The sequence below is a fragment of the Psychromonas ossibalaenae ATCC BAA-1528 genome (assembly GCF_000381745.1).
Lineage (GTDB): Bacteria > Pseudomonadota > Gammaproteobacteria > Enterobacterales > Psychromonadaceae > Psychromonas > Psychromonas ossibalaenae.
The window spans coordinates 138,718-224,110 of sequence record NZ_KB906968.1; the positions used below are offsets into that span (position 1 = coordinate 138,718).

Sequence of the window (85,393 nt, forward strand, 5' to 3'; positions counted from 1 at the left end):
AAAGTGGTGGGCCGTGAAGGATTTGAACCTTCGACAAATGGATTAAAAGTCCACTGCTCTACCAACTGAGCTAACGGCCCGAAATTTCGGTCTTACTACAGTTGAAACTTAATATGAACTCGGTCACATGTCTGTCTCAACTGCGGCGTATAATATAGAATATTTTTAAGAGCGCAACAAAAAATATTTCTTTTTTTTCTGTTTGCCGAGAAAATAAACAAAACTCTAATAAGCATGTTTATAAAACGTTATTAAACCCGTTTATAAACCTTTTAAACGCTTACCTGCTAACCCGGCAGCTGAAGAGCTCGGGTATTCTTTTAATACTTTCTTATAAAATTCTTCTGCTGATGCAATATCACCAAGGTATTCATCGATAATACCTATTTTAAACAAAGAATCTGGACGTTTATTTGAATCAGGATATTTTTCTGTAACAATCAGAAAAGCACTTCGAGCTTCATTACGTTTCTTATTTTTATATAAGAGCTGTCCTAACCAGTATTGTGAATTCGCCACATACGGTGATTTAGGGTAATCAATAACAAATGCTTCAAATGCGGTAATAGCCTGTTCGAAATCTTTATTTACCAAGACTAGATCTACAGCGCTCTGGTAAGCGACTTTTTCACTTTCAGAACTTGGTACAGCGGACAAGTCATCAACGGCGGTGACGACAGCTGCCGGTTTACTTTTTTCTTCAATCAGCTGATACAAATTACGCTGGCGGTTTTCAATCTGCTCGACTTTATGATTAAACAGCTCAATACTGCCTTTCATCTCACTCATTTCCAGCGACAGTTGATCAAGTTGATTTTGAGTGCGCAGCTGCATCTTAGTACGCATTTCTAATAAACGAGTCAGTTCCTGAATCTGTTTTTCTATCGGCGCACTGCTGCTTGTCACTGTCACATCATTAACGGGAGCGGCGGCAAATGCAGAGGCGGATAAAAAAGCGGCCATAAAAACGGCCGCATTAGCATTAACTTTTTTCATCACAAATAATTAGTAAGTTAATTCTGCACGACGGTTTTCAGCGTGAGCTGCTTCGTCATGACCGAAATTAACAGGCTTTTCTTCGCCGTAGCTTACAAGCTCAATCTGGCTTGAAGAAACACCTACATTTTCTAAGTAAGTAGCAACAGACTGCGCACGACGCTCGCCTAGTGCGATATTGTACTCAGGCGTACCTCTTTCATCTGCATGGCCTTCAATAGTTAACGTTTTGTCCTGATTATCCATTAAGTATTTAGCATGCGCATCAAGGATTTTAGTATACCGAGGCTGAATCATTGATTTATCGAAACCAAAGCGAACTGTCGTTTCTAAAATAGCATAAGTATATTCTTGAACTAATAACTCTTCTTCAGTTAATGCAACAGCTTCAACTACATCTGTCTGTACTGTGTTATCAGCTGTTGATTCCGCAGCAGCTTCAGTTGCAGCTTTGTTAGCTTCAGTTGATTGTGCATCAGTTTCACTGTTTGAGCTACATGCTCCTAAAGCCAGCATCGGCAGTGCAATTAATAAGCTTTTTGAAATCATCGTTAAGTTCATTTTCTTTCCTTATTTTCTTGTTGATTAATTTACTTTAAGAATGGAGACCATGCTGGTGATTTAACCTCACCGTTCTTAGCTGGAATATTAGCCTTAAAACGCCCATCCATTGAGACTAACGCCAAACCTTTTTTACCCTGAAAGACTGTACTGTAAATTATCATACTGCCGTTTGGAGCAATGCTTGGTGACTCGTCTAATTCGGTTTTTGTCAGTGTTCTTAACTCACCAGAATCAAGATCTTGCACTGAAATTTTGTAATCTCCGTTATGACGGCTTACTAGCACTAGATTATCACCATCAGGGGTAATTGTGCCACCTAAATTCATTTCCCCTTCCCAAGTAATCCGTTTTGTTTTACCAGATGTGAGCTCTATTTGATAAATTTGCGGTCTTCCGCCTCGTTCTGAGGAGAATATCAAACTTTTTCCATCAGGCGTCCAGCTTGGCTCTGTATCAATGGTTCGGTTATAAGTGACGCGGCGCAGTGCTTTAGTAATAGTATTTAAAATATAAATTTCCGGCTGTCCGTCTTTTGACAAGACTAATGCTAACTCTTTTCCATCAGGCGACCAGCGGGGAGATCCGTTAATCTTACTAAAACTGGTCATCAGTTCACGTTTGTGTGTATATAAGTTCTGCACATAGATTTGTGAGCGGCGTTTTTCAAAACTCACATAAGCCAGTTTTTTACCATCAGGAGACCAGGATGGAGACATAATCGGCTGCTTTGAACGCAATACTGATTTTTCGCCGTAACCGTCATAATCTGAAATGCGTAACTGGTAGGGATGAGTACTTTTACGATCAATAGCGACATAAGCGATACGTGTTAAAAAAGCTCCTTTTTCGCCGGTTAATTCTTCATAGACATAGTCACTGACAGTATGTGCAAGATGACGGAATTTACGCTCTTCAACGGTAAAACGGCGTTTGTCCAGTGTCGGGCTGTATTCCGGCATGCCCATATTACCGGTCACCACATCTAACAGCTCGTAAGTAATAGTGAACTTACCTGCTTCTTTTGCCGGTTTTACCTCGCCCATGACTATCGCTTCAACCCCCATATCATGCCATAGTGAAAAATCAATATTACTGCTGTTTGAGGGGGTTTTCGGCATTTTATCAATAGAAATAGGATTAAACTGCCCGCTTCGCTGCAGATCTGCAGAAACAATCTCAGCAATACCTTGTGGTCTCGGCCCTTTACCTAACCATTTAAAAGGAATAACCGCAATCGGCCGTGCACTGTTTACCCCTTCTGTGATCAGAATTTCCAGACGAGCAGACGCTTGAGCTGAAAAGATCACAATTGAAAAGGATAATAATAAACGTAATAACATGGAACTTTTCCTTACAAATCAGGTTTTAAAGTAATATCAAAATCTCGAAACTGCGGCGCTATTTCCGGATCTTTAGGAATTGGTAATGTTTTAGCTTTTAATGTGGCACGTCTGGCAGATGCACACAGCTTCATGTCTCCACGACTGCGGTCCGCACTTAAGACCAGACCATCGGGTGCCAGGCGTATCGCTAATGTACAGGTTTTACCTTTCATATCCGGATCAACCTGCCAGTTTCGACTTATCTTATTTTCAATAAGCGCTTTATAACGGGCAATTTCAGAAAGCTGCTTAGAGCTTTGCGCACTTGAGAAGGCATCTTCAAACTCAGATTCCATCTGTCTGTCCAGCTCAGCCTGGCGTAAACGCTCTTTTTCAGCCTCAGCTCTGCGTTTCGCTTCTTTTTCTGCTTTGATTTTTGCAGCTTTTGCCTTGGCTGCTTTTTCTGCTTTTATTTTTGCAGCTTTAGCCTTAGCAGCTTTTTCTGCCTGAATCCGTTCAGTTTCCTGCTTTTTACGTTTAGCTTCTGCTTTCTCTGCTGCTTTTTTACGTTCAGCTTCCTGTTTTCTGCGTTTATCATCAGCAAGTTTTTTAGCTTTAGCGGCCTCTTGTTTAGCTTTTAACTTTTTAGCTGCTAACACTTTTTCCGCCTGAACCCGCTCTGCTTCTTTCTTTTTACGCACAATTTCTGCTTTTTCAGCTTTGATGCGGTCGGCTTCCCGCTTCTTACGCTTAGCTTCTTCGCGTTTAACACGCTCTTTTTCCTGGCGCACTTTCTCTATTCTGCGTTTTTCTGCAAGCTGCTGGTCTTTTTTACGCTGCGCTAAATCATCAAATAACTGCTGATTAACCACGGAAGCATGAATAACCGGCACGCTGGTTTTAATTTTTTCTTTCGGGAATGAAAGGTCAACATTCATCAGCAGTACACCACCAACAATAAGATGCAGTGCAACTGCTGTAATAAAAGCGATTATTGTTGAACTGTTTTTCATTATTGATCGGGCTCAGTCATCAAACCAAGAGACGGAACACCCGCCTGCTGCAGTAAAACCATTAAATCAATAACACGTTTGTAACTGACATCGCCGTCACCTTTAACCACAAACTGTGCATCCGCATCTAGTGCTAACTGCGCACGCACTAATGCGCCCATTTCCTGCGCATCAAGAGGTGATTCAACACTGTCACCAACATTCAGATAATAACGCCCCTGTTTATCAATCGAGGCAATCATTGGTGGTTTACTGTCGTCAGGCAGCGGCTCTGCAACAGCCTGAGGCAGGTCAACCTTTACACCTTGAGTTACAAGCGGTGCAGTTACCATAAATATAATCAGCAGAACCAGCATCACATCGATATACGGCACAACATTAATTTCGGCGATAACTCGACGCCTTTTCGGACTGCGGTAAGAATAATGCATAGTCTTATCTACTCATTTTCAGTCATAGCTTGGCGGTGTAAAATGGAGGTAAACTCTTCCATTAAGTTAATATAAGCTGTTTCCAGTTTTCCCACCTGCGTTGAAAAACGGTTATAAGCCATAACGGCTGGAATAGCCGCAAACAGACCCATTGCCGTCGCAATCAGAGCTTCAGCAATACCGGGGGCAACCATAGTTAAGGTCGCCTGCTGCACTTCACCTAACGCAATAAATGAGTTCATAATCCCCCACACAGTACCAAACAAACCGATATAAGGGCTGATTGAGCCAATTGTTGCTAAAGCTGGAAGGCCGCTTTCTAAATCATCAATCTCTCTCGATAAGGTTACCCGCATAGTACGGTGCGCCCCTTCAGTGACACTGTCGACGTTACGTCCCGGCATACGGTGCAGGCGCGAAAACTCTTTAAAACCGCTGTAAAATATTTTTTCACCGCCAAAAATTCGTTCGCTGCGTGCCGATGTTTCTTTATATAAACGGCTTAAATCATGGCCTGACCAGAAACGTTCTTCGAAATGTTCCAGCGCAGCTGCTGCCGCTTTAAGCATCCTTGAACGGGCAAAAATTAATGTCCATGAATAAATAGACATGCCAAGCAATAACAGCATGACAAATTTAACAAGCCAGCTGGCTTGTAAAAACAATCCTAAAAAAGACATATCAGCTTGCACTGGGAATTACCTCGATTATTTCAGCTGGAATAGCTGTTGGTTTCATTTTCTGTAAATTAACGCAGGCGATTAGAGTCGTTGCCTGGCAAAGAAGTTCCCCATTTTCATGAAAAATTTCCTGCTTGAAGGTTAAACTCGCCCTACGTTGTTTAGTAACGGTAGTTTTGACAGTAATCAGCTGGTTAAAACGTGCTGATTTTATACAGTCCATATCTACTTTACGCACTACAAATGCTATATTTTTTTCTAATAAAATATCCTGCTGGATATTAAATTCACGCAAAAACTCTGTACGTCCGCGTTCGAAAAACTTTAAATAATTAGCGTAATAAACGATGCCGCCGGCATCGGTATCTTCATAATAAATTCGTACTGGTAATGTTGAAGTTAACACGCTTTTTTTCCATCGATAAATATTAGCAGTAAGCTACTATAAATAGGCTTTATTGTCGACCTCAGAGTCATATTTGTATTGTTAGCCTGAAATAGGCTCGATTTTAAATCACTCAAAGGCTGGGTGGGATTATTAACAAGATAAAAAAGGCTTCTAAATAAATTCAGAAGCCTTTATATACCCAAACAACTTGAAGATGCAGATTCAGAGCTTAGCTCGAAAGTCAGAACAAGGCACAATATGCAGAGAATGGTTATTCCCTTTTCAAATATTGTAACGCCGTGCTGGTTTTCGAGCTAGGCTCCCGCAGGGCAAGGCGAGAGTCAACCATCTTCAGCGTTATAAAACCTTGATGTAGAATGCTAGATCTACGGCTTTATGCCTTGAATCTAGTCACCTCTCGACTTGCTGATTCCGGCATCTTCAAGTCGCTTGGGTATACAAAGCACAAAGATCATTAACCTCTAACGGTTTGCCGTTAAGCAAAGCGCTGGATTATTTTATGTACGCTTTAGCTAAGAAACGTCGACGTAATAAGTAAGCACTTAGCACCCCCAGTAATAATAACATTTGTGAGCTCGATTCCGGAAGTCTGACCGTTTTAGTTGCTCTTACTACCGCCCACTCTTCAAAATCAGCACTAGGTCCAAAGTCACAATGCTTGCGACTGCCGATATCGCAGTCACCGCTTGCTAAGTTATACTGCCCAGGATCATCTCCTATCTCGCCAAATAAAGAGTAAAAAACCAGATTATCTGTCTCTGCCCAGCCGTCAAAAAAACTATTGTTTAAATAGAAACTCATATCACCAGAGCCGCTGCCGTGCCCCAGCCCATAATTCAATGCCACCCAGTTATCTAATCCGTCACCAGGATCCTCATCAAAGTCGTAAACAAGCGTTCCAAGCGGCCCACCGTCAGAAAGATCCGTTGTATTTGAGTTTGCAGCCCCTCCCATATAAACCTTAATTTCATCTAATGATATGTACTGCTCAAGGTAACCATGGGCTTTACTGCTGCTTTCATTAATATCGAGAAAAAATTCCCGATAAAGCTCATTATTGACTGTCACTAAACCAACATCACCAAGGGTAATTGCATGGTTCCAGTTATCTGCCGGACCGACATCAAACGTACCGTTAACCGTCGTATTATATGCTTGTTCGACATCTATCGTATTACCGTTGCCTTTTATTCGAACAAAAGGATCGATCACTCCTGTTCCCGTAGGCTGAGCATCCGATTGATAAAATAAAGCACTGCTTCCCAAATTACCCGAGCTGCCGGCCACGCTTAAATCAATCATTGTTGCATATGCACCGGAACCAGCAACAGTTGTGATTAACACAACAACTGATAATATTTTTCTTCTGAGAAATCTGCAGCTGTAATCAAATAAACTCATTAGTTACCTCCTTAATAGCTGCTTATAGAAATGTTCCTTAATCGAAATCAGAGCAATCTCCTTGCACAACACTAAGGTTCATGCATAAAATAAGCCCTTGTAATTATCTGCATTTAAAACAATCACTTAATATTTCCCAGTAAAATACGATCAATCAGTATGTAAAAAAAATCGACGCAGGACTTTCCTCGAATCAGGCGATAAGCTGCTGTTTATTGAGGCTATAACTGCGGCCTGCAGCAGTACCGGAAAGAAAGACTGCAACATGTTGAATAAAAGAAAATAATGGCCAAAATAAAGTGTAAATATTATCGGCATTTCGAAAAAACCTGTAAATCATCTCTTTATACAGCAGGACTTTAAACACAGACAATTCAGATTAAAGCGCCTATTCGGCAGACAGGAGCAGGTTTCAGGATTTAAAAAGTGTGAAAGCTCTCTGCACCAAAGGCCTTACTTCGTATCGTCAAAATTTATTCTGTGACCTTTACCCGTTAGCAGTGTGACCTCACTTATCTGCAGCTTTTTATCCAGCTTTAATTCACCAATCGCACTGCTGTTCACCAGACGCTGATCTCCCGGGGTTGAAGGATCCCGTTTACTGATTTTCATCGATTTTCTTTTAGTGAAAAAATTTATCGGTGAATACGGGCTGTACAGAATACGATCCAGAAATTCGCAGCAGGTCAGTAGTTTCCCGGGAAACTGGTTTTTAATGCCGCTGCAGGTGATCTGATAAATTTTAGGACTGTTAGTGCGGAATCGTAGACGGATATCGTAAACAAAAGAATAATGCACATCACCGGATAAAATAATAAACTGATCCGGCGTTTTTCGATGACTGAAAATACTCAGCAGCACATTAGCAGCTCCTTTATGTGCCATCCAGTTTTCAGCATCCACCATCAAAGGTAAACCTAACCAGGTCATCAACTGCTGCAGCGCTTCGATAAATTTCACACCAAAGACGGGAGCGGGTGATACCAGGATAATACTGTCTTCATTAATCATGCTCTGCTGCATTTCGGTCAGGGCTTCCCAGTCCATCAAACCAGAAGGTTTATTAAGGTTCAATTCAGAACGCCAACGACGGGTGCGCGTATCTAAAACCAGCATTTTAGGATAAGTATTTATACTGTAGTGCCACTGCTCAAACTTAAAGAGAAATTCAACAAAACTGTCATGGCTGCTTTTCTTTGGCTCATTGAAATAATCGCAGGCAGTTTTGTGAAAATCCAGTCCGAAATTATCCGGCTCATTGCCCCAGCCCTGACATAACCAGTAGGCCATCAGACCGTTACCGATAATACGCCGCGAAAAAGGATGCTGATAGGTCTGCTGTTCCCAGGCGGCGCTAAGATTCCAGTCATCGGTAATATCATGGTCATCAAAAATCATATAAGTCGGCAGGTGTGCGAATAACCGCTGTACCTGTACTAAACCAGCTGCAAAAGAATTAATCTCAATGCACTCCTGCTGCCAGTGCATTTCCTGCACTTCAGAAAGCGGCTTATTCTGCTGAGGCGGCTGCTGATACTCAATCAACGGCCATAACTGCGGCGACCAGACCAACAGATACATCGCCATAAATTCGCCAAAACTAATCAGATGATTATCAATCTCAGTAGCACTGAATACTGACTTCTCTTTAGTCGGCAGTAAACGGCTTAATAAATTCTGTTTCTGATGCTTAGGTAAAATTTTATCGCGGTTTAAAAGTGAGTCGGGGTGCTGATACAAGGCTTGTGAATCAGCAACTGCCGCCTGATCAAAAGTTTCATCATTTAACCCGAGCAGATGAATCACTTCTTTAATAGCACTTAGGGTGGGCCCGGCAACGTGATCCGCATAAATTTGATCACCACTAAGCATCAGTAAAGCCGGGCGCTCTAAGGCTTCCAATTGAGCAGTTTTATTATCAGCAGCGACTAAGGAGTCATCACTGTTATGATGGGGATTGCGGCAGGAGCCATGCATCACATAATCAAGGTCGGTTTTGATAACCAGCATCAGCAGTGTTTCGCCGGGGTATAATAAATTTGGTAATAAATCTTCCAGAGGCCCCTGCTGGGTTATAAACTGATAATTCAGGACCTGATTAAGCGGCAGTGCTTCTGCAGCACGAAAGGTGCATAGAGTTATCCAGCAGTGTCTGCCGACCTGATAACAAGTCTGCAGCTTAAGATCTGCATGTAATAAAATCTGCTGCTTTAACGCCAGGGTAAATGAGCCTGTTAAGGGCTCTGAGGTTGCAAACCAGAAGACAACTTCCTGTGCAGTACATTTTCGCACAATAGGACCGGCAAGAATCAAAGGTAACGAGGACATATAAAAACCTTGTGGCTGAACATTATTTTATTATTCGAGTAAGGTTCATCCATAAATCACAACTCTATTGACGGCAGGCGTCTCGAAACACTAAGATTACTAAAGCATCAGCAGCCGGTGCAAGTTATAACTCCCCGTTTCAGCAGCTTGTTCCGTATATTTTCAATACGTTTGCGGTTAACAGCAAAATCGTAATAACCTGAGCGTGAGGCAGAAAAAACTGCAATTATCCCCTCATTGGGCCGAAGCTGTAATTTAACATCATCAACAAATCCCCAGAAAGCACTGCGCACTTCAAAATGCAGGTAATTCTTTTTTTCTGCGATAATTGTCGTACGCGCTAATACCTGCATCTCTTCTCGTACTGCTGACCAGGCTTTTTCCGGAGAGCTTTCAAACCGCAACGGGGCAATAAAATGTTCGCTGTCACCGGCATCTGAGTCACTTGAAACACAATTTGGCGAGGCAGGGCAAGCCGTAAAAGATGATCCGGATAAGCCGCTATCGGCAGGCAGTTTGTCACTGCAGGCGCCAAGAGCAACAATAGCAAAGGCTGCAGTCAGTGCAGTCAAAAGTCTGTGAGTTTTCAAATCAGCAATTCCTGTAACGATTAATAAATGTCGGCAAAGCTAGCTTTCAATCAGCGGCACCTGCTGATTCTTAAGCAGCTCAAAAATTTATCCGGCGGGAGGGCTTTATACCAAATCCATTAATTATCTATTCATTTACGCTTGTTAAAATGAATGCGAGCTTCGTTATTGATTTTGCAATTAGGACAACTAGTTACTGCAATCAATGTCTTGCTTTCATCCATTTTTCCTTACGCCTAAATAGATCATCTAATTAGTGGAATTGGTATTACTAAATAACAAACCTGCATTTCGTTACAACCAATCTCTTTTAAGAACTGCAGCAACTCTATATTTTAGACGCCTTCGGCAATGACTATCATATGCAGGCTAATAAAACACACAATAATACTTGCTTATATTTATGAGGCATTAAACTGTCGCCTTAATAAAGAGACTATAAAAATAAGATTAGCAGAAGACGCTGAATATTCTTTTGATATTAAGATTTTACAAAGCTTAATAGGCTGACATAGCTAAAAACAAAAAAAGGTGCTCAATGAGCACCTTTTTTGATCAACAACCGCCGTTATTTAATTAACCGTCGACAGAGTAATTTCTGTAAGAGTTAAACCGTGGCCAGTGCATCATTTAATGTTTTACTTGGACGCATTGCAGCTGAAACTTTAGCAGCATCGGTATGGAAGTAGCCGCCCAGGTCAACGGCACAGCCTTGAGCATCGTTAAGCTCTTTCACGATAAGCGCTTCATTTTCAGAAAGTACTTTAGCAAGCGGTGCAAATGCAGCCTGTAACTCAGTGTCTTTAGTTTGTGCAGCTAACGCCTCTGCCCAGTACATTGCCAGGTAGAAGTGACTGCCGCGGTTATCCAGCTCATTCACTTTACGTGAAGGAGATTTATCTTCTTTTAAGAATTTACCGTTAGCGGCATGCAGCGCTTCAGCAAGCACAACAGCTTTGCTATTACCTGTTTTAGCCGCTATATCTTCAATAGACACAGCCAGAGCTAAAAACTCGCCAAGTGAATCCCAGCGCAGATGCCCTTCTTCAACAAACTGCTGCACATGCTTAGGTGCAGAGCCGCCGGCGCCCGTTTCAAACAGACCGCCGCCGGCAAGCAGGGGTACAATTGACAGCATTTTAGCACTTGTGCCAAGTTCTAGAATAGGAAACAGATCCGTCAGGTAGTCACGCAACACGTTACCCGTTACCGAAATAGTATTCTCACCCGCAAGTACGCGTTTCAAAGAAAATTTAATCGCTTCATTTGGTGACATAATCTGGATATCTAAACCAGTAGTATCGTGATTTTTTAAGTAAGTATTTACTTTAGCGATAAGGTTTCTATCGTGTGCACGGTTTTCATCTAACCAGAATACCGCCGGCTGGCCTGTTGCTTGTGCACGGCTTACCGCAAGACGTACCCAGTCACGAATTGGAATATCTTTGGCCTGACACATGCGCCAGATATCACCTTGCTCAACACTATGTTCCATTAACGTATTGCCGGCCTGGTCAATAACTTTAACCGTGCCTGCTTCTTTAATCTGGAATGTTTTATCGTGTGAACCGTACTCTTCCGCTTTTTGTGCCATCAGACCGACATTAGAGACATTACCCATAGTTGCCGGGTTAAATGCACCATTTTCACGACAGAAAGAAATTGTCTCCTGGTAAATACCTGCGTAACAGCGATCCGGGATCATCGCTTTAGTGTCGTGTAGTTTACCGTCTGTGCCCCACATACCGCCCGAAGTACGGATGGCTGCCGGCATAGAAGCATCAATAATCACGTCACTCGGCACATGTAAATTAGTAATGCCTTTATCTGAATCAACCATTGCCAGTGCAGGTCGCTTAGCATAAACAGCCTGAATATCCGCTTCAATCTGCTCTTTTTGTGCAGCCGGTAAGCCGGCAATCTTAGCGTAAACATCGCCTAAACCATTAGTGGCATCAACACCCAGCTCTGCAAATAAAGCAGCATGCTTGCTGAATACATCTTTAAAATAAACCGTTACCGCGTGACCGAACATAATCGGATCTGACACTTTCATCATGGTCGCTTTAAGATGCAGTGAAAGCATAATGTTATTTTCAAAAGCATCCTGCATCTGAGCTTCAAAGAAAGCACGCAGTGCAGCACAACTCATCACAGATGAGTCAATCACTTCATCTTTTAATACCGCTGTAGACGCTTTTAATACCGTTACTGCGCCGGATGCATTAGTAAATTCGATTTTCAGGTCATCATCCTGGCCAACTACCACTGACTGTTCACTACCGTAGAAATCACCGCTGTTCATATGCGCAACATGTGATTTTGAATCTTGAGACCAGGCGCCCATGCGGTGCGGGTTATCTTGAGCATACTGTTTAACTGCATCTGCAACACGACGGTCTGAGTTACCCTCACGCAGTACCGGGTTTACCGCACTGCCTAATACTTTTGCGTAACGCGCTTTAGCATCTTTTTCGGCATCTGTCTGTGCATCTTCAGGGTAATCAGGCAGTGCATAACCGTGCTCCTGAAGTTCTTTAACCGCCGCCTGAAGCTGCGGTACTGAAGCACTTACATTAGGCAGTTTAATAATATTTGCCTGAGGCGTTTTAGCAAGTTCACCTAATTCAGATAATGCATCTGACATCTGCTGCTGTGCAGTTAAACTATCAGGGAAGTTAGAAATGATACGAGCAGCTAAAGAGATGTCACGCGTTTCAACAACAATGTCAGCAGCTTGTGTAAAAGCATTAACAATTGGAAGTAGAGAGTGTGTTGCAAGCGCAGGTGCTTCATCAGTTTGTGTGTAAATGATCTTTGCTGTTTTATCTGTCATATTCGTTCCTTTAACAAGATTAGTAATGGCCAACTTATGACGTAACAAATGTTATGAATTTGTTACGCTGCAATAATTTAGGGCATCATCATAACGAAAACAGGCAAATAGTCCAATTTACAGCCAGTCTGCACTCAACTTTACAAAGCCTATATTGGAATTTGTGACAGGTCTGAATGGCAACTTCTGTTACAATTCGGTATTAACTCTTCTTTTTAAGGTGTTTTCACGTGTTTAATAAAAAATCGACTTCTTTTGCCAAAACTAAAACTTCAAATAAAAAAAGCCGAGGCCCGCGTAAAAACAAAACCACTAAAAATCACTTGCCCCCGGTAACCGATGCCAGTCGTAAAGTTGTTCTGTTTAACAAACCCTTTGATGTACTGAGCCAGTTTACCGATCAAGATAATGTTGAAAACCAACGTAAAACCTTAGCGGACTTTATTGATGTAAAAGAAGTCTATGCAGCCGGGCGTTTAGACCGCGACAGTGAAGGTTTATTATTATTAACCAATGACGGTAAGCTCCAGGCAAAAATAACCCAGCCCGATGCTAAAACCACTAAAACTTACTGGGTACAGGTAGAAGGGACTCCGCAAGAGTCAGATCTGCAGAAGCTGCGAGATGGTGTAAAGCTCAAAGACGGTTTAACCCTGCCGGCCGACATTGAAATTATGCATGAGCCGGAAATCTGGGACAGAGTACCGCCGATCCGGGAACGCGCAGCTATTCCAACCACCTGGTTGAGCATTACTATCAGCGAAGGACGTAACCGCCAGGTACGTCGTATGACGGCAAATATTGGTTTTCCGACATTACGTTTGATTCGTTACCGTATTGGCGGCTGGACTATAGACGGGATTGAAAACGGGCAGTATAAACTGCTGTAAGGGTTAAACTTAGCTGAAGAAGCGGAGAAGTTTCCGCAAATAAAACAAACCAGTCAGCTCTGAACTGACTGGTATTCGCTTTCATGTACATCATATTTTCGTAACTTTATACTAAGCGGCGGCGCATGAATAAACCAATTAGACCAGCGCCTAACAATAATAGTGGAGCTGGAGCGGGTACTTCACGTATACCACGTGCAACAATGGTTGACTCGCCAAGGAAGAAATCACCTTTAATACGGTCAATTCGTACATCCAATAAACCGTCAACGTTAATCATTACAAGCCCTGCCAATGAAATGCCGCGGTGAATGTCGGAATAATCAATTTCAAAAAATCCATCTGCAATAATGCCGGGTAGATTAATAAAGGCCCACTCTTTCCTGTCGGGGAAAATTAACGCATCATCATATAACCCAATATTCAAATCATAAAACAAAACGGTATCAGTTACCGGGACAAAACCGTTAGTTTTAATATCGTGTGTGTAGGTAAATGTTGATAGACCTGTAGAGCCAAAATAGATTTCCGGTTCGAAGTCAACTGTCTGGTGCCAAAGCATAGGCACCGCCTGCGCAGTTAACGACAACATACTAAACAGCAGGATAAATATAATTCTTTTCATGATATATCTCCTATTTATTCGATAAAACGGCGTGTAAGCAGTATGCACTGAAACAGTATTAACTCACACACACCCTTACCCTGCATACACTAGACCAGTTCTATATAAGCATTTAAAAACAGAAGCTTACTGTATTTTAGAAAATAACATCAGGAACGATTGTAAAAGTTATCGACAAAAAACCATGGGCTATAATGCTTTTCTGTGCATCAATCTAAGATATTCCCCTGTCAGACAATGACAGGGGATCTGCCAAAATAATGAATAAAAATACTGGTGATTTGACAAACTTTAGACTAGCTGTTTCAGCTGTATTACCAAGGCCACAATAAGCTATTGATAGTTGAAATATATTTTACAGCTAATATCAGCCCTGCAGATTTGTGCAGCGAATCTGCGGTAAAATATTAATTTTAGCAAAAGTCAAAATATGATCATGCATAGCAGGGCTGCCGGCTGGGTGAAATTTGACCTCCCCCCCCTCTTGTAAAATTTATCGACGAACGCTTGCTGTTGAGTGGCACGGGGGCATACCTAAACCATAGTTGTAATGCCTGGGATTAAGAGCTGATAAATGGAGATAAATATAATGCTTTACCTAATTCTGGCCGACTTACTGGTACTGGTACATTTCTTGTATATTCTGTTTGTACTCTTGGGCGGGCTGCTGCTGATTTTACGCGGCTATCTGGTTTTTATTCACCTTCCCGCTCTTATCTGGGCATCACTGCTTAGTTTTAAGGGCTGGATCTGCCCATTGACCCCACTGGAAAATAACTTGAGGCAGGCGGCAGGCACGCAGGGCTATCAGGAAGGATTTATCAGCCACTATCTAATTCCTATTATTTATCCGCACGGCTTAACCCTTAATATGCAGTCTGCGCTGGGTATTCTGGTCATAGTTATTAATATTAGTATCTATTCTCTGGTCTATTATAAACACATAACTAAGCAGCACAGGAAACGGGAATGAAAAGTACGTTAGCTTCAATACTACTGATTTATATTGTTTTTTGTCTGCTGCTGCTGGTGATGCAGCGTAAATTTTTATATTTTCCCCAGCCGGCTGGCCCAGTAAGCGGTGTGACTGAAATCAGCTTCCTTACCGGCGGTGTACAGCTGAACGGCTGGGTGGTTAATAAGGGCATGCAGAAAGCATTAATCTATTACGGTGGCAATGCGGAAAGCATTGAAAGTAACATCACATTTTTTGAGACTCAGCTGCCGAATTATAGTGTGTATCTTATTGCTTATCGGGGTTACGGCAACAGTACAGGTCATCCCAGCGAAGCACATCTCTATCACGATGCCCTGTATGTATTTGATCAGATAAAAGTTAAGCATAAACAGATATCTTTGATGGGCAGAAGTCTTGGAAGCGGCGTTGCTACCTATGTTGCGGCCAACCGGCAGGTAGAAAAACTGCTGCTGGTCACTCCCTATGACAGTATCGAAAATGTTGCCAAGAGTGTCTATTGGATGTTTCCAGTATCCCTGTTTATTAAAGATAATTTTCAGTCAATAGAGCGGGTAAAAAACATTAGCGCGCAAACCTATATCTTCACGGCGGAAAATGACCAGGTGATCCCGAGGGCGAGAAGCGAACCGTTAATCGCGCAATTTACAGAGCAGCTGGTCGACTCTATTCTAGTCAGCGGCGCCGATCATAATGACATTTCGCTGTATCCTGAATATATTGCAGGAGTGCGTCGGGCGCTGGAATAATGCAGGTATGAATAAGTCTCGCTCTTTTATACGAGTAAAATCAATGAGTCGTTAGCTGAATCAGCACGTTTAGTCAGCACCTTAGGATTCAGCATCCTCGCCGTTCAAAACACAACCACAGCGGTGATTAAAAAATAATCACTGCAAAAGTGCAGATTAGATGGGTATCCAGCTTTTCTTACTGTATACTGCGCGACCTTATAATTGTGACTTAACGCACATTTCATTTTGAAGCTTGTTGGTCATCACTCTTTCCGTTAGTAACTAGCGGTTGGTAAATAGCCGTTAGCAAAACCTAGGAAACCTTCTTTTGATCTCTACCTCGAACATCACGATGCAGTTTGGCCCAGAGCCATTATTTGAAAATATCTCGGCTAAATTTGGTAACGGCAACCGCTACGGTTTGATCGGCGCAAACGGCTGCGGTAAATCTACTTTTATGAAAATCCTAAGCGGCGCACTGCTGCCGACCTCCGGTAATATCTCTATCACTCCGGGATTCAAAGTCGGTACTCTAAGCCAGGATCAGTTTGCATTCGAACAATACAGCGTGATTGATACGGTGATCATGGGCGATACCGCCCTGTGGGAAGTGAAACAGGAAAGAGACAGTATTTACGCAAAAGCGGATATGACTGAAGAAGACGGCATGCGTGTTGGTGACCTGGAAAGTCAGTTTGCCGAAATGGATGGTTACAGCGCCGAAAGCCGTGCAGGTGAAATCCTGCTTGAAGCCGGTATTGAAGAATCATTCCACTACGGTTTAATGCAGCAGGTTGCACCAGGCTGGAAACTGCGTGTTTTACTTGCGCAGGCATTGTTTGCAAACCCGGAAATATTATTACTTGATGAGCCGACCAATAACCTGGATATCCATACCATCAGCTGGCTGGAAGGTGAGTTAAACAAACGTAAATGCACCATGATCATCATTTCCCATGATCGACATTTCCTAAACGCTGTGTGCACACATATGGCTGACATTGATTACGGTGAGCTGCGCATTTACCCGGGTAACTACGAATACTTCTTAGAGCAGTCTGCTTTATTACGTGAACAGCTGTTATCCGGCAATGCTAAGAAAAGTGCTGAAATCGAAGAACTGCAGGACTTCGTAAACCGTTTTGGTGCTAATGCTTCTAAAGCAAAGCAAGCCAGCTCCCGCGCTAAAAAAATGGACAAAATTAAACTCGATGACGTGAAATCATCAAGCCGTATTACGCCGTCATTGAGCTTTGCACCCGGTAAAAAAATGCACCGCCAGGCATTAGTGCTGGAAAATATCGGCCATGGTTTTGACGGCGAAACATTATTTTCAGACGGTGAAATGATTCTAGAAGCCGGCGCAAAACTGGCTATTATCGGAGAAAACGGCGTCGGCAAAACGACTCTGCTGCGCTGTCTGGTCAACGACCTGCAGCACAATGAAGGTGTCGTAAAATGGTCTGAAAACGCCTCTATCGGTTACTGCCCTCAAGACAGTGGTATTCTTTTTGAGAATGATTTAACACTGATGGAGTGGATGTCACAGTGGCGTCGACCTTGTCATAACGACTTAATGGTGCGCGGCATGTTAGGACGTCTGTTGTTTACAGATGATGATGCCAACAAAAAAGCGCGTAACTGTTCTGGTGGTGAGAAAAACCGTTTGTTATTCGGTAAGTTAATGATGTCCGATATTAACGTATTGGTTATGGACGAACCAACTAACCACATGGATATGGAAGCGATTGAAGCGCTCAATAATGCCCTTAAAGAATTCGAAGGTACGTTAATTGTTGTCAGCCATGACCGCGAATTTGTTTCATCTTTAGCGACACGTATCATAGATATCAAAGATAAAAAGATGGTTAACTTCCAGGGCACTTTAGATGAATACCTTGCCAGCCAGAAAGAAGCGCAACAGGCTGCATAAATTAAGGTAAAGTAACAAAACGGCCCTGGTTAGATGCTTATTAGAATGCATAACCAGGGCATTTTTTTGTGCGCCAGCTTAGCAAATGAATACAAACGCCGAGACAATCTTGAGCTTAGGCTGTATTTTCTTGCCGATACCCAGCTTTCAGGAATTAGAATGACAGATAAAAAAAACAATAACCCCCTATACGGCCTAAAACTGGATGTGTTACTGACTGAGATTTCAGAACATTACGGCTGGGAATTATTAAGTGAATCACTAGAGATTAATCGTTTTCAATTTCATACGGGTATGAAGTCGACGGTTAAATTTCTGCGTAATAATGAGTGGGCAAAAGAGAAAGTAGAAAACTTTTATCTGTATCAGTATAAAAATTTCCCGACTCCGGATGACAAACAATTGTCCATTGCCCCCCGAAACCGCTTTATTTCTGAGGATCAGCAGGCAGGTGAGCCGATGGAGATTACTGGAGATGTTGTCTTACAGATAGATAGAGCTTCTCGGTTACGGACCTACAAAACCACTGATAATGGGCCGCAGACTACAAAAGAGTCTACCCGCAGCACCGAAGAACCACCATACGACCCAAGTAATCCCTGGAACAAATAATACAGGCCGGTATTATTGAAAGGAGCGCATTCAACGCTCCTTTTTTATTACCGTAAGTCTAGCCGGCACGCAGCTGCTGAGCCGCCTTGACCATATTTTTAAGTGCCGGCTGCACTTCATGCCACTGCCTTGTTTTCAAGCCGCAGTCTGGATTAACCCACAACAGCTCCGCCGGAATACGCCGCCCTGCTTTTTCTATTAACTGCACCATCTGCTCAATATTCGGTGTGTTGGGAGAGTGGATATCATAAACCCCCGGACCAATTGCATTGGGATAGTTAAACTCTTCAAATACATCCAGCAGCTGCATATCAGAGCGTGATGTTTCAATAGTAATAACATCGGCATCCATGGCTGCAATAGCGGCAATAATATCGTTGAATTCGGAGTAACACATATGTGTATGAATTTGTGTTTTATCCTCAACACCATTTGCAGTAATTCGAAATGCCTGGATTGCCCAGTCAAGATACTCAGACCATTTACTGCGGTGCAGCGGCAGCTTTTCACGCAGGGCCGCTTCATCGATTTGAATAATACTGATCCCGGCTTTTTCCAGATCTAATACTTCATCGCGAACCGCTAATGCAATCTGATTACAAGTTGTCTGCAGCGCCTGGTCATCACGTACAAATGACCAGTTTAAAATAGTCACCGGCCCGGTTAACATGCCTTTTACCTGTTTTTCAGTCAATGACTGCGCGTATTCAGTCCATTCGACGGTCATCGCCTGCGGACGAGAAACATCACCGAATAAAAGCGGCGGTTTTACGCAGCGGGAGCCGTAGGACTGCACCCAGCCGAATTGTGTGAAAGCAAACCCATCCAGCAGCTCGCCGAAATATTCCACCATATCATTACGCTCAGCTTCACCATGCACTAAAACATCAAGCCCGATGCTATGCTGCTGATCGATACAAAACTCAATCGACTTTTTCATACTGTTTTTGTACTGTACTTCGCTGATTTCACCTAAACGTCTGGCTTTACGCGTTTCGCGAATATCACTGGTTTGCGGGAATGAGCCGATAGTGGTCGTCGGGTAGCTCGGCAGGTTTAAATAGGACTGCTGAACAGCGGCGCGCTGCGGGAAAGCCTGTTTACGTTCACCTAGAGATGCGCTGATATTTTCAACTCGCGACTGCACCTCATAGTTGTTAACTCGAGCGCTGTTAAAACGACTCTGCAGTGCTAATCTGTTTTCCTCAAGCTCGCTGTTTACAGCTTCAACACCTTGATTTAAGGCGATACCTAGAATATTTAATTCCTGAAGTTTTTGAGCGGCAAATGCTAACCATGATTTAATCTCAGGGCCGAGCTTCTGCTCGCTGTTAAGATCCACCGGCACATGTAATAACGATGAACTTGGCGCAATCCATAAGCGCTGCAGCAGTTTGTTATGAATCGGTGTTAACCACTCTAATGCAGCATTAAGATCTGTTTTCCAGATATTACAGCCGTTAATAACACCTAGTGATAAAACCTTATTTTCACTCAAATAGTTAACTGCAGATTCAACTTCATGAGGCGCATTAACCGCATCAAGATGCAGCCCGGCAACCGGCAGTTCACAGGCTAGTTTCAGATTATCTTTCAGCTCACCGAAGTAAGTGGTTAATAACAGTTTAATGCTTGACCGGCTGAGTTTCTGATAAGCTCTCTGCAGAGCATCCTGCCACTGCTTGTCTATTTCCAGCACTAAAACAGGCTCATCAATCTGCAGCCATTCAATACCTTTTTCTTCTAATAAAACTAAAAGCTGCGTATAGGTTTCTAATAAAGCCGGGAGCAGATCTAATTTACTGCTTTGATCTTTTTCTTTACCCAGCCATAAATAGGTGACCGGACCGATAATCACAGGCTTAACATTTTTGTTGATCAACTTAAGCTCTTCTATCTGCTTAATTAGGTTATCAGCATGTAGAGTAAAAGTAGTCTGCGCATCAAATTCCGGCACGATGTAATGATAATTGGTATTAAACCATTTGGTCATCTCCCCCGCCTGCGTTTCACCTTCATGGTTATGAACCGCAGAACAGCAGTTTTTTTTCTGAGAGCGCCCGCGGGCTACACGAAAGTAGTTATCCAGTGAATTATCATCACTGCTTTGTTTCGCCCTAGCTGGAATATTGCCTACTAAAAAACTAGTATCAAGCACTTGATCGTACAGTGAAAAATCACCTACTGTGTGCAGGTTTAAAGATAACTCCTGCTGTTCAAGCCAATTATTTCGGCGTAACTCAGCAGCACTTTCCTGCAGTTGTGTTTCTGTTATTTCTCCAGACCAGAATTTTTCTTGAGCAAATTTTAACTGGCGTTTATTACCAATACGCGGGAAACCTAAGTGATGTAATTGTGCCATTTTTTCTCTCTCTTTTGCTTGCTGTTGAAGTTGAAAGTTATTATGCGTAGTATTTATTATGAAAAATAATGATGATTTACACGCAATTCATGAGGTTTATTCATAATGATAGAGCCGTCCCATCTTAAAATAATGATTGCCCTGCATGAAAAAGGCACATTAACTCAAGCGGCAGATTCACTGTGTTTAACGCAGTCAGCCTTGTCTCATCAGATTCGTCATTTAGAAAAAAAGCTCAATGTTAAGTTATGGCAGCGCTGCGGGCGGCGTTTACGTTTAACACCTGCCGGAGAGCTGCTGCTCAAAACAGCAAAAAAAGTGATGCCCGCGTTAGCGCAGACGGAGCAGGCTTTAAAAGCAATGGGTGAAGGTGTAGAGGGTTTATTGCGTATCGGTATCGAATGTTTTCCTTGTAATGAATGGCTGACCCAGGTTGTTGCTCAATCTTTACAGGAACAGCCGAATATCGACATTGATATCATCAGACAGTTTCATTTCTCCGGCATTGAGGGGCTGATAAATCATCATGTGGATTTACTGGTTACACCGGACACCATTGAACACAAGCTGCTGGAGCATCATGCTTTGTTTGATTATGAGCAGGTTCTGGTCATTTCAAATAAGCATACACTAGCAAAACAAAGCAATGTTTTCGCCGAGCAGCTGCAAAGCGAGGTACTGTTTACTTTTCCCATCGAGAAGCCGCGTCTGGATATTTATCAGCAGTTTTTATGGCCTGCAAAGGTGCAGCCGAAGGGACATAAGCAGATTGAATCCTTAGCAATTATGCTGCAGATGGTTGAATATCAGCGTGGTGTCTGTGTTCTGCCTGAATGGCTTGCCGATAATTTAAGCGAACAGTACAACGTAAAAAAATTACGCTTGGGTGAACAAGGTATTTATAAAACCTTATATGCGATGATTAAAAAACAAGATAAATCTATTCCTTATATAAATAAATTTATTAAGCTCGGCAAAGAAAGTGCGGTGATATAGAGCTTAGGGTTTAGCAAATAGAACGGAGGAGCAATGGCAGGTTTAAATGTAGACTTTTCTAAACGGGTAGTAATCAACTCTGAGCAGATGCCCTGGATAGACTCACCCATGCCGGGTGTACGGCGAAGACCACTTGCTAGAGCCACTGATGAAAATGGTCATATCACCAGCATAGTGCAGTATCAGCCAGGCTCTTATTTCAGCAGCCATAGTCACCCTCTGGGCGAAGAAATATTTGTATTAGAAGGTACTTTTTCTGATGAAAATGGTGATTACGAAAAAGGGACTTACCTGCGTAATCCGCCGGGCAGTTCTCACCAGCCTTTTAGCCAACAGGGCTGTACGATACTGGTTAAACTTAATCAGTTTGAATCGGATGATAAACAGCAGGTAACTATTAATACCAATACCAGCAGCTGGCAGCCGGGCATTGGATGCCTGCAGGTGATGCCTTTACATGATTTTGCAGGGCAGCATACTGCCTTGGTCAAATGGCCGGCCGGAAAGGTTTTCCAGCCACATAGTCACTTCGGAGGCGAGGAGATTTTAGTTTTGTCCGGCACATTTAAAGATGAACACGGAATCTATCCGAAACACAGCTGGATCCGCAGTCCACATTTAAGTGAGCACCACCCATTTGTAGAAGAAGAAACAATTATTCTGGTTAAGGTCGGCCACCTTCCAATAGATTAAACTCCAGAATGTCTTTACTGTAGCTTTATTTTCTTTCCACGCTCCGCGTGGGAATGCATAGATAGTTTAGTGAAAATATTTGGCTTGTTTGCTGGCCTTCGCTTGTAGGCGGTTGGTTTCATCTTTTCGTTGTTCTTCCGCCATTAACGGCGTGTTACTTTTCTTTGACAGCCAAAGAAAAGTAACCAAAAGAAAGGCTGCCCTAACCATTTTTTGTATCTTGTAATACCCAAACACTTTTAACGCACCAGCTCGGAATGCACATCCATGTGCATGCCAAGCTTAGTGAAACCATCCTGGTTTCACTTGCTAAAGCGTTCGTCCACCACAAGAAAAATGGATGGGAATACGTAGCCGAATTGGTTTTTCGCAAATTAAAGAAGGCAATACCATTCATGTTAGAATATCTGAAGCAACTTTTATTCAATATATCCTGACAGTTCAGTGATGTTTTTATAGTCATCCCATAGCCAATATTTAATATCTTCAGTAACGTAGTGATTGATTTGTTCGGTTATTTGATTACTTAAATTGAAATCAGGTAGGTTATATCTCCAAAAATCTGTTTGATAACTATACTTCTGAATATTTAAGCAGATTTTATCTCTCCCACGCGTCATAGAGTTACCTGTGTGTACTTCATTCGCCGTAGTAGTACTAGCAAGCTCAAGTTGGGTATTAACAAGCTCATTTATGGGGAGGCTATCCTCAATAGCTCTATAAGATCTATTTTCATGTGGAACAAACATATCCGTTTTACGCTCTAAAAAACACTCCATATTACATTGATTTTCAACAATCCCTGTTATCAATACCACGCTATTAATAACGTGTGTTTCTTCTCCTCTAGATAAAGCGACATAATCTAAACTTGCAAAAAACTTTTGTAATGCCTGCTCAATATCTCGTAACTCCATCCCATTATTAAAAAATAATTCAGCCATGACTGCAATGTTATAACTTTGATTCTTTGAAAATGGGTATAACAAAATCCCTTGCTCTAAATATTTATCGAAATCTAATTTCTTAGTATTTAAGTAATCCAAGGGAGATATGTCAGGTAAAGCAATTTTTCTATCAAAAAAGCGTCTCAGGTAAGCGTCTGCTTTAAATTCATGTCCATATACCGCTTTGATCGAAGATTGTAATGCTTCTGTATCAGTTGCAACCAAAAATACGCACCCTTTAGTTTCAAAGAAATGTTTAATCACTTCAAGCATTTCAATTGCATAAGTCGGTCTACAGCGATCAAGTTCATCAACTAAAACAACAACCGGTATTTTCAAGCCGTATATTTGTCCCATCAAATCAGCTAAAAATGATATTTTATCTTTTATATCCCTCATTGCTTGGATTCGAGCATGATGTATCTTTCCTACCCTATCAACCAGCTTAATATTCTCTGCATTTGATGGTTCCGATTTATTGGGGAGTACGCTCACCACAGTCTCTGCAGCAGAAATAAGGGGAACAATTTCAGGTTTGCCAGTAAGCACAGAACCAGCTTTGGCCAACTTCATGCAAGTGCCAAAAGAAAGTTTTAGTTCATCTATTTTATTCTTAGCTTTTTCAAATAACTCACTTTTAGCATCACAATGTATCGGAGAAAATATATGTTCTAACTGGTTTAGAAATTCACTGCTGACCACTGATAATGCTTCTTTAGAAAAGTCACTTTCCCAAGCATCTATATAAACAACAGGATGATCTTGTTCAGCAAGTTCAACATACAAACGCCTTAGCAACTCCGTTTTTCCAGTTCCCCAGGAACCATTCATATTTACAACAAGGCCATCTTCAGCATTCGTTAAAAATGAACACAAAAACTTACCGTACTCTTTTCGGTTAGTTTTACATGTTTCCCAATTGTACTTTGGTTGCCAATCTTGGTATTTATTTGCGTGTTTAATTTCAGTCATGAGAACCTTACAACCATATGAAGTTACAACAGATTAACAGTTTTTATATTAAATAAAAGCCGGGGTATCCACTTTTCAGGTCTAAAAAAATTTATTTTTTATTAAAACAAAACCAATACGGCTACGAAAATTTCCGTACGTTTTTCTTGGTAGGGAAATGACTTTAGCAAAGGAAATCATGGATGATTTCATTAGGCTTGGTTCAGCACATGGATGTGCTGTCCAAGCCGGTGCGTTAAAAAGTTATTGAGCAGACAAGAATAAAAAACGTTTCGGAACGGCACTTTTTGGTTACTTTTTCTTGCTGTTGAGAAAAAGTAACTCGCCGTCAGGGCGAAATAGAAGCATTGAAAGCTATACCAAACTCTACCGGCGAAAACCTACAAACAAAAATTAATTCAGGCGGTGTACTTCTAATTTAAACAAAGAATTAAATACGATATCAACTGCCGAAGTAAAAAAAGTCTGACACCCTATTCTTTATGAATCAATTCTAAAAGTATCTAAACGTAATAAAGCCCGTTTAATAGCCGTTGTTGATGAATCTGAGCTGATTTGTTCAATTTTATAACGTTTGAATATTTCACTTAAATAAGCACAGGTAAAATTTAACGGCGCTTGAGCAAACAATTTGGGATTCGCTGAGTAATCACAGCCGTGTGTATAAAACCAGTCTCTATAATCCTGATCTTCCATAAAGCCAGACTCACTAATGGTCTGCTTTAATTTAAATAACGAATTATTCAAATTGACATGCGCTTGTTCAAACTCATGCGACAAATTAGCGACTGAGCTGATTGCCTGCTGGTTAGGCAGTAAAGAGATGTTGTATATTTTTCCCATGCTGACGGACCTTTATTTTAAAAACTTAGCTGTGCAGCTTAAGCTTATTCACTTAAGCAGCCTTTCAAACACGAACAATATTACCTGTTTAAAAAATGAACTCTGTTCTTTAAAGAACACTTCCTACCGATATGGCATTGGGGAAGAGAGAGAACCCACTCAGCACCGCTTTGCATGGCTTATCATAAACAACGCAGAAATAGGAATATGGGATGGTTGTATTTATTTGATGCAAAGTTTTACTATGGAAACGAGTGCACTATATTTCATAGTATCTTAATTAAATAACAGGCCTGAAATGACTGACTCTAGTATTGAAACAATCCACTGGCCATGCACAATCTCAAACGATTTAAAGCAGCAGCTGCTTGATATTGCTCAACGCGGCAGCGGACTGACGGATACACAGAAAAAACAAGCTTTACCCGGCATCTATTATATAACAAGTGGTCTTGCTACTATTTCTTTCCTGTCTGAAAACATGAATAACACTTTAGGTTTTGTATTGGGTGTTAATGACTGGGTTGGAGCAAATTCATTAGGAAATAATGCAGATGTATTCCTGCTCACGGTTGAGCTTGAGCCAGTAAAATACCTTTTATTCCCCAAGCAGAAAATAGCTCAACTTGCAGAAAACAATAATGAAGTTTTTAAGTTCTTGTATTACTGCATGGTTCAAATGCAGCCGAGATCCCTGCAGGCTCCACTCACCGCACTTCACGATAAAGAGATACGTATTGTATATACTCTGCTTGCCTTAGCTCAAAAGAAACACGCTGTAAAAGGTGTTAATACATCCATTAATATCACACAGGAACAATTGTGCGCCGTGACCGGTCTTTCTAGACCTAGAATTAATGAAGTACTAAAAACTATTGAGAAAGTCCACGAGATATCAATTGAACGAGGAAAAATCCATATTACTGATATTGATGCGTTAGGAAACAGACTCAATCAGTTAAATGCCATGTTTGACGATCCGAGAATAAAATAGGATATGGTGTAAAAATTGATGCCTACTTCATGCACATCTAAAAAAGAAGCATGAGTTTTCGTGGCTTAGATGAAGGGGATTATTTTTTAACAAGCTTTGAGGATAGATAAAAAAGCGCAGAGGTTTACTCTTTATATAGTATAAAAAGTCTCCTCCGCTGTTGTATTAATTTTTGAAATCTGGTTTTCTCTAACCAGTCTAGTCTCCATTATTTTCTAAAGAAAGAAAAAGTAAACTTACGCTTATTAGCTTTATTGATACGCTCGCTTTTGCTGTACGCTAAAAAATTTTGAACTGCTGATAAAAAATGAATATCCATAATAAATTCCTCTTATAATTTTTAATTACTGTCAACATTTGACGCAACAAATGTAACCTAGATCACACTTTTACGCAAACAATAACTGAAACAAAATTACATCAAAGACACTAACCAACTGCGAAACACTGGTTTAACGCAGAAAAATCGAGACACAGATCACTTAATTATGAAATAAAATTACAGTGACATGTGTTTTTGCAGAGTCTAGCAATAAGCTTAGCGCCCTTAAAAATCGTGATCATTACGAATATAGGTCATAAAGATCAATGCTATATTAAGGCTCTAATGGACAACCTAAACATGGAAAGTACCCAGTAAAAGCTGCTTCACTTGGTCGCTTTTTCTTTTTCAATTTTTAACGAATTTATTTGGAGAACCCAGTGCAGGAAAATAACAAAACAGGAGCAGGACTTTTAGGACTGTTTATATTTCTCGGTTTAGCGGCTCTAGGCTACTTTCTATCCAGTGCGGCTATACAATATAAGCTGTACGACAGGAGCGTGACAGTAAAAGGCCTGTCTGAAAAAGAGTACAAAGCCGATATCGTCATATGGCCGATAACATTTAGCCTGGCAGATAACAGCCTCACTGATTTATATCATGATGTTGATCTGCAGTCAGAAATGATATTCAAGTATCTAAATAAAAATGGAATTTCAGAAGAAGAGATCACCCTGGTATCACCGGCCATTACCGATAAATCAGCCCAGCAGTACGGCAGTAATAACCAGGCAGAGTTTCGCTACTCAGCATTACAGACAGTTACCGTTTATTCGGCAAATATAGATGTTGTACGTCATGTGATGAGTTCGCTTTCTGAACTAGGCAAGCATGGGATTGTTTTTACAGGCAATAACTATCAGTCACAAACTGAATATCTATTTACCCGTCTCAATGAAGTAAAGCCGGAAATGATTGAAGAAGCCACCACCAAAGCTAGAGAGGTTGCTAAAAAGTTTGCCGAGGATTCCCAAAGCTCACTGGGAAAAATCAAAAGAGCCTCGCAGGGACAGTTTAGTATCGCGGCCAGAGACAAAAACAACCCGCATATTAAACGCGTTCGCGTAGTTTCAACTGTTGAGTATTACTTATCTGATTAATCTATAAAAATGCAGGATCCAGAAAGAATTAATGCCGAGCGGTGAATCATTCACTGTTCGGCATTATTATTTTAAGCTAACCCGCTAAACGCCTTTATACAAACATTCTGGCGGCGAAAAAGAACAGAACCGGCCAGGAAAGGTAAGGAGAAAAAATAATCCGCCACAACCACAACCGAGGCTCAAATCCTAACCCATGCACAAAACCAGCAGTTAACGCCATCATCAGAATACTTAAGTACCCATTCGCTAATGCGGCAGTACTGTCAGCTATATGATCCGGGTTAAACAGCAGCAGAAGGCTTAACAGCATCGCCAGCAGGGTAGAAACCCAGCGTGCCGGCGAATACTGAAAAGGTTTATGAATGAAATCAAGTGCTTGATTAATTTTCACCATTTTCTTCTTGTTGAGCTTCTTTTTCATTTGCTTCGATCTGCTCGTACCACAAACCATTGATAATACCAAATGAACAAGCTAATAAAATGCCTAATATCCACGCAAAATACCACATAGAACTCTCCTGAATAAGTTTTAATTAATAAGCTGAATGTTTATATTTCGCCATAAATTCTTTACCTAAACGGCCAAACATTTTCATGTAACACCACGTGGTATAAGACAAAATAATCGGTAAAAATACAGTAGCCGCTATGGTCATAATATTAAGTGTTTTTTCACTTGAAACAGCATCCCATACAGTAAAGCTGAAGTTAGGATCAATGCTTGACGGTAAAATAAACGGGAACATACTAAATGCACAGGTCAATAACACCCCGACTTGGGTAATACTGCTGCAGAAAAATGCAAAACCGCTGCGGTTATATTTACTCGCAATCCAGGTTAACAGCGGGAATAACAGCCCCAGTGCCGGCGCAATCATGGTTAACGGGTATTTATCATAATTCGCTAACCATGCACCAGACTGAACTTCAGCTGTTTTTAATAATGGGTTAGCTGGTCCGTTGAGATCTCCAATAGAAGTGATCACATAACCATCAATACCATTAGCAATCCACACACCTGCTAACGCAAATAAAACTACCGCAAGCGGCGCACAGATCATTGATACTAAACGTGCGCGCTGACGCAGTGCCCCGTCAGTTTTCATCTGCAGCCAGGTTGAGCCCTGTAAAACAAATAAAGTTAAGCAGAACACTCCTACTAATAATGCAAACGGATTTAGTAGGTCAAAGAATCCACCTTGATACTGGGAACGTAAAAAGTCATCCAGTATAAAAGGCACACCCTGCAGTAAATTACCAAAGGCAACACCAAAGACAATCGGAGGCACAACACCGCCGGCAAAAATAGCCCAGTCCCAGCTGTTTCTCCAGCGCGAATCTTCAATTTTACTGCGGTAGTCAAAACCGACCGGACGGAAAAATAGAGCAAACAGCGTCAGCATCATTGCCACATAAAACCCGGAGAATGCCGTGGCATAAACCGCAGGCCAGGCGGCAAAAATCGCACCGGCACCGGTAATTAACCAAACCTGATTACCATCCCAGTGCGGGGCAATACTATTTATCATAATACGGCGTTCGTCATCGGTTTTACCAATAACCGGGATCAATGCCCCCACGCCCATATCAAAACCATCGGTGATAACAAAACCAATCAGTAAAACACCAATTAATAACCACCACACTATTTTTAACGTTTCATAATCAAACATAATCAGCCTATCCTTCTTTATTTTCTAATTGTTCGAAGTGATATTTACCCGTTTTTAAACTACTTGGACCTAAGCGTGCAAAACGCTGCATCAGGTATATTTCAATCACCAGCAGTACAGTATAAAAAGCTGCAATTGAGATAATACTAAACATGAGCTGATCAACCGTAACTGATGAGGCGCCCATATAAGTCGGCAGAACTTCTGCTATTGCCCATGGCTGGCGACCGTATTCAGCAATAAACCAGCCGGCTTCTATCGCAATCCAAGGTAACGGTAGACTGTACAGGCAGATTTTATGGAACAATTTATTCTGACCGATAGTATTGCGTGCTGACTGATAAAATGCGAACAGGAAAATGAACAACATTACCACACCACTGCCGACCATTATCCGGAATGACCAGAACATAGGTGCAACTCCTGGAATACTGTCATCAACAGCCATCTGGATCTGTTCTTCACTGGCATCAACCACATCAGGTGCATATCTTTTAAGCAGCAGACCGTAACCTAAATCAATTTTTAGCTCCTCAAAGGCCGCAATATTTTCCTCTGTATCATCCCCTTCACGTAATTTCTGCAGCAGAGCATAAGCTTTCATACCATTACGAATACGCACTTCATGTTCATCCATCAGGTCTTTAAGACCCGTTACTTCTTCATCAAGAGAGCGGGTAGCGATAAGCCCTAATGCATAAGGAATTTTAATCGCATAATCGGTACGCTCTTCTTCTTGGTTAGGAATACCTATCATAGTAAAGGCTGCTGGTGCAGGATGTGTTTCCCACTCAGATTCAATGGCAGCCAGCTTCACTTTCTGTACATCACCGACTTCATAACCGCTTTCATCACCTAATATGATGGTACATATAATTCCTGCGGTACCAAATGCAGCAGCAATCGCAAAAGAACGTTTTGCAAAGCCTATATCTCGCCCTTTAAGCAGGTAATATGAGCTGATTGCTAATACAAACATAGCGCCGGCTACATAACCCGATGCAACGGTATGCACAAACTTGACCTGCGCAACCGGATTAAATACCAGATCCGCAAAGCTGGTCATTTCCATACGCATGGTTTCATAGTTAAATTCCGCCCCTACCGGATTCTGCATCCAGGCATTTGCAATAAGAATCCATAAAGCCGACATACTTGAACCAAGCGCAACTAACCAGGTAGCGGCAAGATGCTGCAGTTTGCTGAGCCTGTCCCAACCGAAGAAAAATAAACCGACAAAAGTCGATTCTAAGAAAAAGGCCATCATGCCTTCAATCGCTAACGGCGCTCCAAAGACATCCCCCACATAATGCGAGTAATACGCCCAGTTTGTACCAAACTGGAACTCCATAGCCAAACCGGTGGTAACACCCAGCGCAAAGTTAATACCAAATAACTTTCCCCAGAATTTGGTCATATCTTTGTAAATTTCTTTTTTGGTCATCACATACAATGATTCCATAATCACCAGTATCCATGCTAGACCTAAGGTCAACGGCACAAATAAAAAGTGATACATGGCAGTCATTGCAAATTGAAAACGCGATAAATCAACTATGTCATCCATTATTTTCTCCTAAATTAAATATTTAAAACTGTTACAGCGTTTTCTTGTTATTTTGTAAACGCAGCTGCGATAACGGGTCTGTCTGCTGAACCTTTTCAGTTTTACTGCTCTCAACAAACAAATGTTCCTCGTTAAAAGGAACGGAATTAGAAAAATAAAAATGTTTAATCGTGAAACTTTTATGAGAAAAATAAGCTTATTTCACGAATTAATGGAATAAAAAAAATTTCCTGTTCCGGTAACAGTTTTTTAAACACTTTTACTATTTGAATAAAATTCGAGCTAAATTGTTAACAACCTGTTAATTTAACATGAAAAATCACTACTTATTTAACCGCCATTTAACATCAAGAAGTTACAATTAAAAGTGGCTTCTTTATACTGCTGAATTTGACTTAGATCAAGTTTTAAAATGTAAAAATCCGCATCAATTTAATCTAATGAAGAGGAGGAAGAGTAAAAATTATCAAGGAAGTAAATTTAAGTGTGAGGTACTGTGATTAACGGCAGACAGAATATTCAGCGGCAACTAAGATTAGAAGTATTAATAAAAATATTTTCTACTGTGCGATGAAGCTTTAAACACATATAAGTAAAGCTCCATTATTTTTCTTATTTCTACTGGGCTGGTTTATCAAAACCAAAATGCAGGTAAGTGCGGTTGGTCGCAATACGCCCTCTTGGAGTACGCTGTAAAAATCCCTGCTGAATCAGATATGGCTCTAATACATCTTCAATGGTCTCTTTCTCTTCACCGATTGCGGCGGCTAAATTATCTAAACCTACAGGACCGCCTTGAAAGGTATCTAAAATAGCCATCAGCAGTTTTCGATCCATATAATCAAAGCCCTGATTATCCACTTCCAGCATATCTAGCGCCTGTTTAGCGATATCATCATTGATCACGGGCGCTTTTTTAACCTGTGCGTAATCACGCACCCGGCGTAATAAACGGTTAGCAATACGCGGCGTACCGCGGGAACGTTTAGCAACTTCCACAGCACCTGACTCATCCATATTCAGTTCAAGATGTTTAGAGCTGCGCAGGACAATTTTAGTTAATGATTTCAAATCATAATATTCAAGGCGCTGCACAATACCAAAACGATCGCGCAGCGGCGAGGTTAATGAACCGGCACGTGTCGTTGCGCCGATTAAAGTAAAAGGCGGCAAATCAAGTTTAATCGAACGTGCAGCAGGACCTTCACCAATCATTATATCCAGCTGATAGTCTTCCATTGCCGGATAGAGTATCTCTTCAACGATCGGGCTTAATCTGTGTATTTCATCGATAAACAGAACATCGTTTTCTTCGAGATTGGTCAGCAGTGCTGCTAAATCGCCTGCTTTTTCTAAAATAGGTCCGGAAGTAGTTTTGATATTTACATCAAGCTCGTTAGCAACAATATGCGACAACGTGGTTTTACCCAGTCCGGGAGGACCAAAAATCAGCAGGTGATCCAGTGCTTCGCTGCGTTGACGTGCGGCTTCAATGAAGATTTCCATCTGCGCATTAACCTGCGGCTGACCTTCATAATCAGCCAGCAGCTTCGGACGAATAGCCCGATCGACAAAGGTATCATCAATTTTTTCAGTGCCGGAAATCAGGCGGTCTTCTTCAATCATTTTTTATACCATGCTTTTAAGTGAACTGCGGATCAGCGCTTCACAATCCATACCGTCCTGATAAACCTGTTTAATCACTTTTTCCGCCATCGCAGGTTTATAACCTAACGCCACCAGCGCACTAATCGCTTCATCTTTAGCATTACCGCTGACAAAAGTATTTTCTAAACCGTTTTCAAAAGCCATTTTATCCGACTCAGGTGTTAATAAATCAGCACCGGTCCAGTTCTTCAGACGATCTTTCATTTCCACCACTAAACGCTCAGCAGTCTTTTTACCCACACCCGGCAGTTTCACTAAGCTGCTTACGGCATCATTATGAATACACTGCACAAACTGATTTGCCGACATACCGGACAAGATAGCAAGTGCCAGCTTAGGCCCGACACCGTTAACTTTGATTAATTCGCGAAACATAGCGCGTTCGTGTTTATCAGCAAAACCATATAAAAGCTGCGCATCTTCACGGACAACAAAATGGGTATAAATAATCGCTTCCTGACCAATTTCTGGCAGCGGATAAAACGAGCTCATCGGCAGCTGAATTTCATAACCAACGCCGGAAACGTCTAATAATACTTCCGGAGGTTGTTTTTCTAACAGGATCCCGCGCAGTCTTCCAATCATCTTATTATCCTAAGTAATTATTTAATGTCTTAAGCATAAAAAACAACTGAGTTAATATCCAGTGTTATTTTGACATACGGATGATTTGTTTCTCAAAAGCAAATAAAGCCACACCCGACCAGATAAACAAAAAGGTAACCGTCTTAACTAAACTCAATTCTTCACCGTAAAAAACCACTGCAAACATAAATAATAATGAAGGCGCCATATACTGGAAAAAACCTAATGTTGATAATTTCAAACGTAAAGCCGCCTGACCGAAAAAGATCAGCGGCAGCGCAGTAACAATACCGGCAAACATCAGCCAGCCGTTTAATGACCAGCTGTTAGTCAGCATATTTGCGGTGTTTGTTCCTGCTGCATAAACAATAAAATACAGTGCGACAGGCAGTACTAACAGGGTTTCAATAAACAAACCGGTCAGAGCTTCAATTTTAACTTTTTTACGCAGTAACGCATAAAAAGCAAAACTAAACGGCAAGACTAATGAGATCCAGGGTAATGCACCTAACTGCACCACTTGAATTAATACGCCAATCAGCGCCAGTGCCACTGCAATCCATTTGATACGGCTTAAGGATTCATTTAAAAAAATCATACCTAATACAACATTTATCAGAGGATTAATAAAATAACCTAAACTTGCATCCAGCATACGGCCGTTATTAACTGCCCAGATAAAAACCACCCAGTTAGTACTGATCAGTAATGTGGTAACACCTAAAAACATCATACTTATCGGAGACTTACAAACCTTTAATACTTTTGACCAGGTTCCCGTAAAACTAATAATGACAGCAGTCACCAGCGCAGACCAGATAACACGATGCGCTAATATTTCATAAACAGGCACAAATTCTAAATGCTTAAAATATATCGGCGCGAAGCCCCACATCAAATAAGCCCCCAGGGCGTAAACAATACCAAGGTGTGTTTCGGACAAATCTTTCATTAAAACCTCTTAGGGAAATAGAAACATTAACTCAATAATTGAGTTTTTAAGAACAACAAATTACTAGAAAAGAAAAACTTAACGTAGACGTCCACGGACCGTTTTTTTTACCTGGCCTGCCATAGCCACCAGCGACTGCGCGGTGTGGGCATGACATATCGCCACCGCCAAACCATCGGCGGCATCAGCCTGCGGCCTGCCGGACAGTTTTAAAATCTGCATCACCATCTGCTGTACCTGCTCTTTACTCGCGCCGCCGCTACCTGTTACCGCTTGTTTTATCTGCCGCGCTGAATATTCACAGACATACAGATCCGCCTGCGTGGCGGCCACAATTGCAGCGCCGCGCGCCTGTCCGAGTTTAAGGGCTGAATCAGGATTCTTAGCCATAAACACCTGTTCAATCCCAAATTCAGTGGGCTGATACTGTTTAATAACTTCGCTGATCCCCTTAAAAATCATATCCAGCTTAGGTGCCAGCGAGTCCCCTTTAGTGCGGATACAGCCGCTGGCAATATAAATACATTTACTGCCTTTCTGCTGAATAACACCATAACCGGTAATACGAGAGCCGGGATCAATACCAAGAATAATACTCACAAACACACCTTAAAAAAACACATGTAACCTCAATAAAAACAAGGTTGAAAAGCAAAGTAAAAACACCAGCACACTGTACGCGAGGCGCCCTTGCAGCGCAAAGAAATCATAATTTAAATCAGCTCTATTTTCCCGCGGTCAGAAGGGCCTCTTGCCCTAAGCACAACTCAGGATCACAGAAAATACAACAGCTGGCACTGACTTTTTATTTTTGTGCGATGCTTATCAGTTGAGTTATACACTAATAGTAAAAACAATCACTTATTGGTTATTCTAGCTAGACGGCAAATACAGGGGGGAGTAACCATGAAACAAAACCGGCGTATTCCACTTATTCTGATCGTCCTGTACGTGATGACCGCCATTTTTTCTGTGACCTGGTTATGGCAGTTCAGTTATCAGAACTTAATTTCCTATAATCAGCAGCAGCTTGAACGTTTCAGCAGCCACCTGGAAACACAGCTGGAACGTTTTGCTTATATTCCACAGCTGTTATCCCGGCAAAGTATCATGGTTGACGCTCTGCAGCTTCCTGATAATTCCATACAGTCCAATATCGTTAATTCTCACTTAGCGTCAATCAATCAAATCATAGATGCTTCCGATACCTACCTTCTAGACACAAAGGGTAACACTATAGCCGCCAGCAACTGGCAGCGTAATGATTCTTTTGTTGGTAAAAATTTCGCTTTTAGGCCTTACTTTTTACAGGCAATGACAGGACAGCAGGGACACTATTTCGCGCTGGGTACTACTTCCGGCAAACGCGGCTATTATTTTGCCTACCCGGTTCGTCATGGCGGCGACGTACTCGGCGTAGTCGTCTTAAAAATGGATCTTTCTGCCATCGAAAAAGACTGGTCCGGCAAACAGCAGCATTTTCTCGTCACTGACACCAATAATATCGTTTTTATATCCAGTGAAACCTCCTGGTTATTCCGCAGCCTGACACCGCTTAGTCCCCAGATAAAAGATCAGATCCGCAGCGGCCGCCGTTATGCAGATAAAGAAATAACCTCTCTGACCTTCTCCGGAAACCTGAATAAAAGCCCGGCATTAATCCGCTTAAATACAACACAAGGGATGGGAGGCAGCTATTTATCATTAACAAAAAATCTGCCCGAAATTGAACTGCAGGTGCGAGTACTGGCACCGATTATTTCCATTGTAATCGATATAGCGCTGCTTATTGTGGTGCTTTCCCTGGTATTTATACTGATTTATCTGGTATTTACACTGGCCGGCCAAAGACAAAGCAGAGCCCGCGAGAAAGAACAGCTACAGGCAAAAGCAAAACAGGAACTTGAATTTAAGGTGATGCAGCGTACCTCGGCTCTGCAGGCGGAAGTTGAAGAAAGAAAAAAAGCCGAACGGGCTTTACGAGCCACACAGAATGAATTGATACAGGCGGCTAAACTAGCAGTATTAGGACAACTTTCTGCCAGTATCAGTCATGAATTGAATAATCCGCTGGCGGCTATCCGCAGTTATGCCGACAATGCGGCCGTTTTTATTGAGCGCAATAAAATTGAGCAGGCCTCGGGAAACTTAAAACGGATCACCGCCCTTACCGAACGTATGGCTAAAATCAGCTCTCAGCTTAAGGTCTTTGCCCGGAAATCCGATGGGGAGCTTTCTGTTATCACACTGCAGCCGGTAATATTAGCCGCTTTTGAACTGGTAAAACCGCAGCTTAAAACGAGCAGAGTGACATTAAACCTCAAGCTGCCGGAGCATCTTATTCATGTAAAAGCTGAGCCTATTCAGTTAGAGCAGATAGTGGTCAACCTCCTGTCTAATGCAATTCAGGCGATGGAAGAGTCGGAACAAAAAGAGATAGAAATAAAATTATGGATTAATCAGCACAAAGCTCAGGTAGAGGTGCTTGACAGCGGTCCGGGTATTATTAATGCAGATTTAAAACGATTATTCGAACCTTTCTTTACCACTAAAGAAACCGGACTAGGTTTAGGCTTGTCGATTTCCCAGCAGATTATAAAAAACATGCAGGGGGATATTTGGGCTGAGAACAGCGTAGAACTTGGTGCAAGACTCTGCATAAACCTGCCATTAGAAAAATATGAAAACATCTCAATCGGGAGTTAATATGAGTCAGGTATTTTTTATCGATGACGAACAGGATTTAAGAACAGCTAATGAACAGACCTTTGAATTAGCTGAAATACAAGCCCGATTTTTTGCAGATGCTGAGTCTGCACTACTGGCAATGAAAACAGCGATGCCGATGGTGGTGATCACCGATATCCGTCTGCCGGGAATATCAGGGCAGCAGTTATTAACCACCCTAAGACATCGGGATGCGGATCTGCCGGTTATTCTGATAACCGGACATGGTGATATTTCCATGGCGGTGCAGGCGATTCATGACGGCGCTTATGACTTTATCGAAAAACCATTTTCAGCGGACCGTTTAGTTGAAACCACCCGTAAAGCGATCGAAAAACGTCTGCTTACCCTAGAAAACCACTGTCTGAAAAAAGCGCTGCAGGCTAAAGAGACACTCGGACCGAGAATTATTGGTACCACTGACAGCGTTGTATTATTACGTCAGATGGTAGCGCAAGTTGCTGATACCCAAGCCGATATCCTGTTATTTGGCGAGACCGGCACAGGCAAAGAACTAGTAGCGCGTTCCCTGCATGAACAGAGTCGACGCAGCAGCAATAATTTTGTAGCGGTGAACTGCGGTGCAGTACCTGAACATCTGATTGAAAGTGAGCTCTACGGCCATCAAAAAGGCGCATTTACCGGAGCGGATAAAGAGCGTATCGGTAAGTTTGAGTATGCGCAGGGCGGCACCCTGTTTCTTGATGAAATAGAATCGATGCCGATGCCGGCACAGGTTCGCCTGTTAAGAGTTTTACAGGAAAGAAGTCTGGAACGGATCGGCTCTAACAAATCAATTAAATTAGATATTCGAATTATAGCAGCCACTAAAATTGATTTAAAAGAATCCACTGATTTCAGACAGGATTTATACTACCGCTTAAATGTAGTAACCCTAAACTTACCGACATTAAGACAGCGGAAAGAAGATATTCCCGCTCTGTTCCATCATTTCTTATTAGTTGCCGCCGCCCGTTACGGCAAAGCAGCTCCGGCACTGCCTAATAATGATCTGCAGGTGCTGCTTACCCATGACTGGCCGGGTAATGTTCGGGAATTAAGAAATGCAGCTGAACGCTTTGTGCTGCTCGGGTCATTAAGCGGATTAAACAACGACAGCAGTGCCGTTGAAACGGCATTAAGTTTATCCGCGCAGGTTGAAGCCTTTGAAAAAACCTTAATAGAGCAGGCCCTCTCGGATACCGGCGGCAGCATCAAAGACAGCATGGCCCGGCTTAATCTGGCACGCAAAACCCTGTATGACAAAATGCAGAAACACGGCTTAGAAAAAAACAATTATAAAGGGGAATAAATCCTAAAAAGGCGCGTGGTATTTTAGATTCCCTGCTTACACTAAAAAAGAAACTATTTCGGCTAGCGTCTTACTTTCCGTTTACGTTTTTCTTGGTTGAGAAATAACTTTAGCAAAGGAAATCATGGATGATTTCATTAGGCTTGGTTCAGCACATGGATGTGCTGTCCAAGCCGGTGCGTTAAAAAGTTGTTGAGCAGACAAGAATAAAAAACGTTTCGGAACGGCACTTTTTGGTTACTTTTTCTTGCTGTTGAGAAAAAGTAACTCGCCGTCAGGGCGGAAGACCAACATTGAAAGCTAAACTAGGCGTAACAAGCGTAAGCCTACAAACAAATAATAATTCAGATAATGTATTTCTAAATTAAACAAAGTGAGTGTCCAATCTTTTACCCGCCCTTATACACATTTATTTAGTAATAATTTCCGGCCCCATCAGCAGTGTCGGCAGCCAGGTTGAAACCCACGGTACGTAGGTCACGATAATTAGAAACAAGAACATTACCCCAACCAGCGGCATAGCGGCTTTTACCACGCCCATCATGGACATTCTGGCGACCCCGGCGGTGACAAACAAATTCAATCCCACCGGAGGGGTTATCATACCTATCTCCATATTCACCACCATCATGATACCAAGATGGATCGGATCAATACCCAGGGCAATAGCAATCGGAAATACCAGCGGTGCGACAATAATAAGAAGGCCCGACGGCTCCATAAACTGCCCGCCGATCAGCAGCAGTACGTTAACCACAATTAAAAATGTAATGGGCCCGAGTCCCGCTGAAAGCATTGATTCGGTAATCATTTGCGGAATACGTTCTTCTGTTAAAACATGCTTCAAGATCAACGCATTAGCAACAATAAACAGGAGCATAATGGTTAGTTTACCGGCCTCAAGCAGGGTTTTACGCGTATCTTCATGGCAGAATACATGACTGGCTTTAACCCAGTAAGAACGTGCTTTTTTCTCTTCCGGCTCTTTCTCCGCCAGAGGTCCCATATCACGATAGATAAAATTAGAGATGAAAAAGGCATACACAGCAGCCACAGCAGCCGCCTCAGTGGGAGTAAAAATGCCGCCGTAGATACCGCCGAGAATAATCACAATCAGCAGCAGCCCCCAGCCGGCATCTTTAGCAGATGCAAAAACTTCTTTCCAGCCGACAAAAGGCTGAGTAGGAATATTTTTAATACGCGCAAAAATATAGATAGCAATCATCAGCAGTAAACCTGCTAATAATCCCGGAATAACGCCGCCTAAAAACATACGTCCGACGGAAACATCCGTAGCAGCCGCATATACCACCATCACAATTGAGGGCGGGATCAAAATACCTAAAGTGCCCGCATTACAGATAACCCCGGCAGCAAACTCTTTGCTATAACCGTTTTTTACCATGCCGGCAATAACCAGACCGCCGATCGCAACCACAGTTGCAGGAGATGATCCGGAAAGCGCGGCAAACATCATACAGGCCACTACTGAGGCCATTGCTAAACCGCCGCGCAGTGACCCGACCAGAGCGATTGCAAAGCGAATAATACGCTGTGCAACGCCGCCGGTCGCCATAAAACTAGAAGCCAGGATAAAAAAAGGAATCGCTAATAATGTGTAATGGCCGGCAAAGGCATTAAATAACGTCTGTGCGACAGATGCTAAAGAAGCATCTGAATGTATTAATAAAAACACAATGCTGGAAAGGCCAAGCGATACAGCAATCGGCACACCGATCAGCATAAAAATAATAACCATTAGAAACAGGTATAACATCGCCATGATTACTCCCCCTTCTCTGGCTGATGCAGTGTTTGTAAATCTTCTTCAACTTCATGACCGGCAATCATACGGTCTACTTTGCCGGTAAGAACCTGCATGAAAATTTGTAAAAACCGGAAAGTCAGCATTGCCATACCCAGCGGCAATGCAAAATAAGGAATAAAACGCGGCAGTTTTTCATAGGACTCACCTTCGTTTAACCAGACGCTGAGAAACTGTAATATGTCCGGCATAGGAATGTCATCGGTTTCGTACCAGGCGCGCTCGGTGACAAAAGGAAACCAGTAATTCCATGAACCGATTAACAGCAGCACGGAAAAACTTAAGCAGCAGAAAACCGCAGTTAACGCACAACCTTTACGCAGCGGCTCAGGAAGCAGATTAATCACCACGTCCACACCAATATGGAAATGCTTTTTCACACCGTAGGAGGCGCCAACCAGCACCATCCAGGCAAACATAAAAACAGTCAGCTCTAATGCCCATAAAATATTACCGTTAAATACATAGCGGAAAACAACATTAGCAAAGGTCAGCAGGGTCATCAGGCCTAAAAACAGGGCAATTAACGTTTCTTCTATATAATCTGTAAATTCCCCTAAGCGGGTAAAAAATCCATTTTTCATGCTGCTCTCCGAAAGTATTTATGCTGACATTTCAGGTTTATTGACTGTGCCCTAATCTGCAGAAAAACAAATACAACTTATTTTCAGGCAGATTAGATGCATAAAGTTACTGGTTTGAAGCAATAGCGGCTTCAATCAGATCACTGCCGATATCCTTCTCAAACTGACTCCACACGGGTTTAAGTGCATTCACCCATGCCTGACGCTGCTCAGAGCTTAAGGTGCGCACCTGGCCGCCGGACGCAATAATATTCTGCTTGCTCTCTTCGTTTACTTTACTCGATTCCGCATTTCTCAACGTTGATACTTCAGCAATGATGGTACCTAACTGCTCACGCACATCACTTGGCAGATCTTTCCACCAGGAATTTGAAGTCACTACCAGATAATCTAAAATACCGTGATTAGTTTCCGTTACACCATCCTGTACTTCGAAGAATTTTTTACCGTAGGTGTTCGACCAGGTATTTTCCTGACCATCGATAACCTTAGTCTGCAGACCGCCGTAAACCTCTTTAAAAGACATTTTCTGCGGATTAGCACCAAGCTGTTCAAACTGCGCTACTAATACATCTGAAGCCTGTACTCTAAACTTCAGCCCTTTCGCATCACCCGGCAGCAGAAGCGGTTTGTTGGCCGACATTTGTTTCATGCCGTTGTGCCAGAAATCCAGTCCTTTTAATCCGCGTCGTGTCATTGCATTTTTCAGCTTCTCTCCAGAAGCTGAATTTTGAAAGCGGTCTACAGCATCAACATCTGCAAACAGGAAAGGCAAATCGAAAATTCGATATTTTTTGGTTATTTTTTCAAACTTAGATAATGAAGGCGCCGCCATCTGCACATCCCCGTTCAACAGCGCCTCTAGTACTTTGTTATCATCATAAAGTGTTGAATTAGGAAAAACCTGCATGCATGCTTTACCATTCATCTCACTGTTAACACGCTGCTCTAATAACGAAGCAGCAATCCCTTTCGGGTGTTTGTCGGTATTAGTTACATGACTGAATTTAATGACTATTTCACCTAGATCACAGTTAGCATTAGCATTGAAACTGAAAAGTGCGGCGGCTGTACTGATAGATAGAATTACTAGAGGTTTTAACATTTTGTACTCCTTGTACTGCAGTTATGGTGCCTGGTTTATTGATCTGGTTATCAGCTATAGAGCAATCGGCAGGCCAATGTTAACAGGATGTAAACAAACGCTTTGACAGCGCAGTTATGGTTACATCTTATTAACCTAACTATCATTAAAAGGAATTAGAAATGGGTGGGAATCCACCCTTTTATTTGTTGATTTGGGTGAAAAATCACCCGTAATTTAGATGTTCAGCTGTTATCTTTTTCGATGAAATGTCTTTCTAAAAAACGGTTACAGATAGCAGCAACATTTTCCTGCGGGGATAAAGCAAAATTAATAAATGCCTGGGCAATAGGTGACAGGTGTTTGCTTTCATGATGTACCAGATACCAGCTTCTAACCAGCGGAAAATCTTCAACATTTAGCTCAACCAGGCAGTTAGTTGCTAGTTCAAGAGTGAGACTATGCCGAGAAAGTGCAGAGATCCCTAAATCAGCCATCACCGCCTGTTTGATGGTTTCACTGCTCCCGAGGATCATATTCGGCTGTATGCTTAACTGATGCGCCTGCAGAAAATCTTCCAGTGCCTTGCGGGTCCCAGAGCCCTTTTCCCGAAAAATAAAAGCATGCTCAGCCAGCTCTTTGAGCTTAATATTTTTCCTTTCGGCTAACGGGTGATTCGGGCTGGCGACAATAACAATTGGATTATCCACAAAGGGATGACGTTTTAATGCCATGGACTCAGGAATCATGCCCATAATAACTAGATCGTCTTTATTCTCCTGCAGGCGCTGAATCATCTGTTCTCGGTTAACAATATCCAGATGCAGGTTAACTTTCGGATAACGTTTGTGAAAAGCACCTAACAGATGCGGCGAAAAGTATTTGGCACTGCTGACGGCGGCCAGGTGAAAGTCCCCTTCCAGATTACCTTTCAATGCACTTAACGTCATATCCATACTGTCGAAACGTGCAAACAGCTCATCACAAAAATTATTTAACTCCAGCCCGGCTGGTGTTAAATACAGCTTTTTACCTATTTTTTCAAATAACGGCAGATCCAGATTACTCTCTAGCTGTTTAAGCTGAATACTGACAGCCGGCTGAGTCAGGCCTAACTCCTGACCTGCTTTGGTATAATTCATTGCCAAAGCAACCTGGCGGAAAACTTTTAACTGATGTAATGTGGCACGCATAACAACCAACCATAAACTAATACTTATGACCTTGATAATATATATTAATTTTTATTTATGCAATTAATCCATTAGTATGCTCTACACTTATCGATACTATCGACGGCATCGATTAATAGAGGAATAACATTATGGCGGCAACAGACAAGTTAATAGCGGGTTATCAGCGTTTTCGTGAAGGATATTACCAGCAGAATAAAGAACAGCTTCTGAAGCTGGCAGAGCAGGGACAGTTTCCTAAAATAGCAATAGTCTGCTGCTCTGACTCCCGAGTAGATCCGGCCATTATTTTAGACTGCGAACCGGGTGATCTGTTTGTTATCCGTAATGTAGCTAACTTAGTTCCCCCTCGTGAAAGCTGCGACAGTTTTCACGGTACCAGTGCTGCACTTGAGTTTGCTGTTAACGGCCTGCAGGTGGAAAGCATTATTGTGCTCGGACATACACAATGCGGCGGTATTAAGGCTTTAATGGATAGCGAACCGACTTCAAAACCGGACACATTTATTTCTAAATGGATGAAGCAGCTGGAACATGTCCGTAATGAGATATTAGAAGATGAAAACTGCTGTGATAAAGAACAGCGTTACCATGTCTGTGAACAAAAAGGCATAGTACAGTCTCTGACTAATTTAATGACCTTTCCATGCATAGAGGAACGCGTAACGACAGGTAAACTGAAACTACACGGCTGGTGTTACGATTTAAACAGTGCAGAGCTGTTTGCCATGAGTAACAACAGCGGTGAGTTTAAAAAAATAAGTTAATAAGTTATAGCATTGAGAAGCTTAAAGTACTCGAGTTAAGCTTCCCGTTAACCTTCGTGGGCTAAGAACTCCATAATCTGCTCCATATTCAAATCGAAATCATCCGCCCGCACGCACTTTACAATCTGTTCTTCGAGCATTTCTGATAAATCTATATGGTGCCCGAATTCAAAATTTTTCGGCCCAAGACTATAAAATGGTCTCACATTAGGCCGAATAGGATCCTGACGATTATGGCTTTCAACAATGGCCAGCTTATTAGAGTCAAGCTGTACCAGTGCACCAACCGGATAAACGCCCATACAATGTATAAACTGATCTACTAGCTCTGAATCCAAATGCTTGTTTTTCGCCAGACTACGCAGAATACTGAAAGCTTTAACCTGAGCATAACCTTGTTTATAGCAGCGATTGGAGGTTAATGCATCGAAAATATCACAAACAGCAATCATTCTGCCGTAGATTGATATCTTGTTTTCTTTGAGGCCGTTAGGGTAACCTTCTCCATTGAGTTTCTCATGATGCTGAGCAGCTACTTCTAAACTTAAGGCGCTGATATCAGCAGTTTTACTAATTATCTCAATAGAATGGGAGGCATGTGACTTCATGATTTCAAATTCAGGATCTGTGAGCTTTCCCGGTTTATTTAGTATCGCTTCGGGTACTTTTATTTTACCCACATCATGCAGAAATCCGCCTACCGCTAACTTTCGCACCACCTCTTTGTCCATTTTAAGATGAAAAGCAAAAATGCTGATCAACACAGATACCGCGACGGAATGTTCCAGAAGGTACTCGTCTTTGTTACGGATATTAAGCACGTACGCAAGTGCGTCAGGATTGTTAAAAATAAGCTCAATGGACTCGTCGGTGACCCTGCTGACCGATTTTAAATCCAGCGGGCAGCCGTTTTCAGCATCATGAAACAGTTTTTTCTGAATATTTTTGGACTGGTTAAATATTTGCCGAGCTTTAACAATCTCCTCCTGAAAAAATTTATCCTGTGGCTTTCCAGCCGCCGAGGCTTTTCTAGCTTTAGGCATATTGATGCTTTTATCCATATCAATCAATACACGTTCGATACCTTTATTTTTAAACCTGTCAATAATCGTTTCATTTTCAATCAAACCCGCTTCAGTCAGTTTAAACTTTCCCTTAGGTAAAGTGATATCCACTAGATACATACCGACACGGATTTCTGAGATGTTCTTTTCAATTATCACAAATTAAAACTCCAGTTTATACGTCTATCAGCACCAGTCAGGAAGATCGTAGAGCGCTCTTTTTTAAAGATGAAGATCTCTGAATATTGTTATCAGGTTAACTCTGCTCAATAGAAGATACTCTTCTGTGCATCACAACTTTTAATTAAGTTTAGACATAAAAGGCTCTGAATGAAGATCCTGTGGGCAAGTTCATTTAAAAATGAAGCAGATGTAAAAACCAGATGGGAACTTACATACAGATATTCGAAAAAGGGACTATCAAAACAGCCCCTTATCTACTTATAAACCGGCAGCTACTTCATCGGAAATGTCACCGTTATGATAAACCTCCTGCACGTCATCATCGTCTTCTAAGGCATCGATTAAACGCAGCAGCTGCGGCGCTGTTTTAGCATCTAACTCAGCTTTGGTTGAAGGCACCATAGTAACTTCAGCATGGTCAGCTGCAAAACCGGCCGCATCCAATGCATCTTTTACAGCGCCGAAGTCATTAGGTGCAGTAAATACATCAATCGAACCGTCTTCATTACTGACTACATCATCAGCCCCCGCCTCTAAAGCCGGATCCATCAATGCATCTTCATCCACGCCCGGCGCATAAGAAATAACACCTTTTTTATCAAACAGATAAGAAACACTGCCGTCAGTACCTAAATTACCATTACCACGGGAAAAGGCATGGCGCACACTAGCAACGGTACGGTTTTTATTATCAGTCATAGTTTCAACTAATACCGCTGTGCCGCCGGGGCCGTAACCTTCATAGATAATAGTCTCAAGCACCACATCATCTAATTCACCGGCACCGCGCTTAACAGCACGCTCAATCGTATCGCGGGTCATATTATTAGACAGAGATTTATCAATAGCCGCACGTAAGCGCGGATTAGCATCGGGATCAGAACCGCCTTCACGGGCAGCTACGGTTAATTCTCGAATAAACTTGGTGAATACTTTGGCGCGTTTAGAATCCTGTGCCGCTTTACGGTGTTTGATATTTGCAAATTTACTGTGACCTGCCATCTCTATTTCCTCTTAATATTTAAGACCTTAATGAGGTAATTATAAATAAAAAAAAGGGGAGATAGCTAATGCTAACTCCCCTTTCCTTAACAGTTTAGAAATATTCTAAACTATTATACCAAATCCACTAATTTTCTATTCATTTATGCTTGTTAAAATGGACGCTAGCTTCGTTCTTGATTTTGTAATTAGAGTAACTAGTTACTGCAATCAACGCCTTGCTTTCATCCATTTTTTCTACGCCTAAACAGATTATCTAATTAATGGAATTGGTATTATTCTTGTTCTGTTTTCTTTTCTGCAATCACTGCCACATTCAGCTCGGCAAGTGCCGCCGGATTAGCAAAACCTGGAGCGTTTGTTAGAGGGCAAGCAGCAGAAGCGGTTTTCGGGAAAGCAATCACTTCACGAATTGAGCTAGTACCTGTCATTAACATCACAAGGCGGTCTAAACCAAACGCTAGACCTGCATGTGGTGGAGCACCAAACTGCAGCGCTTCAAGTAAGAAACCAAATTTATCCTGTGCTTCTTCATCACTGATATTTAAGATACGGAAAATCGCAGCCTGCATATCCTGCTTATGGATACGCACACTACCGCCGCCAAGTTCACAACCGTTTAATACCATATCGTAAGCATTAGAGATAGCGCCGACAGGGTTAGCTTCCAGCTCTGCAGCAGTCAGGTTGATTGGAGCAGTAAACGGGTGATGTAACGGTGTTAACGCACCGTCTTCTAATGGTTCAAACATTGGGAAGTCTATTACCCAAAGTGGTTTCCACTCGTCTTTAATTAGCCCTAAGTCTTCAGATACTTTAAGACGTAATGCACCGATTGCTTCCGCAACAATATTCGCTTTATCAGCACCAAACAGAATGATATCGCCGTCTTGTGCGTTTGTACGGCTTAGAAGCTCAGTAACAATCTCTTCGTTTAAGAACTTAGCGATTGGTGACTGCACGCCTTCAAGGCCTTTAGCTGCTTCATTAACTTTCATCCATGCTAGACCTTTAGCACCGTAGATAGTCACATATTTGCCGTACTCATCGATATTTTTACGAGAAAGTTTAGCACCGCCCGGTACACAGATAGCAGCAACACGGCTGTCTGCATCGTTAGCAGGATCTGAGAATACTTTGAATTCTACTTCTTTTACTAAATCAGCAATATCAACCAGTTCAAAATCAATACGCAGATCCGGTTTATCACTACCAAAACGGCGCATCGCATCTGCGTAAGTCATTTTAGGGAAAGTGCCTAAATCAACATTCAGCATTTTTTGGAAAAGCTTAACAATCATCTCTTCCGTTTTATCCATCACCTGTTCACCGGTCATGAACGATGTTTCGATATCGATTTGAGTAAATTCAGGCTGACGGTCAGCACGTAAATCTTCATCACGGAAACATTTAACGATCTGGTAGTATTTATCCATACCAGACATCATTAATAACTGTTTAAACAGCTGTGGTGACTGCGGCAGTGCAAAGAACTGACCTTTATGCGTACGGCTTGGTACTAAGTAATCACGCGCACCTTCCGGTGTTGCTTTAGTTAAGATCGGCGTTTCAACATCTAAGAAACCTTCATCATCTAAGAAACGGCGTACAAAGCTGCTTACTTTAGAACGGAAAACCATACGCTCAGCCATTTCAGGACGACGTAAGTCTAAGTAACGGTAGCGTAAACGCTGCTCTTCAGAGTTTTTCTGGTTACTGTCCAGCGGCAGCGGCTCAGAGCGGTTTAAGATTTCCATCTCTAAACCACGAATTTCGATGCCGCCTGTGGTCATATCTTTATTGGTTTGACCTTCTGGGCGTGGTCGAACTTCACCTTTAATTTTTACACAGAATTCGTTACGTACTGATGCGGCAACGGCAGTTGCTTCTGGTGTATCACCATCAAAGAAGACCTGCACGATACCTTCGCGATCTCGCATATCTAAGAAAGTTACACCGCCTAAATCACGCTGTTTATTAATCCAACCTACTAGTTCAATTTCTTGACCAATGTTTGCTTCAGTCACTTCACCACAATACATAGTGCGCATTATCGTTTCCTGTTTTAAATACGTTACAAAATAATTGCGCGCATTATAACCCCAAGCACTTGTAAAATACCAGTTGCAGGGGTGTTAAGCAGGCCAGAATAGTGCTTATTTTCATGTTGAAAGAGACGCAATTTTGAAAGTAACTAAGTCCTTTAAATAAAATGCTGATCATCTTGCTTAATTTAAGTAAAATACGCCCTCAAAATTTATCGCAGATGTAATTATACCAAATCCAATAACTTTCTATTCATTTATGCTGATTAAAATGGATGCTAGCTTCGTTGTTAATTTTGTAATTAGAATAACTAGTTACTGCAATCAACGCCTTGCTTTCATCCATTTTTCCTACGCCTAAATAGATCATCTAATTTAATGGAATTGGTATTATTAAATACAGACAGGCAGCTCAAATGAGTAAAACAGACAATATTTACAGCAAACCACTTGAACAGGTGGGCGGATTTACCTTTGATGAGCAGGTTGTGCAGGTCTTTCCTGATATGATCAAACGCTCTGTGCCGGGTTATGAAAAGATTATTCATACCATAGGTATGATCACTGAACGCTGCGCAGTTGAAAACAGTAACCTTTACGATCTTGGCTGTTCTTTAGGTGCCGCGACGTTATCCATGCGCCGCGGTCTTAATAATAAAAGCGGCTGCCGTATTATTGCCGTAGATAACTCCGAGGCAATGGTCGAACGCTGCGGACAATATATTCACGCTTATAAGTCAGATACGCCGGTCAGCGTGTTATGTGACGATATCTGTAATATTAAAATTGAAAATGCATCTGTGGTTGTTTTGAATTTTACCCTGCAGTTTTTAACGCCGGAAAAACGTTTAAACCTGTTAACTAATATTTATAAAGGGTTATTACCAGGCGGCGTATTAGTACTGTCGGAAAAATTTGTTTTTGAAGATCCGGTCAGCCACCAGCTGTTAATCGATCTGCATTTAGACTTTAAACGCAGCCATGGTTACAGCGAACTAGAGATCAGTCAGAAGCGTTCATCACTGGAAAACGTACTGATCGCCGATACCGTTGAACAGCATTGTGAGCGTTTAAAAGAAGCCGGATTTGAGCACAATAACCTCTGGTATCAGTGTTTTAACTTTGGTTCGATAATTTCCATTAAATAAACATTTCCACGCACAACAAAACAGACTGTCCAATAAAGGCTTATAGATGATCGACTTTACAAACTTTTACAGCACTATTGCTAAAAACCGCTTAAGCCACTGGCTGCGCACTCTACCAACGCAGCTGCATGAATGGGAAAATACCCATGTGCACGGCAAACTGGCCAGCTGGATCCGGGTTTTAAATAAATTCCCGGAAATTAAAACCGCTAATATTGAGCTTAAAGAGCGTGTTGAAATCGGCAGCGATAGTGAACTGTCCAACGGTGAAAGCAAAAAACTGGAAAATCTATTACAAAAATTCCATCCCTGGCGCAAAGGGCCTTTCCATATTCACGGCGTGCATATCGATACAGAATGGCGCAGTGACTGGAAGTGGGACAGAGTGCTGCCGCATATCAGTCCGCTTAAATACCGCTACGTTTTAGATGTCGGCTGCGGCAGCGGTTATCATATGTGGCGAATGCGCGGTGAAGGTGCAGAGTTTGTGGTGGGTATCGACCCGAGTGATCTTTTTTTATGCCAGTTTGAAGCCGTACGCCACTTCGCTAACAAAGATCCGAACGTTAACCTGCTGCCGCTTGGTATTCAGGAACTGCCGAAACTTGAAGCGTTTGACACAGTATTTTCAATGGGGGTTTTATATCATCGAAAATCACCTATGGACCATATCACCCAGCTGCAGGACCAGTTAATTGAAGGCGGCGAATTAGTATTAGAGACCTTAGTCATTGCTGGTGACGAAAATGCAGTATTAGTACCGCAGGACAGATACGCTAAAATGCGTAATATCTGGTTTCTGCCAAGCGCAGAAGCGTTAAAACTGTGGGTAGAAAAATGTGGTTTTGAGGATGTACGTATTGCAGATATCAACGATACGTTAACTGGTGAGCAGCGCAGTACCGCCTGGATGACCAATGAATCCTTAGAAGATTATTTAGATCCTGATGATCCGACAAAAACCGTAGAAGGCCACCCGGCACCAAAACGCGCCCTGCTGATAGCCAAAAAAGCATTTAAACCGATCAATTAACCAAGCAGACTTAATACTGACTGTACTGACGCATTAGCCTGCGTCAGCATACTGGTACCGGCCTGCTGCAGTATTTGCGACTTACTGAGCTTACTGGTTTCCAGCGCAAAATCTGCATCCTGAATACGCGATCGGCTGGCAGAAGTTGACTGTGAGTTTAACTCATTAACACTAACAGCCGCGTGTAAGCGGTTAATAGAAGCCCCTATTTCTGAACGCTGGTCGTTAACATAACTTAACGCTTTATCCATTTTATCAATCACACCGCTGGCATCGGTGGTAACATCAATATCATTAATACCCAGCGCGTCACTGTCGATACGGGAAAGACTAACCTGAATGGTCTCTCCGTTGTTTGCCCCGACCTGTAAATTATACTGTGCCGTTAATAACGGGTCGTTGATTTTTCCCTTAGTCGGCAGCTCAACATCAAAACCTGTCATGGGCTCTAAAGTCAGATTAATATCATCTTCAATAACCGCCCGCCCGTCCAGCGAAGCCTCGCCGTCAACATCTAAACCACCGATAGCTCCGGTATCAGCATTACCAAAGTTAAAATTAGTCTGCATAAAGTTACTACCAGTACCGGTAAATGCCGTTACAATAGCATCCGCATCCCCCCAGGAAACCTTACCTTGTCCCTGCATTGTTGTTAGTGTGGCATCAAGCGAGGCACCACTAGTGCTCAGCTCGACCATCAAATCTTTAATACCTTCACCACCGTTCGCTTTTATATCTTCATGTAAAAAACGCACCGCTGCATAACTGACGCTGTACTGCGCGCTACTGCCCTCCCAAGAAGTATTCGCAGTGCCTAATTCAGCCGCTAAAGCATCAAAATCGCTGGAATCAAAGTGCGTGGTATTGGGGTCATTAGCAACTAGATCATTATAAACCCGCTCATCAGCACCGTGGATAAGCTCTGCAGATCCTTCTAAAAACCACGTAGGCATACTGCCCATATCCATAGAGCGCCCCATCACCGCATGGACCATTTCATGGGCAATAATACGGTCGCTATAAAACGGGGCATTGCCGCCGTCACCGGCAATGCCTTTTTCAAAATCACTCATATCAATGGTTAATATCTGATTATCTGTTTTACCTGTTGTCACATTGGTCGTGCCGCTGACTGATGCAAGTACGTCCGGATCCGGCGTATCGGAAAGATCAATTTTTAATGTCGCACCATCTCCTTGAATACCAAACTGTTCAAAAATTCGCTGTTCAGAATTACCAAACCACGAGCTGAACAGACCGTCGATTACCGCCTGTTTATCTACATCACTTTCAGGTGTTAAATCACCACGCTGGAACAGTTTAGTGCCGTTAAATTCCGTCGTTTCAGCTATCGAATTTATTTCTTTACCTAATGCATCAATTTCCGACTGAATTGCCTGACGATTTTCTAAGGAATAGGTTTCATTGGCGGCCTGTACAGACAATTCACGAATACGCTGCAGGGAATTTGTCACTGAATCTAGCGCGCCGTCTGCCACCTGCAGTGCTGAAACACCGTCATTAGCATTACGCACAGCCTGGTTATAACCATTGATTTGTGACGTCATAGCGGAAGATATTGATAAACCAGCGGCATCATCACGGGCGCTGTTAATTCTTAAACCGGAAGAGAGACGCTCCATTGCCTGATTACTCACCCCTTGATTACGGTTGAGCATACGCTGTGCAAACAGCGATGATGTATTAGTAACAACTGAATTAGCCATATTCAATTTCCCGGAGCGTTTTTCATTAAAAATTATTGTCGATAAAAAGTTATCGGCGCCCATCCGGGAAACTTTAGAAATAATCAGGTTATAAATTAAACAGGGTAGTGAAAGCCATATCCTCTTTCTTAGCGCTTCATTAACTTTCTAAAAAGCTGCTTATTAAAATTTAAAGCCGCATAATAAATACTGTTTTTCAATTAGCCCTAACAAAACAAGAGCTGCAGTTGTTAATAAGTAGATATAACACCAGTTTATGCCACACTTTAACTTACTGTTATTATTACTTCTTTTCAGGCGCTTTTATGGATAAACAAACCTTTTTAAATCGCTTTTTATTTCATAACCAGCAGCTTAGTGATAAGAAGTCATTACCTGCTGATAATAAAGCCTTAAAAAAAGCAGCCGTTTTAGTGCCGCTGGTAAAACGCCGGCACGGCTTGAATATAATATTTACCGAACGAGCACTGCATCTACGTCATCATCCTGGCCAGGTCAGCTTTCCGGGGGGGAAATATGAACAAGGTGACAAAAGCCTGCAGCATACCGCATTACGCGAAACAGAAGAAGAGATAGGAATTTTACAAAATCAGGTTAATATTTTCGGTTCACTGCAGCGGCTGCCGACGGTAAGCGGGTTTGTGGTAAGTCCTTACTTGGGCTTTGTTAACAGTAACCATTCGACCTTAATTGATCCGCAGGAGGTAAAAAGTGTTTTTGAAGTACCGCTTGAATATCTGCTCAATAAAAACAATTTTCATAAACAGCACTTAACTGCCAATAAAAAGCGTCATTTTACTTATTGTATCGCCTACCAGAATCGAATGATCTGGGGAGCAACAGCGCAGATGATTATCAATCTACAAAAACATATTGCAGGATAATCATCGAGGCTGTTACCAATTTACAACCTGCGCTCCGAATAAAAATTATCTTTAGGTTTTTGATTCATACAAAGCGATACGGGAATTAACACGTTCCAGATAATGCTTAGTTTCATCATAGGGCAATTTAGCCATTAACTGCTGGTAGACCTGGTCTGGTGTTAATTTATTAATAATACGAGCAGCCTTATTAATATTGCGGGAACCATCTGAATTAAAAACCCTGGCGACATTACCGGCACCGGTATTATAGGAAGCAATTGTGCAGTACAGACGGCTGTGGTCGTTTTTTATGGCTTTCAGATAACGTTTATCTAGAATATCTAAATATGCGGTACCTGTTTCTACATTAATCTGCGGTACATAGAGATCATCTTTATCCATTGGCTTATCAATATTACGCACCAGCTTATTAACATCATGACCGGCAGTTCGCGGTACAATCTGCATTAAGCCATAAGCGGGAACCGCAGATTTAGCACGCGGATCAAACGCTGATTCAGAATGCATAATTGCCATCACTAAGGCAGCCGGGATTTCACGAATCTGCCCCTCTTTTTCAGCATAAGCAGAGTATTTAGCGGCACGCCTAGCCAGACTATTTTTAGGCAGTCTCACTTTATATAACACCACCTTCTTATCCGGTGCCGCATCAACCGCTGCCTTATCATAATTTTCAGTTGCAGTATTGATACGGGCCTGACTGGATGTAAGCAGCTGCTGTTTTTCTTTGGCTGCTAACTGCTGTGACTGGCTTTGCGTTAACGGACTGTCAGGTAGTTGCGCACGATCTGTTTTTTTATCAATCTCCTGTGCCTGTGCCTGAGTTTGTTTGATAATAACATCCTGCATCTGCAGTTTTTTCTTTTCGGAATACTGTACTTCGCTGACAGAAACCTTGCCGTCTTTAATCGAACTGTCACCTTCAAAAATTCGCGCTATATTAGATTGTTTATCTTCCAGCAGCTTTTCTACCTGTACCTTAACTTGTTTTTCAGCTTCTTCTACCGATAACTCTTTATCAACTAAAACTGCAATGCTAACCTCTTCAGTCTGATAATCTATAACGGATTTAACATTTTTATCCTCGCTGAATTCCACATTACGGTCTTTCTGTGAAACATCCCCTTCTCCCCACTTATTAATCAAGTCGTTCTGGAACTGATCAAACTCTTTTAAATATTGAGTCTGCCAGGTCTGATATTCCAGTTCCCGGGCCTCGATATATTTTTGAAAACTGTCTTCCAGCTCAGCCGAGCCGACCGATTCCTGTTCATACAGGGCCATCTCTTCATCTAAGTCAGCGAAAGGATCTCCGGCATACAAAGGCGCGCTGCCAAGAACAGTCAAACTAAGTAATAAATAACTATATTTCATTATTTTTCCTTTTTTATTTTTCCTAGGGCACTAAACGTTTAATAAGCGGTATTTTTACTAACAACATAGTACATAACAGTGATATCAACATGATAAGCAGAGTGATAACAGGTATTGCTACCCAGTTAGAGCCAAACAAGCTGTACACACCGTTATCTAAATTGCGCACCGGGATCAGTAATATAGGATGCAGCAGATAAATACCTAAGCTGTATTTTGAAATAACCAATATCAGGGCACGCAGTTTCCCGCTGATTATATCGGCATAGGCCTGCGCTGTGACAAATAACATAGCACCGATAATAACCGTATTCAGGGTTTTATATCCCATAAAGAAGCTGCTGTATTCACCGCTTTCAACAGTCATCTGCCAGGTACCGAAAAAATTAAACAGAAGCATAGAGCAGCCGCCGAACAACCAGTACTTGAGCTCTTTTTTATTGTCCCGGTTAAACAGATACCAGCCAATAACTAGATAGCCGCTGTAAAGAATCAGGTTCTCCAGTAAAAAGCTTTCCACTTTTAACCAGTTCATCAGAAACATAACCATCCAGCTCATTATTGCCAGCTTAATAAGTTCCGGGCTGGCTTTTTTTAGAACAGGAATCAAAAAAGGAATAACAAAATACAAGGGAATAAAGTCGTAAAAAAACCACAGGTGATACCAGACAGGTTCATTAGGCGAGTCATTAAGTATCTGCATGGTGCTCATACTTGACCAGCCATCGGCTGTAAAGCCGCCGATCACAGCATAAATAACTGTCCAGCCGACAAAAGGAACTGCAACTTTAGATAAACGCTTAGTCAGGTAATGTTCACAATTAAAGGCGCGTTCGCTTGAAAGTAGTAAGGCCCCGCTGATCAGCATAAACACGGGTACTGCCCAGCGCGTTAAACTGTTAATCCCGGCGGCGGCCAGCCATTCCGAATCAGGAATCTCACTATATAATTCTCTGAAAGGTCCTAGAACATGAATGGCGATAACAGCCAGAGCAGCAATACAGCGTAAAAAATCGAGATAAAATATTGAAGGACGTTCCTGACTCATAATTATATTTCTTATTTTTATGGATAAAAAGGCTCACAGCTCTATAGAGCATAGCTGCCGGCTCACAATTATAATTATTATATCTTATGGATGAAAAGACCTATAGCTCAAAAATCAGAAGAGAAAAGTACATACTTAAAATATGGCATACCTTAGGAAGCCGTCGAGCTTAAATAATTTATAAAAAAGGAAGTTCAAGGTGGTTATCAAACATGCCACGAAAGAGGTGCTTTAAGTGTATTTAATTAAGCTTTTTAGGAAAAACCTTGATTCATTTATTATGAATGATTCTTTTATTAGTTTGAAAAAATCAAAATTTCATTCGTCATTAACCGTGCATATTGCTTAGTAATCGCGTCTTGCTCCCTAATATTATTGCACCTACGATATTTAACCTTGTGCGGCTGCCAGTAGTTTCAAATGGTTTATCAACACCTGCTCGTACTCAACCACAACTCACTTTAGCAGCTTGCGCAGGATGTTTTACACCTATGAACAATATTGCTTCATCACCTGCGGCGCTTGCTTTTAGCTCATTATATTCTGTAATTAAATGAGCTTAATTTTATTGGCCGGTCAGTGATATTTGCATTGACTTAGCTTGATCTTTTTAAATTAAATTTCAAAGATAATGGGTATAGACAGGCTTATCGAAACTGACAATGAAGATCATTTCTACATATTTAAGACGCGACACAACATCAACCAAACAACAACAAAGCACCCCTTTAGTGGCATCGCATTTTCAGGTATAGTGTAATCCAGTTGTTAACATTTTGTTTGATTGTTCTTTGGTTTTCAATCCAAAACAACATGTTATGAAACAACTGATGCTGTTTTATCTTTGCCCATTCCATCCGACCTTTGGACTCGAAAGGGGAACTCAATATTGTTAAAGCTAAAAATTAAAGCAGAGGAGTACATGATCAATAACAAATACAAACTAACCATAATATCGAGCATCGTTATGTCAATACAATGAAATGCGATCACATTTTAGCTTGGTAATGAAAACACCAAATCAAACACATAAAAAGGCAAAGCAATAAAGCAATTCGCCTTTCATTATAATCGCCAACGTATTCTATGGCGAGACAAAGGATGAGTTATGAAGTACAAGTTAAATAAAATAGTTCTCGCAGTAGGTTTGATCCCCTTTGCCCTGAATGCAGCAGCTAGCGCCGCTGATAACGACGGAATATACCTATATCAATCAGAACTAGAAAAATTAGAACTTGCTGAGTTGAATTCAGCGGCATCATTAACGACTGAAACATCATATTGGACGAAAAAAGAATCTAATATCGATGAAGATTTTCCATTCTCATGTACCGTAATAAACACGAAAACTCCGTATTTGGTTACACAGCAAAATAGTTTTGAATCCTGTATTATTAACAATTTTGATGTTGAAATTATTAATGATCGAATGAATCTTGATAATCTGCCAAAACTAGGTGTTATCAAACAGGCTGCTATGGATTCTATGAACCTTAGGGGTTCTAGGGACTTAGATGAGACAGTCATAGCAGAACATGTTACTTCATGGTTTATGCCTAAAAATGAACTTGCAGCGGCATCATTCAAAGACATGCTATTGAAAGGTTTTGTGATTACATTGCCGTCACGAGGTGATGTGTTAATTCATAACGTACGCATTTACCCAGATGATTCCGGTTTCAGTGTGCAGGCACAAGTGGCGGGCGAGGAACATTCAAATGTATTTTTACATTTTAATGGGCAATATTGGAATGGATCCATCTATAGAGGTGAGGAAGTCTTCACCGTTTCAGCAAAAACAAAGAGTCAATTATTATTACAACTACGTCAAATACCTGAAATTGATGAAGAGGAACATGATCGTTTAATCGAAAAAGAACTAGAAACAATCGAAAATGATTTCGACGTCAATGACAACTTTTCACTAGATAGTAACCGGTCTACAGAGCAAACTACTATTGATGTCGTGGTTGTTTATTCTGATCGTTATGCGGATAGTTTTAATGGTGAGCAGGATAAAATACGCGCGGCCATTGACACTCGCATAGCAGAAGCAAATGTTGTTTATCAAAACTCGAACGTTCACCAAAAAATTGTTTTGTTAGGCCATAAAGAGATTTCACTCAGGGATAATGTTAGTTCAGCGACTGAGGTTAATAATTCAATTGAAGCACAAGCGGTCCGTGATGAATACGGCGCTGATTTAGTCTCATTCTGGACTATAAGTGGACCAACCGGCAATGGTAATATTTATACGGGCAGTTCAAGTCGAGCTTCCAATACCGCGCGTAAAAGCGCCATTGAAGGACAATTAACCTTCGTACATGAATTAGGCCACAACATGGGCGCTATGCATGATCGTCCAACCTATATTAACCAAGGCTACGCTGATTATTTAGATCCAAGTACCTATCATCACGGAAAAGCTTTTACCGATTATCGTTCGATAATGTCTTATGCGAACTGCTCGTCAGGTTATACATGTACTCGTGTTAGGCATTTTACTAATCCTGATGTTGATTATCGTGGAGAACCGACGGGTATCGCATACGACCCGAACAATCTTATCCATGATAGACTTAACGGCCCTGCAAATAATGCTCGATGACTAAACGATCACCGAGAGAACATTGCTGATTTTAGAGTCCGTAAAAAAATTGACTCTCCTTCTACTACAACACCACCTCCTATTACAACCCCACCTCCTACAACACTACCTCCTGTGACTGGTGTTTCAACTTGGGACGCATCAGCTGAATACAATGATGGCGATATTGTTGTCGAAAATGGTGTGACTTACGTAGCAGACTGGTGGACTAAAGGTGAGAGGCCTGGTACTACGGGTAAATGGGGAGTATGGAAAGTAATTTCTGGTGAACCGGGACCTGCTGTTGAACCACCGCCTCCGACTACAACACCGCCTCCTGTTGTTGCGCCACCACCTCCAACTACAACACCGCCTCCTGTTGTTGGTGATTCAAACTGGGACGCATCAAAGACTTACGTCAAGAATGATATTGTTATATATAATGGTGTGACTTACATTTCAGGATGGTGGCATAAAGGCAAAGAGCCTGGTACCACGGGCGAATGGGGTGTATGGAAAGAATTTAAAGAAGATAAATAATATCTCTGTAAACCAATCATATTAAGGGATGAAACAGCATCCCTTTTTTAACAGGTTACCTATTCTGTCCTGAAATATGTGACATACCGGTGCTGCGGTTGACTTTGTATCCCTAAAAAATAAAAAAGCTGTTAGTCAATAAAATAAAGTTCCAGGAAAATTAAGGGCAACCGGGGCTTTATCCAGAGCTTCTAACTGAGCCTGCGGAATAATAACCTGCTGTTGCTTTTTCTCTGCTTCACAAGCCGTTAATAAAGTGCATAAAACAGCTAAGGGCAGTACACTTGGTATCTTCATATAAAACTTCATTGTAAAAATATCCTTATAAAGCAATAAGTACTTGTGTTGTTTTTCGATCCTATTACTATCAAAGTTCCACTGCTGTTCATTGTTTTTACTGTATTATTTTAAAAAATAAACAGTCTCCTAAATCTAAGTGGTTTGAGTATAACCATTAAAAGGTAACGACATGTTTAAATTTTTCGAAAACCTAGTCCCGGCACTTAATGATGCAGAACCCAAGCAGCCGCCGAATACATTAATCGCTTTCTGCCTGCATTACACTAAAGGTTACGGCATCCCCCTGGCCTGCATGACGCTATTAACGGCATTATTAGCCATACTTGAAGTCTCTCTGTTTGGTTTTATGGGACAGCTGGTTGACTGGCTGATTACTAAAAATCCACAAACATTATTACAGGATGAAGGTTTGACTCTGCTTGGTATGGCACTGATGGTTTTAGTGCTTATTCCTTTGTTAACTATTCTACATTCACTGGTTGTACATCAGATTCTGCTCGGAAATTATCCGATGTCGATCCGCTGGTTTGCGCACCGTTACCTGCTTAAGCAGAGTGTTTCATTTTATCAGGACGATTTTGCCGGCCGCATTGCAACCAAGGTCATGCAGACAGCCCTCGCAGTACGTGAAACAGTAATGAAACTGCTCAATGTGATGGTTTATGTGTTAGTTTATTTTATCTCTATGGTGGTAATGGTTGCACAGGCTGATTACCGCTTAGCCCTGCCGATGCTTGTCTGGTTGGTTGTTTATATCGGACTGCAGTATTATTTTATTCCCCGTTTAAAAAGAGTGGCAACCGAGCAGGCAGATGCACGCTCTACCATGACCGGACGTATCGTTGACAGCTACACCAACATTGCCACCGTTAAGCTGTTTGCTCATACTGACTCTGAATCTGCCTACGCTAAGCAGGGCATGAAAGGTTTCTTAGATACGGTTTACCGGCAGATGCGTTTAGCCACCGGGATCAACGTCAGCGTACAGATCATCAACTATATATTAGCCTTCGCCATCACCGCGTTAGCGATTTCGCTATGGATGCAGAGTGCGATTACCGTTGGTGCAATCGCCATTGCAATCAGTTTAGCACTGCGTTTAAACGGCATGTCCCAGTGGATAATGTGGGAGGTAAGCTCCCTGTTTGAGAATATAGGTACAGTTACCGATGGTATGAACACCCTGGCCAAACCTAATATTATTGAAGACCAAAAAAATGCGCAGCCTCTTAAGGTTACACACGGAGCAATTCATTTTGCTGATGTCAGCTTTCATTACGGTGAGCAGAAAGGCGTTATCGATAACCTGGATCTGAATATCAAAGCCGGTGAAAAGGTCGGTTTAGTTGGTCGCTCCGGAGCAGGGAAATCCACCCTGGTGAATCTGCTGCTGCGTTTTTATGATGTTGAACAGGGTAAAATTATTATTGATCAGCAAAATATTAACCAGGTACAGCAGGAAAGTCTGCGTTTAAAAATCGGTATGGTAACTCAAGATACCTCGCTGCTGCACCGCTCCATTCGTGAAAACATTCTTTACGGGCGCCCGGATGCCACTGAAGAAGAAATGATTCATGCTACGAAACAAGCGCAGGCACATGAGTTTATTATGGGATTAACCGACAACTCCGGTAACACAGGTTATGATGCACAGGTAGGTGAACGCGGAGTAAAACTCTCCGGAGGCCAGCGCCAGCGCATTGCTATTTCCCGTGTATTACTCAAAGATGCGCCGATTCTCGTATTAGATGAGGCCACCTCTGCGCTGGACAGTGAAGTGGAAGCCGCCATTCAAGAAAGCTTATATGAACTGATGCAGGGGAAAACGGTTATTGCGATTGCCCATCGCTTATCAACCATTGCAGCTATGGATCGGTTAATCGTTTTAGATCAGGGCAAAATAATTGAACAGGGAAGTCACCAGGAATTGATTCAAGGAAAAGGGATATACGCTCAGCTTTGGGCTCATCAGACCGGCGGTTTCCTGGGCATGGATTAATAGAAAAAGGCGCCTTATGCGCCTTTTTGTTTCACTCTACTTTTTCTAGGTTTTTAAAACCCACAAACCCTGAATTATGCAGTGCTTTTAAAGCAAAACTTTCTGTCGATGCGGAATAAAAACGGCTTCGCATACGCAAAATATCATCAAATCCTGCCAGAAATATTTTATAAAAACCAGCCTCGGGTTTATCAATACGGGCCGTGACCTTAAGACCCTGTACAGCCCAGAGCTCAAGCGCGTTTTCCCAAGCCATAAAACACTGCGGGGTGATACTTTTTACATTACTGGTATCAACAATTAATGCAAAATCTTCGTTATTCCGCTGACCTACAAGGTTATTAATAGACTCAATACATTCTTTTGAAAGCTCGGGTTTCCAAACACCATTTCCTATAAAAATAATAATATCCTGATCCTGAGACAGGCTGTAATGCGAATTATGTACATACATAACAAACCTCATTATTACTATTATTATGACCGATAAACTGATCCTATTTTGCTGTACTGGGCTCTGCACCGTTTTGGTATGCCTGTGTGCAGTGTCTTCTGCAGGACGCAGCTTCTAATGTTCTGTATATGTAAAGTATAGAAAAGAAGAGTCAAAGATGCAGGAAATATAGGTGACGGCAGTAAGTTTCATTGATGCAGTGCAATTAAACTGCGTATTTGTATTTGTAGTTGTATGCCGTAGAATGCGCTTCAAAATTTCTAAGTACAATTAACTATTAATCCCTTATGAGGCTTTAAGTGAATAACCCAAAATCTACTCCGCAGCACTGCCCTGCCCCCTCTTTTATCGCACTTTTTCCGCTATTTTTATTTTTAGCGCTGTTTATTGGTGCAGGAATTTATTATCAGCAGCAGGGTGTCGATTTTGCGTTTTACCAGCTGCCGAGTGTAGTGGCCATTTTACCGGCAATTATTCTGGCATTAACCCTGTCTAAACAAAAATTAAACACTGCAATTGAAACCTTTATTGAAGGTATCGGGCATGCCAATATTATTGCTATGTGCCTGATCTATTTATTAGCAGGCGCATTTGCAGCGGTGGCAAAAGCAACCGGAGGTGTTGACGCAACGGTTGCACTTGGACTTTCACTTATCCCCTCTAATTTACTACTGCCGGGCTTTTTCTTAATAGCAGCTTTTATTGCCACGGCAATGGGCACGTCCATGGGTACCATTGCCGCCGTTGCACCAATTGCATTAGGCATTTCACAGCAGGCAGATATTGATTTAGCGCTAATGGCCGGTACGGTTATTTCCGGTGCATTATTCGGCGATAACCTGTCGATTATTTCTGATACCACCATTGCAGCGACACGCACGCAAGGTTGTGAAATGAAGGATAAATTTAAAGAAAATCTGATATTCGCATTACCTGCGGCTGCTGTTACTTTAGTTTTATTAACGCTAGCTGGCCAAGGTAGTGCTGAGCTTGCCGCGCAAGAAATCGATTTTCTGAAAGTACTGCCTTATTTAACAATACTGATCTTAGCCGTTTCCGGCTTAAACGTATTTGTTGTGCTGACTACGGGCATTCTATTAGCAGGGTTAACTGGATTTATCACCATAGATTACTCAACAACCTCTTTTGCTAACGATATTTTTACTGGTTTCAAAAATATGCAGGAGATCTTTATATTATCTATGCTGGTTGGCGGACTGGCGGCCCTGATGCAGCAGCAGGGAGGACTGACTTTTATCAGCTTAAAAATTGAAAAAGTCATCGCTCGTTTTGCAGCCAGACAAAACAAACGCCTTTCTGAGCTAGGAATCGCCTGCTTAGTTTCCCTAACCAATGCCTGCGTTGCTAATAATACCGTTTCAATTATTGTGAGCGGTAATATCGCCAAGGAGCTTGCAGATAAACATGCAGTAAGCCCTAAACGTTCAGCCAGCCTGTTAGATATATTCTCCTGCGTAATACAGGGAATTATCCCCTACGGTGCACAGGCATTATTAGCCGCTTCTATATTCAGCATCTCGCCGTTAGCGGCAGCGGCTAATGCCTGGTACTGCTTTGTTCTGGCGGCAGCCGCAGTATTAATTGTCAGTTTAAGAAAACACTCAAGTTAAGATCCTCTAAAATACCCGTTACCATTCAATATGCAAAAATCAGCAAGGCGCACCTGCGCCCTGCTGACCAGAGAGAACACTCAAAATAAAAGCAGAAATTAATCACTGACATGCAAATACTGCAGACAGGTTAACGCTTTTGTAAGCAAACTAAGGCGAACATACGGTGATAGCGCTATAGTAACTAGTGCCGGCTTAAATCTGCAGGAGTACTTAATGGTTCGCACACTTTTGTTATCCTTTTTTATCTTCTTCTCAGCGGGGATACAAGCCAATGCCTGTATCATTGATATCTATGCGAACGCCAAACAAAAACCCAAAGTCTATTATGAAAATAATCGCGCCCAGGGGGTGCTTATTGACATGATGCAGTATGTCGGAGCAGATATCGGCTGTCAGTTTAATTATCATTTTTCAACCTGGGCAAGAGCTTATAAAAGCATGCTGGACGGAAAAGGCGGTGCAATCGGCCTTTCCATCAGCCAGGAGAGAAAAAAATTAATCGACTATTCAGATATCATGTATTTCGATGATATTTTATTAGTCACACATATTGATAACGCTTTTACTTATTCGGGCATTCAAGACCTGGCAGGCAAAACTCTGGGTGCTCCCAGAGGCGCAAGCTATGGCGATGAATTTGAAAGAGGCATCAGAGAAAAGGTGTTTACCGTGCTGCGTGATAACGGCGACCTGGCGTTACGTTTAAAACGTATTGCCAAAGGTCGGCTGGATATCGCAGTGATTAATCCGGGAATACAACCCTTTAATGATTTTTTCGAAAATAACCCTGAACTACTCGACCTTAAAGCACAGCTGTATGTAGTGCCGACTCCTTTCTTTAGAGATCCGAACTATCTCGGTTTCATAAAAGAAGATAATCAAAAAGAATTTCTCAAAAAATTTAATAACTCAATGAAAAAAGCACGTGGGAAAGGCATATTTCAAGCAATTGAAGCAAAATATCAGAATCACTAAAAATACTATGTTAAAGTGATTTTTATATATAAATCAATTACAAGCATTATCACATCAATGATTAAAAACCAAAAAAAAGCCACCCTGTTTGCGTTACTCGCCGTATTAATGTGGTCAACCGTTGCCACTGCATTTAAAATTACCCTTAGTTATTTTACCCCTGTGCAGATGCTCTTAGTTTCATCATTCACTACCATTATGCTGTTGACGATTATCTGCCTGGTGCAGAAAAAACTGCACCTTTTAAAAAGTTATTTCTTAAACCGCCCCTGGTTCTATCTGACCATGGGACTGATTAACCCGTTCTTTTATTACCTGATTTTATTTGAGGCTTATAACCTGTTACCGGCTCAGCAGGCTCAATCTTTAAATTATACCTGGGCAATCGCACTGAGCATTTTAGCCGTACCTTTTCTTGGTCAGAAACTCAGTAAAAAAGACATTGTTGCTATTATTCTCGGTTATAGCGGCGTATTAATTATAGCCACCAAAGGGGATCTTTTAGCACTGGATTTTGCCAGCCCGCTTGGTGTACTTCTGGCAATATTCAGTACACTACTTTGGGCCATGTACTGGATACTAAACAGTAAAAATAGTGCCGATCCGATTGTCTCGCTATTATTGTGCTTTTTACTGGGGTTTCCGGCGATCTTAATTGCGACACCAATACTTAGTGATTTCAATATGCTCGACTGGCAGGGGTGGTTAGGAGCCGTTTATATCGGCCTTTTTGAAATGGGCTTTGCGTTTGTCGCCTGGTTAAGCGCATTACGTTATGCACAGAATACCGCTAAAATAAGCAACCTGATTTTCATCTCTCCCTTTGTTTCACTGCTGCTGCTGAATTGGATTATTAAAGAGCCTATCTATCCTGCAACCATTGCAGGACTGGTCTTTATTATCAGCGGACTATTAATTCAGCAGATAAAATCCCAAAAGAACTAAAGAACTTATTTCTGACGCTGTAAGACGTATTTCATTTTACAGCGGCAGGTTTTGAGTTATTTAATCCTTTTCTACCTCCAGCAGCGCATCTTTAGCTTTCTGCAGATCCACTGAATCAGCGGCTTTTTCTTTATCAACTGCGTCATAGGCTTTTTTATAATTAATATCAGTTCCTTCAACAGAATCTATTAATTTTTCAGTATCGACAGAATCGCCGGCTTTTTCTTGATCAACCGAATCTGCCAGTTTGCCGAAATCAACAGCCGTGGACAGTGATGGAAAAGAAAATAGCAGTACAGCGAATAAGATAATTTTTTTCATAACAGGTGCTCCTTTTTGGGGGTATTACTGATTTACAATATACACCACGAATCTAGTGTATGTGATTAATTTGAGATGCATTCACCACCTTTTCCACTGTTTTTTCTATTATAAGCACTAATAATCCAACCACAGTTCAAATAACAGGCAATATATAAGTCATTATTCCGTATTCACACCGCATTAGGGTTTCTTATTAACTCGTCTACCTATAGAATCCCGAAGCCAAAAAATAACTAACAAAAATGCAACATAAAAAAAATAACAATTGAGATTATTTTCTCAAAACTAAGACTAGATACGGAAGAAAAAATGAATAAACACAAGCAGCTCTCAACAGCACTTTTAGCAGCCACGGCAGCACTAGCATCGACACAGGTAACTGCGGCTGGTTTCCAGCTTAACGCCCAGTCAGCAACAGGTCTTGGCCGAGCATTTGCCGGTGACGCAGTTATTGCCGATAACGCATCGGTTATGGCACGTAATGCAGCAGCCATGGCGTTATTTGATGAAACTGCAATGTCATTAGGCCTAAATATGATTAAGACTGACATCAATGTCAGTAATGCATCATACAGTCCCTCCGTTGGTCCGGCGGCCGGGGCTTCTATCGACTCAGATTATGATAATGCCGGCGACACCTCCTACGCACCAAACCTGCATCTAATTGTACCGCTGAACGAACAGTTTGCCGTAGGTGTTAACCTGTATTCAAACTTTGGTACCAAAACTGAATTTGATGAAAGCTTCAGCGCTTCTGAATACGGCGGTTTAACCGATGTTAAAAGTGTTAATTTAGGGCTTGCTGCCTCTTATCGTTTAAATCAGCAGTGGAGCATCGGCGGGGGCTTAGATCTTGTTTATGGTGCAGGTAAACTACAAAGATCAACCAGTACCTACCTTGGTTCTCAAAAAGCTTTAGATGTTGACGCCGCCGGCTGGGGTCTTGGTTTTAATCTGGGCACCGTCTTTGAATTAGACAACAACAACCGTTTCGGCCTGTCCTACCACTACAGCCCGAAGTTAGAAGCACAAGGTGATATTTACTATAGTGGTGTAACAACAGCCGATGATACTCTGTTTATGCCTCTGCCGGATATGGCGGAGTTCTCTGGTTATCACCGTCTGCAGAGCACTTCATTTGCCGTGCACTACAGTGTACAGTGGATCGGCTGGTCTGCATTTAAGACCCTGGAATCCCAGGCAAACGGCACACTTAATGAGTACCAGTGGAAAGACGCCATGCACTTCTCTCTCGGCGGCACCTATTACCTGAACAAAGACTGGACGCTGCGCAGCGGATATATGTATGATCAGAGTGCGCAGGATCAGGTTACATCAGTATCTGTACCAGATTCAGATCGTCAGTGGTTCTCAGCCGGCTTCACTTATCACTTTGATGAGAAATCCAATGTCGACTTTGGTGCCACTTATCTGCTTGGTAAAGATGTCAGCGTGACTGAAACATCACCAGGTTCAACTCTTAATGCCACCACGCATGCAAATGCGCTGATGATGGCAGTTCAGTACAGCCGTACTTTTTAAGGTCCTCTTTAATAAAAAACCACCTGAACCTGCTTTAGGTGGTTTTATTTCCAGCAGCCTGAATGCCCAGATATCCCCCCGTTAATTCCCCCTCTTCATAACACAGTAAATAAATCTGTAATTTACGTCAATTTTCCTTTGTTTTTTCAGGTTTTATCTATACTTATCTTTTATTTGCTTTGTACAAGGTAAATAAATAATGTTCTGTTAATATACAGCCAACAGAATCTTTTTTGATTAATTTTTGCCAAATAGACAAGAAAGAAGCTGATTAAAAATAACAATAGAATTTGTTCATGTTTCACGTGATAAAAAATATATTAAAAGGATAAAATATGACTAAGGTAAATTATATACTTCCAATTGCACTGCTTTTCTCAGGAGCAGTAACAGCAGCCTCAGAAAACCCATGGTATGCAGGTGCCCGATTGGGCGGTACACATTACAATGACCTATCCAGTAATTTGCTAAATACCGATGCCCTAGATGACAACGACATAGGCGGTGGTGTTTTCATAGGTCGTAACTTATCAGATTGGTTTGCCCTTGAAACGGGTTATACCTATCTGGGAAAAGCTAAATTTGAAAATATCGGCTCAATTAAGCAGCAGGGTATGGATCTTGTTGGTAAATTTACTTGGCATGCAACTGAATCAGTTGACCTTTTTGCAAAAGCAGGCGGCTTTTACTATTTTTCTGATGGGCAGGATCTGTTAAAGGGTTACGATGATGACGGTCTCGCGGCCACGGCCGGAATAGGTATTGAATACATCTTCACAAAAAATATTTCAACACGCTTTGAATATCAGTTTTACAACGAGCTGGAACTGAAAGAGGACAGCCTGGACAGCAGCTGGGATACACACTTTTACGGCTTAAGCTTAGTTTACGGCTGGGGTGCACCAGCACCGGTTGTTGTACAGGATGCTCCCATGGCAGAGCCTGAACCAGAGCCGATGGTAGAACCTGAGCCGGAGCCTGAGCCGGAAGTCATGCCGGTAATGGTTAAAGTTGAACCGCTGACGGTTGAACTGCCGTTTGCCTTTGACAGCGATGAGCTGCCTCAGGAGTATCTGGATCAGTTAGTGCCGATTGCTGAACATTTAATTGAATACCCGGAAGCGGAGCTCTTTGTTATTGGTCATACCGACAGCCGAGGCCCTGAAGCTTACAATCAGAAACTTTCTGAAGAACGCGCCGCATTAATCGGTGAATACCTAGCCGCTAAGTTTAACATCGATAAAAGCCGTATTGTTGAAGAAGGACGCGGGGAATTAGAGCCCCGGGCAACTAACGATACAAACGAAGGCCGCGCTTTAAACCGCCGTGTATCAGTTTATACACCAGGCTTAGAAGTGCAGAACAAATAACTTTCTAGCGCTCACTTATTAATGCAGTGTTATTAATAAATAACGCTGCATTAATTTTTTACAACTTCCTCAGTGTCAATCCCCCATAAGGGAAGCAGACCTATAGATCATAATCATCCCCGAGCAGTTCTTTTAAACGCCTTTTTTCCTGCAGTTCTTCAATATTTCGGCGTATTTGAGCTCTTTTTTTGTCGCAAAGTTCTTCTTTCGCGGAGGCAGGTTTAAGTGAGCTGTCCACTTCATCCCAGTCCTCCTCGTTTAAACATTCCTCAATATCCTGCTGCTCGTTTTCGGCTTCTAGAGAATTATTGTTATTATTTCCCATACAAATCACTCCAACTAATTATTAATCACATAACTAAGCTGCACCTTTGATTTTTTATTTTCATTAACATCGTGAAATCAAAGGCGAATAAATATTTTTTGTCATTATCAGCAGCGTCTGATAAAACAAAAATTCATGTCGCTATTATTACCGTAAAATTTTATTATTTTCGACAAAAAAAGCGATAGTTATGTCACTATAGCCATACTTTATGTGTAAATATAATAATACAGTGACAGATAATTCACATTATAGATTAACTTGTATCCACTGCTTACTTGGATGCTAAAGAAGCACCGTCCCGCTCTTATGCAGATAAAAGATACAACAAAAAAAATTTGATAATATTTATTGAGTGAAATTAATAGAATAGGGTTAAAAGCAGGCAAGACAACAAGTAAGAACTACTGCTTATCTTGCCTACTTTAATCAGAGGTTAAGTTACATTTTACAATTCTGGCGCGGCGTATTATTGGCTTCAAGTCTGGCAATTTCTGCATTTAAATCAGCAATACGTGTTGAGTGAGAGGGGTGAGTTGATAATAACTCCGGCGGTTGATTACCGCCTGACGCTTTCGCCATATTTTTCCATAACTCAACACTCTGTTTAGGATCAAAACCGGACTCAGCCATCAGACGTAAGCCAATAATATCCGATTCACTTTCCTGCGCCCGGCCGTAGGGCATCATCACACCATACTGTACACCTAACCCCAGCCCTGCCATGGTCAGCCCCTGATACTCACTGCCCTCTGTTAATAAACTGGAAAATTCTAAACCGGCATTAGCTATCTGGCTGCGGGAGAGCCTTTCGTTGCTGTGCCTTGCTGTGACATGCGCTATTTCATGACCAATTACAGCGGCTAACTGATCCTGATTCTGTGCCACCTTAAGCAGACCGGTATAAACGCCAATTTTTCCGCCGGGCAAAGCAAAAGCATTAACCTGCTCGCTGTCAAAAACCACTACCTCCCAGCTGCTGAAATTCTCCTGCGGTCCCAAACGGCTTGTAACTGCATTTGCCACACACTGTACGTAAGCATTGGTCTTTTTATCAGAACTGATTTTTTCCTGTTTCTTCAACTCTTCGAAAGACTGAGCACCTAACTGCGACATTTCACTGCCGGAAAAAAGCAGTACCTGCTGGCGTCCGGTGGGTGAATTTGCGCATGCTGAAAGTAAAAATGATGAAGTGAGCACTGCGGCTGATAAAAACGTTCGTGTAGTCTGCATATGAATGTTCCCTTTTATTCATTAACGGATATTTGTATTTAACACAATAGCATACAATAAATAACAGTAGGCGGGCAGGCACAGTTAGTCAAAAGAACTCTTGGCGGCAGCTCTTTTAGAGGAGGTTCAAAGTATCAATGAGCAAGCAGCCCTATTTAGCAGAGCTGCTTTTTATTGCTAAAAGCGGGGATCAGCTGCAGTCCTGACGGAAAGCCTGATGACTTTTCTTACTGTGCTCTTTAATCTGTCCAAGAATAGTTTTTACCTGCTCTTTATCCTGAGCACTCTCTAATGCCTTAAACAGATCCTGCAGCTTAGTCATACCCTGCATATACATCATATGCAGATGGTGCTGCTGATCGGTCATACCGGCCATGCTGCCGTGGTCCATGCCCTGCATATCGGTCATATCACTATGGTCCATCTGCGAATGGTCCATGCCTTTCATATCAGTTTTATCGCTATGTTCCATCTGTGAATGGTCCATGCCTTTCATATCAGCCATATCGCTATGATCCATCTGTGAATGGTCCATGCCTTTCATATCAGTTTTATCACTATGATCCATCTGCGAATGGTCCATGCCTTTCATATCAACCATATCGCTATGAGCCATCTGTGAATGGTCCATGCCTTTCATATCTGCCATATCGCTATGATCCATCTGTGAATGGTCCATGCCCTGCATTGCGCTTTTATCATCATTGAGCATTTTAACTTTCACCGGTGTTTCATTAACCGCCAGCTCACTTAATTTTAACAGTTCATTAATGTGCAGCTGCATTTTTTCCTGATCACCTCCCTTAAAACCTTTTACATAACCACGCAGTTCACTTTTCATATACTTCATGTAATCACCCAGCTGGGTATCTTTAACCTCACAATGCTTTTCATGGGCAAAAGCTGATACAGGCAATGATAAAAGCAGTACAGCACTCAGTGCCAGAGCCATTTTATTTTTTTGAATGTTCATATTATTTTCCTTTCTATTAAATAGGTTTGTTTAACGATAAATATTTAACTAAACCACCCGGCCGCAACCGGGCAGCATAAATTGTATTTTTAATTTTTTTCAACAGACTCAAGCATCTTAAACTGCTTAGCCATGCTGATTTTTTTCCACTGGAAATAGGCAGCCGGTAAAATTAACAGCGTAAGAATAACGGCACTGACCATACCGCCGATCATCGGAGCGGCAATACGCTGCATCACTTCAGAACCTGTGCCGTCGCCATACATAATCGGCACTAAACCGATAACCACAGTTGCCACTGTCATCATCACCGGGCGAACACGCAGGCCCGCGCCCTGCAGAACTGCATCTTTTAAATCATCCTCATTAAAGTGCGCAAAACGCTGCTGTTTTTTAGCCTCTAATGACTGGTTTAAATACAGCAGCATAATGACACCAATCTCGATGGAAACCCCGGCTAAAGCGATAAAACCAACACCAACGGCAATCGAAAAATTAAATCCAAGCAGATACATCAGCCAGACTCCGCCCATTAACGCGAAGGGTAATGTAGCGAGAATCAGCAGTACTTCACCAACCCGGCGAAATGCTAGATAGAGCAGAATAATAATAATCGCAATCGTAACGGGGATCACTTTAGCCAGGCGTGCATTGGCTTTTTCCATATATTCATACTGCCCCGACCATACCAGTGAATAACCAGCAGGAAGCCGCAGCTGTGCATTAACAGCCTGCTGCGCATCATCAACATATGAACCTAAATCTCGATTTTCAATATCCACAAAAATCCAGCCGTTCAGACGCGCATTTTCAGTTTTAATCATCGGCGCGCCCGCTTCGATATAAACATCCGCGACATCACTTAAACTGATATTTATTTTTGCAGGGGTAACAATAGGTAAACTTTTCAGGGCGCTCAGCGAATCACGGTAGTCATTCGGATAACGCAGATTAACCGGATAACGCTCTAGCCCTTCAATGGTTTCGGTAATATTCTGACCACCGATTGCCACGGCAACCAGCTGCTGAATTTCAGCAATATTTAATCCGTAACGCCCGGCCTTTTCGCGATTAATATCCACCTTCACATAACGCCCGCCGCTGACACGTTCCGCGTATACAGAAGCCGTTCCCTCAACCTCTTTTAAGATTGATTCAACCTGCTTGCCTATTTTTTCAATTTCAGCTAAATCGCCGCCGGCGATCTTGATGCCGATCGGTGTTTTAATACCCGTAGCTAACATATCGATACGGGTTTTAATCGGCATAACCCAGGCATTCGTTAACCCCGGAAACTGAATCAAACTGTCCAGCTCCTGTTTAATTTTCTCTTTGGTCATTCCCGGACGCCACTGTTCAGCGGGTTTGAACTGAATAGTGGTTTCAATCATGGTTAACGGCGCCGGATCTGTTGCAGTTTCTGCCCGGCCTATTTTACCCCACACTGTTTTCACCTCGGGCAGAGTTTTAATCAGCTTATTAGTCTGCTGTAACAGCTCCCTGGCTTTACCAATTGATATACCCGGATAAGTCGTCGGCATATACATCAGATCACCTTCATCCAGCGGCGGAATAAACTCGCTGCCGACTTTATTAACCGGATAAAATCCGACTAATAACAGTGCCAGGGCAAAACTAATAATTAACATGGGAAAACGTAAACTGAAGCTCAGAACCGGTTTATATAAAGCCACCATAAGACGGTTTAAGGGGTTTTTATGCTCAGGTAAAACTTTCCCGCGAATAAAATAACCCATTAATACCGGGATCAGAGTGATAGCTAAACCAGCAGAGGCAGCCATGGCATAGGTTTTAGTAAACGCCAGCGGTGAAAACATTTTTCCCGACTGCCCTTCTAAAGCAAATACCGGCAGAAAGCTAAAGGTGATAATCAGCAGCGAGAAAAACAATGCAGGCCCGACTTCATTAGCCGCTTTACTAATCACCTGCCAGCGGTTTTTATCGGTCAGTTCGGTTTTTTCCATATGCTTATGGACGTTTTCAATCATCACTATCGCACCGTCAACCATCGCACCGATAGCGATTGCGATACCCCCTAATGACATAATATTGGCATTAATACCCTGCCATGACATGATAATAAAAGCGACAAATATTCCCACTGGCAGGCTTAACAACACCACTAGTGAAGAACGAAAATGGAATAAAAACGCAGCACAGATCGCAATAACGACAATAAACTCTTCAAGCAGCTTGTCATATAAATTATCAACCGCTGAATTAATTAATTCAGAACGATCATAAGTCGGCACAATTTCTACACCATCCGGCAGACTTTTCTGCAGCGTGTTTAGTTTATCTTTAACTGCCTCAATCACCCCCTGAGCGTTTTCACCAAAACGCATCACCACCACGCCGCTGACTACCTCACCTTCACCATTAAGCTCTGTCACACCGCGGCGCATCTGCGGACCTAAATTAATTTCTGCCACATCGCCTAATAATAATGGTGTACCTTTGCTGTTTACCTGCAGCGGTACAGCTTTTAGATCTTCAATAGAGGAGATATAACCCGATGTACGCACCATATACTCGGCTTCCGCCATCTCGATAACACTTGCCCCGCTTTCCTGATTGGCGTTTTGAATCGCCTGGCTGACTTTATTAAGCGGCATGTTATAAGCGCGCAGCTTATTCGGATCAACACGTACCTGATACTGTTTAACCATACCGCCGACCGATGCAACTTCAGAGACGCCCGGCACAGTCTGCAGTTCAAACTTTAAGAACCAGTCCTGCAGACTGCGCAGCTCACTTAAATCATGTTTACCGCTTTTATCCACCAGTGCATAACTAAAAATCCAGCCGACACCGGTTGCATCCGGACCTAATGCGCTGCGCGCCTGTGCAGGCAGATCCGGCGCTACCTGTGACAGATATTCCAGTACTCGTGAGCGTGCCCAGTACATATCAGTATTATCATCAAAAATAATATAAACGTACGAGTCACCAAAAAACGAATAACCACGCACTGTTTTTGCCCCGGGTACCGATAACATCGCGGTCGTCAGAGGATAAGTTACCTGATCTTCCACCACCTGCGGCGCCTGCCCCGGATAGCTGGTTTTAACGATAACCTGCACATCAGAGAGATCCGGAATCGCATCAATCGGGGTTTTCTGCAGCGCAAACAAGCCATAAGCGACAATTGCAGCGGTGATCAATAAAACCATAATCCGGTTTTTAATTGACCAGTTTATTACCTTGGAAATCATAGCTGCACCTCTTTCGCTTTCATCACCTGAGCAGGTGAAACAAAACTTAGATCTAACCAGTCAAGATCTTCATCTTCGATGCTTGGATCATACTGCGGCATGGAGGTTTTATTTTCTTCAACGGGCTGCATACGTTCAAAATCAGCACTGATACTGGACTCTGAATCTAATAAAAATTGTGCTGAAGTCACTATTTTCTGTCCTTCGTTAAGTCCTGATAAAATCTCCACTGAATCTTTATTTTCCAGGCCGGTATTAACTAACACAGATTTAAACTGACCATCACCTAAAGCTAAGACTACGCGGTTCATTTTTCCCGCATAAATCACCGCTTCACGTGGAATCTGCAGCCTTTGTTTTTTCATTTCCGGCATTAACTTAACACTGGCAAACATATTCGGCTTAAGCTCAGCCGTGGGGTTAGCAAACTGCAGGCGCACACGTAATGTACGGTTATCGGCATTCATTTCCGGGTAGATAAAATCAACCTGGCCGCTCCAGGTTTTTCCCGGGAAATAATCTAAAACCATGCTGGCTTTATCACCCAGTTTAACCAGCGAAGCCTGAGCGGCAAACACTTCCACATCCACCCATACCGTATCTAAATTTACCGCTTTAATAACCTGAGTTGCCGGAGATATATAGGCACCTTCATTTAACGCCAGTTCGGAAATCGTGCCTTTCTGCGGCGCATAAACAGTAATATTCTGCAGCACTTTTTGATCTTTAATAATTTTATCTATCTGACCACTGCTGACTCCTAATGCTTGTAGACGTGCTTTTGAGGAGCTGATTAAAGCACTGCGCTTAAGATTTAAGGCATTAAATAAAGACTCCTGTGCTTTTACCAGCTCGGGGGAATACAGCTCAAACAGAGCCTGACCTTTTTCAACTTCAGTGCCGACCGATTTAACGTAAAGCTTTTCAATCCAGCCGGATACACGGCTGTTAATCTGCCAGACCGCATCATCATTTGCCTGTACCGTACCCAGACTGTTAATACTGATAGTAAACGAGTCTTTAACTGCCGTGCCGGTGCGTACACCAAGATTATTTTCAACGGCAGGTGATATTTTAACTATCCCCGCCTCAGAATCCTCACCTGCCTCGGCATAAACAGGAACCAGATCCATACCCATCGGTGATTTGCCGGGTTTATCGCGGCGATAATTGGCGTCCATCGGCGCAACCCAGTATAAAATTTCCGGCTCAGCGGCGGGGGCTTTTTCCTGCTCTGCATAAACAGGGACGAGATCCATACCCATCGGCGATTTTCCAGGTTTATCGCGGCGGTAATCGGCATCCATCGGCGCAACCCAGTATAAAATTTCCGGCTCAGCGGCTTGTGCCGTCTTATTGATTTGTGCATTACTGCCGGCAAAGAAACCAGCCGTTAAAGCGACTGTTAAAACTAATAAATAATACATAATATTTTCCTGTTAAAGTGCCTGAAAATAACGAATCTGAGAAAGGCTTTTAAGTCCGTCAAAATACAACTGCTGATATTCAATACTGAGGTTCTGTTCATTGATATAAGCTTGAATAACTTCTTTGAAAGGACGGGTATTAGACTGATAACTCTGCTCTAAGAGTCTGCTCTGTAATTTGGCCTGCTTAAGCAGAGTCTCTTTATAACGAAGCTGACGGGAGGCAAGCTGCTGATAATTGATGATTTCAGCATCTAACAAAGCATTAAGCTGACGTAATAACAAACGGTGCTCAGCCTGTTTCTGCCCTTTAATCTGCTGCGCGGAAATCATTTTCTGATCCTGACGTTTATCGGTAAACAGCGGGATATCCATGGACACAAAACCACTAAGCAGATCCGGCCGCGCCATGCCGTCATCCATTTCACTTAAGCGGTGGCCGTAACCCACTTCTACTTTAAAGCTGGGTTTATAATCCTGTTCGGCAAGCTCAATATTATTATCAGCAACTAAAATATTCTGCGCTAACATCTTTACCTGCGGATGACTGCTTAACAGCTGGTAATGCTGCTCAGCACCTTTGTCTGCTTCAATATAAGCCAGGGTATCCCTCCACTCGGGAATATCGGCAGCTAAAGAACCATAAGCATTCTGGCCAATCCACTCGCTTAACAGAGTGCGGTAATTTAGCGACTGCTGAGTTAATAAAGCGGTTTTTTCATCATATTTGCTCAGCTCAATTTCAGCGGCAATCAAGTCTTCATTATCAGCCAGGCCTAATGAAAACTGTGACTGCAGGTCGTTATAAAAGCCGCTGAACAGCTTTTTATTTTCCTCAACCAGTTTCTTGGATTCTTCCACAAACAGTATGTTAAACCATAACTCACGTACTGTTTTTTTAACCGTTAGCTGACGATCGACAGCGGCATAAACCGCTACCTCTGACTGCTGATTAAAGCCCTTCTGTGCAAGCTCCAGCTGTGAACCGCGGCTGAACTGCTGCGATAAACCGACACTAAGCTGGGTCATGGGATCCTGATCTAACTGAAAACTGTCAGTCGGGATATTTGCCATTCCCAGCTTTATCATAGGGTCCGCCAGAGTAGACGCACTCACCCCCTGTGCTCTCAGCGCGCTCTTCTGCGCCTGATATATTTTCTGCGCAGGATCGGATTCAACCGCCAGCTGCTCGGCTTCACTTAATAAAAAACCTTGTGCCGTCAGGTTAAAACTAAGCAGCAGGGTCAGGCTTAAAAAGAAATATCTACAGATATTCATATTCTCTTTCCTTTTCTGCCGGTTACATTAGAAAAAACTATGCTGCAGAGTGATTAAAATAACCAAGCGGCAGTTATCCTACAGTCTCTGAAAAAGTAGTTTTTTAGCGTAACCAGCTTTGTTAGCACTTACTTTATAAACCGCTTTAAACTTGTTTTTTAAATAAAAAAACAGCCGTTTAAGGTTTTAATAAAGCTTGTCTGGTAACAAATCATTAATATGTTTTTTGATCAATAGCTCAGTCAAAACACTAAAAATCAAGATAGCGATTCAGTTTAAAACTGAAAAAAACAATTAAGCTAGAAAAGGGGGGCGATATAATGACTCAGGAAAATAACGGGGGGAGGCGGTACGAACTGCCTGGTAGGCCAGCAGCCGGTGAGACTGAGTAAGCCTATGATCATGCTCAATAAAATGTACAACTGACGGCGCTGTTATCAAATCACAATCATTTTGGCAGTCCACTGTATGAACCATTAGTTCAGCTGCACAGCGGCTCTTATGGTTCATCTGCTCAGAGCCTGCCGATGCCGTACTGTCTGACATATGCGACATAGGACAATCTGCCGCCATTACCATATTATTACTCTGTATAACAAAAGCAGACGCCGTCACTTTCTGAGTGAAAGTTAACAGTGTGCTAAGTATTAGTATTAAAGTAATAAAACGGTTCATATTCAACCAGGCTGCGAATCGGATAGGCGCATTCTAGAGGCTTACCTAAGGGTAAGGTCAATAGGCGTTTATTGATTACAGTCTATTTTCACGGACTTTACTTTATTAAATACAAGCCTATTTTCAATACGCTAGATACACAAAAAGCACTACGGACAGGTTATGAAGATAGGAATACTTAGACCTAAATTATTTGAAGATGCAGGCAGCTTGGGTATATTTGTAAAATTCTGCTAGAATGCCTGTCTTTTAAAACAAGCAGCAAGCTAACAGTATGGTCGCTTAAGGAACTAGCCGCTTACGATTGAATCCTTAGGAAATGAGACAATGATAAAAATTATTTACCGCACTACGGCATCTTTACTGGTCAGCACCTCCCTGCTGCTGGGCGGCTGTATTGAACATACAGAAAAAGAAACAGAATCAGAAACAAACACAGAAACCGAAACTGCTGCCGTTCCAAAAAAGACACCGCTCATAACTTTGCCGCTGGAAGTATCGATCAACTCACTTACTGAATTAAATGCCCTGTTTGATAAATACCAGTACAGCAGTGAACAGTGGGCAAAAGGCCCCCGTGAAGTACCGCGTTTAACTTTTTCAGGTATCAGTAAAAAATGGCAGACTCAGTCACCTAAACTTGCAGTCGACACTAAAAAAAGTGTCTTTTTCCGTTTAATGACACCACTGATATTGATCTCTAATGAAAAAATACTCAAAGAACGTGAAACAGCAGCAGACAGCCCGTTAGACTCGCCTGAATTAATCAAGCTTGCACTTAAATACCGTATTATCAAAGACAGTAAAACAGTCTTAGATGAAACCTTACGTAAATCTCTTCTGCAGCGTGTTGATATTCTGCCCCCTTCTTTAGCACTCGCGCAGGCGGCAGAAGAAAGCGGCTGGGCAACATCGCGATTTGCCCTTGAAGGAAATGCCTTTTTCGGTCAGTGGGATTTCAGCGGTAACGGTATGAAACCCAAAGCACAGCGTAAAGAGCTGGGTAATTACGGTGTGGCACGTTTTAACAGCCCGCTTGGTTCGGTAGAGGCTTATATGCTTAATCTTAACAGCGGCAGTGTTTATCAGCCGCTGCGTGATTTACGAGCAGAATTACGCGTCAGTGATCAGAAAATCAGCGGTTATAAACTGGCTGGTACGCTTGATAAGTACTCAGAGCGCGGTCAGGTTTATGCGCAGGGACTGCAGAAAATGATCAGTTATAATGAACTGGCTAAAGTAGACCAGGCTTATCTTGCTGATAATCGTTTAGTTCATATCACCAGCGGCAATTAAACATTCCGTTTAACCTGACAATACAGGCACCGTTCAGCAAAGCGATGCTTATATTATATATCAATTATTAAGGCATGATTTATGCAGTTTGAATCTGAATTTACACTCAACCGCCAGCACTTCGAAGAGTGTTTTGATCAGTCATTACCCTTTACAAAAAATAAAAATCCAAGGTACAAGTTTATGGCGGCTTTACTTCTCGGCGGCCTGCTTATTGTCATTTTTATACAGGGCCAGAAAACCTTAGGTTTCTTTTTAATGGCCTTAGCCGGCTTAGAGTATTTTAGCTTTCGCTACAAACGTACCTGGTGGTTAACCAGACAGATGTGGAGTAAAAATTCGGGTAATACCATCAAATTAACCATTGATGAGCAGGGGGTTAAAATAAACAGTTTATATAACAATACGCAGCTGCAGTGGTCAGAAGTCGCTAAGGTCGATGAAACACCTAAAGGGCTGATGCTGACCTTAGAAAACGGTGCCCTTAACTACCTTTCTAAAGCAGTGCTCAACGAGCAGGTAAGCGACTTTATTAAGCAGCACAATAAAAACGCCTAAAAGTCCTCTATGGTTTTCATTTCAAAAACGCTGTAGGCCGGCGTTTGATAGGGATGGCTGGTAATTAACGCGGCCAGTACTGCTTTGATAAGCTTTTTATCACAAACCATCTCTACTTTATATTCTTCAACAGACTCCAGTTGATTAACAGAGCCAATAAAGGGCTGACTTGTTTCGAGCGGACGAAACTGTCCGCGGCCCGACGTCTGCCAGCAGCACTGCTCATATTCGCCAATGCGCCCGGCTCCAGCATTAAACAGCGCAGATTTAACCTTCTCAACATACTCGCCGGGTACATAAAACACCAGTTGATACATTTCATCTTCCTTTTTTGTGCAGGTAAAAAAGTACAGGCAGCAGAACCATACTGGTAGTCAGCATATCCGCGACACTATGGTAATCAAGAAACCACATCAGATAAAAATAGATGAATAATGACAGCGGTGCGAATAACAGCATTTTTTTATTTTTCATACTGATATCAATAACAAATACTAAAGCCAGTGCGCTATGAGTACTGTAGTCCATGGCTAAGGCCGGCCAGATTTTTAAACTGTTATCCAGGAGCATCAGCCCATAAACAAGAGTTAAAGAGAGCAGTAATACAATAATGCGCAGGCGCCGTTTTACCTGCGTCTCTTTTTTCCAGTAATACAGATAAGCAAGTACCAGAAGCGGTGTATACAGATCAGCAGTAAGCGACGCCAATGTCATTCTGCAACAGTCGCTTAAGGACGGGCTTTACTGTAGTCAACAGTATGATCGCAGCTTCCTTCTGACTCGCAGTCATTAATACCGTCCCGGTTTTTATCCCAGCTGGAATGCATACGCTTCACTTGTTTAAATTTCGCTTCTTCGTTTTGCTGCGATAAATTTAACAGCAGCAGCGTTTTTTCAAAGGGTTCTGTCGGGTAATCTGCATTGGACTGCCCTTGTGCATGGCCTAAATAGTCAACACGAATCTCATTATCGAAGAGATTAATCTTCTCTTCACGAACACGATTTCCCAGCAGGACAGAATCTAAGTGACGGCTTTGTTTGCTGACAGAGTCATAGGAAAACAGACCGACATAAACAAAAACACCGCTGCCGGCAGTATTAACCACAAAAGGTGCAGCAAAATGAATGAGACCTCTTTCAGCTTCAGTCAGCAGCACCATTTTAGACATGTTTAGATAAAGAGAGCCACGGTCATAAAGCGCTTCTTTTCCATCAGCAGCTTCCTGTAAAACGTCCTGATAGTGACCGCGCAGATAAAAGCTATTATCAATCTTTTCCTGTTTATCTAATACAACCTGTTTATCTGTTTCCGGGTAATCCATGCTGACAGGATAAGCGGCAGACAGGTTTTCATAAATTATCTGGCTGAGAGTCTGTTCACAGGTTTGTTCAGACTCATTCCAGACACCGGCTATTTTTTTACACTCTTCAGGCGAGTTAATTTTACTGTGCAGAAAATAGATGCCGCCGAATACAACAACAGCCACAATAATTATCTGATTAATTCTTTTATGCATTTTCATTATTCCGGTTAATAATCTAATTTTATTGTTGATAACAGTTTTTTAAATTCATCGTTTAAGGGGGCGTTAACGGTAATTAACTGATCTGTTTTAGGATGTTTAAAAGATAAAAATTCCGCGTGCAGCAGTAAACGATGACTGGCAAATTCATCGCGAAACATCGCATTATGTTTACCGTCTCCATGTGAGGTATCCCCGACAATCGGATGGCGAAGATGTGCCATATGACGGCGCAATTGATGCTTACGCCCGGTTTTAGGTGTCAGCGACATCAGACTGTAACGCGATGAATCATAAGGTCTTACTGCAATCGGCAGTTCGGTCTGCGCCAGGCAGCGGTATTGCGTGAATGCCTGCTGCGCCGGTTTATCTACATTGGCTTTTTTATCCGCAATTTTATCGAGAATTTCTTTCAGTGCATAATCAAGTTCACCATCCCCTAGATGGCCGCGCACCACAGCGAGATAAGATTTTTCCATGCTGTGCTGAGCAAACTGATGCATCAAATTACGCGCGCTTTCTTTATCAAGCGCAAACAATAAAACCCCGGAAGTCGGCCGGTCCAGGCGGTGCACCGGAAATACATATTTGCCGATCTGATTACGCACTTTCTGCAGTGCAAACTCTGTGGCATGACTGTCTAACCAGCTGCGGTGTACCAGAAGCCCGGAAGGTTTATTCACAGCAACCAGATGTTCATCCTGATATAAAATATCCAGATCCGGGCTGCTCGTTTCAATATCAAGATCCTGATCTTCCAATGCTTCATTGAAAAGCAGCTCCTGGTTTTCAAGCTGATTGTTTTCTATATCACTCATTATTTTCACTTAAATTTCAATTGTTGTCATTAAAAACACTATCAATAGAGGCAATGATCTTCTCTATTTCGGTGCTGTTAACCGCCAGAGGTTTAAAATACTCTTCGGCCATTGCCGACAGCGACAAACTCTCCGGCAGCGCCTCTGAAAACTGTAAAATCTGTCCCATTTTTACGATAAAGATAAACTGCAGCCACTGCACAAAGCTGAGTTTATCAATAGAAAAAGGCTCAGTGCTGTTAAGCGCATCTGCATCAGGCGGTATTTCCTGCCATAAATTCCGGCGGCGCAATTCACTTTCCAGCTGATTTAAAAGCTCAAGCAACAGGCGGCGTTTTTTTAATTCACTCTCTCTATCAGTCATATCTGTTACTTAGCAAAATTAGTTAGTGACATAATATACCAGCTAGTTAGTCAATGGGGTATAATCCTCAGTACATTATGAACAACAGAATAATATTATTATGAGCATGAATACCCTTACTGAATTTTTACAAGAATCTAAATGCCAGTTTCGAGTTTATGATTTGGGACGTAAAGTCAGCAGAATAGCCAGCAGTGTTTTTGAAAAAATTGCACATAATGAACAGCCCTATCCGTATCCGATACAGCAGCACGCTTATATTGCCCTGACATTCTGGCAGACCAGCGTACAAAAAGAACATTTCATCTGGTTTTTAAAAATGCCGCTCGATGAACAGGGACTGATGAAAATTACCGCACAAAGCAGCTTTATAAGAATGGTGGTTGAAGCGATCGGCGAAGACTTAACCGTCGATATCAGCAAAAAACTGCAGGAGCGTCTGGCCAGCAACCCCTTTGTATTTAAACCCGCGGCAGAAAAGTTAGCTATTTTTAATGCGGCCGTGAATACCGGCTTGATCCGTCCCCCCTCCTCTTTTTATCAAGCAGCCGCGCACTACTTTTCAGGCGCAGCAGGGTGGAATAACTGGCAGGAATTAGGCATTCAAGGTATTGCTGATTTAACGGCACGTTTAAATCATGATAATAATCAGGAGCATCTGATTATTGCGCTGCCGTTTTTACCGCAGCAGCCTCTGCAGTCATTAGCCTTATGTTTAGAAAACCAGGATCAGATAAGTACCAGTCTGGCAGAAGCACTTGTCCGGCAGGCCGATATAGAGCTGCAGGCGGATCACCAGGACAGTGCCATTTTATTATTACGCGCTTTAGCCAGCGCACCAGCTGCCGGTATTACTAAAGCGCTTTTAGAAAAACAGTTCAGTTCGGAGTTAATTCATAACCCGCACTGGTATGTTGGTATTGCTGGACGATTATGGACAATGCTGGAAGATGAAACACTGCTTAACCGCTTTCTAGAAGCCTTAGCAAATAATCAGCCGTCACTGTTTCCGCAGCTGTTTGCTGATTTAGTCGCGATTCCGTCTCTGCGCGATAAAGTGCTTAAACAATTACGTTTACCAGCACGTTCACCTGCATTATCAGAGGCTATCGGTGTCCTTTTTTCAGGCATTAAAACAACTTAAACAAACGGGAAAGTCATGTCGAGTCTGCTATTTATTTTATTTTGCGTTTCAGCGGGTACGCTTATCTGGAAGCTGCGCCAGCAGTCTGAATATGCCAAAAAACTGATCACTCAGCACTGTTTTAAACTGGATCTGCAGTTACTGTCAGTTTCTCGTTCTAACTTTAATTTTAAACTTGGCAGAGACTTTCTACAGGCCAGTTTTGTATTTGAATTCAGCAGTGATAACGATAACAGCTATCAGGGACGGCTGTTCATATCGGGGTTACGTAAACCACGTTTTGAGCTGCCTGTGTATCGTACTTTTGAAGATCCCAACACACTGCATTAATTTTCTCTAAACATTTTTTATACAGGATATTTCTATAATGGATCGTATTATTTTAATTGCTCAGCAAATTGCGAAAGAAGGGAAAGTACCTAATACCGCATTGATCAAATCACGCCTGCCGAAAAATGTACCGCTGCCGGCAATTATTCAAGGTCTGAAACTTTGGAGAGAAAATCCAGATAAAGAGATCAACTCTCCATCCGAGCCGGCACTGACTGCAGCAGCAGACAGTGAAGGTGCAGCAAGTTTTGATGCATTATTAGAAATCAAAATTGAACAGATGATAAAACCGCTGTTCACTGAGATAGCTGATTTAAAAGAGCAGCTTGAAACCTTGCAAAAACAACTTAACACAGAAGATAAAGAGTAACCGTGTTTATTAAAGAACTTACATTTGAGTGTTACCAGAATACTCAATACGCAGCCGTTGAAAGAGCAATTAACAATTACTTTGATATGCTCCGTTATAACGGGCAGATTTTAGGCCGTGAATTCCCCATTGCGATGTTTGAAGGCTGGTTTGTCAGCCGCTTAGTCTGCCCGGAAGAAAACAGCTTAGAGGAAACTTTTAACAGTCCGCAGGTAAGACACGCTTTAAATCAGTTAACTGAAGCGGGTTTACTTACCCCAAAAATTAAAACCGTCGCAGAAGACTTAAATTCATTGGAGTGCGCTGCAGACACCCAGCCGCAGTGGCAGGTTTTATACACCACATTTTTAGATACCTGTTCACCACTTCGCTGCGGTGAAACGCTTGCGCCTATTCCGCTGTACCGCACTCCGGAGGCTGTCAGCAACGGCGACCGTAAAAGTGTTCTAAAATGGCAGGAAGAGTGGATAAACTGCGATGAACTGCAGATGAACGGCTCCGCGGTTTCCAGCTATGCATTAAAAGAGATTGGGGAAGTCGACAGCAAACTCTACTACCGCGGCACGAACCTGTGTAAGCGGATTGAATTTGTCACTAAGGTGCCCACCTATTACTACCTTTATCGGGTTGCAGGAAAAAACCTGCAGGAAGAACAGCAGCGTAAGTGCCCAAGCTGCGGTGGTGAGTGGAAATTAGCAGCACCGTTATTTGATATTTTCGACTTTAAATGTGATAAATGCCAGCTAGTTTCTAACCTGTCCTGGGATTTCAAAAAGTAAGCATCAGACTATTTTCTGCTAACACTTGAGTAATTAGAGGAATAAAAATCATGTTAAAAAAAATAAAAATATTCGCCGCCCTGCTGATTGTATTAGTGATCGTATTTTTTGGATTAAGAGGCTGCTCTAAAGATGAAGTCGGTGATGTTTCACTAGGCATGTTTACTACTAAAGATATTAAAATTGAAAAACTCAACGACCCGGTTGTTTCCGGTGTAACCTGTCATATTTCCAATATTGTCGCTGACCTGGACTTTTCTGATCCGTCAGACTCTTCAATCAGCTGCCGCCAGACCGGTGAAATAACCCCGGCAATGCTGACTCAAATAGACAAATCTAAAGGCGGCGAATTAGTTTTTAAAAAATCCAAAAGCATCCTCTTTAAAAGTCTGAAAATAAAACGTATTTTTGATCCGTCAACACAGACGCTTATTTATATCGCTTTCAGCACTAAAGAGTTAAACGGCAGCTTTAAACACTCGATGTCTACTGTTCCACTGTGGGGAACAAAAGCTTACAACACGCCGGTTACTGAAACTAAATAGAGAGTAAAAAGGGGCTGAATGCAGTCCCTTTTTCAGGCCCCCCTCCCTCCGTCCGGCAATACATTTATTAACAAGCAGCTCTGCTCGACATAAATAAGCTAATTACATTTGCTCAAAGAGTTACGATGCTATAGTAAAGCTAACTTTCTTTACTGAGGGATCAATATGTTAAATGAAAATCATGCACTTATTCTCGACTTTCCGGAACTAAAAATGGACATCGTTCATCTCAACCATGACAGTCCGACATTTAAAGAAAAATCACAGCAGTACCACCTGCTCGATTACGATATTCGCCAGCTTGAAATAGCAGGAAGCCCGACAGATGATGAACATATGAATCAGCTGAAAATAAAAAGAGCACAATTAAAAGATTTATTATATCTGCAGTTAAAAGAACATCATGAATCCTGCCGCGCCTGAATATCTATAAGGCAGTTAATGAAAAAGGACAACCTGAGTTGTCCTTATCATGCTTTAATGAACACGGCTAGCGCATTTTAATCCCTGATTCTAAAAGGGCTGAGCGATAGCCATCATCTAGTGCTGCCATCTTTTTTTTTGCAGCTATACTCGCCGACTTTGTCTTATCTTGTTTAAATAAGCCCATCGCTATTTTTCTCATTACATTAAAAGCAAGTGGACCTCGGCCTTTACGAATCCTTGATTCATCTTCTCTAAAAGTCATATCTAGCATCCAGTGCATACTCTCAACCTGCCAATGATTACGGACTGCATGTAGACTTTGTTCTGCGTTTAAGTTCAGTGAACTAATGTACCAACGGGTTTCTGTGGTCTCTTTTCCTGTGGATTTTTCATATACATCCGATGT

80 protein-coding genes and 1 tRNA gene are annotated in these 85,393 nt (G+C 42.1%); 31 read left to right on the top strand and 50 right to left on the bottom strand.

Going from position 1 to position 85,393, the window contains the following annotated elements; genetic code table 11:
• Positions 1-4 precede the first annotated feature (4 nt).
• The 12 genes from G327_RS0101750 to G327_RS0101810 form a co-directional block, all read right to left on the bottom strand.
• Positions 5-80, bottom strand: a tRNA-Lys gene (locus tag G327_RS0101750).
• A 181-nt stretch (positions 81-261) separates the two neighbouring features.
• On the bottom strand, positions 262-996 hold the full coding sequence (gene ybgF, locus G327_RS0101755; protein WP_019613040.1) for a tol-pal system protein YbgF: 735 nt from the start codon (positions 994-996) through the stop codon (positions 262-264).
• A 9-nt stretch (positions 997-1,005) separates the two neighbouring features.
• Positions 1,006-1,557 (bottom strand): peptidoglycan-associated lipoprotein Pal, encoded by a 552-nt coding sequence (gene pal, locus G327_RS0101760; protein WP_019613041.1) that lies wholly within the window; start codon positions 1,555-1,557, stop codon positions 1,006-1,008.
• Between the two features lie 29 nt (positions 1,558-1,586).
• Positions 1,587-2,900 (bottom strand): Tol-Pal system beta propeller repeat protein TolB, encoded by a 1,314-nt coding sequence (tolB, locus tag G327_RS0101765; protein ID WP_019613042.1) that lies wholly within the window; start codon positions 2,898-2,900, stop codon positions 1,587-1,589.
• Positions 2,901-2,911: 11 nt separating this feature from the next.
• Positions 2,912-3,895 (bottom strand): cell envelope integrity protein TolA, encoded by a 984-nt coding sequence (gene tolA / locus G327_RS0101770; RefSeq protein ID WP_019613043.1) that lies wholly within the window; start codon positions 3,893-3,895, stop codon positions 2,912-2,914.
• Positions 3,895-4,326 (bottom strand): protein TolR, encoded by a 432-nt coding sequence (gene tolR / locus G327_RS0101775; RefSeq protein WP_019613044.1) that lies wholly within the window; start codon positions 4,324-4,326, stop codon positions 3,895-3,897. Before tolR ends, tolA begins: the two co-directional genes overlap by 1 nt.
• A gap of 8 nt (positions 4,327-4,334) precedes the next feature.
• On the bottom strand, positions 4,335-5,018 hold the full coding sequence (gene tolQ, locus G327_RS0101780; RefSeq protein ID WP_019613045.1) for a protein TolQ: 684 nt from the start codon (positions 5,016-5,018) through the stop codon (positions 4,335-4,337).
• The gene (ybgC, locus tag G327_RS0101785) at positions 5,008-5,412 is read right to left on the bottom strand and encodes a tol-pal system-associated acyl-CoA thioesterase (protein ID WP_019613046.1); all 405 of its coding nucleotides are present in this window, start codon (positions 5,410-5,412) and stop codon (positions 5,008-5,010) included. Before ybgC ends, tolQ begins: the two co-directional genes overlap by 11 nt.
• Positions 5,413-5,907: 495 nt before the next feature.
• Positions 5,908-6,816 carry a hypothetical protein gene (locus G327_RS0101790; RefSeq protein WP_019613047.1) on the bottom strand — a complete coding sequence of 303 codons (909 nt, stop codon included), beginning with the start codon at positions 6,814-6,816 and terminating at the stop codon, positions 5,908-5,910.
• 453 nt (positions 6,817-7,269) lie between these two features.
• On the bottom strand, positions 7,270-9,144 hold the full coding sequence (locus G327_RS0101800) for an alkaline phosphatase D family protein (RefSeq protein WP_019613049.1): 1,875 nt from the start codon (positions 9,142-9,144) through the stop codon (positions 7,270-7,272).
• A 107-nt stretch (positions 9,145-9,251) separates the two neighbouring features.
• The gene (locus G327_RS0101805; RefSeq protein ID WP_019613050.1) at positions 9,252-9,734 is read right to left on the bottom strand and encodes a DUF1499 domain-containing protein; all 483 of its coding nucleotides are present in this window, start codon (positions 9,732-9,734) and stop codon (positions 9,252-9,254) included.
• Positions 9,735-10,341: 607 nt separating this feature from the next.
• The gene (locus G327_RS0101810; protein ID WP_019613051.1) at positions 10,342-12,570 is read right to left on the bottom strand and encodes an NADP-dependent isocitrate dehydrogenase; all 2,229 of its coding nucleotides are present in this window, start codon (positions 12,568-12,570) and stop codon (positions 10,342-10,344) included.
• Between the two features lie 230 nt (positions 12,571-12,800).
• Between G327_RS0101810 and G327_RS0101815 the strand changes: the two genes are divergently transcribed.
• Positions 12,801-13,460 carry a pseudouridine synthase gene (locus tag G327_RS0101815; protein ID WP_019613052.1) on the top strand — a complete coding sequence of 220 codons (660 nt, stop codon included), beginning with the start codon at positions 12,801-12,803 and terminating at the stop codon, positions 13,458-13,460.
• 106 nt (positions 13,461-13,566) lie between these two features.
• Here G327_RS0101815 and G327_RS0101820 read toward each other — a convergent pair whose 3' ends face one another.
• Positions 13,567-14,085 carry a PEP-CTERM sorting domain-containing protein gene (locus tag G327_RS0101820; RefSeq protein WP_019613053.1) on the bottom strand — a complete coding sequence of 173 codons (519 nt, stop codon included), beginning with the start codon at positions 14,083-14,085 and terminating at the stop codon, positions 13,567-13,569.
• A gap of 589 nt (positions 14,086-14,674) precedes the next feature.
• On the opposite strand from G327_RS0101820, the gene G327_RS0101825 reads away from it, so the two are divergent.
• The 4 genes from G327_RS0101825 to G327_RS0101840 all read left to right on the top strand — a co-directional run bounded on the left by G327_RS0101825 (position 14,675) and on the right by G327_RS0101840 (position 18,337).
• On the top strand, positions 14,675-15,058 hold the full coding sequence (locus tag G327_RS0101825; RefSeq protein ID WP_019613054.1) for a DUF2784 domain-containing protein: 384 nt from the start codon (positions 14,675-14,677) through the stop codon (positions 15,056-15,058).
• Entirely contained in the window at positions 15,055-15,810 is a 756-nt protein-coding gene (locus tag G327_RS0101830; RefSeq protein ID WP_019613055.1) for an alpha/beta hydrolase, read from the top strand. Before G327_RS0101825 ends, G327_RS0101830 begins: the two co-directional genes overlap by 4 nt.
• Before the next feature lie 310 nt (positions 15,811-16,120).
• Positions 16,121-17,725, top strand: a complete 1,605-nt coding sequence (locus G327_RS0101835) for an ABC-F family ATPase (RefSeq protein ID WP_026339136.1) — start codon at positions 16,121-16,123, stop codon at positions 17,723-17,725.
• A gap of 159 nt (positions 17,726-17,884) precedes the next feature.
• On the top strand, positions 17,885-18,337 hold the full coding sequence (locus G327_RS0101840; RefSeq protein WP_019613057.1) for a VF530 family protein: 453 nt from the start codon (positions 17,885-17,887) through the stop codon (positions 18,335-18,337).
• A 58-nt stretch (positions 18,338-18,395) separates the two neighbouring features.
• Here G327_RS0101840 and metE read toward each other — a convergent pair whose 3' ends face one another.
• Positions 18,396-20,699 carry a 5-methyltetrahydropteroyltriglutamate--homocysteine S-methyltransferase gene (metE, locus tag G327_RS0101845; RefSeq protein WP_019613058.1) on the bottom strand — a complete coding sequence of 768 codons (2,304 nt, stop codon included), beginning with the start codon at positions 20,697-20,699 and terminating at the stop codon, positions 18,396-18,398.
• Positions 20,700-20,804: 105 nt separating this feature from the next.
• Here metE and G327_RS0101850 point away from each other — a divergent pair, with 105 nt between their 5' ends.
• Together G327_RS0101850 and G327_RS0101855 are read left to right on the top strand one after the other, a co-directional pair.
• Complete coding sequence (locus G327_RS0101850) at positions 20,805-21,695, top strand: LysR family transcriptional regulator (protein WP_019613059.1); 891 nt, start codon at positions 20,805-20,807, stop codon at positions 21,693-21,695.
• Between the two features lie 33 nt (positions 21,696-21,728).
• The gene (locus G327_RS0101855; protein ID WP_019613060.1) at positions 21,729-22,388 is read left to right on the top strand and encodes a cupin domain-containing protein; all 660 of its coding nucleotides are present in this window, start codon (positions 21,729-21,731) and stop codon (positions 22,386-22,388) included.
• Between the two features lie 419 nt (positions 22,389-22,807).
• On the opposite strand, the gene G327_RS0101870 is transcribed toward G327_RS0101855, so the two are convergent.
• Positions 22,808-24,307 carry a KAP family P-loop NTPase fold protein gene (locus G327_RS0101870; protein ID WP_019613062.1) on the bottom strand — a complete coding sequence of 500 codons (1,500 nt, stop codon included), beginning with the start codon at positions 24,305-24,307 and terminating at the stop codon, positions 22,808-22,810.
• Positions 24,308-24,787: 480 nt separating this feature from the next.
• Positions 24,788-25,150, bottom strand: coding sequence for a hypothetical protein (locus tag G327_RS0101875; RefSeq protein WP_019613063.1), 363 nt, complete (start codon positions 25,148-25,150; stop codon positions 24,788-24,790).
• A 298-nt stretch (positions 25,151-25,448) separates the two neighbouring features.
• Between G327_RS0101875 and G327_RS0101885 the strand changes: the two genes are divergently transcribed.
• The gene (locus G327_RS0101885) at positions 25,449-26,144 is read left to right on the top strand and encodes a Crp/Fnr family transcriptional regulator (protein WP_019613065.1); all 696 of its coding nucleotides are present in this window, start codon (positions 25,449-25,451) and stop codon (positions 26,142-26,144) included.
• Between the two features lie 702 nt (positions 26,145-26,846).
• Positions 26,847-27,566: an SIMPL domain-containing protein gene (locus G327_RS0101895; RefSeq protein ID WP_019613067.1), complete on the top strand. Its 720-nt coding sequence runs from the start codon at positions 26,847-26,849 to the stop codon at positions 27,564-27,566.
• Between the two features lie 94 nt (positions 27,567-27,660).
• Here the strand turns inward: G327_RS0101895 and G327_RS0101900 are convergent, their stop codons facing one another.
• From G327_RS0101900 to ruvC, 8 genes are all read right to left on the bottom strand, one after another.
• Complete coding sequence (locus tag G327_RS0101900; RefSeq protein WP_019613068.1) at positions 27,661-27,963, bottom strand: cyd operon YbgE family protein; 303 nt, start codon at positions 27,961-27,963, stop codon at positions 27,661-27,663.
• Entirely contained in the window at positions 27,950-28,078 is a 129-nt protein-coding gene (cydX, locus tag G327_RS0101905; protein ID WP_019613069.1) for a cytochrome bd-I oxidase subunit CydX, read from the bottom strand. Before cydX ends, G327_RS0101900 begins: the two co-directional genes overlap by 14 nt.
• 24 nt (positions 28,079-28,102) lie before the next feature.
• Positions 28,103-29,242 carry a cytochrome d ubiquinol oxidase subunit II gene (cydB, locus tag G327_RS0101910; protein WP_019613070.1) on the bottom strand — a complete coding sequence of 380 codons (1,140 nt, stop codon included), beginning with the start codon at positions 29,240-29,242 and terminating at the stop codon, positions 28,103-28,105.
• Between the two features lie 7 nt (positions 29,243-29,249).
• Complete coding sequence (locus G327_RS0101915) at positions 29,250-30,809, bottom strand: cytochrome ubiquinol oxidase subunit I (protein ID WP_019613071.1); 1,560 nt, start codon at positions 30,807-30,809, stop codon at positions 29,250-29,252.
• A gap of 618 nt (positions 30,810-31,427) precedes the next feature.
• On the bottom strand, positions 31,428-32,435 hold the full coding sequence (ruvB, locus tag G327_RS0101925) for a Holliday junction branch migration DNA helicase RuvB (RefSeq protein WP_019613073.1): 1,008 nt from the start codon (positions 32,433-32,435) through the stop codon (positions 31,428-31,430).
• Between the two features lie 3 nt (positions 32,436-32,438).
• Entirely contained in the window at positions 32,439-33,062 is a 624-nt protein-coding gene (gene ruvA / locus G327_RS0101930) for a Holliday junction branch migration protein RuvA (RefSeq protein ID WP_019613074.1), read from the bottom strand.
• Positions 33,063-33,126: 64 nt separating this feature from the next.
• Positions 33,127-34,014 (bottom strand): EamA family transporter RarD, encoded by an 888-nt coding sequence (gene rarD, locus G327_RS0101935; RefSeq protein ID WP_019613075.1) that lies wholly within the window; start codon positions 34,012-34,014, stop codon positions 33,127-33,129.
• Between the two features lie 78 nt (positions 34,015-34,092).
• Positions 34,093-34,614 (bottom strand): crossover junction endodeoxyribonuclease RuvC, encoded by a 522-nt coding sequence (ruvC, locus tag G327_RS0101940; RefSeq protein ID WP_019613076.1) that lies wholly within the window; start codon positions 34,612-34,614, stop codon positions 34,093-34,095.
• A gap of 306 nt (positions 34,615-34,920) precedes the next feature.
• Between ruvC and G327_RS0101945 the strand changes: the two genes are divergently transcribed.
• Together G327_RS0101945 and G327_RS0101950 are read left to right on the top strand one after the other, a co-directional pair.
• Positions 34,921-36,720 carry a sensor histidine kinase gene (locus tag G327_RS0101945; protein ID WP_019613077.1) on the top strand — a complete coding sequence of 600 codons (1,800 nt, stop codon included), beginning with the start codon at positions 34,921-34,923 and terminating at the stop codon, positions 36,718-36,720.
• 1 nt (position 36,721) lies between these two features.
• On the top strand, positions 36,722-38,053 hold the full coding sequence (locus tag G327_RS0101950) for a sigma-54-dependent transcriptional regulator (RefSeq protein WP_019613078.1): 1,332 nt from the start codon (positions 36,722-36,724) through the stop codon (positions 38,051-38,053).
• Between the two features lie 409 nt (positions 38,054-38,462).
• Here the strand turns inward: G327_RS0101950 and G327_RS0101955 are convergent, their stop codons facing one another.
• From G327_RS0101955 to G327_RS0101970, 4 genes are all read right to left on the bottom strand, one after another.
• Positions 38,463-39,836, bottom strand: a complete 1,374-nt coding sequence (locus G327_RS0101955) for a TRAP transporter large permease (protein WP_019613079.1) — start codon at positions 39,834-39,836, stop codon at positions 38,463-38,465.
• Positions 39,837-39,838: 2 nt separating this feature from the next.
• A complete protein-coding gene (locus G327_RS0101960; protein ID WP_019613080.1) occupies positions 39,839-40,462 on the bottom strand; it encodes a TRAP transporter small permease in 624 nt (207 codons plus the stop codon).
• A 106-nt stretch (positions 40,463-40,568) separates the two neighbouring features.
• Positions 40,569-41,567, bottom strand: coding sequence for a DctP family TRAP transporter solute-binding subunit (locus G327_RS0101965; RefSeq protein ID WP_019613081.1), 999 nt, complete (start codon positions 41,565-41,567; stop codon positions 40,569-40,571).
• A gap of 224 nt (positions 41,568-41,791) precedes the next feature.
• Positions 41,792-42,739: a LysR family transcriptional regulator gene (locus tag G327_RS0101970; RefSeq protein ID WP_019613082.1), complete on the bottom strand. Its 948-nt coding sequence runs from the start codon at positions 42,737-42,739 to the stop codon at positions 41,792-41,794.
• Positions 42,740-42,870: 131 nt separating this feature from the next.
• Between G327_RS0101970 and G327_RS0101975 the strand changes: the two genes are divergently transcribed.
• Positions 42,871-43,506 carry a carbonic anhydrase gene (locus G327_RS0101975; protein ID WP_019613083.1) on the top strand — a complete coding sequence of 212 codons (636 nt, stop codon included), beginning with the start codon at positions 42,871-42,873 and terminating at the stop codon, positions 43,504-43,506.
• Between the two features lie 47 nt (positions 43,507-43,553).
• Here G327_RS0101975 and G327_RS0101980 read toward each other — a convergent pair whose 3' ends face one another.
• The 3 genes from G327_RS0101980 to aspS all read right to left on the bottom strand — a co-directional run bounded on the left by G327_RS0101980 (position 43,554) and on the right by aspS (position 47,806).
• Positions 43,554-44,729: an HD-GYP domain-containing protein gene (locus G327_RS0101980; RefSeq protein ID WP_019613084.1), complete on the bottom strand. Its 1,176-nt coding sequence runs from the start codon at positions 44,727-44,729 to the stop codon at positions 43,554-43,556.
• 282 nt (positions 44,730-45,011) lie between these two features.
• Positions 45,012-45,755 carry a YebC/PmpR family DNA-binding transcriptional regulator gene (locus G327_RS0101985; RefSeq protein WP_019613085.1) on the bottom strand — a complete coding sequence of 248 codons (744 nt, stop codon included), beginning with the start codon at positions 45,753-45,755 and terminating at the stop codon, positions 45,012-45,014.
• Between the two features lie 275 nt (positions 45,756-46,030).
• Positions 46,031-47,806, bottom strand: coding sequence for an aspartate--tRNA ligase (gene aspS, locus G327_RS0101990; RefSeq protein WP_019613086.1), 1,776 nt, complete (start codon positions 47,804-47,806; stop codon positions 46,031-46,033).
• Between the two features lie 410 nt (positions 47,807-48,216).
• Between aspS and cmoA the strand changes: the two genes are divergently transcribed.
• Positions 48,217-48,948, top strand: a complete 732-nt coding sequence (gene cmoA / locus G327_RS0101995) for a carboxy-S-adenosyl-L-methionine synthase CmoA (protein ID WP_019613087.1) — start codon at positions 48,217-48,219, stop codon at positions 48,946-48,948.
• Between the two features lie 46 nt (positions 48,949-48,994).
• The gene (cmoB, locus tag G327_RS0102000) at positions 48,995-49,981 is read left to right on the top strand and encodes a tRNA 5-methoxyuridine(34)/uridine 5-oxyacetic acid(34) synthase CmoB (protein WP_019613088.1); all 987 of its coding nucleotides are present in this window, start codon (positions 48,995-48,997) and stop codon (positions 49,979-49,981) included.
• On the opposite strand, the gene G327_RS26770 is transcribed toward cmoB, so the two are convergent.
• Positions 49,978-51,708, bottom strand: coding sequence for a flagellinolysin (locus G327_RS26770; protein ID WP_026339139.1), 1,731 nt, complete (start codon positions 51,706-51,708; stop codon positions 49,978-49,980). The genes cmoB and G327_RS26770 overlap by 4 nt on opposite strands.
• Before the next feature lie 305 nt (positions 51,709-52,013).
• On the opposite strand from G327_RS26770, the gene G327_RS0102010 reads away from it, so the two are divergent.
• Positions 52,014-52,592 carry a CoA pyrophosphatase gene (locus G327_RS0102010; protein WP_019613090.1) on the top strand — a complete coding sequence of 193 codons (579 nt, stop codon included), beginning with the start codon at positions 52,014-52,016 and terminating at the stop codon, positions 52,590-52,592.
• A gap of 51 nt (positions 52,593-52,643) precedes the next feature.
• On the opposite strand, the gene G327_RS0102015 is transcribed toward G327_RS0102010, so the two are convergent.
• Positions 52,644-53,969, bottom strand: a complete 1,326-nt coding sequence (locus G327_RS0102015) for a transglycosylase SLT domain-containing protein (RefSeq protein WP_019613091.1) — start codon at positions 53,967-53,969, stop codon at positions 52,644-52,646.
• A gap of 22 nt (positions 53,970-53,991) precedes the next feature.
• On the bottom strand, positions 53,992-55,017 hold the full coding sequence (locus tag G327_RS0102020) for an acyltransferase (RefSeq protein WP_019613092.1): 1,026 nt from the start codon (positions 55,015-55,017) through the stop codon (positions 53,992-53,994).
• 1,108 nt (positions 55,018-56,125) lie between these two features.
• Here G327_RS0102020 and G327_RS0102025 point away from each other — a divergent pair.
• Positions 56,126-57,625, top strand: a complete 1,500-nt coding sequence (locus tag G327_RS0102025) for a M12 family metallo-peptidase (RefSeq protein ID WP_019613093.1) — start codon at positions 56,126-56,128, stop codon at positions 57,623-57,625.
• Positions 57,626-57,739: 114 nt separating this feature from the next.
• Complete coding sequence (locus G327_RS0102030; RefSeq protein WP_019613094.1) at positions 57,740-58,144, top strand: carbohydrate-binding protein; 405 nt, start codon at positions 57,740-57,742, stop codon at positions 58,142-58,144.
• A 135-nt stretch (positions 58,145-58,279) separates the two neighbouring features.
• Here G327_RS0102030 and G327_RS26775 read toward each other — a convergent pair whose 3' ends face one another.
• Positions 58,280-58,453 carry a hypothetical protein gene (locus G327_RS26775; RefSeq protein ID WP_019613095.1) on the bottom strand — a complete coding sequence of 58 codons (174 nt, stop codon included), beginning with the start codon at positions 58,451-58,453 and terminating at the stop codon, positions 58,280-58,282.
• Between the two features lie 160 nt (positions 58,454-58,613).
• Between G327_RS26775 and G327_RS0102040 the strand changes: the two genes are divergently transcribed.
• Positions 58,614-60,443 carry an ABC transporter ATP-binding protein gene (locus G327_RS0102040; protein ID WP_019613096.1) on the top strand — a complete coding sequence of 610 codons (1,830 nt, stop codon included), beginning with the start codon at positions 58,614-58,616 and terminating at the stop codon, positions 60,441-60,443.
• Between the two features lie 31 nt (positions 60,444-60,474).
• Here G327_RS0102040 and G327_RS0102045 read toward each other — a convergent pair whose 3' ends face one another.
• The gene (locus tag G327_RS0102045; protein WP_019613097.1) at positions 60,475-60,897 is read right to left on the bottom strand and encodes a hypothetical protein; all 423 of its coding nucleotides are present in this window, start codon (positions 60,895-60,897) and stop codon (positions 60,475-60,477) included.
• 299 nt (positions 60,898-61,196) lie between these two features.
• On the opposite strand from G327_RS0102045, the gene G327_RS0102050 reads away from it, so the two are divergent.
• The 3 genes from G327_RS0102050 to G327_RS0102060 all read left to right on the top strand — a co-directional run bounded on the left by G327_RS0102050 (position 61,197) and on the right by G327_RS0102060 (position 64,451).
• Positions 61,197-62,528 (top strand): Na+/H+ antiporter NhaC family protein, encoded by a 1,332-nt coding sequence (locus G327_RS0102050; protein WP_019613098.1) that lies wholly within the window; start codon positions 61,197-61,199, stop codon positions 62,526-62,528.
• A gap of 216 nt (positions 62,529-62,744) precedes the next feature.
• Entirely contained in the window at positions 62,745-63,506 is a 762-nt protein-coding gene (locus G327_RS25880) for a substrate-binding periplasmic protein (RefSeq protein ID WP_019613099.1), read from the top strand.
• 57 nt (positions 63,507-63,563) lie between these two features.
• Positions 63,564-64,451, top strand: coding sequence for an EamA family transporter (locus tag G327_RS0102060; RefSeq protein WP_019613100.1), 888 nt, complete (start codon positions 63,564-63,566; stop codon positions 64,449-64,451).
• Between the two features lie 60 nt (positions 64,452-64,511).
• On the opposite strand, the gene G327_RS0102065 is transcribed toward G327_RS0102060, so the two are convergent.
• Positions 64,512-64,772: a hypothetical protein gene (locus tag G327_RS0102065; RefSeq protein WP_019613101.1), complete on the bottom strand. Its 261-nt coding sequence runs from the start codon at positions 64,770-64,772 to the stop codon at positions 64,512-64,514.
• A 312-nt stretch (positions 64,773-65,084) separates the two neighbouring features.
• Between G327_RS0102065 and G327_RS0102070 the strand changes: the two genes are divergently transcribed.
• Positions 65,085-66,317: an outer membrane protein transport protein gene (locus tag G327_RS0102070; protein ID WP_019613102.1), complete on the top strand. Its 1,233-nt coding sequence runs from the start codon at positions 65,085-65,087 to the stop codon at positions 66,315-66,317.
• Positions 66,318-66,652: 335 nt separating this feature from the next.
• Positions 66,653-67,687 (top strand): OmpA family protein, encoded by a 1,035-nt coding sequence (locus G327_RS0102075; protein ID WP_019613103.1) that lies wholly within the window; start codon positions 66,653-66,655, stop codon positions 67,685-67,687.
• Positions 67,688-67,787: 100 nt separating this feature from the next.
• Here G327_RS0102075 and G327_RS0102080 read toward each other — a convergent pair whose 3' ends face one another.
• The 7 genes from G327_RS0102080 to G327_RS0102110 form a co-directional block, all read right to left on the bottom strand.
• Positions 67,788-68,012, bottom strand: a complete 225-nt coding sequence (locus G327_RS0102080; protein WP_019613104.1) for a PA3496 family putative envelope integrity protein — start codon at positions 68,010-68,012, stop codon at positions 67,788-67,790.
• 441 nt (positions 68,013-68,453) lie between these two features.
• Positions 68,454-69,245 (bottom strand): M48 family metallopeptidase, encoded by a 792-nt coding sequence (locus G327_RS0102085; RefSeq protein WP_019613105.1) that lies wholly within the window; start codon positions 69,243-69,245, stop codon positions 68,454-68,456.
• Positions 69,246-69,435: 190 nt separating this feature from the next.
• Positions 69,436-70,218, bottom strand: a complete 783-nt coding sequence (locus tag G327_RS0102090) for a hypothetical protein (RefSeq protein ID WP_019613106.1) — start codon at positions 70,216-70,218, stop codon at positions 69,436-69,438.
• A gap of 89 nt (positions 70,219-70,307) precedes the next feature.
• Positions 70,308-73,454, bottom strand: coding sequence for an efflux RND transporter permease subunit (locus tag G327_RS0102095; RefSeq protein WP_019613107.1), 3,147 nt, complete (start codon positions 73,452-73,454; stop codon positions 70,308-70,310).
• The gene (locus G327_RS0102100; protein WP_019613108.1) at positions 73,451-74,881 is read right to left on the bottom strand and encodes an efflux RND transporter periplasmic adaptor subunit; all 1,431 of its coding nucleotides are present in this window, start codon (positions 74,879-74,881) and stop codon (positions 73,451-73,453) included. Before G327_RS0102100 ends, G327_RS0102095 begins: the two co-directional genes overlap by 4 nt.
• Before the next feature lie 12 nt (positions 74,882-74,893).
• Positions 74,894-76,159: a TolC family protein gene (locus tag G327_RS0102105; protein WP_019613109.1), complete on the bottom strand. Its 1,266-nt coding sequence runs from the start codon at positions 76,157-76,159 to the stop codon at positions 74,894-74,896.
• Positions 76,160-76,453: 294 nt separating this feature from the next.
• On the bottom strand, positions 76,454-76,834 hold the full coding sequence (locus G327_RS0102110) for a hypothetical protein (RefSeq protein WP_019613110.1): 381 nt from the start codon (positions 76,832-76,834) through the stop codon (positions 76,454-76,456).
• 327 nt (positions 76,835-77,161) lie between these two features.
• On the opposite strand from G327_RS0102110, the gene G327_RS0102115 reads away from it, so the two are divergent.
• On the top strand, positions 77,162-78,130 hold the full coding sequence (locus G327_RS0102115) for a glucosaminidase domain-containing protein (protein WP_019613111.1): 969 nt from the start codon (positions 77,162-77,164) through the stop codon (positions 78,128-78,130).
• 81 nt (positions 78,131-78,211) lie between these two features.
• Positions 78,212-78,688: a YcxB family protein gene (locus G327_RS0102120; protein ID WP_019613112.1), complete on the top strand. Its 477-nt coding sequence runs from the start codon at positions 78,212-78,214 to the stop codon at positions 78,686-78,688.
• Here the strand turns inward: G327_RS0102120 and G327_RS0102125 are convergent.
• From G327_RS0102125 to G327_RS0102145, 5 genes are read right to left on the bottom strand one after another with little or no spacing between them, the layout of a single operon-like run.
• The gene (locus G327_RS0102125) at positions 78,685-79,005 is read right to left on the bottom strand and encodes a YqfO family protein (protein ID WP_019613113.1); all 321 of its coding nucleotides are present in this window, start codon (positions 79,003-79,005) and stop codon (positions 78,685-78,687) included. The two genes, G327_RS0102120 and G327_RS0102125, sit on opposite strands and share 4 nt — an antisense overlap.
• A gap of 1 nt (position 79,006) precedes the next feature.
• Positions 79,007-79,402: a hypothetical protein gene (locus tag G327_RS0102130; RefSeq protein ID WP_019613114.1), complete on the bottom strand. Its 396-nt coding sequence runs from the start codon at positions 79,400-79,402 to the stop codon at positions 79,007-79,009.
• 14 nt (positions 79,403-79,416) lie between these two features.
• Positions 79,417-80,205: a hypothetical protein gene (locus G327_RS25885; RefSeq protein ID WP_019613115.1), complete on the bottom strand. Its 789-nt coding sequence runs from the start codon at positions 80,203-80,205 to the stop codon at positions 79,417-79,419.
• Positions 80,206-80,219: 14 nt separating this feature from the next.
• A complete protein-coding gene (gene truC, locus G327_RS0102140; RefSeq protein WP_019613116.1) occupies positions 80,220-81,029 on the bottom strand; it encodes a tRNA pseudouridine(65) synthase TruC in 810 nt (269 codons plus the stop codon).
• 16 nt (positions 81,030-81,045) lie between these two features.
• Positions 81,046-81,393 carry a YqcC family protein gene (locus G327_RS0102145; RefSeq protein ID WP_019613117.1) on the bottom strand — a complete coding sequence of 116 codons (348 nt, stop codon included), beginning with the start codon at positions 81,391-81,393 and terminating at the stop codon, positions 81,046-81,048.
• A 100-nt stretch (positions 81,394-81,493) separates the two neighbouring features.
• On the opposite strand from G327_RS0102145, the gene G327_RS0102150 reads away from it, so the two are divergent.
• From G327_RS0102150 to G327_RS0102175, 6 genes are all read left to right on the top strand, one after another.
• The gene (locus tag G327_RS0102150; RefSeq protein ID WP_019613118.1) at positions 81,494-82,537 is read left to right on the top strand and encodes a DUF3549 family protein; all 1,044 of its coding nucleotides are present in this window, start codon (positions 81,494-81,496) and stop codon (positions 82,535-82,537) included.
• 15 nt (positions 82,538-82,552) lie between these two features.
• On the top strand, positions 82,553-82,867 hold the full coding sequence (locus tag G327_RS0102155; RefSeq protein WP_019613119.1) for a DUF3301 domain-containing protein: 315 nt from the start codon (positions 82,553-82,555) through the stop codon (positions 82,865-82,867).
• Positions 82,868-82,904: 37 nt separating this feature from the next.
• Positions 82,905-83,237, top strand: a complete 333-nt coding sequence (locus G327_RS0102160) for a hypothetical protein (RefSeq protein WP_019613120.1) — start codon at positions 82,905-82,907, stop codon at positions 83,235-83,237.
• A 2-nt stretch (positions 83,238-83,239) separates the two neighbouring features.
• Entirely contained in the window at positions 83,240-84,016 is a 777-nt protein-coding gene (locus G327_RS0102165; protein ID WP_019613121.1) for a Zn-ribbon-containing protein, read from the top strand.
• A gap of 50 nt (positions 84,017-84,066) precedes the next feature.
• Entirely contained in the window at positions 84,067-84,561 is a 495-nt protein-coding gene (locus tag G327_RS0102170; RefSeq protein ID WP_019613122.1) for a CreA family protein, read from the top strand.
• Between the two features lie 165 nt (positions 84,562-84,726).
• Positions 84,727-84,984, top strand: a complete 258-nt coding sequence (locus G327_RS0102175) for an HP1242/YdcH family protein (protein ID WP_019613123.1) — start codon at positions 84,727-84,729, stop codon at positions 84,982-84,984.
• 67 nt (positions 84,985-85,051) lie between these two features.
• Here G327_RS0102175 and G327_RS23860 read toward each other — a convergent pair.
• Positions 85,052-85,393: ISAs1 family transposase (locus G327_RS23860; RefSeq protein WP_019613124.1), on the bottom strand; the 342-nt coding region annotated here is incomplete at its 5' end.

What these genes read in the sequence shown, in the direction of transcription:
- G327_RS0101800 (WP_019613049.1), bottom strand. Translation starts at nt 9,144, where the DNA reads ATGTCCTCGTTACCTTTGATTCTTGCCGGTCCTATTGTGCGAAAATGT.
- G327_RS0101900 (WP_019613068.1), bottom strand. Translation starts at nt 27,963, where the DNA reads ATGGTGAAAATTAATCAAGCACTTGATTTCATTCATAAACCTTTTCAG.
- G327_RS0101985 (WP_019613085.1), bottom strand. Translation starts at nt 45,755, where the DNA reads ATGGCAGGTCACAGTAAATTTGCAAATATCAAACACCGTAAAGCGGCA.
- G327_RS0101965 (WP_019613081.1), bottom strand. Translation starts at nt 41,567, where the DNA reads ATGTTAAAACCTCTAGTAATTCTATCTATCAGTACAGCCGCCGCACTT.
- G327_RS0102070 (WP_019613102.1), top strand. Translation starts at nt 65,085, where the DNA reads ATGAATAAACACAAGCAGCTCTCAACAGCACTTTTAGCAGCCACGGCA.
- G327_RS0102015 (WP_019613091.1), bottom strand. Translation starts at nt 53,969, where the DNA reads ATGAAATATAGTTATTTATTACTTAGTTTGACTGTTCTTGGCAGCGCG.
- G327_RS25880 (WP_019613099.1), top strand. Translation starts at nt 62,745, where the DNA reads ATGGTTCGCACACTTTTGTTATCCTTTTTTATCTTCTTCTCAGCGGGG.
- G327_RS0101810 (WP_019613051.1), bottom strand. Translation starts at nt 12,570, where the DNA reads ATGACAGATAAAACAGCAAAGATCATTTACACACAAACTGATGAAGCA.
- G327_RS0101790 (WP_019613047.1), bottom strand. Translation starts at nt 6,816, where the DNA reads ATGAGTTTATTTGATTACAGCTGCAGATTTCTCAGAAGAAAAATATTA.
- G327_RS0102045 (WP_019613097.1), bottom strand. Translation starts at nt 60,897, where the DNA reads ATGTATGTACATAATTCGCATTACAGCCTGTCTCAGGATCAGGATATT.
- G327_RS0102110 (WP_019613110.1), bottom strand. Translation starts at nt 76,834, where the DNA reads ATGAACCGTTTTATTACTTTAATACTAATACTTAGCACACTGTTAACT.
- G327_RS0102060 (WP_019613100.1), top strand. Translation starts at nt 63,564, where the DNA reads ATGATTAAAAACCAAAAAAAAGCCACCCTGTTTGCGTTACTCGCCGTA.
- G327_RS0102115 (WP_019613111.1), top strand. Translation starts at nt 77,162, where the DNA reads ATGATAAAAATTATTTACCGCACTACGGCATCTTTACTGGTCAGCACC.
- G327_RS0101820 (WP_019613053.1), bottom strand. Translation starts at nt 14,085, where the DNA reads ATGAAAAGAATTATATTTATCCTGCTGTTTAGTATGTTGTCGTTAACT.
- G327_RS0101970 (WP_019613082.1), bottom strand. Translation starts at nt 42,739, where the DNA reads ATGCGTGCCACATTACATCAGTTAAAAGTTTTCCGCCAGGTTGCTTTG.
- G327_RS0101960 (WP_019613080.1), bottom strand. Translation starts at nt 40,462, where the DNA reads ATGAAAAATGGATTTTTTACCCGCTTAGGGGAATTTACAGATTATATA.
- G327_RS25885 (WP_019613115.1), bottom strand. Translation starts at nt 80,205, where the DNA reads ATGCATAAAAGAATTAATCAGATAATTATTGTGGCTGTTGTTGTATTC.
- G327_RS0101825 (WP_019613054.1), top strand. Translation starts at nt 14,675, where the DNA reads ATGCTTTACCTAATTCTGGCCGACTTACTGGTACTGGTACATTTCTTG.
- G327_RS0102080 (WP_019613104.1), bottom strand. Translation starts at nt 68,012, where the DNA reads ATGGGAAATAATAACAATAATTCTCTAGAAGCCGAAAACGAGCAGCAG.
- G327_RS0102075 (WP_019613103.1), top strand. Translation starts at nt 66,653, where the DNA reads ATGACTAAGGTAAATTATATACTTCCAATTGCACTGCTTTTCTCAGGA.
- G327_RS0101950 (WP_019613078.1), top strand. Translation starts at nt 36,722, where the DNA reads ATGAGTCAGGTATTTTTTATCGATGACGAACAGGATTTAAGAACAGCT.
- G327_RS0102105 (WP_019613109.1), bottom strand. Translation starts at nt 76,159, where the DNA reads ATGAATATCTGTAGATATTTCTTTTTAAGCCTGACCCTGCTGCTTAGT.
- ruvA (WP_019613074.1), bottom strand. Translation starts at nt 33,062, where the DNA reads ATGATTGGAAGACTGCGCGGGATCCTGTTAGAAAAACAACCTCCGGAA.
- G327_RS0102100 (WP_019613108.1), bottom strand. Translation starts at nt 74,881, where the DNA reads ATGTATTATTTATTAGTTTTAACAGTCGCTTTAACGGCTGGTTTCTTT.
- G327_RS0102025 (WP_019613093.1), top strand. Translation starts at nt 56,126, where the DNA reads ATGAAGTACAAGTTAAATAAAATAGTTCTCGCAGTAGGTTTGATCCCC.
- G327_RS0102120 (WP_019613112.1), top strand. Translation starts at nt 78,212, where the DNA reads ATGCAGTTTGAATCTGAATTTACACTCAACCGCCAGCACTTCGAAGAG.
- G327_RS0101915 (WP_019613071.1), bottom strand. Translation starts at nt 30,809, where the DNA reads ATGGATGACATAGTTGATTTATCGCGTTTTCAATTTGCAATGACTGCC.
- truC (WP_019613116.1), bottom strand. Translation starts at nt 81,029, where the DNA reads ATGAGTGATATAGAAAACAATCAGCTTGAAAACCAGGAGCTGCTTTTC.
- G327_RS0102020 (WP_019613092.1), bottom strand. Translation starts at nt 55,017, where the DNA reads ATGAGTCAGGAACGTCCTTCAATATTTTATCTCGATTTTTTACGCTGT.
- G327_RS0101975 (WP_019613083.1), top strand. Translation starts at nt 42,871, where the DNA reads ATGGCGGCAACAGACAAGTTAATAGCGGGTTATCAGCGTTTTCGTGAA.
- G327_RS26775 (WP_019613095.1), bottom strand. Translation starts at nt 58,453, where the DNA reads ATGAAGTTTTATATGAAGATACCAAGTGTACTGCCCTTAGCTGTTTTA.
- G327_RS0101830 (WP_019613055.1), top strand. Translation starts at nt 15,055, where the DNA reads ATGAAAAGTACGTTAGCTTCAATACTACTGATTTATATTGTTTTTTGT.
- G327_RS0101875 (WP_019613063.1), bottom strand. Translation starts at nt 25,150, where the DNA reads ATGGGAAAAATATACAACATCTCTTTACTGCCTAACCAGCAGGCAATC.
- G327_RS0101945 (WP_019613077.1), top strand. Translation starts at nt 34,921, where the DNA reads ATGAAACAAAACCGGCGTATTCCACTTATTCTGATCGTCCTGTACGTG.
- aspS (WP_019613086.1), bottom strand. Translation starts at nt 47,806, where the DNA reads ATGCGCACTATGTATTGTGGTGAAGTGACTGAAGCAAACATTGGTCAA.
- G327_RS0102160 (WP_019613120.1), top strand. Translation starts at nt 82,905, where the DNA reads ATGGATCGTATTATTTTAATTGCTCAGCAAATTGCGAAAGAAGGGAAA.
- tolA (WP_019613043.1), bottom strand. Translation starts at nt 3,895, where the DNA reads ATGAAAAACAGTTCAACAATAATCGCTTTTATTACAGCAGTTGCACTG.
- G327_RS0102040 (WP_019613096.1), top strand. Translation starts at nt 58,614, where the DNA reads ATGTTTAAATTTTTCGAAAACCTAGTCCCGGCACTTAATGATGCAGAA.
- G327_RS0102095 (WP_019613107.1), bottom strand. Translation starts at nt 73,454, where the DNA reads ATGATTTCCAAGGTAATAAACTGGTCAATTAAAAACCGGATTATGGTT.
- G327_RS0102090 (WP_019613106.1), bottom strand. Translation starts at nt 70,218, where the DNA reads ATGAACATTCAAAAAAATAAAATGGCTCTGGCACTGAGTGCTGTACTG.
- G327_RS0102170 (WP_019613122.1), top strand. Translation starts at nt 84,067, where the DNA reads ATGTTAAAAAAAATAAAAATATTCGCCGCCCTGCTGATTGTATTAGTG.
- G327_RS0102125 (WP_019613113.1), bottom strand. Translation starts at nt 79,005, where the DNA reads ATGTATCAACTGGTGTTTTATGTACCCGGCGAGTATGTTGAGAAGGTT.
- G327_RS0101855 (WP_019613060.1), top strand. Translation starts at nt 21,729, where the DNA reads ATGGCAGGTTTAAATGTAGACTTTTCTAAACGGGTAGTAATCAACTCT.
- G327_RS0101955 (WP_019613079.1), bottom strand. Translation starts at nt 39,836, where the DNA reads ATGGCGATGTTATACCTGTTTCTAATGGTTATTATTTTTATGCTGATC.
- cmoA (WP_019613087.1), top strand. Translation starts at nt 48,217, where the DNA reads ATGAGTAAAACAGACAATATTTACAGCAAACCACTTGAACAGGTGGGC.
- cydX (WP_019613069.1), bottom strand. Translation starts at nt 28,078, where the DNA reads ATGTGGTATTTTGCGTGGATATTAGGCATTTTATTAGCTTGTTCATTT.
- G327_RS0101840 (WP_019613057.1), top strand. Translation starts at nt 17,885, where the DNA reads ATGACAGATAAAAAAAACAATAACCCCCTATACGGCCTAAAACTGGAT.
- G327_RS0102130 (WP_019613114.1), bottom strand. Translation starts at nt 79,402, where the DNA reads ATGACATTGGCGTCGCTTACTGCTGATCTGTATACACCGCTTCTGGTA.
- G327_RS0101850 (WP_019613059.1), top strand. Translation starts at nt 20,805, where the DNA reads ATGATAGAGCCGTCCCATCTTAAAATAATGATTGCCCTGCATGAAAAA.
- G327_RS0102155 (WP_019613119.1), top strand. Translation starts at nt 82,553, where the DNA reads ATGTCGAGTCTGCTATTTATTTTATTTTGCGTTTCAGCGGGTACGCTT.
- G327_RS0102150 (WP_019613118.1), top strand. Translation starts at nt 81,494, where the DNA reads ATGAGCATGAATACCCTTACTGAATTTTTACAAGAATCTAAATGCCAG.
- G327_RS0102145 (WP_019613117.1), bottom strand. Translation starts at nt 81,393, where the DNA reads ATGACTGATAGAGAGAGTGAATTAAAAAAACGCCGCCTGTTGCTTGAG.
- pal (WP_019613041.1), bottom strand. Translation starts at nt 1,557, where the DNA reads ATGAACTTAACGATGATTTCAAAAAGCTTATTAATTGCACTGCCGATG.
- cydB (WP_019613070.1), bottom strand. Translation starts at nt 29,242, where the DNA reads ATGTTTGATTATGAAACGTTAAAAATAGTGTGGTGGTTATTAATTGGT.
- ruvB (WP_019613073.1), bottom strand. Translation starts at nt 32,435, where the DNA reads ATGATTGAAGAAGACCGCCTGATTTCCGGCACTGAAAAAATTGATGAT.
- G327_RS0101870 (WP_019613062.1), bottom strand. Translation starts at nt 24,307, where the DNA reads ATGACTGAAATTAAACACGCAAATAAATACCAAGATTGGCAACCAAAG.
- G327_RS0102065 (WP_019613101.1), bottom strand. Translation starts at nt 64,772, where the DNA reads ATGAAAAAAATTATCTTATTCGCTGTACTGCTATTTTCTTTTCCATCA.
- G327_RS0101885 (WP_019613065.1), top strand. Translation starts at nt 25,449, where the DNA reads ATGACTGACTCTAGTATTGAAACAATCCACTGGCCATGCACAATCTCA.
- ybgF (WP_019613040.1), bottom strand. Translation starts at nt 996, where the DNA reads ATGAAAAAAGTTAATGCTAATGCGGCCGTTTTTATGGCCGCTTTTTTA.
- metE (WP_019613058.1), bottom strand. Translation starts at nt 20,699, where the DNA reads ATGGCACAATTACATCACTTAGGTTTCCCGCGTATTGGTAATAAACGC.
- cmoB (WP_019613088.1), top strand. Translation starts at nt 48,995, where the DNA reads ATGATCGACTTTACAAACTTTTACAGCACTATTGCTAAAAACCGCTTA.
- rarD (WP_019613075.1), bottom strand. Translation starts at nt 34,014, where the DNA reads ATGAAAGATTTGTCCGAAACACACCTTGGTATTGTTTACGCCCTGGGG.
- G327_RS0102175 (WP_019613123.1), top strand. Translation starts at nt 84,727, where the DNA reads ATGTTAAATGAAAATCATGCACTTATTCTCGACTTTCCGGAACTAAAA.
- G327_RS0102010 (WP_019613090.1), top strand. Translation starts at nt 52,014, where the DNA reads ATGGATAAACAAACCTTTTTAAATCGCTTTTTATTTCATAACCAGCAG.
- tolB (WP_019613042.1), bottom strand. Translation starts at nt 2,900, where the DNA reads ATGTTATTACGTTTATTATTATCCTTTTCAATTGTGATCTTTTCAGCT.
- G327_RS26770 (WP_026339139.1), bottom strand. Translation starts at nt 51,708, where the DNA reads ATGGCTAATTCAGTTGTTACTAATACATCATCGCTGTTTGCACAGCGT.
- tolR (WP_019613044.1), bottom strand. Translation starts at nt 4,326, where the DNA reads ATGCATTATTCTTACCGCAGTCCGAAAAGGCGTCGAGTTATCGCCGAA.
- G327_RS0102085 (WP_019613105.1), bottom strand. Translation starts at nt 69,245, where the DNA reads ATGCAGACTACACGAACGTTTTTATCAGCCGCAGTGCTCACTTCATCA.